Raw genomic sequence first — 112,518 nt, forward strand, 5'->3', positions numbered from 1 at the left:
ACGCTCGACTGGGACACCCCAGCCGAGCGCCTCACTACACTCCTCACCCAAACCAGTTGATCACCCGTGTTGCAACGACCCCTGAAATCCGCCCCTTGTGCTAGACGCAAGGAAGGGGGCCTTCATGTACTCCGGCCGACCGATGTCTTCACGGGCTTCGAGTCACCAGATGGCGTTCCACTCGTGCCCAATGATCTCCCCGAAAACCCTTGTGGCGTAGCCCTTTCTGTGCCTCGTCAGGCCGGGTTCCCGACGGTCGCGATGTTGCGCGAGAAAGAATTTTATGGCCTGCACCAGAGGTGTTTATGGTCGATTCATGGAGTGGAAATTTCAGACGGCCGAAGAGCTCGCGACCGCTTTGCGCGCCGGTGAGGTGACCTCGGCGGAACTGACCGACGAGGCGATCGCCCGGATCGAGCGGGACGACAAGGCGATCAACGCGATCTGTGTGCCGGATTTCGACCGGGCGCGGGCCGCCGCACGCGATGCAGACCAGGCGCGGGCCCGCGGCGAGGACCGGCCGCTGCTCGGTATCCCGGTGACGGTCAAGGAGTCCTTCAACATGACCGGGCTGCCCACGACCTGGGGCATGCCGCAGCATCAGGACTTCGTGCCCGCCGAGGACGCGGTGCAGGTGTCGCGGCTCAAGGCCGCCGGGGCGGTGGTGCTCGGCAAGACCAACGTGCCGTTGGGGCTGCAGGACATCCAGACCTTCAACGAGTTCTACGGCACCACGAACAACCCGTGGGATCACGACCGCACCTCGGGTGGGTCGTCCGGCGGATCGGCGGCTGCCCTGGCGTCCGGATTCGGTGCGCTGTCCATCGGCTCCGACCTCGCGGGCTCGTTGCGCACCCCCGCGCATTTCTGCGGTATCTACGCGCACAAACCGACGGTCGGGCTCGTGGCGACCCGCGGCATGATCCCGCCTCCGGCGCCCGCCTTGCCGGTGGACCTCGACTTGGCCGTCGCCGGTCCGATGGCGCGTACCGCCCGCGACCTCACGCTCCTGCTCGACGTCATGGCCGGGCCGGACCCGCTGACGCACGGGATGGCGTATGACGTGAAGCTGCCGCCCGCGCGGCATGAGCGGCTCGGCGACTTCCGGGTTCTGGTGATCGAGGATCATCCGCTCATTCCGACCGGGGCCGCCGTGCGGGCAAGCGTGAACCGGGTGGCAGACGCCCTTGTCGAGGGTGGGGCCCGTGTCGAGCGGTACAGCCCGTTGCTGCCCGACCTGACCGAGTCCGCGACGCTCTACATGCAGCTGCTGTTCTCCAGCACTGTCGCGCGTTTTCCCGTCGAGGCGTACGAGCAGCTGCAGGCCGCCGCCGCCGCGCTGAGCGCGGACGATCGGAGCCTCGACGCGGCGCGGCTACGCGCCATGGTGTACACCCACCGCGACTGGCTGGAGGTGTACAACCATCGCGAGCGGCACCGCCACGACTGGCGGCGGCTGTTCGCCGAGTTCGACGTGGTGGTGTGCCCGATCACGCCGACCCCCGCGTTCCCGCACGACCACGACCCCGATCTGCCGGGACGCCGGATCGACATCGACGGCGTCGGTCATCCCTACTTGGACCAGCTCGTCTGGGCGGGCGTGGCCACCATGCCCGGTCTGCCCGCCACCGCCGTGCCGACCGGCCGGTCCGCCGAGGGCCTTCCGGTGGGAGTTCAGCTCATCGGTCCGGCGTTCGAGGACCGCACCCCGCTGCGGCTGGCCGAACTGCTCGAGCAGACGATCGGCGGCTTCCAGGAGCCGCGGTAACTAGATCTCGTCCCAGGGATTGCTGTCGTACGCTTCGGCGAGGATCCGGCTCGTCTCCGGAGCGTACGACAGCACGACGTCGTCGACCGACGCCACCGGCCAGCCGACCGACTCCGAATTGGTCAGGAACATGGCATCGAACCCCGGCAGGTCGGCGGGGCGGACGTCGCGGACCTCCTGCGGGATCCCGTTCCGTTCCAGGCCGCGTCGCACGAGCTGCTGGGTGATGCCGTCGAGCACCGGGGCCTGCGGCCAGACCACCGTGCCGCCGTCGAGGAACCCGACGTTCCAGATCGACGCCTCGCTGACCCTGCCGTCGTAGTCGACGAACAACGCGTCGTCGTATCCGGCCAGCTTCGCCTCACGCGTGTGGTGGAGAAGCCCGAACGTGCCGACGTGCTTGACCTCCGGAAGCACCCGTTCGTAGCGCACGGACCGCAGGCGCAGCGGCGTCATCTCGTGCTCTCGGGGCGGCCCGGTCCGGACGAGGACATCCGGCGCCGCGGGCGCGCCGGGATCGGACCAGTCCATCGCGCGGGAGAAGATCAGCACCCGCACCGACAGCGCGTCCTCACCCCGGACGGCCTGCCGCACGTACGCGCGCACCGCGTCGGTGTCGAGGTCGCTGCCGAACATGCGCCGCGTGCTCGCCACGAGACGGCGAAGATGGACGTCCAGGCCGCGGACCTTGCCGTCGCGGACCTGCATCGCGGTGAAGTGGCCATAGCCGAACGCGCCCGCCAGGTCTTCCGACCGGGCGGGCGCGCCGTTGAGCTCCAGCTTCATGTCAGGCGTTGACCGTGACGCCGGTGAACTTGACCTCGGTGTTCGGCGGGCCGGTGCCGTCGCCGTTGCCCGCCTGCGCGTTCGCGCCGGCCTTGGCGACCTTGTCGAGCACCTTCAGGCCCTCGTCGGAGATGCTGCCGAAGACCGAGTAGTCCGCGGGCAGTTCGGCCTCGCCGTAGACCATGAAGAACTGGCTTCCGCCGGAGTTCGGCTGCTGCGTCTTCGCCATCGCGAGGATGCCGCGGCCGTACTTGATCTCCTTGAACGCCTCGTCCGGCATCGTGTAGCCCGGGCCGCCCATACCGCTGGCCTCGGGGTCACCGCACTGCAGCATCTGCAGGCCGGTGGTGCCGAGCCGGTGGCACTTGGTGTCGTTGAAGTAGCCCTGCTGGGAAAGGCTGATGAAGCTCTGCACCGCGCACGGGGCGAGCGCCCGGTCCAGCGTCAGCGGGATGTCGCCCGCGGTGCTCTTCAGCACGACGTTCACCGTGCCGTTCGAAGAGACGTCCTTGCCTTCCGGCTTGTTCACCTTCTTCGAAGCCGGCTTGGCGGTGTCGTCCTTGTAGTCGCAGGCCACCGGGTTCGCCAGCGGCGTCGGCCGCTTCGGCATCGGAGTGCGCTCCGTGGGGATGGTGACCTCGGGGGTCGGAGGAGCCGAGCTCGGGGAAGCGTCGGAGGCGGCATCGTCACCACTGCTACTGCTGACGATCCACCACACCGCGCCCGCCACGATGGCGACGACGCCGACGACCGCCACCGAGCCGACGATCCTGCGCCGCTTGGCCTGTTCGGCCCGTCGCACGATCTGTCGCTCGAGCTTGCGCTTCGCGGCTTCGCGGCGCTGCTGGTTGGTCGGCACCCGCCCTCCCGGTTTCCACTCGATGTCACACGTCTGAGGTAGCGGGAGTCTATTGGCACAGCCTGTGAGGCCCCCGTACAGGGGCCGCTAGGCTTACTTGATCGTGATCAGGGCCATCCCGTCACCTGTTCGGCGGAAGATCTGAGGAGGCGTTTCGTGCTGGTTGTCGGTTTTCCGACAGGCCCCCTCGAAGCCAACTGCTACCTGCTCGCGTCCGAGGACGGCGGTGAGTGCGTGATCGTCGATCCCGGAGAGGAGGCCGCCGAGCCGCTCGGGACCGCGCTCGCCACGCACGGCCTGACGCCGGTCGCGATGCTCGCCACCCACGGCCACCCCGATCACGTCGCTTCGGCCGGCGAGGTCGGTGCGCGCCACGGAATACCTCTCTATCTGCACGAGGCGGACCGGCCACTCCTCGGCCAGGACGCCGGTCAACGGAAGGACGGGATCGTGTCACTCGTCGATGGCCCGCTGAGGCTGGCCGGGCTGGAGATCACGGTGTCCGGCACACCGGGTCACACCGCCGGTTCGGTGGTCTTCGGGCTGACCTCCGCCGAGGGCGGCCGGATCGTGCTCACCGGGGACAGCCTGTTCGCCGGTTCGATCGGCCGGTCTTCCGGTGACGGCGGTGAGCTCGTGCGGTCCCTCGGTGCCAGGGTGATGACGCTGCCCGATGACACCGTCGTCCTCCCGGGCCACGGTCCGGCCACCACGATCGGCCAAGAGCGGGCGGCGAACCCGTTCCTGGCCGGGACGGGCGCGTGATGACCGAGCCCACCGGGACCCCGGAGACCCCCGAACGTCTCCCGCTGTTCCACGACGACCCCAAGCTCCGTCGCAAACGCGGCTGCTCCAGCGTCGCCGGCGTCGTGATCTTCGCGGCCGCGTTCGGCGGGATCGCCGGCCTGATCGGTGGTGAGATCGCCGGGCTCGTGGTCGCCGGGGTGATCGCGCTGCCGCTGCTGTACGTCATGTTCTACAACCTGCGCCGCCGGGTTTGGCTCGAAGGCGACACGCTTATCGTGCGGACCTGGGGTGTGCGGCGGATCGACCTGACCGCGGCCGAGCGCATCGACCTGGTGATCAGCGACGTGCGCGGTACCCGGACGGTCAGCCTGCTGGTCAACGCGGGCAAGCGCCGCAAGGTCGCGAAGGTCGACCTGGCCGTGTACTCGGGCGCGGGCGGCCGGGAACTGGGCATCCTGCAGCTGCGCAAGCTGGCGAACGCTTTGCTGAACAACACCGACGCGAACGGTCTCGTGTTCTCGGAACTGCTGGTGGCGCAGCTGAAATCGGAGGCGCGCGGTGACGCGGCGGCGGAGCGGCCGCTCTACCGGCTGGCCTCGGCGGCGCCCGCCGGGAAGTACATCCAGCGGTTCACGATGGAGGCGGTCAGCCGGTTCGTGGCGACCCTGGACTGAGCGGGGCGAGACCGCGCCGAGTGTCATGAAAGGGTCGTTCAGGACATTTTCCGTCCTGAACGACCCTTTCATGACATTTGACCCGGGCGGGCGCCCGCGGTCTCCAGCTTTTCCAGCCGGGTCTTGATCTCCTCCAGCTGGTAGACGATCTCCGGCAGCTCTCCCGCGGCGAAAGTCGCCAGCCGCTCCGAGTGCTTGAGCGTCGCCCGTACGTCGTCGAGCGCGGCGGCGATCTTGGGAACCGCCTCGACGGCTTCGAGTGTCGAGACGAGCACGCGCCGCGCGACGGCGGTCAGCTGTCTCGGGACGGCGAACGCGGCGTCGAGAACGTCGAACATGGCCCCTCCGATCACGCGGCGAACCTCGGGTGCGGCCTCTTCGTACCCGACTCCGGCCCGTGATCGCGCGGTGGGCTCGCGCTTTGGGGCGCTTGTGGCTACAGGGACTCTTGGGGCTCTCGCGAGGCGATCAGCGCGGCCAGCACGGTGGTGACCGGGACCGCCGCGACGATGCCGACGCTTCCGGCCAGCGTCCGCACGATCTCCTGGGCGATCTCCTCCGCGCCGAGGATCGAGCCGAGCCCCACCCCCGAGAGCGAGGTGTACAGCAGCACCGGCAGCGCCGCGCCCGCGTACGCCATCACGAGCGTGTTGACCGCCGAGCCGACGTGATCGCGCCCGATCCGCAGGCCCGCGCCGTACAGCTCACGCCAGCCGAGTGCCGGGTTCGCCCGCCGCAGTTCCCACACCGCGCTCGTCTGCGTCACCGTGACGTCGTCCAGTACACCGAGCGCGCCGATCACGACACCCGCCAGCAGCAGTCCCCGGGCGTCGATCCCGTGCCCGAGCGAGCCGATCAGCTGGGAGGTGCTGTCGTCGAGCCCCGTCAGCGACGCGGCGGCCGAGAAGATCGCCGACAGGACGCCGATCAGGACCAGGCTCACCAGGGTGCCCAGCACCGCCACGGAGGTTCTCGCGGACAGCCCGTGCGTCAGGTACAGCGCGACGAACATGATCGCGCCCGCGCCCGCGATCGCCACCAGCAACGGACTCTCGCCGGCCAGGATCGAAGGCAGCACGAAGAGCGCCAGCACCAGGAAACTCAGCCCGAGCGCGATCAGCGCGGCGAGCCCCTGCCAACGGCCGAGGACGATCACCGCGAGCGCGAACAACCCGGCGAGCAGCAACAGCGGCGTACCCCGCTGGAAGTCGACGATCTGGAACGACGCGGGGTTCGCGACGTCGCCGCCGTTGTAGGACAGCACCACGTCGTCGCCCGCGGCGAACCGCGGCGTGCTCGGCTCGATGGGCAGCGTCAGCTTCAACGGCTTCCCGGACGCGGGTCCGTCGGTCATCGTGAGCTCGCTGGTGAGACACGGCTTCGCGTCCGGCGGCGGCTCGCCGACCTGTACCTGTCCTTCGGCCAGGCACGGTCCGGTGATCGTCCCGGTGACCGTCGCGCTCACCGGGGTCCCTTGGGGGAAGACGCTTTTCGCCGGTTCCTTGCCCCACGGATAGAGGAAGACCATTCCGGCGACGGTCGCGACGGCGAGCGGGATCAGCAGCCACATCAGCAGCAGCCGGACCCGGCGCGACGCGGGCGCCGCCGGTCCGTGACCGTGCGAGTGCCCGTGGCCGACCGGCTCGGGTTCGGGCTTCGGTTCGGCGGCGCGACGTCTGCCCGGCTCGGCCGGTCGCGGCCGCTGAGCCGGTGGGCGGGGGCGCCGCGTGCCTTCGGGCGGCGGCGTCCGGCGCGGCGAACGGGACGTTCCGGGCGAACGATCGGACGGGGCGTCCGTTACCCGGCGAATCGGGCCGGTGTCGTCGTCGGAGATGTCGCGGCGGTTCACCCGCACATCCTCCACAGTGCATGCCGAGTCCCGCACACGGCCTAGGCAATCTCTCTCAAAAGCGCGCTATCGGGTTTCCGTAGCCGGGCCGTGGCATCGACATGACCACTCACTCAACCGTGTCAGCGGCCCACCTCCGCAATCCCGAGGCCTCCGGCCGAAAAGAAACGCGCGCGCGTGTCCTCACCCACCCGGTCAACCTCAGTTTGGGAGACACCTCCTAGCCGAACGCCTGCCGAAGGTGGACACGGCGATAGGCCGAAGGCGGGGTGTCGAAATGGTCGAGGAAGGCTTGGCGAAGTGTCTCGGTGGAGCCGAAACCGCATCGCCTCGCGATCGAGGACAGTGGAAGTTCGGTGCCGCACAACAGTTTCGCCGCGTTCTCGGTCCTCGCCGCCCGCACGTACCTGCTGGGTGTGGTGCTCAGGTGCGCGTCGAACAACCTGGTCAGCTGCCGGGTGCTGATCCCGGCCCGCTCGGCGAGGACGGTGGTGCCGAGATCACCGGCGAGGTGCTCGGCGACGTACGCGGTGATGTCGCGGACCAGCCGGTTCTCCGGCGGCGGACCGGACAGGAACATGCTCACCTGCGCCTGGTTGCCCGGCCGCTGCAGGTAGGTCACGAGCATCCGGGCGACCTCCCTGGCGAGGCTTGGACCGTGGTCCTCCTCGACGAACGCGAGGGTGAGGTCGATCCCGCTGGTTACCCCCGCCGCCGTGTAGACGTTGCCGTCGCGCACGTACAGCGGGACCGGGTCGACGTTCACCTGGGGGTAGTTCGTCGCGAGCCGGTTCGCGAACCGCCAGTGGGTGGTGGCGCGGCGGCCGTTGAGCAGCCCGCACGCGGCGAGCACGGTGGCGCCGGTGCAGACGGAGGCGACACGACGGCTCCGCTGCGCGAGCCTGCGGATGTGGGTGACGAACCTGGCGTCCGCGGCGGCGGCCTCGTGGCCGGTGCCGCCCGCGACGATCAGCGTGTCCAGTTCGCCGGTGATCTGGTCGAGCCGGTGCTGTGCCTGCAGGGTCAGCCCGGACTCGCAGCGGATGCCGCGTCCGTCGACGCTGGCGAGCATGATCTCGTACCCCGGCTTGCCGCCGAGTTTGGTCGCGGCGTCCAGGACGTCCGACGGACCGGCGATGTCGAGCAGCTCGGCGTTGCTGTAGCCGACGATCAACACTCGTCTGGGTGAACCCGGCATGATCGAACGCTACCAGTAGTGCCCGGCCGTCGGACGTTGTTCGCAGGAATCCGGACATCGGGGCCACCGCGGGCCCGTCCCTGCGACACCGTTGTCCCCATGACAGACGACAAGAAGACGATCGCGTTCGTGGTGTACCCGGGGATGACCCCGCTCGACATGGTCGGGCCGCTGACCGTGCTGGACGGGATGGCGAGCACGACGCAGGAGTACCGGACGGTCGTGGTCGGCGAGACGAAGGACCCGGTCACCACGGACAACCCCTTGAAGCTCATGGCGACCCACACCTATGACGAGGTCCCGTCGCCGTACGCGCTGCTCGTGCCCGGCGGCGCCGCGCCGACGCTGAAGGCGCTCTCCGACGAGAAACTGGTCGGATACCTGCGCGGCGCCGCGGCGAACGCGGAACTCGTGACCTCGGTGTGCACGGGATCGCTGTTGCTGGGGCAAGCCGGGCTGTTGAAGGGCCGGAAGGCCACGACGCACTGGATGTTCCGTGAGCTGCTGGGCGCGTTCGGCGCGGAACCGGTCGCCGAGCGCTGGGTCGAGGACGGGAACGTGATCACCGCCGCCGGGGTGTCGGCGGGGATCGACCTCGCGCTGCACCTGGTCGAACGGCTCGCCGGCGCCGAGATCGCCCGGACGATCCAGTTCGTCATCGAGTACGACCCGGAGCCGCCGCAGGGGCCGCTGGACTGGTCGAAGCGTCCGTACGGGGATCTCAAGCCCTTGCTGGAGCACACGCTGAACGAGGCACTCGCGGACGAACCCGAGTTGCGGGACCGGCTCCTCGCGCACACCGGGAAATAAGGGGGACGGCCATCCGGGTGAGAAATCGCCGACTCGGGGACAGCACCGGGTTACATTCGGGTCATCCGTCCAGGTGATAGGTGGTTCGTGGAGTTCAAGGTGCTCGGCCCGCTCGCGGCCTCGGTCCCGCTGCCGTCGGCGGCTCAGCCCCGTCGGGTGCTCGCGGTGCTCCTGACCCGGCCGAACGAGTTCGTCCACCGGGACACCCTCGTGGACGAACTCTGGCCGCAGGGACCGCCGTCGAGTGCAGCGGCGGTCGTGCAGATGGCGGTTTCCAAGCTGCGCAAGGCGTTGTCACCCGGCGTGCCGGTGGACGATGAGCGGCAGCGGCTGCGGTCCGGCCGGAGCGGCTACCGGCTGACGGTGGCGGAGGGGGAGCTGGACGTCACCCGTTTCTCGGAACTGACGGCCGCGGCCGCGAGGGCGACCGGTGACGAACGCAAGGCGTTGCTCGAACGGGCGCTGGGGTTGTGGCGTGGCAGGGCCTTCGCCGACGTGCCGGTCGGTCCGCTGGTGGAGGCCCATCGGCTGTGGCTGGAGGACCGGCGTTGTTCGGTACTTGGCAAGCTCGTGGAGCTGGAACTGGCCGCCGGTGACCACAAGGCGGTCGCGGACCGGCTGGGACCGGAGCTGGCCGCCCGGCCGGGCGACGAACGGCTCGCCGGATGGCTGGCCGAGGCGTTGCACGGTCTCGGTCGGCGGGACGCGGCGCTGGCCGTCCTCGACCGCTGCCGCCGGGCGCTGTGGGAACACGCTGGCGTTTCGCCTGGGGACGACCTGCTCGCGGTCCACCGCCGGATCGCCGGAACCGGCTGGTCGGCGGGCGGCGCGCCGTGCGGGCTGCCCGCCGCGACGCCGGATTTCATCGGCAGGGCGGCAGAGCTGGCGGAAGTGGGGCGCGCGTTGCGGACTTCCGCGCCGATCGTGCTGCACGGGGCGGCGGGAACGGGGAAGAGCGCGCTGGCCGTCCAGGCCGCGTGGCGTGTGCGCAAGCGGTTCCCGGACGGCCAGCTTGTCGCCGACCTGCGTGAACCCGGTGACGTCCTCGCCGGGTTCCTTCGCGCGCTCGGGCTTGCGGAAGCGGAACTCCCCGCGGACCGGGCGGGGCTGCTCTCGTTGTGGCAGAGCCATTCCGCCGACCGGCGGCTGCTGGTGATCCTCGAGAACGGCCGGTCCGAAGCCGAGGTGCGGCCGTTGCTGCCGAGTGGTCCCGGCTGCGCGACGATCGTCACGACGCGGCGGCGGCTGGCCGGCCTCGTCGGCGCCAGGCCGGTGGAGGTCGGGGCGCTGTCCTACGAGGACGCGCGGATGCTGCTCGGTGAGATCGCCGGAGAAGCCCGATTGTCCGCCGAACCCGACGCCGTCCGCCGGGTGCTGGCCTGCTGCGACGGTCTTCCACTGGCGGTGCGGGCGGCGGGGATGAAGCTGCTGCAGCGGCCTCGGCTGAGCGTCGCCGAGTTCGCGACCCGGCTGGAGAACGAGCGGCTGCGCCTCGACGAGCTCGCCTCCGGTGACCTGGCCGTCCGGCCGGTGCTCGCCGAATCCCTCGCCGAGCTGTCGGCGCGTCAACGGAATTCCCTGCGGCTGCTCGGTTTTCCCGGCGCCACCGGGATCGCCGACTGGTTCGCGACGGCCATGCTGGGCTGCCCGCCCCGCGAGGCGGCGGAACTGCTCGACGAACTCGTGGACGACCACCTGCTTCGTGCCGAACCGGATCAGGCGGGGTCCCTCCGGTACCGGCTGCCGGGGCTGATCCGGCTCACGCTCCGGGAACCGCCGGATCCCGCGGCCCTCAGACGCGCGCTGACGGTGATGGCGGCGTTGGCCGAACACGCTTCCGCCGCGCTCGGCGCCGGATACCCGCCGTCACGGCGCGCGGACGTCCCGGCGGCCGTTTCGGACCGCGTCGCGGCCGACCCGGTCGGCTGGCGGGCCGCGGAAACCGCGAATCTCGCACTTGCCGTCCGAACCGCGAAGAATCACGGCTGGACCGGGTTGGCCATGCGGCTGGCCGACGCCTACAGCGATCTCGTCGGCCCCAGGAAAGGCGGTTTTCCCGCCTGGCTCGGGTTCGGGATCGTGCGTGATCGCCTCGATCTCCCCGCGGAGGCGGAGAAACTGCTGAAGCTCGGGCATGCCCACGCCGACGCGGGGGACTTGGCCCGGGCGAGGACCAGTTTCTCGTTGGCGGAGACCAGGTTCCGTTCCGTGGGCGATCAACCGGGCACCGGGGCCGCGCTCATCGCGCTCGCCGACGTCGACGCGGACTCCGGCCGGACCGATGCGGCGGTCCACGCGCTGCGGGAAGCACTGGACCTGTTGCGGGACTGTGGTGACCTCGCCGGGCAGGCGATGGCGTCGGCCCAGTTCGGCTCGCTGTGGGACGACCTCGGCGACTTCTGCCGGGCGAAGGAATGCTTCGACGCGAGCCTGCTGCTTTCACTTCATTGCGAAGACGGGCACCAGCACGACCGGTCCGCCAAGCGGTACGCCGACGTCCTGCGACGGAACGGCCGCGTGGACGAGGCCGGCACGCTGCTGACGAGTGCCCTGATCGGCACGCGCAGCTCGCGTGAACGCCATTGGGAGGCGCACGTCCTCCGGAGCCTCGGTGATCTCCACGCGAAAACCGGCGACGCGGGGGAGAGCGAACGATGCCTTTCGCGGTCGCTCGAACTGTTCGAGGACGTCGGGCACCGCCACGCCGCCGCCTACACGCATCGAAGCTTCGGCGAATCCTTGCGTCTGGCGGGTGAGCACGGCCGTGCCGCCGAGCATCTGAGCCTGGCGATGAGTACCTTCCGTGAACTCGGTGACCGCCGAGGCGGCGGATACGCCCTGCTCAGCTTCGGCCGTCTACGGGCGGACGAAGGCATCGTGTCCGAGGCCGCCGAAGGGCTCCGGACCGCGGCGGGGCTGTTCCGGGAGCTGGGATTCCCGGTGTGGGAACTGCGCGCGCTCCAGGGGCTTTCCACCGTCGACGGGAGCGGACGTCAGCGGGACCGGGCTCGTGAAGCTTTGACGAAGATCCGCTTCGGGGTGACTCCGGCATAGCCCGGCGGGGGACCGGCGGCCACGGCGTTTGGCGAAGTTATGGCGACGGTGTGTTGACTTCTGCTCATGTGAGCGGACTTCGCGCCGCCCCGAATTCGCGGTACTGGGGGTGGCGGCGCGTGCTCGTGGCCGGGTGACGCCTTCAGAGGGCAGGAGGCGTCACCCGGTTCGGAGGGCTGAAGTCCTGCGCCGGGTCGTGAGTGGCGACGACGGTTCTGGTGGAGCCGATGTCGGCGAGTGGGGAGGATTTGGGACGTTCAGTGTCCCTAATCCTCCCCAGTCGGCAGCGAACCCGAGCGCCCCTGCCTAACCGCGGACGTGCAGGATCGCGTCCGCGTCGTTCAGCATCCCTTGGTCGAGCGGGAAGTAACCCTGTCGCGGGGTGGGATCGGTCCGGACGGTCGCGGGCGGGACGTCGGAGGCGGGGAGCAAGCCCCAAGCCGTGGTGACGTGCTTCTGCAGGAACCCTTCGTAGGTATCGGGCTCCGGCTCCGCTAGCGCTATGTCCTCGCTTCCGCCGAGGCTGGTCGCGACGAAGGTGTAGCGATCGCCGAGCAGCGGCGCCACCAGCGCGCCGGCGGGGAACCAGGTGGTCTCGGTATCGGCGACCCGCATGGTGCTCGCCTGGCGCCGCAGATGGAGGTTGTGGGCGAAGACCAGCGTCCGGCCGCGACGGGCTTCGGCGGCGCGGATGTCCAGCAGGTTCCGCGCCATGAAGGAGTCCCGGGCCGCGACGAGGGGCGCGTAGCGCTCGTGCGGCTCGAGAGGCTCGGCGCATTGCCGGTGGTAACGGAGCAGATCGATCCCCGCCATGAGGTGGATCTCCGCCCGCGACCACGCGTCCGCGTCGGGCTCCCGGGAGCGAAGCGCGGTGAGCAGGTCGGCCGCGATCGCGCGCAGGCGGTAGGCATCGGCCGTGGCACCGGGCGAGGAAGCCGCGTCCATGACGGCTTCCGTGCGGCTCCAGCGTTCGTCGTCGCCTGCCGGGCCGGCGATGTCCACGTCGAGCCCCAGGAAGTCGCGCGCGTACTCAAGGTAGCGCCGAGGGCTGGGCGCGGACGTGTTCTCGGTCTGGGTGTCGAAGCCATGGAACGAAAGGCGCTCCGCGGGAGGCCGGGTTTCGTTGTACTCGCGCATCCACGCGATCAGTCGCCTGTTCGCCTCGACGCCACCGAAGGTGTGTGAGAAGCCTTCGCTCATCGCGAGGTCGAGGGTTCCGGTGCCGTCCTGGACGAAGTCGTTCGCGACGAGCGCGGCCACGCGATCCGTTTCGAGGGCGATCGAGCGGAAGCCGCGTTCGACCAGCTGGGCGAACAGCTCATTGCGGACCTCCGCGAAGACCGGGGTCGCGTGCGTCGGCTCACCCAGTGCCAGCAGGTCGCAGGAGGGGGTCACGAAGTCTCGGATGTCTTGACTCATGAGGTTCAAGCATATCGTTGATGTTCCGGTTGAAACTTGGGTAGCGTTTGCCTGCGTGGTTGGTCCCAAAGCCTCAAACCGTTCGTCAGGTGGCGGCCACCTGCACCCCGCGCGCAGTACGTGAAGGCCCCCTTCACTGCGCTAGACGCAGTGAAGGGGGCCTTCACGTACTTGGCAAGGAGGCCTTCACGGACCGGGCCCGAGGCTGCGGTGCCGCAAGAAATCCACTTCCGAATAACTGGATCCCATTTCGTTCTTCCGCTATAAAGCTTTAAAGAACCCTTCGCACGCGAAGGTGCTTCGCTTGCGAAGTAGCGTTTCGGATAGGTGCGCGAGCGCAAGTTATCAGCAGTTGAGGTGAATCACCGCGTGGCAATCGCCGCGCGGCCGGAGTTCGGCCCTACTTTGTCCCGCATGGTTGAGAAGGATTCGACGGCGCGGACCCGGGAACTGGGCCACCGCATGAAGGCGTTCCGGCAGCGCAGGCACTTCAGCGGAGCCGACGTCAGCCGCCGTAACGGCTGGTTGCAGAGCAAGGTCACGAGGTGGGAACAAGGGCTGCGCGAGCTGTCCGTGGTGGACGCGGCGCTGTATCTCGCGACCTGCGGCGAGGCGGAGCCCGAACGCGATCTGCTGCTGGAGCTGACGCAGCCCGGCGGCGATCTGTACTGGGTCCGGCCGTACTTCGACGAACTCGTCGACCCGATGAAATCCCTGGAGATCCAGGAAAATCTGGCGCACACGCTGGTGCGCTACGAGTCGTTGACACTCCCCGGGCTGCTGCAGACCGAACCGTACGCCCGCACCGCCTTCGAACTGATCGGCAACCGCGACCAGGCTCAGCTGGACAAGATCGTGAACGCCCGGCTGGAACGGCAGCGGCTGCTGCGGCGGGATCGCCCGCCGCGCTGCCGGTTCTACGTGCACGAGCGCGCGCTCCGGTCGGTCGTCGGCGGTCCCCGGATCATGCATGAGCAGCTGCTCCACCTCGTCCTGTCGGCGAACCTGCCCTATTGCTCCATTCGCATCGTCCCCGAAAGCGACGAAGTGGGCAGGGTGATCGAGAATTCGTTCACCATCATGGAATTCACGGAACATCCGGCTGTGGTGTACACGGATTCCTACGCGGCCGGGGTGTTCATCGACGACCGGGTCGCGGTCGAGGCCTATTATTCGCTCGTCGCGAGGTTGGAAAGCGATACCCTGACCGAGGAGAGATCACGGCAAATGCTCGCCGAATGGGCAGACCGGTACGACCGGATGGAGGAATGATCCGTTCAGGGTTTCCCGCTGCCTCCGCGCGGGGTAATCATTCCGGGTAGCCGAGGAGAAGGAGTTCGTGGTGACGAAGACGCAGGGTGGTGCCCCGGTCGCCGAGTCGGAGATCGAGCGGAAGTACGACCTGGCGGCCGACCGGCCCATCCCGCGGCTGGTCCCGGCCGGCCCGGTGACGGACCAGGCCGATCCGAGGGCCGACGTCCTCGACGCCACGTACTTCGACACCACCGACTTCCGGCTCGCGCAGGCGGGTATCACGCTGCGGCGGAGGCTCGGCGGAAGCGACGAGGGCTGGCACCTCAAACTCCCGGTCGGGGAGGACAGGCGAGAGGAACTCCGCCTCCCGCTGGCGGGGAAGCCGGACAAGGTGCCCGGCGCGCTCGCGAAGCTGGTCCGGGCGCACACGCTCGGCGCCGAACTCGTCCAGGCAGCGCATCTGCGCACCGAGCGCACGTCGTACGCCTTGCTCGACGCCGAGGGGCGCGAGCTCGCGACGCTGACCGACGACGTCGTCACCGGCGAGGCGGGTGGGGACAAGGCGCATCTCGACCGCTGGCGGGAGATCGAGATCGAGCTCGCGCCGGGCGCCGATCCCGGAGTGCTCCAAGCCCTGGATCGGGCGGTCGTGGAAGGAGGCGCCGAGCGGTCGAGGTGGCCGTCGAAGCTCCGGCGGCTGACCGACGAGCTCGTGCCCTCGGCCGGTGGAGCTTCGGGCTCGGTACTGGCGGACTACCTCGCCGCGCAGCTGGACGCTCTGCGACGCAACGACATCGGGGTCCGCCGGGACGTCGAGGACGCGGTACATCAGATGCGCGTCGCATGCAGGCGGCTGCGGAGCGGCTTGAGAACCTTCCGTCGCTCGCTCGACGCCGACGTCGCGGTCGGGCTCGCCGAGGAACTCCGCTGGCTCGGTGGCGAACTCGGGCCGGCGAGGGACAGCGAGGTGATGGCAGCACGCCTTCACGACGAGGTCAAGGCGCTTCCGGCCGAACTGGTGCTGGGTAACGTCGAGCAACTGATGATGCGGCACTTCGCGCGCGAGGCCGAAGAGGCCAAGGCGCGCGCCATCCGGGCGCTCGACAGCAAGCGGTACACGAAACTGTTGCGGGCACTGGAAAAGCTCGTCGGCGAACCGCGGAAGATCAAGGACGGCAAGAAGGAACTGCGCAAGGCGGTCGCGCGGTCGGACCGGAAACTGCGCGCCGCCGTGGCCGCGGCGAGTGAGCTGAATCCCGGTGCGGAGCAGGACACAGCCTTGCACGAGGCGCGTAAGAAGGCCAAGCGAGCCCGGTACGCGGCGGACGCGGTCCGGCCGGTGACCGGCAAGAAGCTTCGAAAATGGCGAAAGAACGTCAAGGCGGTGCAAGGCACGCTCGGCGAGCATCACGACATCGTGGTCAGCCGGGAGGTCCTGCGACTCCTCGGCCTCCGTGCCTACGCCGAGAACGAAAACGCTTTCACCTATGGGCTCCTGCACGGTCGTTCGGTCGCCGAGGCCGAGGCCGCGCACCGGCGCTTCGCCGGAGAATGGCAAAAGGTGGGTAAAGGTTCTCGTCCGAAATGGCTCAAATGAGGTAGTCCGGGTTGACCTGTCGCCGTCGCCGAGTAACGTCGAGACAACTTGGTGGTCTGGAGAGAGGCGCCCCCAATGTTGCCTGGTCAGCGTGTACCCGGCGAACAGCCGGCCCTGGCCGTGACCACCTGCCGCCGCAAGGACGGCGTCCTCATCCTCACCGCGGTGGGGGAGATCGACGCGGCGACCGTCGGACGCTTCCGCACCGAGCTCAGTGGCGCCTGCGTCAAAGGAAAGCATGTGATCCTCGACCTCTCCGGCGTCGGTTTCCTCAGCTGCGCCGGGTTGCAGGCACTCGAAGAGGCGAACGCGGCGTCACCTCGGTTCTCGGTGATCGTGAAGACCGCTTTGGTGTCAAGGATTCTGGATGTCAGCGGGGTCGGAGCCGACCTCGACGTCCGCTGGGACGTCGAGGACGTGATGATCTAGCCGCGGGTAAGGCAAGGTGTCGCGAAAGCCACTTTCGCGACGTGTGATGTCCCGAAAGTGGCTTTCGCGAAACGATCCCGGGTACCGCGATTACACGTCGTACTCGTAGAGGTAGGCGTTCACGCTGTTGCCGCTGTTGTACTGCGACGTGAACGACCTCCGGTTGCCCTTCGGACAGGCGGCCGGGCTGAAGTAGGTGTTGCCGCCAGGCCAGATTGCCTTCACCTTCGCGCACTGCCCGTCGGACGCGGTGTCCTCCACCCAGCCGCTGATCCGCACCCGCCCACCGGAGCACTGCACCTCCCAGTACGCCTTCGCCCCGGAGGTCTTCGGGGAGAATGTCTGGCCGCAGGTGCCCATGGTCGTGATGGGGCCATCCGAGGTCGCGGGGCCGGCCGCCGCTCCCGGCGCCAGCGCGACGAGTACGGCGCCGGCCGCCGCCACGGTGGAACCGATGACGGTACTGCGTACAGCGTTTCGAACGGTCATGGCGTGAACCTCCCAGTCGAGTCGGCGAGCTACCGGCTGTGGAAGGAGAATTCTTCTCACACAAGGAAATTCGAGCTAGTGGCATCTCCGCCATGGCGATTACGCCACTGGCCGCCGTCATCCGTTGTGGTGGTCCTGCGCGGTGAGTCCCATCCTGGTCGCGGCGACAGCCGCGCCGACCCGCGACGCGACTCCCAGTTTGAGGAGAATGCGGCTCACGTGCGCCCGGACCGTTCGCTCACCGATGCCGAGCTCGCGCGCGATCGCCCGATCGGTTTTGTCACCGGCGATCAGCACCAGTACCTCGGTTTCCCGATCGCTGAGAGTCGTGATGGATTCCCCCGCTTGTGCACGCATCTCCGCCGCCCCCTAGTCGCCACGGTGGCCCTGGACGATACTGCCGGGGCCGACCGTCCGCTCCTGTCTACCAACGCCGACCGGTGGGATGTACCGCCACAAGGGCCAGTACGCGCCTATCGCGGACGGAAAATATCCCCCGTACTCGCGAATCCCGACACTAGCCGTCGAGCTCGACCTCGTCCGCGGCGACGTCCGGCAGCAGACCACGCCAGCGCGGATTGCGCAGGCAGCCCGCGTCGGTCCAGCCGCCGAAGACGACCTCCCCGACGATGGTCGGTCGCGACCAGCGCGCGTCCCTCGCCTGTTTGTCCGGAACGGAATGGAACGGGGATGTCTTGCGCTCCAAACGGAACAGCTGCTTGGAGAGCTTCTCCAGTTCGTCGCCGGCGAAGCCGACACCGCAGTTTCCGATGTACCGCAAGCCGTCCTTGTACGGGACGCCGAGCAACAGCGAGCTGAACGTGCCCGCCCGGCTCCCGCCGCCCGGCCGCCAGCCGCCCAGCACCACCTTCTGCACCAGGGTTCCGGTGATGGAAAGCCATTCCCCGGTGCGCTTTCCCGGGTGGTACGCGGAGTCGGCCCGTTTGGCGACGACGCCGGCGAGCCCGTGTTCGCGGGCCGCCCTCGCGACCGCGCCGCCGTCCCCGAGGTAGTACCGGGGGACCTGCCAATGCGGACCGGCGAGCCCGAGTTCGTCGAGGAGCTCCCGCCGTTCGACATACGGCGACCCGGCACAGGAGCGGCCGTCCAGATGCAGGAGATCGTTCACCAGGTAGAACGCCGGATATCGTGAGGTGAGCCGTTTCGCGGAGTTCTTCGTCGCCCGCGCGCGGTGCCCGAGCCCTTCCGGACTCGGCTTCCCGCCGTCGAAGACGACGATCTCCCCGTCGAGAAAGACCTCCGTGGCACCGAGTTGTTCGCCGAGGCCGCGGAATTCGGGATACAGCCCGGTGACGTCATCGCCCGAATCGTCGTAGGCGGTGATCCGGCCCCCGGACACGCGGATCAGGGTGCGGCGCCCGGACCAGTCGAATTCGTAAGCCCATTCCGGGTCTTCTCCGGTCGGCGGGAGACGGCCCGGTTTGGTCAGCATCGGGGCGAGGAAAGAGGGGAGTGCCACCCGGCCGGGGTCGGCGGGGTCGAGTCGTTTGAGCAGCCATCCGCGCTCGTTCCCGTCCTTCTTCACATTGAGGAACAGGTATTTCCCGCGTGCCCGAGTCCCGTGGAAGACGACTTCGACCTTGTGGTCGTTGAAGTGCAGCGTTTCGTACCGGCCGGTGTCCCAGATGGTCATGGTGCCGCCGCCGTATTCGCCGGCGGGGATCTCGCCTTCGAAGGTGAGGTATTCCATCGGGTGGTCTTCGGTGTGCACGGCCAGGCGTTCTTGGTCCGGCGACATCGGCAGGCCCTTCGGCACCGCCCAGGAGACCAGGACCCCGTCCCGTTCGAGGCGGATGTCCCAGTGCAGGCTGCTCGCGTGATGTTCCTGGATGACGAAGAGATCGTCGGCCCCGGTCTTCCCGTCGCGATCCGGAAGGGGTTCGGGAGTTCGCCCCGGTCTGCGCTTACGGCGGTATTCGCCGAGTTTCTCCGCCATGGTCGGCCAGCGCACCCCTCTCTGGATCGGCTCACGCAAGCCTAGCGCCGTTCACCGTCCTTCCGTGCGCCGAAGGTCCCTTTTCCCACGGTAAAAGGAGGAAAAGGGACCTTCGGTGCCGATCCGGTTCAGTCGGTCTCGGCCAGCGCCTCCGCGAACTGGGCGGCGTAGAGCCGGGAGTACGCACCACCGGTGAGCAGCAGCGTTTCGTGGTCGCCCTGTTCGACGATCGACCCGTTCTCCATCACCAGGATGACGTCCGCGTCGCGGATGGTGGAGAGCCGGTGCGCGATGACGAAACTCGTCCGCCCCTCGCGCAGCGAGTTCATCGCCCGCTGGATCAGCACCTCGGTCCGGGTGTCGACCGAGCTGGTGGCCTCGTCGAGGATGAGGATCGCGGGCTTCGCCAGGAACGCGCGTGCGACGGTGATCAGCTGTTTCTCGCCGGCACTGACCGTGCCGCCCTCGTCGTCGATCACCGTGTCGTAACCGTCCGGAAGCGTACGGACGAACCGGTCGACGTGGGTCGCCTTGGCCGCCGCCACGATCTCGTCGTGCGTGGCGCCCGCGGAACCGTAGGCGATGTTCTCCGCGATCGTGCCGCCGAACAACCACGCGTCCTGCAGCACCATGCCGGTCTTGGCGCGCAGGTCTTCGCGATCCATCCCGGCGATGTCGACGCCGTCGAGGGTGATCCTGCCGCCGTCGAGTTCGTAGAACCGCATGAGGAGGTTGACCAGCGTGGTCTTCCCCGCTCCGGTCGGCCCGACGATGGCGACGGTGTGTCCCGGTTCGACGGTGAGCGACAGATCCTCGATGAGCGGCGTGTCCTCGGTGTACCGGAACGACACGTGCTCGAACTCGACCTGACCCCGCACCTGCCCGACCCGCGCGGGTTCGGCGGGCTCGGGCTCCTGCTCGTCCGCGTCGAGCAGCGCGAAGACCCGCTCCGCGGACGCGATGCCGGACTGCAGCAGGTTCGCCATGCTGGCGATCTGGGTGACCGGCTGGCTGAACTGCCGCGAATACTGGATGAACGCCTGGACGTCGCCGAGCGACAGCGTCCCGGACGCCACCCGCAGCGCGCCGATCACCGCCACCAGCACGTAGCTCAGGTTGCCGATGAACATCATCGCGGGCTGGATGGTGCCCGAGATGAACTGCGCCTTGAAGCTCGCGCCGTAGAGCGTGTCGTTGTGCTCGCGGAAGACCTCCTCGGCCTCCTCGCGACGGCCGAACACCTTGACCAGCGAGTGCCCGGTGTACATCTCCTCGATATGCGCGTTGAGCCGTCCGGTGGTGGACCACTGCTTGATGAACTGCGGCTGCGCCTTCTTGCCGATCTTGGCCGCGACGATCACCGACGCCGGCACCGAAAGCAGCGCGACCAGCGCCAGCACCGGCGAGATGACGAACATCATCACGAGCACGCCGACGACCATCAGCAGGGACGACACGATCTGCGCGAGGGTCTGTTGCAGCGACAGCGCGAGATTGTCGATGTCGTTGGTCGCCCGGCTCAGCACCTCGCCGCGCGGCTGGCGGTCGAAGTAGCTCAGCGGGAGCTTGGCGAACTTCTCCTCGATCCGTTCCCGCAGGTCGAACACCGCCCGCTGGACCAGGTTCGTGGTCAGCCTCGCCTGCAGCAGCGAGAAGAACGACGCCACGATGTAGAGCAGCAGCACCCACAACAGGACCTGCCCGACGGCGTCGAGGTCGATGCGCTGGCCCGGGACGAAGTCGATCCCAGAGAAGAGGTCGGCGAGGGTGTTGTCGCCTTTCGCCCGCAGGCCGGCGATGACCTGCTCCTTGGACACGCCGGCGGGCATGTCCTTCGCGACGACGCCGGCGAAGATGAGGTCCGTCGCCATGCCGAGGATCTTCGGCCCGATGACGCTCAGCGCGACGCTGGCGATGCCGAACAGCAGGATGCCGTACAGCATGGCGCGCTGCGGTTGGAGCAGTCGCAGCAGCCGTTTGAAGGATCCCTTGAAGTCCAAGGCCTTCTCGGCGGACTGACCGCCCATGAAACCGGCGGGGCCGCGGCCGAGACCGCCTCCGCCGGGGCCGGGCCCCCGTGCCGCGCTCGCGCGCTCGCCCAGAGGTTTGGCCTTCGTCGTGGATTCGGGCGCGCTCATCAGGCGGCCTCCTGCTCGGTCAGCTGGGACAGCACGATCTCCCGGTAGGTTTCGTTGCCGTCCATGAGTTCGGTATGCGTGCCACTGCCGACGACGCGGCCTTCGTCGAGTACGACGATGCGGTCCGCGTGGCGGATCGTGCTGACCCGCTGCGCGACGATGACCACGGTCGCTTCGGCGGTCTCGGCCACGAGTGCGCGCCGTAGTGCCGCGTCGGTCGCGTAGTCGAGCGCGGAAAAGGAGTCGTCGAAGAGATAGATCTCGGGGCGCCGCACCAGCATCCGCGCGATGGCGAGCCGCTGCCGCTGTCCGCCCGAGACGTTGGTCCCGCCCTGGGCGATGGGGGAGTCGAGCCCCTCGGGCATCCGTTCGACGAAGTCCTTGCCCTGCGCCACCTCCAGCGCGTGCCAGAGTTCCTCGTCGGTGGCGTCGGCCTTGCCGTAGCGAAGGTTGCTCGCGACCGTCCCGGCGAACAGGTACGGCTTCTGCGGCACCAGCCCGACGGCGTCGGACAGCACGGTGGCGTCCAGCTCACGGACGTCGACACCGTCGACGCGCACCGAGCCGTCGGTGGCGTCCATCAGCCGGGGGATCAGGTTGAGCAGCGTGGTCTTCCCGCTGCCCGTGCTGCCGATGATCGCGGTGGTCTCACCGGGCAGGGCCAGCAGCGAGATCTCCTGCAGCACCGGCTTTTCCGCGCCGGGGTAGCGGAATTCCACATCGGACAGTTCGAGCCGTCCGTGCACCTCGCCGGGGCTCACCGGGTTCGCCGGGAGGACGACGCTGGTGTGCGTGTCCAGTACCTCGGTGATGCGCTCGGCGCTGACCTCGGCACGGGGAATCATCATGAACATGAAGGTGGCCATCATGACCGCCATCAGGATCTGCATCAGGTACGACAAGAACGCGGTGAGCGCCCCGATCTGCATGCTGCCGTCGTCGATGCGCAGCCCGCCGAACCACAGCACGGCGACGCTGGAGGCGTTCATCACGAGCATCACGATGGGGAACATCAGGGCCATCAGCCTGCCGACGACCAGCGAGACGTCCAGCAGTTCGGTGTTGGCCTTCGTGAACCGCCGCCGCTCGTGGGTGTCCTTGACGAACGCGCGGATCACGCGGATGCCCATGATCTGCTCGCGCAGGATCTGGTTGATCTTGTCGATGCGCTCCTGCATCAGCCGGAAGGCCGGGCGCATCTTCGCGATGATGACCCCGACCGAGACGCCGAGGATCGGTACCGCGAGCACCAGCAGCCACGACAGGGTGACGTCCTGGTTCAGCGCCATGATGATGCCGCCGAAGCACATGATGGGCGCGGACACCATCAGGGTGAACGCCATCAACGTCAGCATCTGCACCTGCTGGACGTCGTTGGTCGTGCGGGTGATCAGGGACGGCGTCCCGAACTGGCCGACCTCGCGCGCGGAGAAGTCCTGGACCCGGTGGAAGACCGCGCCGCGGACGTCACGGCCGACCGCCATCGCGGTGCGGGCGCCGTAGTAGACGGCGCCGATCGAACACGCGATCTGCACCAGCGACACCAGCAGCATGACGCCGCCGACACCGAGGATGTAGTCGATGTCGCCCTTGACCACGCCGGAGTCGATGATGTCGGCGTTCAGCGTGGGGAGGTAGAGCCCGGCGAGGGTCTGGACGAACTGCAGCAGCACGATCAGCCACAGGTCTCGCCGGTAGGGGCGCAGGTGAATGCGCAACAACTTCGTCAGCACAACGGTTTCTCCCCAGTGGTCGGTAGGGTGTTACTGCTTCTTCGGTTTCTTCACCGCTTCGGGTCCGGTGAGGGACGGGATGCCCGCGGCGGCCTCGTGCAGGAGGACTTCGAGCGTCTCGAGGAACGGCCGGGCCCCCTCGTTGACCAGCCAGCTGAAGAACGCGGTCTTCACCGCGGACTCCACGATCGCCGCCATGAGCCGCGCGTTCAACGCCTTTTCCTCGCCCGCGCCCGCGCGTTCCAGGATGGCGTCCGCCAGCACCTGCTCGACCTTGGCGTGCGCTTTGAGGAACTCGCCCTGCATGGACGGGTGCAAGAGCAGTGATCGCGCCAGCTCCACCGAGCTGCGGTTCGGCTCTCCCAAGCTGCTGTAGGTCTCAAGCGTCGCGGTGCCGACGGCCTCCCACAGCGTCTCTTCCGAAGGCCTCTCGCGCAGCGCCTCGCGCAGGAGTTCCTGCCGTTCGACGATGAACGAGCAGATCGCCTCCTCCTTGCTGGAGAAGTAGTTGTTGAACGTGCGTGGCGAGACCCCGACGGCGGTGGCGATGTCCTCGACGCGGACTTGTTCGACGCCTTTCTCCATGGCGAGCCTGAGCGCTGCCTCGCTCATGGCGCGACGGGCCGCGCGCTTCTTGCGTTCGCGCAGTCCCAAGGGCGCGGTCGGGTCGAGGGTCATGCCGTCAGCGTAGGCAAAAGTTGCGTGGCACGCAAATTAATGCGCAGTCCGCACTTTTCGGGCATCGCCAGTGGCGTGCAACACGCAAGATGCAGCCGAATGGCCTAGCGCGCCGCGCTCACCAGCCGTAACGCGTTCGTGACCAGGTCACTGCCAGCGGTTGAACGTAAACCGACTGTGGACACGGATAGTGACTTCTGCTTGCATGGCCGTCGTTGTGCTGGGGAGTGCGACACGGGTCCGGGTATGCGAAGAGAAAGAAGTGGAAGCACATGGTGACGCGGGCTCGAGGCTTGCTTGACCGCTCACGGGTTCTTCTGGACCGTTCCAGGGTCGCCGCGGCGCAGTTCCTCGCCGCCCCGCCCCGGCACGCTCCGTCGGCTCCACCGGTCGAACCGGAGGTGGAGCAGCGGCCTGCCGTGGACGCGCCGGACGCCGGCGCGCTGGCCGGTGTCTGCTCCAATGTCGCGCTGCGCGACCTCAATCTGCTCGACCAGCTGCTCGCGCAACTGGAGACGATGGAGGCGGGGGAGGAGAACTCCGACCGCCTCGCCGAGCTCTACCGGCTCGACCACCTGGCCACCCGGTTGCGGCGCAACGCGGAGAACCTGCGTGTGCTCGCCGGCCGGGACGCCGACGACACGACCGCCGGGATCTCTTCCGTGCTCGACGTGATGCGGGCGGCGATGTCGTCGATCGACCACTACTCGCGGATCACGATCGGCCGCGTCGTTTCGCTCGGTGTCGTCGGCTTCGCCGCCGAGGACGTCAGCCGGATCCTCGCGGAACTGTTCGACAACGCGGCGAACCAGTCGTCGCCGAGCTCTCCGGTCAGTGTCAGCGCGCACCTCACGGAACAGGGGAGCGTGCTGATCCGGATCGAGGACGAGGGCATCGGTATGCCGCCCGAACGCCTCGCGGCGCTGAACGAGCGGCTGGCGGCCGGTCCGGTGCTCGACGACGATTCCGTGCGACATATGGGACTCGCGGTCGTCGGCAGGCTCGCCGACCGGCACGAGATCACCGTCAAGCTCGACCGCCGCACCCCGCACGGCACGGTCGCCACCGTGCTGCTGCCGGTCCCGGTGGTCTCGGAACTGGCCGAGAAGCAGTGGTCCGGTTCGCAGACGGTCGTGCTTCCGCAGACCAGGATCACCAACGGCACGCCCGTGAGCAGCCCGGTCGCGACGCCGTCCGGGTTGCCGAGGCGACGCCCGGCCCCTTCAGCGGAACCGGAACCCGCACGGAAGCCCAGTCCGCGTCCGCGCACGGCCTTCCAGCCGCCCGCCGACGGCGGCACCACGGCCAGCGGCCTCCCGCGCCGGGTTTCCCGCAGTATCAGGACTTTGCCCGACGAACCGGCCCCGCCGACCACCCCGCCCGCCGACGCGGCGGACGGGCACGAGGCGCTGCTGGCCGACCTCGATGCCTTCACCGACGGCGAGCGTGCCGCTCTCGACGACCGGCACGAGCGTGAGACCGGAGGAAACACCCAGTGACCGCCCAGGACGCGACCACGGATTTCACGTGGCTGCTCGACGACTTCGTGCGCAAGGTGCACGGCGCCAGCCACGCGCTGATCATGTCCGTCGACGGTTTCCCTTTGACCGCCTCGGAATCGGTGTCCAGTGACGACGCCGAGCAGCTCGCCGCCATCGCGAGCGGCCTGCTCAGCCTCGCGGGCAACAGCGCCGCGCTCTTCGGCAAGGGCAACTGCGAGCAGATCATCATCCGGCTCACCCGCGGGTACTTCCTGTTCATGGGCATCGGTGCCGAAGCGGGGCTCGCCGTGCTCACCGAACCGGACTGCGACATGAAGGTCGTCGCCTACGAGATGACCCAGTTCATCACCAACGCCGGTCACGCCCTCACTCCCGAGGTGCGAGCGGGGCTCCGGCAGGTCCTGACCGCCCGACGGCCGCAGGCCTGAGAATCCGGAGAGGGAAAGGATGAGCGTGTCCAGCGACCAATCTCCGGACCGGCCCGTCAAGATGCGCAGCCGCAGAATCCGGCCGTACGCGTTGACCGGTGGCCGGACCAAGAGCAGCCAGCTGCTGCTGGTGGAGACCCTGATCTCGGTCCCGCGTTACGACCCGTCGCTGGCCGAGGCGCTGATGCCCGAGTCGCGCTCGCTGTACGAGCGCGCCCGCGAACGCTCGTCGATCGCCGAGCTTTCGGTGGGACTGGATCTGCCACTGGGTGTGGTCCGGGTGCTCATCGGCGACCTCGCCACCCAAGGTGCCGTGTTCGTGCACCCGACGGCCCACGCCTACAACCACGATACGAACGTGCTCGAGAGGATCCTCGATGGACTCAAGCGCCTCCCGGTCTGACTCAGGCGGCGCGGCGGAGCCTTCGGGTCTTCGGCCGCATGAGTACCCAGTTCGAACCCACTCGAATGGTAATTCGAGTGCGGGTTCCGAATCGAACACAGATCTCTTGGCGATCTCCGCCAAGATCGTGGTCGCCGGTGGATTCGGCGTGGGCAAGACGACGTTCGTCGGCTCCGTCTCCGAGGTTCCGCCCCTGAGCAACGAAGCCTGGATGACCGAGGCCGGAGCCGGGGTCGACGAGCTGGTGCCGCCCGGAACCAAATCCACCACCACGGTCGCGATGGACTTCGGCCGGATCACCCTGCGTGAAGACCTGCTCCTGTACCTGTTCGGCACCCCCGGCCAGGCCCGGTTCTGGTTCCTCTGGGACGACCTCTCGCGTGGCGCGCTCGGCGCCGTCGTGCTGGTCGACACCAGCCGGATCGACCAGTCGTTCGCCGCGATCAACTACTTCGAGAACGATTCGGAGCTGCCGTTCATCGTCGCGGTCAACCAGTTCGAGGGGACGCCGGTGCACGACCTCGAAGAGGTCCGCGACGCGCTGGCGCTCTCCCCGGACATCCCGCTGGTCACGTGCGACGCCCGCGACCCGAAGTCGGCGGTCGCGACGCTGCGGGAACTGGTGTCGCACACGCTGTCCCTCGCCGTGGTCTCCGGGCCTGGTCGCGAGTTCGCTTCACTCGGCTGAACGGTTCTGGGAGGAACGCAGAGGATGCGCAAGGTTCTGATCGTCGGTGCCGGGCAGTCGGGGTTGCAGCTGGCTTTGAGCCTGCTGGCGCACGACTACGACGTCACGGTGATGTCGGCGCGGACGCCGGACGAGATCCGGTCCGGCAAGGTGATGTCGACCCAGTGCATGTTCCACTCCGCTCTGCAGCACGAGCGGGACCACAAGCTGAACCTGTGGGAGGACGAGACCGTCCGGGTCGAGGGACTCGGCGTTTCCATCGCGGGCCCGGACTCCAGCCGCGTGCTGGACTGGTTCGGGCCGCTGGAGCACTACGCGCAGTCTGTGGACCAGCGCGTGAAGATGGCGGCCTGGCTGGAGCTGGTGGAGGACCGCGGCGGCAAGGTGGTCATCCACGGCGTCACCACCTCGGATCTGGCTCCGCTGGCGAAGCTGTACGACCTGGTCGTCATCGCGGCGGGCAAGGGCGAACTGGTCCAGCTGTTCGACCGGATCCCGGAGCGCTCGCCGTACACCGAGCCCCAGCGCGCGCTCTCGCTGGCGTACGTGCACGGGCTGGAGCCCCGGCCCGAGCACCCGGACAAGGCGGCGGTGCGGTTCAACATCATCCCCGGCGTGGGTGAACTGTTCATGATCCCCGCGTACACGCTGAGCGGGAACTGCGACATCCTCTTCTTCGAGGGGGTCCCCGGCGGCCCGCTCGACTGCTGGGACGACAGGCCGTCGCCCCAGCAGCATCTCGACCGGATCCTGTCGCTGATGAAGCAGTTCCTCCCGTGGGAGTACGAGCGCTCGCGGAACGCCGTGCTGACCGACGACAAGGCGACGCTGGCGGGCGGCTACACCCCGGTCGTGCGGAACGCGGTCGGCAAGCTGGACTCGGGGACCGCGGTGCTCGGCATGGCCGATGTCGTGGTGGCCAACGACCCGATCACCGGCCAGGGCTCCAACAACGCGAGTCACTGTGCGGCGTCCTATCTGGACTCGATCCTCGAACGCGGGGACAAACCGTTCGACGAGGCGTGGATGACCGCGTCGTTCGAGAAGTACTGGGAGTACGCCCAGCACGTGACGACCTGGACCAACGCCATGCTGCAGCCGCCGCCCCCGCACGTGCTCCAGATCATCGGCGCGGCGGGGGAGAACCCCGCCGTGGCGAAGCGATTCGCGAACGGGTTCTCCGATCCGACCGATTTCCAGCACTGGTTCCTCGATCCCGCGAAGGCGGAGAAGTACCTGGCCGAGGCCTGATTCCGGTAACGCGACAGTCCCGCGTCCGGGTTCGCGGGACTGTCGCGGTGCGCCGTTTCGGGCTACCGTTGTCACCGTGCGTGAGTACGGTCGGTGACGGCAGCGGAGGTGCGGCTCGATGCGTTCGATGTGGAAGGGCTCGGTGTCCTTCGGGCTGGTGAGCATCCCGATCCAGCTCTACGCGGCCACCGAGAACAAGAACGTCTCGCTGCGCCAGGTGCACGAGGCCGACGGCGGCCGTATCCAGTACAAGCGGTTCTGCACGATCGACGGCGAGGAAGTGCCCTACGCCGAGATCGCCAAGGGGTACGAACTGCCCGACGGCGAGATGGTCGTGCTCACCGACGAGGACATGTCCGAACTGCCGCTGGCGTCGTCGCGGGCGATCGACGTGCTCGAATTCGTGCCGCTGGAGTCCATCGACCCGATCCAGTTCGACAAGACCTATTACCTCGAACCGCAGAAGAACGCCGTCAAACCGTACGTGGTCCTGCGTGACGCGCTGCAGAAGGCGAGCCACGTGGCGGTCGCGAAGGTCGCCATCAGGCAGCGGGAGACGCTCGCGATCCTGCGGGTGCACAGCGACGTCCTGACGATGACGACGATGCTGTGGCCCGACGAGGTCCGCGTCCCGGATTTCGGTTTCCTGCACGAGGATCCACCGCAGGTGCGGCCGCAGGAACTGACGATGGCCGGCTCGCTGATCGATTCGCTGTCGGAGCCGGTGTTCGAACAGGACAAGTACACGGATTCGTACCGTGAGGCGCTTGAGGCCATGATCGAGGCCAAGGCCGCGGGGAACGAGACGGCCAAACCGAAGGCCGTCGGCGCGAAGGCCGATGTCGTCGACCTCATGGAGGCCTTGCAGGCCAGCGTGAGCGAGGCGAAGAAGAGCCGGAAGCCCGCGGCGGCGAAGAAGGCCACCGCGGCGAAGAAACCCGCGTCCGGCAAGCGAACCCCGAAGAGCGCTTGACCCTCCTTTGTGGACTGCTGTGCCCGGCGTCACTCCTCCGGGTGTCGCGACACGCCGCGCGTATGCCAGGATCTGTCGCCCCTCGGTGGTAGTAAGGCAATCGAGGAGAACTTTCCTGATCGCGGGAGGCGGTATGAGCATGGAGTGCGCGTTCTGCGCCGTCGGACTCGACCACTGCCACGGCACCCTGGTGGTCCACCTCGACGGTGGTTTCACCGAATGCAGTGAAGACGGCTGCGTCGATTTCGACTTCGCCCGGCACACGCTGACGATCGACTGCTTCGAGGTCGACGGCGGCTGCTCGTGCGCGGAGGTTTCGGCCCAGCTGCTGCTGCGGGCTTCTTGACCGGCGGTCAATACACCAATCCGGCCCGATTCGGGTGATCGTGACCGATTGCCACTCGAAGGTGTAAGCGTTCGTGTACATCGCGGCCGGGAATGTGTTAACTATGACGGGGTCCTCCGGCTCTCCCTCCCCCTCGGAGCCGGGGGACCCCTTCATGTCATGGTGCTTCCTTCGCGGTGTCGTGGATCGACGCGCCGTCGCAGGCGCACACCGCGTCCCAGACCCCGTCTCCATCCTCGTATTCACGCGAGGGAAGGGCACCCAGCGGGCCGAGGACCTCGTCGCCCGCTCCGGCCGCGGCGGCGGCCCGCAGGAGTTCATGGCGTCCGCACGGATACCTCGCCTCCGTCAAGTACGGGCGAGGGTCAGTTCCTGCCATCGGCTCTCCCTCCTTCGTCCTTGTCCGGAGTGGATACCCGGCGGATGGAGGACGGAAACAGCCCGGGCACCCGGCGTGAGGGGAACGCGGGGTGCCCGGGCTGTTTGGGTGCCGGTACCGGGGCTCGGGTACCGGTTTTGGTCCGGTGCTCAGTACCAGTGAGCGCGACCGCCGACGGCCTTCCCGGTGTTCCCGAGAACGGCCAGGATGATGCCGATGACCGCCAGCGCGATCCCGATCGAGTACAGGACCGGGATACCGGCGATGACACCGACGACAATCAGGATGACGCCGAGAATGATCACGGGAACACCTTCTCCTTCGTAGTCGCCCGGCACGAGTGCTGCCGAGGTGGGGCTACACAAGGGATTCCCGCCTCGATTTCGTGAGAAACAGGTCCATCCGGCGGAAGTTCTCACGCATTCGGCCTAGCGGCTACGCGGACTCCGTTCCGTGAAGACCTCAGTACCGGTAGTGGTCCAGCTTGTACGGACCCTCGACGTCCACGCCGATGTACTCGGCCTGCCGCTTGGTCAGCTTGGTCAGCCGGACACCCAGCGCGTCCAGGTGCAGGCGGGCCACCTTCTCGTCGAGGTGCTTCGGCAGCACGTGGACGTCGGTGGCGTACTCGCCGGGCTTCGTGAACAGCTCGATCTGCGCGATCGTCTGGTTGGTGAAGGAGTTCGACATCACGAAGCTCGGGTGGCCGGTCGCGTTCCCGAGGTTCATCAGCCTGCCCTCGGAAAGCACGATGATCGAGTGCGCCTCGCGGTCCGCCGTCGCGGGGAAGACCCACTCGTGCACCTGCGGCTTGACCTCGATCTTCTGGATGCCCGGGATCTTCGCGAGGCCCGCCATGTCGATCTCGTTGTCGAAGTGGCCGACGTTCGCGACGATCGCGTTGTGCTTCATCTTGGCCATCTGATCGGCCATGATGATGTCGAAGTTGCCGGTGGTGGTGATGAAGATGTCGCCGCGCTCGACGACGTCGTCGAGCTCCACGACGTCGAGGCCCTCCATCGCCGCCTGCAGCGCGCAGATCGGGTCGATCTCGGTGACGACCACGCGGGCGCCCTGGCCGCGCAGCGATTCCACCGCGCCCTTGCCGACGTCGCCGTAGCCGCAGACGACCGCGACCTTGCCCGCGATCATCACGTCGGTGCCTCGGTTGAGGCCGTCGATGAGCGAGTGGCGGATGCCGTACTTGTTGTCGAACTTCGACTTCGTCACCGAGTCGTTCACGTTCATCGCCGGGAAGAGCAGCTTGCCTTCCTTGGCGAGCTTGTAGAGCCGCTTGACGCCGTTGGTGGTCTCCTCGGTGACGCCGCGGACCTCCTTGGCGATGCGGGTGAACCGGCTGGTGTCGCGGCCGAGGCTTTCGCGCAGGGTTTCCAGCACGAGGCCGTACTCTTCGCCGTCTTCCTCGGTCGCCTGCGGGACGGCGCCCGCCGCCTCGAACTCGACACCCTTGTGGATCAGCAGGGTCGCGTCGCCGCCGTCGTCCAGGACCATGTTCGGGACGCGGCCGTCACCGAAGTCGAAGAGCTGGTCGGTGCACCACCAGTATTCGGCGAGCGTCTCGCCCTTCCACGCGAACACCGAGGAGCCCGAGGGGTTCTCGACGGTTCCGTCCGGGCCGACGACGACGGCCGCGGCGGCCTCGTCCTGCGTGGAGAAGATGTTGCAGGACACCCACCGCACCTCGGCGCCCAGCGCGACGAGCGTCTCGATCAGCACGGCGGTCTGGACGGTCATGTGCAGCGAACCCGCGACCCGGGCGCCCTTCAGCGGCTGCGAGTCGGCGTATTCGCGGCGCAGCGCCATCAAACCGGGCATCTCGACCTCGGCGAGGCGCAGCTGCTTGCGGCCGGCCTCGGCGAGGGAAAGGTCGGCGACGGCGAATTCGATCCCGTTGACCTTGGACAGGGTGGGGCTCACTGGTTCTCCATTCATCAAGGAAGGCAGGGTGGAGCGGTCCTTCTCGCCGGTGGCGGGAAGGACGGTGTCAGTGCGGGGGTTCAGCGCGCGGCCTCGACGACGAAGGCCGGAAAAGGGTTTTGACGCAAGAAAGGCACCTCCACAGTGGGAGGCGCCCTTACGTCTGTCGCGGCGGGCCGAGCGTGGCGGAAGAATTCCGTCGCAGCGCCTCTCGACCCGGAACCAGAATGGCAAAGCGCCGCGAGCGCTGTCAAGGCGACGCGGGTGTGCCGAATTCGGCACGGACGCCCAGCAGCCGGACCGGTCGGCCGAGGTCGAACATGCCGAGCACGGCCAGCGCCGCCTTCTCGATTTCGGCGGGGTCGGAGGTCGGTGCGGGCAGGGTCACGCTGTGCGTATGGGTCTGGAACGGGGCGAACCGGACCTTGACCGCGACCCGTGCGGCGGGCCTGCCTTCCTCGGCGACGTCCCGTGAGACCCGGTTCGCGAGCGCGACGACCTCGGCGGCCATGACCTCGGGATCGGTGAGGTTCTGCTGGAAAGTCGTCTCGCGGCTACGGGACCGCGCGACGTAGGGCGTCGCGGTGACCTCGGCGTCGCCGAGTCCGCCGGCGAGGATCCGGTACCACGGGCCGAGCTTCGGGCCGAACCGGGCCGCGAGGTCCGCCGGATCGGCACCGGCCAATTCCAGCACGGTGTGGTAGCCGGCCTCGGCGAGCTTCTTCGTGGTCTTGGTGCCGATGCCCCAGAGCGCGTCCGTCGGCTTTTCGGCCATGACCTCCCACCAGTTGTCCTGGACGAGACGGAAGATCCCCGCCGGTTTGGCGAACCCGGTGGCGAGTTTGGCGCGCAGCTTGTTGTCCCCGATGCCGACGGAGCAGGAGAGCCCGGTCTCTTCGGCCACTTCCCGCCGGATGTCGGCGGCGAGCGCTTCGGGATCGGCCGTGGTGACACCGAGGAAAGCTTCGTCCCAGCCGAGCACTTCGACGACCACGGGGAATTCTCGCAACGTCGCCATCACGCGATCGGAGACTTCTTGGTACGCGGGTGCGTCCGTCGCGAGGAAGATCGCGTCGGGGCAGCGTTTCGCGGCGGTTCGCAACGGCATCCCGGAGCGGATGCCGAACTCCCGCGCCTCGTACGACGCCGTCGCCACCACGGCCCGTTCGGCCGGATCGCCCGTGCCGCCGACGACCACGGGCTTGCCGCGCAGCTCAGGCCGCCGGGAGACCTCGACCGCGGCGATGAACTGGTCGAGGTCGACGTGAAGTACCCACTCCCGGACGGCCATGAGGCCGAGCTTAGGACCGTTCCGCGACCTCGTCGCGCATCCGCTGCTCGTTCTCCTGCAGTTCGGGCGTGAAGTTCTCACCGAAATCCTCGGCTTCGAGGATCTTGCGGACCTCGAGCACGGTGTCGCCGGTCGGGGGAGTGGGGCAGCGCTTCGCCCACTCGATCGCCTCGGCGCGCGACGGGACATCGACGATCCAGAAGCCGCCGACGAGTTCCTTGGCCTCGGTGAACGGGCCGTCGGTGACGGTCGCCCCGGCCGGGCTGAGCGTGACCCGCGCGCCCTTCGAGCTTTCCTGCAGACCCTCGCCGCCCACCAGCACCCCGGCATCCAGCATGTCCTGGTTGAACTTCGCCATGGCGGTCAAAGCCTCCATCGGCGGCATCTTCCCGGCTTCGGAATCCTCGTCCGCCTTGATGATGATCATGAACCGCATACGTCTTCCTCCCAGTGAACCGGACGTTTCGCCCGGACTCTACCGGCGGCGGGGAAGACGGTCAGTCGCGCCCGAACCGGGACAGGTGCACGATCACCGCCGCGGTCACGGTGATCATCCCGGTCAGCAACAGGGCCGGGCTGTTCAGCATCAATCCCAGCAACATCAACAGTGCCGAGGTGATGTCGAGGCTCAGGAGAAGGGCCAGCCGGAGCAGCGGGGGCCGGGCGGGCCTGCCGGCACGGAGCCGGGCGGCCAGCGCCGGTTCCGTGAGCTCGAACCAGCGCTCGATCTTCTCCAGCTCTTGCCGATCGTGGTGGCTCAGCATCGGTTTCTCCTTCGGCGCGCCCCGGCCGTCGACAACCACGGAATACCCAGGAGCAGGGCTGGATAAGCATCGAATTTCGCCCTCTTTCGTATAACGGCCTATACGTCTCGGCGGAAGAAGGCCGATTTCGATCGATCGGTTGCGCCATTGGGGGTTTCAGCACGTGAAGAGATCGTCAAGGAGGAGAGATCTCGGTAGCTTCTGCGGCTGTGGCCAGGGTGGCCGCGGTTGCGCTATCTGGGAGGACGCGAGCGATGACCATGCCCACCGAACCGATCGGCAGTATTCCCCGGCCCGGCTATCTCATCGAGGCGCTCGGCGAGCACGCGGCCGGGCGGCTCGACGCCGACGGGCTCGGCGAGTTGCGCGAAAAGGCTCTCGTCGACACGATCAAACGACTGGAGGAGACCGGTTCCCCGGTCATCACCGACGGGGAGCAGGGTAAGCCGAGCTTCGCCACGTATCCCTTGGCAGGCCTCACTTCGCTGGCTCCGGACGGCGTCGTGATCCCCTTCGCCGACGGGCACACCCGGCAGCTTCCGAGGCTCACCGCCGGCCCGTTCCGCTATCAGGCCTACGCCGACACCTATCTGCGTGAAGCGAAAAAGTATGCGACCAAACCGGTGAAGCAGGCGGTGATCGCGGCTTCCGCGGTCAGCCTCGTCTATCCCGGTGAAGAATTGGCCGGATATGACAGAGAACAGTTCATCGCCGACCTGGTGAACGAGGCCGAGGCCGATATCCGCCGGAGTCTCGACGCGGGCGCCGACAGCGTTCAGATCGACTTCACCGAGGGCAGGTTGTCGCTGAAGCTCGATCCGTCCGGCGGCCTGCTTCGGTCCTTTGTGGACCTGAACAACGCGGTGCTGGCCCGCTTCTCCGAGGAGGAGCGGAAGAAGATCGGTGTGCACACCTGTCCCGGTGGAGACCAGGACTCCGTGCACAGCCTCGATGTCGATTACGCCGGGTTGCTGCCGACGCTGTTCCAGCTGAAGGTGGGCAACGTCTACGTCCAGCTCGCCAGTGAGGCGGATCCCGAGCGGGCGCTGCGGGTGATCGCGGACTACGCGCGGCCGGAACAGCGGGTCTTCATCGGTGTCACCGACCCGATCGACCCGCGAGTCGAAACCGCCGAGGAGGTCCGGGACAGGGTTCTCCAGGCGGCGCGGTACCTCCCGCCGGACCGGCTGGGCACCTGCGACGACTGCGGGTTCTCCCCGTTCGCCGACGACACCTCGACGTCGCGGGACATCGCGTTCGCCAAGATCGCCGCCCGCGTCGAAGGCACGCGCCTCGCCGCCGAAGCACTCTGACGCCGCGCGATGGGCGCCTTCGTCAGTTCTGGACCGCGACCCGGATGCCGAGTCCGACCAGGAAGGTGCCCATCACCGCGTCCATCATGCGCCGCACCCGGCCGGAGCTGAAGAACCGCCGCAGTGAACCGACCAGCGTCGCGAGGACGAACGTCCAGACGACGGCCACCGTGGTGGCCAGGACGGCGAGCTGCAGGGTCTGCCCGGTCGAGGCCGAATGCGGGAGGAACTGGGGGATGAGCGCGAGAAAGAACATCGCGACCTTGGGGTTGAACAGGTTGGTGAGCAGCCCCTGCCGGAACGCCTCCTTGGGCGCGACGACCGGTGCGACCTTGTCCTTGAGTTCGCTGTAGTCGCCGCGGCGTACGGCCAGCCAGGCCTTGACGCCGAGGAAGATCAGGTACGCGGCGCCGATCAGCTTCACCACGGTGAACGCGATCGCCGACGCGGTGAGGATCGCCGCGACCCCGAGCGCGATCGCGATCACCCAGACGAAGACGCCGAGCGCGATGCCGAGTCCGGCGGAGATCCCGGCCTTGCGCCCGCCGAGGATCGCGCTGCGGGTCACGACCAGGAAATCCGGGCCCGGTGCCATGGCGCCGAGCAGGCAGATCAAGACGAACGAGAGTGCGGTGGCCCCGGAGATCATCTTCCGATGCTATCCGGTTTGTCGATGCCCCTGGTCATCACGGCGCCCGGTACGTCCACGCCGTCGGGCGTCGTCACCGTCACCCGTTCGACTTCGGTGAAGCCGAACGAGAGGTACAGCGGGACACCGGGCAGCGTCGCCGTCAGGGTGAGTGAGCTGAAGCCCTCGGCTTTCGCCGCGAGACGGCAGGATTCGAGGATCGCGCGCCCGAGCCCGCGCCGGGTCCAGTCGCCGCGGACGAACATGGCCCGCACCCGCGCCGGCTCGGTGGCCGGATCGAGGGGGCGGTCGTCGCCCGACGCCTCGCCCGCGCCCGCGTGCGTTCTGTTGCGCCTGCTCCAGCCCCCGCAGGCGACGATCTCGCCGTCGGCCTCGTGTACGAAGTAGGTGCCGTCTTCGATCAACCGCAGATCGAGGCTCGCGATATGTTCCGCCGCGCTCTCGGTCTGCCGCTCGTCGTAGAACCGGGGGAACAACTCCAGCACCGAGGCCCGCATCAGCGCCGCGATGGCGGGTGCGTCGGCGAGGGTGGCCGCTCGCTGCGGCGGCAGGTAGGTCGTCATGCCGCGGAAGATAGCCAACGAAGGCGCCGTCGCCTATCGGATAATCCTGTGATGATCACCGACGACGGACGTGAGCTGTGGACCTCGGCGACCGGCCGGGGTGAGCCCATCCTGTGCTGCCATGGCGGTCCTGGTCTGTGGGACATGTTCGGCACCCTCGACCTCGGTCCGCGATTCCGGTTGATCCGGTGGGATCAGCGCGGCGCCGGGCGCTCGGAAGCGCGCGGACCGTACACGCTCGAACGGATGGTCGCCGACGTCGACGCCGTCCGGGAATGGCATGGCCTCGACCGTGTCCCGGTGCTCGGGCATTCGTGGGGTGCGCACCTCGCTCTCCTGTACGCGCTCGCGCACCCGGAACGAGTGAGCGCGCTCGTTTACGTGTCGGGCGTCGGCCTCGGCCACGAGTGGCACGCGGAGTTCAAGCGGAACTTCGAGAGGGTGCTGGGTGAGGAGCTTCGCGGGGAGGGCCGCGAACGTGCGGTACGGCAGTGGGCCGCCGATTTCGTGACCGACGGCGAGCGCCACGCCGAAGCGATGGCGACGCCTTGGTTTCCGGTCAACTACGAGGCGAACGCGGCACTGAGCGAGGAGATGCGGACGGTACCGGAGCCCGAGCTCGTCGCGGCGTGCCGGTCGCTGCGGGTGCCGACGCTGATCGTGGACGGGATGGCGGACAACCGGCCAAGGTGGGCCGTCGACTCGCTGGAACAGGCCTTGCCTTCGGTGACCCGGGTGCGGTTCGAGGGGGTCGGCCATGTGCCGTGGCTGGAGGCGCCGGACGAGTTCCGTGCCGCCGTGACCGATTTCCTGGGCTAGCGCCGGAAGTAGCCGCGAGGGTCGCCGATCCAGCCGATGTACCCGTCGGGCCGGACGAGGATCGGGCGGTCGACGGCGTCGACCGGCTTCGCGTGCCGGACGTGTTCGGGCAGGCCGTCGGGACGGTCGTTCGCGACGAGCACGAAATGGCCGCCGCACAACGCGCCGAACAGCGTGCCGTCCGTCAGCGCGAGGTCACCGATCCGAGTGCCGACCCGGGGGTCGGCGCCTTTTGGCGCGGCGTAACGGATTCCGATGCCCGAGATAGTGCCGGTCGCCCTGGCGGCGATCTTCGGGATCCGCAGCAGCGCGCCGCCGAGGGCGTTGCGGATCCAGCGCGCGGGCGCGCTCTTGACCATCGCGAGCCGGACCAGCATGCCACTGCTCCGCAGGACCGTGGCCCCGACCGGGTGGCGTTCGGCCTGGTAGCCGTCGAGCAGGCTTTCCGGGAGCAGCTCGTTGAGTACCGCGGCGAGTTTCCAGCTGAGGTTCGCCGCGTCTTGGAGACCGGTGTTCATGCCCTGTCCGCCTGCGGGGGAGTGCACATGGGCGGCGTCGCCCGCCAGGAAGACGCGGCCGACGCGGTACTCCGGCACCTGGCGTTCATCGCTGTGGAACCGCGACATCCACCGCGCGTCGTGCATGCCGAGGTCGGTGCCCAGGGCACGCTGGGTGACTTCGCGGATCTCGTCGAGGCTGAGCGGCGCGTCGTCGGCGACCTGCTTGCGGCGGTCCCACGCGAAGATCCGGTACCAGCCATCCCCGAAGGGCGCGACGAAGGCGAAGGCATCTCCGACGGCGTTGACCGTGAGGACGTCCCTCGGCGGTGCCGTCAACCGGACGTCCGCGAGCATGATCGACCTCAGTACCGCCTTGCCCGGGAAGGGCAGGCCGAGCGATTCGCGCACCTTGCTGCGCATCCCGTCCGTGCCGACGAGGTACTTCGCGCGGTGTTCGGTGACCGTGCCCTTCTCGTCCCTGGCGGTGACCTCGACGCCGTCGGCGTCTTGGCGCAGGCCGGGGACATCGCTGCCGCGGACGATCCGGACGCCGAGGCGGTCGGCGCGGGCCGCGAGCACTCGTTCGGTCTGGTACTGCGGCGTGATCAGCAGGTGCGGGTACGCGGTCGGCAGGATGCCGAGGTCCAGCCGTACCCGGTCGAACAGCCGCAGTTCGCGGACCTCCGCGCCGGTGGGCGCCAGTTCGTCGGCCATGCCACGCATGGCGAGCAGTTCCATCGTGCGGGCGTGCACACCGAACGCCCTGGTCACGTTCGACTCCCGGGTGCGCTTCTCAAGCACGGTGACGTCGATACCGGCCTCGGCGAGGTCGCCTGCCAGCAGCAGGCCGGTGGGTCCGGCACCGACGATGAGGACATCCGTTCGCATGTTCACTCCTAGGTCAACAAGTGTTGGTCAACGCTTGTTGGCAAAGTTAGTGCCGGCTGATTCGACTTGTCAACAGTTGTAGGCCTACAGTTGTTGACATGACCGAATCGAAGCCTCGGCGCTCGGACGCCACCCGCGCCGCGATCCTTGCCGCCGCCCGTGAGCGGTTCGCGGCCGACGGCTACGAGCGCGCCACGATCCGCGCCATCGCGGCCGACGCCGGGATCGATCCGTCGATGGTGATGCGCTACTACGGCAACAAGGAAAAGCTCTTCGCGACCGCGGCCGAGTTCGACCTGCGGCTGCCGGACATCGCCGGGACCCCGCACGAGGCGGTGGGGGAGATGCTGGCGCGGCATGTGCTCACGCGCTGGGAGGGCGACGAGACGATGATGGCGCTTCTGCGGGCCGGGGTGACGAACGAGGCGGCCGCGGAACGGATGCGGTCGATCTTCGCCGCGCAACTGGGCCCGGTGGCGCTGGCGCTGGCGCCGGATCCGGCGGAAGCTCCCGAGCGAGCCGGGTTGGTGGCGACGCAGGTGCTCGGGTTCGCACTGTGCCGGTACGTCCTGAAGCTTCCGCCGGTCGTGGAGATGGACGGCGAGACCGCGGCGGGCTGGCTGGGACCTACCCTGCAGCGTTATCTCACCGGGGCATGAGTGGTAAGCGCCGCCCTGATTCACGGCGGAGCCGACGTCGTGAAGGCCTCCTTCCTTACCCTGAAGGTAGTGAAGGAGGCCTTCACGGACTACGGTCGCGAGCGGTCAGGCTTTGGCGATCGGCTGCTGCAGCTCGGTGACCCACTGGTCCCCGTCGGCCGGGCATTCGAGGTAGAACTCCCGCGCCGGGCCGTTCGCGCGGTAGCCGTGCGCGTCGACCCACTTCGCCAGCGCCTGGTAGCTGGAAAGCACGGTCTCCATCGAGCCCCGGTGCAGGATCGTCGCCGCGGTCTCGACTTCGGCGAGGCGAACGGTCGAGAATCCTTCGGTGCCGTCGGTTTCGGCCGAGATCGGGACCGCGGCGTGGATCAGCACTCGTTCGCCGTCGGCGTCGTCCTCGTAGTAGGCGATGAGCGGCCCGGACGGCGAGATCGGGCCGAGCGCACCGAACAGTTCCTTGTAGAGCCCTTGCACGATGGGCCCGATCTCCTCGTTCACGTATCCGCCCGCCGTCCCGGTCAGCTCGGCGACGCGCACCGCGGGGAGGGTTTTGACGACGACGTCTTCGGAAGGCATGGTTCCCTCGCTTTCGATCGACCGGAGCCTCGCTTCGACGGCCTTGAGCCGCGCCTCGTCGGCCGCGATGGCCGCTTCGAGTTCGGCGCGGCGCAGCCGCAGCATTCCGCGCAACTCGTCGACGCCGATCTCCGCGTCGAGGATCTCGTGCACCTGGGTGAGCGTGAAGCCGAGGTCCTTGAGCGCGATCACCCGGTTGAGCCGGGCCAGCTGATCGCCGGTGTAGGACCGGTAGCCGCTGAACGGATCGACATGGGCGGGCCGCAGCAGCCCGATGGCGTCGTAGTGACGCAGCATGCGGACCGACACCCGGCCGTGCTTGGCGAAGTCTCCGATACTGAACATGGTCCTCCCACCAGACAGCCTGACACGGTGTCACAGTCAACGGTCACCGCACGAGCCGGAAGAAGGATCGCACCTCCTCGGTGAAGACGCCCGGCTGCTCGAAGGCGCCGAAGTGGCCGCCGCGGTCCAGTTCGTTCCAGTACCGGATGTCGGTGAACCGGCGTTCGGCCCACCGGCGGGACGGGCGCGGGATTTCGCGCGGGAAGAGCGAACAGCCCGTCGGCACGGCGACCGTGTCCACAGTGGATTCGGAGAACCAGCTCGACACCTCGGCGAAACTCTCCCAGTACAGGCGGGCGGACGAGGCTCCGGTGCCGGTCAGCCAGTAGAGCGTGATGTCGTCGAGCATCGCGTCCCGGCTCAGCGCGTTCTCCGGATGGCCGTCGCAATCCGTCCACGCCTGGAACTTCTCGACGATCCACGCGCACAGCGCGACCGGCGAGTCGGCAAGGGCGTAGCCGATCGTCTGTGGCCTCGTCGTCTGCTGGATCGCGTAACCCGAACCGTCCGCCTTGGCGCTTTCGAGGTCGTCGAGCGACTTCCGTTCCGACGCGGTCAGATCGTCGAACGTCGCCGGATCCGGCGCTGCCAGCGGCGGATTGAGGTGGATCCCCGCCAGCCGCTCCGGCGCCGTCCGCCCCATGAGCGTGGTGATGCTGGTGCCCCAATCGCCGCCCTGGGCGCCGTAGCGCTCGTAGCCCAGGCCGTCCATGAGGTGGATCCACGCGTCGGCGATGCGCTGGATCGACCAGCCGGCGCGGGCGGGTTTGTCGCTGAAACCGTACCCGGGCAGGGATGGGACGACGACGTGGAAGGCATCCGCCGCGTCCCCGCCGTGGGCGACCGGGTCGGTGAGCGGACCGAGCACGTCGAGGAACTCGAAGACCGAACCCGGCCAGCCATGGGTGAGGATCAGCGGTAGCGCGCCGGGGTGCGGGGAGCGGACGTGCAGATAGTGGATGCCGAGCCCGTCGATCCCGGTCCGGAACTGGGGGAACGCGTTGAGCCGGGACTCCGCGGCCCGCCAGTCGTACGTGTCCGCCCAATACGAGCACAGTTCGCGCAGGTAGGCGGCGGGAACGCCTTGCGACCAGTCGTCGACGGTCTCGTCCTCGGGCCAGCGGGTGCGACGGAGCCGGTCGCGGAGGTCTTCGAGATCGGCCTCCGGGATCCGGGCTCGGAAAGGCGTGGTGTCCATGGCGGCCGACGCTAACGAGGGGGCACGACAATTCGTGGACTTCCGGCGGGCCGGGTGCTATAACCAGACTACATACTGTATACAATCTGCCGTGAGCGGGGTGGGACCCATGCCCGATCCTCGAATTCTGCGAGACCACTACGGCCGCCGGTATCGCGTCGGCGAAAGCGACGTGGACCTGCTCGGCAAGCCCCGGTCATGGATCTCGTGGCTGAGCTGGACCGCGATGTTCGCCGCCGGGATCCAGCAATACGGCTTCGGTGTCGTCGCACCGGTCTTGATGGCCACCTACGGATGGACGTTCCCCGAAGTGGTCGTCTCCTTCGCGCTCTGGACGGTGTGCCAGGCGTGCGTGGTGTACCCGGTCGCGAGGTTACGCGAGCGCGGGATGTTCCCGCCAGCGGTGGCGGTGATCATCGGCGGGGTGCTCTGTTCCACCGGGATGTTCACCTTGGGGCATGCCAGCGATCTCCTCACGATGTTCATCGGCTACTCGGTCCTCGGCGGGATCGGGACGGGCGTCGTCTACGCGACCTGTGTCGGCACGGTGATGAACTGGTTCCCCGACCGCGTCCCGGCGCGGGTCGGCGCCGTCAGCGGCGCTTTCGCCTACGGGAGCGTGGTTTTCGTGCTGGCCGGGGGTTTCTGGCTGTCGGAGGGCAATCGGCGGCCGCTCCTGGACGTCGTCGCGGTGGCCATCCTCATGATGATCGCGAGCACGGCGGTGCTGCTGCGCGATCCGCCGCCCCGGTGGTGGCCGGAACGCCCGGATCCGCGGGTGTGGGCGGCCGACAAGGTGCGCAACCGCGGCGTCGCGGTCAACCGGCCCGCCCTGCGCGAGTACCGGCCGTCGGAGGTGCTCCGGTGCCCGACCGCGGTGGCGATGTACGTCATCGTCGTGCTGGCCGCCGCGGTCCTGCTCTTCGACGTCGCCTATCTCGCGACCTTCGTCGCCGCGCAAGGAGGCGGGCCGGTGCTCGCCGCCGTCGCGCTCGCGGTGCTCGCCGGGGTGACCGGCGCCGGCCGGGTCCTGCTCGGCGGGCTGTCCGATCGGCTCGGCCGTCGCCGGATCCTGCGCCTCGCACTGGCCACGGGCGGGATCGCCCAGTTCGTCCTGCTCTACTCGGGCGACAACGCGGCGGGGCTCGTGGCCGGTGCCGCGTTGGCGGGGCTCGGCAACGGGAGCTGCTACTCGCTGCTGGTGTCCCTGGTCCGTGACTACTTCGGTGAGGAGTCCGCGCTGCAGAACTTCGGGGTGCTGTACACCGCCAAAGCCGTCGGGGCGCTGCTCGGAGTCGGTCTTGCCGCGTTCGTCGTGTCCAGCCACGGCTATCTCGGCGCGTTCGCCGTCGCGGGGGCGCTCAGCGTGCTCGGGGCACTCCTGGGCGGACGGCTTTCCCAGCCGGGACGGCCGAAGTCGCTGTTGCCGGCGATCCGCTGATGGGCCGGGTGACGAGCAGGCGGCGGGTGGTCCGGGTGGTGGAAGGGGTGCCCGGTACCCGCCCGGACACGCTGACCGTCGAAGAGCCGCTGGAGATCCGCGTCGGCGGCAAACCCTTGACGATCACGATGCGCACCCCTGGCCACGACTTCGATCTCGCGGCCGGATTCCTGGTGGGCGAAGGGGTTTCCCGGTCGAGCGACGACATCCGGTCGATCCGGTACTGCGCGGGCGCGACGGCCGACGGTGCCAACACCTACAACGTGCTGGACGTCGTCCTCGCCGACGGGGTCGCTCCACCCGACGCCTCCCTGGAGCGCAACTTCTACACCACGTCGTCGTGCGGGCTCTGCGGCAAGGCGAGCCTCGACGCCGTGCGGACGACCGCGACCTGGCCGGTGGACGGCGACGGTCTGGTGATCTCACCGTCCACAGTGGCCGAACTGCCGGATCGGCTCCGGAACGCGCAACTGGTCTTCGACCGCACCGGCGGTCTCCACGCCGCGGGTCTGTTCAGCGCGACGGGGGATCTGCTGTGCCTGCGGGAGGACGTCGGCAGGCACAACGCCGTCGACAAGGTGGTCGGCTGGGCGGCGCGCCAGGGGAGGCTGCCGCTGTCCGGGACGGTGCTGATGGTCAGCGGACGGGCGTCGTTCGAGCTGGTGCAGAAGGCGGTCATGGCCGGGATTCCGCTGCTGGCGGCGGTTTCCGCGCCGTCGTCGCTGGCGGTGGACCTCGCCGCGGAGATGGGCCTGACGCTGGTGGGGTTCCTGCGGGGCACGTCGATGAACGTCTACAGCCGCCCGGACCGCCTCGGCCTGTCCTGACAGCGGCCGTGAACTGACCAACAGCATCGCTCACCGGACGAGGGTTTCCCGGACGATCGCCGCGGTCTCGCTCGGTGTGCGGCCGACCTGGATCCCGGCCGCCTCCAGAGCCTTCTTCTTCGCTTCGGCCGTTCCGCCGCTCCCGGACACGATCGCGCCGGCGTGTCCCATCGTCTTGCCCGCCGGCGCGGTGAACCCGGCGATGTAACCGATGACGGGTTTGCTCACCCTCGCCCGGATGTACTCGGCGGCCCGCTCCTCGGCGTCGCCGCCGATCTCCCCGATGAGCACGATCACGTCGGTCTCGGGGTCCTTCTCGAACGCCTCGACGACGTCGATGTGCGTGGTGCCGATGATCGGGTCCCCGCCGATGCCGACGCACGTCGAAAAGCCGTGCTCGCGCAGTTCGTGCATCAGCTGATAGGTCAGCGTGCCGGATTTCGAGACCAGCCCGATCCGTCCGGGTTTCGTGATCCCGTCCGGGATGATGCCGGCATTGGACCGGCCGGGGCTGATCACGCCCGGGCAGTTCGGCCCGATCACGCGGGTCGGGCTTCCCTGCGCGTGGGCCCAGAAAGCGGCCGCGTCGTGCACCGGAACCCCTTCGGTGATGACGACCGCCATCCCGACCTCGGCGTCCACGGCCTCGATGACGGCGTTCTTCACCGCGGGCGGTGGGACGAAGAGCACCGAGACGTCCGCGCCGGTCGCCGCGACGGCTTCGGCGGTACCGCCGAACACCGGCAGCGCGCGCCCGGAGAGAAGGATCTCCTGCCCGGCTTTGCGCGGGTTGATCCCGCCGACGACGTTCGTTCCCGCGGCCAGCATGCGTGCGGTGTGCTTGCGGCCCTCGGCGCCGGTCATACCCGCGACGACGACCTTGCTGTGTTCGTCGAGGAAGATCGCCATCTCACGCCTCCGGTTCCGTGGCCGCCAGTTTCGCCGCCGCCGCCGCGGCGTCGTCCATCGTGTCCACCAGGGTCACCAAGGGATGCGCGGCCTCGGCGAGGATCCGCCTGCCTTCGGCGACGTTGTTGCCGTCGAGCCGTACCACGAGCGGTTTGACCGCGCGGTCGCCGAGCAGGGCGAGCGCACGGATGATCCCGGCGGCGACGGCGTCGCAGGCGGTGATCCCGCCGAAGACGTTGACGAAGACGCTGCGCACCTGTTCGTCGTCCAGGATGACGCCGAGCCCGGCGGCCATGATCTCGGCCGACGCGCCGCCGCCGATGTCGAGGAAGTTCGCGGGCCCGTCGGCCCCCGCTTCCGCGGCGGCTGCGGCCACGACGTCCAAAGTGGACATGACCAGTCCGGCGCCGTTGCCGATCACGCCGATGTCGCCGTCCAGTTTGACGTAGTTGAGCCCGGCCTCCCGGGCCCTGCGTTCGAGCGGGTTCTCGTCCGGCGAATCGACGAACTCGGCGTGGGACGGGTGCCGGAACGCGGCGTTGGCGTCGAGGGTGACCTTCCCGTCGACCGCGGCGACCGTCCCGTCCGTGGTCAGCACGAGCGGATTGACCTCCACGAGCGTGGCGTCTTCCTCGGTGAAGACCGTCCACAGCGCGACGATCGCGTCGGCCGCCGCCGAGGGGAGCCGGGCCGCTTCGATGATCCGCTCCGCCATCGCGGTGTCCACACCGGTCAGCGGATCGACCGGGATCCGGGCCAGCGCATCGGGTTTCGTGGCCGCGACCGTCTCGATGTCCATCCCGCCTTCGGCTGACGCCATCGCGAGGAAGGTCCGGGCGGCGCGGTCGAGCAGAAAGGAGAGGTAGTACTCCTCGGCGATCGCGCTGGCTTCGGTGACGAGCACCTGGTGGACGCGGTGTCCTTTGATGTCCATACCGAGGATGTCCTCGGCGGCTTGTTCGGCGTCGTCGGGGGAGTGGACGACCTTCACCCCGCCGGCCTTACCGCGGCCGCCGGTCTTCACCTGCGCCTTGACCACGACGGACCCGCCCAGTTCGACGGCGACCGCCCTCGCGGATTCCGGTGTGGCGACGACCTTTCCCCGGGGGACCGGGACGCCGTGCCGCTCGAAGAGATCCCGGGCCTCGTGCTCGAAAAGGTCCACGTGAAGTCCTTTCTCCGCGGAAGAGGACGAGCCCCGGGGGCGGCCGGGAAAACCTGCTTGCGGCCCTGGACACCGGAGCGTTCGAAGAGTAACTATATGCCTACCTCATACGGTATGCAATCTACAGTCTGCCGCGACCAGGGGCTTCGAACAGGGGCGGGCGGACGGAGCAGATCCGGAAACGAGCGCACGGATCAGAGAGGTCCGGCGTGCGAGAAGGAGGAGTTGAACGATGGCGCCAACGACCGGCACCGCTGCGGGGGACACCGCGACGAAGGCCACCACCAACGGTTCCGAACCCGCCCCGGACCTGATCTCCGGCGGCCACCTGGTGGCCAAGGCGCTCAAGGCGGAGGGCGTCGACACGATCTTCACGTTGTGCGGCGGGCATATCATCGACATCTACGACGGCTGCGTCGACGAGGGCATCGAGGTCATCGACGTCCGGCACGAGCAGGTCGCGGCGCACGCGGCCGACGGCTACGCGCGGATCACCGGCCGCCCCGGCTGCGCGGTCGTCACCGCGGGCCCCGGGACCACGGACGCGGTCACCGGTGTCGCGAACGCGCTGCGTGCGGAGAGCCCGATGCTGCTCATCGGCGGGCAGGGGGCGTTGACGCAGCACAAGATGGGTTCACTGCAGGATCTCCCGCACGTCGACATGATGGCGCCGATCACCAAGTTCTCCGCGACCGTCCCGCATACCGCGCGGGTCGCGGACCTGGTCTCGATGGCCTTCCGCGAGTGCTACCACGGCGCGCCCGGACCGTCCTTTTTGGAGATTCCCAGGGACGTCCTCGACGCCAAGGTGCCGGTGGACAAGGCGCGGATCCCCACCGAAGGCCGGTACCGGGCGTCCACCCGGAACGCGGGCGACCCGGCCGACATCGAGAAACTCGCGGACCTGCTCGTCCACGCGAAGAAGCCGGCCATCCTGCTCGGCAGCCAGGTGTGGACGACCCGCGCCACCGGACCGGCGACCGAGCTGGTGCGCGGGCTGAACATCCCGGCGTACATGAACGGCGCCGGGCGCGGCACGCTGCCGCCCGGCGATCCGCACCACTTCCAGCTCTCGCGCCGGTACGCCTTCGACAACGCCGACGTGATCGTCATCGTCGGCACCCCGTTCGACTTCCGGATGGGCTACGGCAAGCGGCTTTCGCCGGACGCGACCGTCGTGCAGATCGACCTCGACTACCGCACCGTCGGGAAGAACCGGGACGTCGACCTCGGCATCGTCGGCGACGCGGGACAGGTGCTCGCCGCGGTCGCGGACGCGGCCACCGGCCGGGTCGACAACGGTGCCGTGGCGCGCAAGGTCTGGCTGGAAGAACTGCAGGACGTGGAGGCGAAGGCGAAACAGAAGCGCCTGCCACTCCAGCATTCCGACGCGAGCCCGATCCACCCGTACCGGCTGGTGCACGAGATCAACGAATTCCTCACCGAGGATTCGCTCTACATCGGCGACGGCGGCGACATCGTCACGTTCTCCGGACAGGTCGTCCAGCCGAAGGCGCCTGGCCATTGGATGGACCCCGGTCCGCTCGGCACGCTCGGCGTCGGGATCCCGTTCGTCCTCGCCGCGAAACACGCGCGGCCGGAGAAGGAGGTCGTCGCCCTGTTCGGCGATGGCGCCTTCAGCCTGACCGGCTGGGACTTCGAGACCTTGGTGCGCTTCAACCTGCCGTTCGTCGGGATCGTGGGCAACAACTCCTCGATGAACCAGATCCGTTACGGCCAGGCGGCGAAGTACGGCCTCGGCCGGGAACGCGTCGGCAACACGCTCGGCGACGTGCCCTACGACGAGTTCGCCCGCATGCTCGGCGGGCACGGCGAGGCGGTGCGCGACCCCGCGGATATCGGCCCGGCGCTGCTGCGCGCCCGCGAGTCCGGAAAGCCTTCGCTGATCAACGTTTGGATCGACCCGGACGTGTACGCGCCCGGAACCATGAACCAGACCATGTACAAGTAGCCGGGAGGGATCACCGATGGGAAAGGCACTCGAAGGCGTCCGCGTCCTCGACATGACGCATGTCCAATCAGGACCTTCGTCCACGCAGATCCTGGCCTGGCTCGGCGCGGACGTGATCAAACTGGAGACCCCCGGCCGCGGCGACATCACCCGCGGCCAGCTCCGGGACCTGCCGGGGGTGGACAGCCTCTACTTCACGATGCTCAACGCCAACAAACGCAGCATCACCCTGAACATGAAGAGCGAGCAGGGGAAACAGGTCTTCGACCAGCTCGTGTCCAGTGTGGACGTCCTGGTGGAGAACTTCGGGCCCGGCGTGGTCGACCGGTTCGGCTACCCGTGGGAGCGGCTCGCGGAGCTGAACCCGCGGCTGATCTACGCCTCGATCAAGGGCTTCGGCCCCGGTCGCTACGCTGACTTCAAGGCCTACGAGGTCATCGCGCAGGCGATGGGCGGCGCGATGAGCACCACCGGCTTCGAGGACGGCCCGCCGACCGCGACCGGCGCGCAGATCGGGGACTCGGGGACGGGCATCCACCTCGTCGCCGCGATCCTGGCCGCGCTCTACCAGCGGACGAACACCGGCCGCGGGCAGCGGGTCCAGGTCGCGATGCAGGACGCCGTGCTGAACCTCTGCCGGGTCAAGCTTCGCGACCAGCAACGGCTGGCGCACGGCCCGCTCAACGAGTACCCGAACGACGTCTTCGGCGACGAGGTCCCGCGTTCGGGCAACGCGTCCGGCGGTGGTCAGCCGGGCTGGGCGGTGAAATGCGCGCCGGGCGGACCGAACGACTACATCTACGTGATCATCCAGCCGGTCGGCTGGCAGCCGATCACCCGGCTGATCGGCAAACCCGAATTGGCCGAGGACCCGGACTGGGCCACCCCGGAAGCGCGTTTGTCCAAATTGGACAAGGCCTTCGGGATGATCGAAGAGTGGACCGAGCGGCACACCAAATGGGAGGTGATGGAGGCGCTCAACGCCCATGACATCCCCTGCGGCCCGATCCTGTCCACCAGGGAACTCGCCGAGGACGCCACGTTGGCCGAACTCGGCTCGGTCGTCGAGGTCGACCATCCCGAACGTGGTGCCTTCAAGACCGTGGGCTGCCCGCTGAAGCTGTCGGATTCGCCGGTCGAGGTCGAACGCTCGCCGCTGCTCGGCGAGCACAACGCCGAGGTCTTCGGCGAACTCGGCTACGGCGTGGACGACCTGGACCGGCTGCGCGCGGCCGGCGTGATCTGAGGAGGACTCATGGCAGACAAAGAGATCGTCGAGAAGATCCTCGAAAAGGTCGCCGCCGAGGGGCGGACGTCGCTCACCGCGCCGGAAGGCCGAGAGGTGTGCGAGGCATACGGGATCCCGACCCCGGCGGAACGGCTGGCCACCACCGCGGAGGAGGCCGTCGCGCAGGCGGAGGAGATCGGCTTCCCGGTGGTGCTGAAGATCGTCTCACCGGGCATCCTGCACAAGACGGAGGCCGGCGGAGTGCTGGTCGGCCTCGCGACCGCGGACGCCGTGGCGGACGGTTTCCGGTCCATCGTCGCCAACGCCGAGGCGTACGACGCCGACGCCGAGATCACCGGCGTGCAGGTGCAGCAGATGCTCACCAGCGGGCAGGAGGTGATCATCGGCGCCACCACCGACGCCACCTTCGGCAAGATCGTCGCCTTCGGCCTCGGCGGGGTGCTGGTCGAGGTGCTCAAGGACGTCACCTTCCGGCTCGCCCCGCTCGACCGCGACGAGGCGTTCTCGATGATCGACGGCATCGCGGCCGCGGAGATCCTGCGCGGCGTCCGAGGCGCGGAGCCGGTGAGCAGGGACGCGCTGGCCGACGTGCTCACGCGCGTCGGCACCTTGGTCACCGACTTCCCGCAACTGGCCGAGGTCGACCTCAACCCGGTGCTGGCCACTCCCGGCGGCGCCACCGCGGTGGACGTCCGGATCCTGGTGGATCCCGAAGCGGCGCGCGAGCCCGTGCGGTTCAGCCAGGAGGAGATCCTGGCATCGATGACCCGGATCATGAAGCCGGCGTCGATCGCCGTCATCGGCGCTTCGGCCGAGGCGGGCAAGATCGGCAACTCGGTGATGAAGAACCTCGTCAACGGCGGGTTCGCGGGGGAGATCCATCCCATCAACCCCAAGGCCGCGGAGATCCTCGACCGCAAGGCCTATCCGAGCATTTCCGACGTTCCGGGCGATGTCGACGTCGCGGTGTTCGCCATCCCCGCCAAATTCGTCCCCGCCGCGCTGGCCGAGGCGGGCCGGAAAGGGGTGGCCGGGGCGATCCTGATCCCGTCCGGGTTCGGCGAAACCGGCAACATCGAACTCCAGGATCAGGTCGTGGCGATCGCGCGGGAGCACGGCGTCCGGATCCTCGGCCCCAACATCTACGGCTACTACTACACGCCCGAGAACCTTTCGGCGACGTTCTGCACCCCGTACGACGTCAAGGGCGGCGTCGCGCTCTCCTCGCAGAGCGGCGGCATCGGGATGGCGATCCTCGGGTTCAGCCGGTCGGCGAAAATGGGTGTCTCCTCGATCATCGGAGTCGGTAACAAGGCCGATATCGACGAGGACGATCTGCTCACCTTCTTCGAACAAGATGAAAACACCGAGCTGATCGCCATGCATCTCGAAGACCTGAAAGACGGGCGATCGTTCGCGGAAACGGCGAAACGGGTTTCGGTGCGGAAACCGGTCGTCGTCCTCAAAGCGGGCCGCACCTCCCAAGGCGCGAAAGCCGCGAGTTCGCACACCGGCGCCCTGGCGGGCGACGACAAGGTCTACGACGACATCCTGCGGCAGAGCGGGGTCATCCGGGCACCCGGTCTCAACGATCTCCTCGAATACGCGCGCGGCATCCCATTGCTGCCGACGCCGAAAGGTGAGAACGTCGTGATCATCACCGGCGCGGGTGGTTCGGGTGTCCTGCTTTCCGACGCCTGTGTGGACAACGGGCTGAATCTCATGGAGATCCCGCCCGATCTCGACACGTCGTTCCGGAAATTCATCCCGCCGTTCGGCGCCGCGGGCAACCCCGTCGACATCACCGGCGGCGAGCCACCTACCACCTACCGGAACACTATCGCGCTCGGTTTGGAGGACGAGCGAATCCATGCCTTGATCCTCGGCTATTGGCATACTATCGTCACCCCGCCGATGATCTTCGCGGAACTGGTTTCGGAAGTCGTTTCCGAATATCGAGCGAAGGGGATCCACAAGCCCGTCGTCGCCTCGCTGGCAGGCGACGTCGAGGTCGAACAGGCCAGCAGTTTTCTGTACGAGCACGGTGTCGTCGCCTATCCCTACACGACGGAGAAACCGGTGGCCGTGCTCGGTGCGAAGTATCGCTGGGCACGTTCCGCGGGACTGCTCGACTGATTCCGGAACCAAACCGACCAAGGAGAATGACAGTGACGTCATCGACCGCGGCTCAACCACCCGGAGCGTACAAGGAAGTAATCGATTCGAACGGCCGGATCTATCGCGTCGGCGAAACCGATCGCGACATCATGGGCCGTCCACGATGGACGATGGTGATCCTGCCATGGGTCGCCATGATGGCCATCAGTTCGTCGGAATACGCGTTCACGTCGGCGGAGGAGACGCTGTCGGCCGCACACGGCTGGCACGGCGCCACCATCTTCTGGCTGCTCGGAGTCTGGGTGTTCTTCCAGGCGATCGTCGCCTTCCCGGCGGGGAAGATGCGGGAGAACGGGACATTGCCCGCCAAGGCGGCGATGCTGCTGGGTGCGGTGGGCACCCTGCTCGCGTACCTTTCGCTCGCCTACGCGCCCAGCGAGATCTGGGCGTACCTGGGCTTCGGCTTCTTCGGCGGTGGCGGGGCCGGGCTGGTGTACGCGACCTGCGTCAACATGGTGGGGAAGTGGTACCCGGAGCGCAGGGGCGGCAAGACCGGATTCGTCAACGGCGGCTTCGCCTACGGTTCGGTGCCCTTCATCTTCCTCTTCACCTCCTATATGGACCTTTCCAACTTCTCGGGCGTCCTGCTCGTGGTCGGCCTCTTCCTGGCAGGGGTGGTCGCGGTCAGCGGCTTCTACTTCCAGGACCCGCCGAAGAACTGGTGGCCCCCGCACGTCGACCCGCTGAAGGTGTCCGACGATCCCCGGGTCCGCCGTTCCCTGGAGAAGAATCCGCCGGCGGTGAAGCAGTACACGCCGAAGGAGGCGCTCCGGACCGGCATGCTGCCGCTGATGTGGTTCTGCCTGTTGTGCACGGCCGGGGTGAACATCTTCGGCATCGCGATGCAGGTCCCGTTCGGCAACGAGATGGGTTTCGCGGGCGGGATCGTCGCGCTCGCGATGAGCCTGAAGGCGATCATCAACGGCACCGGCCGCGGGGTGATCGGCTGGATCTCCGACCGCTACGGACGGCGCCAGACCCTGTTCATGGTCTGCGTGGTGCTCGGCCTCGCGCAGTTCGCGGTGTACCTGTCCGGTTCGATCGGCAGCATGCCGCTGTTCCTGCTGGCGTCGATGATCTCCGGTTTCGGCGGCGGCGCGATCTTCCCGCTGTTCGCGGCGATGACGGCCGATTTCTACGGCGAGAACAACAACGCCAGCAATTACGGCCTGGTCTACAGTTCGAAGCTGATCTCGGGCCTGGTCGGCTCCGGTGTCGGCGCGATGGTCGTGGTGGCGTGGGGCTACGGCGGCGCGTTCTTCCTCGCGGGCGGGACGAGCCTGTTCGCGGCCGGCCTCAGTCTGCTGCTCCGGCAGCCAGGGCGTTCGCGTTCGCGGACGCCGAGGCGTGAGCAGGAGCTGAACCTGGCCTAACCCTCCTTCGGACGTTCGTGGAAGGCCTTCCGGGTGCGCTCGGTGTGCTGATTCATGATCCGTTCGGCGGCGACGGCGTCACCGGCGGCGATGGCGTTGATCAGATCCTCGTGTTCCTGCCAGGCGTCATGGCTGCGAGGACGGGCGATCGGGGTGTAGTACCAGCGGACGCGGCGATCGACCATACCGATCATCTCGGCGAGGACGGCGTTGCCGGAGAGATCGGTGATGAACGCGTGGAGCGCGGCGTTGGCCGCGACGAGGCCTTCGGTGTCGTCGGCGGCCAACGCCTCCAGCCCGGTCTTCTGTAGTTCCCACAAGCGTTCGACGTCTTCGCCGCCGGCTCTGTCGGCGGCGAGACGGGCGGAGTGCGCCTCCAGGACGGTGCGCACGCTGAGCAGTTGATCGGCTTCCTCGTCGGTGGGCATGTGCACGAAGGCGCCCTGCGCGGGACGGAGGTCGACCCAGCCCTCGGTCTGCAGGCGCTGCAACGCCTCGCGGACCGGCTGCCTGCTGACGCCTAGGTACTCGGCGAGGTCCGCCTCGACCAGGTGCTGGCCGGGTTCGAGGGTCCGGTTGATGATCAGCTCCGCGAGCGCGTCGTAGACGACCTGGCGCAGGGGGGCGGGCCGCTCGACGCGTTTGGCCGTCGCCGGGTTGAGCGTGCCCTTGGTGCGGCGACCGGTGGGGCCGCGGTCGGGCAGGGGTGAAACGGGCTGGCTCACAGGACCTCCGGATGACTCGCTCCGGTTCAGGATACAGGTTTTGGTATGCAAAATCCCGACAATCTCCGCTTGCCTCCGCATTTCGTCCTCTGAGTGCGCCGGATGCACGCGAAGGTTCCGCATTTAGAGGACGAAATGCGGGAGGGGCGTGACATGCCGACCATCTACAGGATACTGTATGCAATCTGGTCTTCGGCTGAGCGGGAGGCATGTCATGAAGGTCGCTGTTCTGGGCGCGGGGGCGATCGGCGCGTACGCCGGCGCCGCGCTCCACCGAGGCGGGGCGGAAGTCCACCTCATCGCGAGACGGGCGCATGGCGAAGCGATGCGCGCGCACGGCGTGCGGGTGCTCAGCCCGCGGGGGAACTTCACCGTCCACCCCCATGTCACCGACGATCCGGCGCAGGTCGGCCCCGTCGACTTCGTCTTCCTCGGCCTGAAGGCGAATTCGTACGCCTCCTGCGGTCCATTGATCGCGCCGCTGCTGGGTGAGGACACCGCGATCGTGGCCGCGCAGAACGGGATCCCGTGGTGGTACTTCCACGGCCTGGCCGGACATCCGCTGGAGAACCGCCGCATCGAGACGGTCGACCCAGGGGGCGCGGTGAGCGAGGTCCTCGAACTGCGCCGCGCGATCGGCTGCGTCGTCTACTGCTCCACGGTGATCGAGGAGCCGGGCGTGATCCGGCATCTCGAAGGGACCCGGTTCGCTTTGGGAGAGCCGAAAGGCGGCGTCACGTCCCGGTGCGCGGCACTCGCCGACGCGATGATCGCGGGCGGGCTGAAGGCGCCGGTCGAGCTCGATCTGCGCGACGAGATCTGGGTCAAGCTCATGGGCAACGTCGCCTTCAATCCGCTCAGCGCGCTCACCAGGGCGACCATGGTCCAGATGTGCGAGCATCCGGACACCCGCGAGCTCGTCGCCGCGATGATGAACGAGACCCTCGCGATCGCCCGTGCCGCGGGCAGCGACCCGCAGGTGTCGGTCGAGAAACGCATCAACGGCGCCTGGCGCGTCGGCCACCACAAGACGTCGATGCTGCAGGACCTAGAGGCTGGCAAGCCGTTGGAGATCGACGCGATCATCGGCGCCGTCGTCGAGCTTTCGGAGCTGACCGGCGTGCCCGCCCCCGCGCTGCGCCACGTCCACGCCGCGATCGGCCTGCTCGGCCAGACCGCGAACGCCGTTCCCGTCGGAGCGCACTGAATCGGAGGAACCCGATGAAGCGCAAGAACAGCGAGCCGTACGTCCGGCTCACCCAGCCACTGGTCCGCGACTCGGGCGTGCTGCGCCCGGCGAGCTGGGAAGAGGCGTTGGAGCGCGCCGCCGCCGGGTTCCGGCGCACGCTCGACACCAAGGGGCCCGAAGCCTTCGGCATGTTCTCCTGTGCCAGGGCGACCAACGAGATGAACTACGTCGCGCAGAAGTTCACGCGTGCGGTGATCGGCACCAACAACGTCGACTCGTGCAACCGCACCTGTCACGCGCCGAGCGTCGCCGGGCTGGCACGGGTGTTCGACAGCGGTGGCGGGACCTCCTCGTATCAGGAGATCGAGGACGCCGACGTCATCGTCGTCTGGGGCGGCAACCCACGCGAAGCCCATCCGATCTTCTTCCAGCACGTGCTCAAGGCCGTCCACCGTGGTGCGAAGCTCTTCGTGATCGACCCGCGCCGGACCAGCACCGCGAGCTGGGCGCACCGACAGCTCCAGCTGCACGTCGGCACGGACATCCCGCTGGCGCACGCGATCGCCCGCGAGATCATCCACTCCGGACTGGCCAACACGGCCTTCATCGAACGGGCCACCGAAGGTTTCGCCGAGTTCGCGGCCTCCGTCGAGCCGTGGACGCTCGAAGTCGCCGAGGAGACGACCGGCGTCCCGGCCGAGCTGATCCGCGAACTCGCGCACACCTATGCCCGCGCGGACCGCGGTCAGCTGTCGTGGACGCTCGGGATCACCGAGCATCACAACGGCACCGACAACGTGCTGTCCCTGATCAATCTCGCGCTGCTGGCCGGACATGTGGGCCGGTACGGCGCCGGGCTCAACCCCCTGCGCGGGCAGAACAACGTCCAGGGTGGTGGGGACATGGGCGCCATCCCGGACCGGATGCCGGGATTCCAGAACATCCTCGACGCGGACGTCCGGGCGAAGTTCGACACGGCTTGGGGTTCGAACATCCCGCCGTACAAGGGACTCAATCTCACGCAGATGCTCGACGCGATGGAACGCGGCGACCTGACCTGCGTGTACATCATCGGGGAGAACCCGGTCCAGTCCGAAGCGGACTGCGAGCACACGATCAAACGTCTGTCCAATGTGGAGCATCTGGTGGTGCAGGACATCTTCCTCACCAAGACCGCGCAGCTGGCCGACGTGGTCCTTCCCGCTTCGGCGGCCTGGTGTGAGTCCGACGGCACCTTCACCAACAGCGAACGCCGGGTCCAGCGGGTCCGCAAGGCACTCGAACCGCCGGAGGGCGCGCGCGACGACATCCAGCTGCTGTGCGAGCTCGCCCGGCGCCTCGGCCACGACTGGAACTACCAGGGCGGCGAGGACGTCTGGAACGAACTCCGGACGTTGTCGCCGATGCACGCCGGGATGAGCTACGCACGCCTGGAGGAACTCGGCGGCATCCAGTGGCCCTGCTATCGCGAGGACGAGCTCGAACCGACCTTCCTCCATGGGCGGCTCTGGGAAGAGGATCCGGTGAAGCGTGGCCGACCGGCGCCGTTCACCGTGATCGCCCACAGCCCGCCGGTGGATCTGCTCACCGAGGACTTCCCGATCCGGCTGACCACCGGACGGCGGCTGGACTCCTACAACACCGGCGTCCAGTCCGGCGGGTTCCCCTCACCGCTGCGCCGAGGGGAGACCCTCGACCTGTGCGCGGCGGACGCGGTGCGGCTCGGGGTCGTCGAGGACGAGGTCGTGCGGATCTCGTCCCGCCGCGGCGAGATCGAGGCGCCGGTCCGGATCGACGACGGGCTGCGTCCCGGACTGGCGTTCATGACCTTCCATTTCCCGGATGAGATCGACGTCAACGTCATCACCATCGAGGCGACCTGCCCGGTCGCGGGCACGGCCGAGTACAAGGCCGCCGCGATCCGGGTCGAGAAGCTGCCCGTCACCGTGTGAGGAGCCGGAATGGACCTGCGTTTCCTGAACGCCGAACCGACGGACGCCGAACGGCACGCGGTCGACGCGCTCGGAGCCGGAAGCCGCGATCAGCTGCTTCCCGCGTTGCACGCCGTGAACGATCGGATCGGTTGGATCAGTCAGGGAGCGTTGAACCACATCTGCCGCCGGCTGAACGTCCCGCCGGCGGAAGCCTATGGCGTGGCGAGTTTCTACGCGCTGTTCTCGTTCAAGGAACGGCCACCGCGCGTGGTCCACGTCTGCACGGACCTGGCATGCCGCGTCAACGGCGCGGAAGCACTGTGCGACGCGCTGACCGGGACCGCCGGCGCAGCGGGGTTCACCTGGCACCGCAGTCCGTGCCTGGGTGTCTGCGAACGCGCCCCCGCGGCGCTGGCCTTCGAGGCGGGGGATCCCGCGGAGGAGCGGCTGCTCGCCCCAGCCACACCGGGCGAAATCGCCCGCGAACCATCCGCTTGGGAGGAAGCCCCGGTTTCCGTTCCGCAGCAAGGGGAATCAGGGCTGCGCCTGCTGCGCCGGGTCGGGGTCGTCGAGGCCGGGAGCCTGGACGCCTATCGTGCGGCGGGTGGCTACGCGGCGTTGAGGAACGCTTTGCTGCTCGGGCCGGCCGGGGTCATCCGCGAGGTGACCGATTCGGGGCTGATGGGGCGGGGCGGGGCGGCCTTCCCGACCGGCCGGAAGTGGGACGCCGCCGCCCGGCAGCCCGAACGGACCCGGTACCTGGTGTGCAACGCCGACGAGAGCGAACCGGGCACGTTCAAGGACCGCGTGCTGATCGAGGGGGATCCGTTCGCGCTCGTCGAAGCGATGACGATCGCCGCGTTCGCCATCGGCGCGCAGAAGGGGTACGTCTACCTTCGCGGCGAGTATCCGCGCGCGCTGAAGATGCTGCGCGACGCCATCGACACGGCTCGCGAGCGAGGGTTCCTGGGCGAGAACATCCTGGGGCGGCAAGGGTTCTCGTTCGACATCGAGATCAGGCGCGGCGCGGGTGCCTACATCTGCGGCGAGGAAACGGCGATCTTCAACTCGATCGAAGGCTATCGCGGCGAGCCGAGGTCGAAGCCGCCGTTCCCGGTGGAGAAGGGGTTGTTCGGCAAGCCGACGGTGGTGAACAACGTCGAGACCCTGGTCAACATCCCGCTGATCCTCACCGAAGGCTGCGAGGCCTACCGTCGCATCGGGACCGAACGCTCCGCCGGGCCGAAGCTGTTCTGCCTGTCCGGCAATGTCCGGCGTCCAGGCGTATACGAAGTGCCGTTCGGGACGACGCTGGGGGAACTGCTCGAACTCGCCGGGGGAGTGCCGGAAGGCCGTGAACTGCGGGCGGTCCTGCTCGGCGGCGCGGCGGGTGGTTTCGTGCGCCCGGACGAAACCACCCTGCCGCTGACCATGGAGGACGCGCGCGCCGCGGGCACCACGCTCGGCTCGGGGGTCGTGCTCGCGCTCGACGACCAAGCCGACCTCGGCGGGTTCCTGTTGCGGATCGCGGCGTTCTTCCGGGACGAGTCGTGCGGGCAATGCGTACCGTGCCGGATCGGCACCGTACGGCAGGAGGAGGCGCTGCACCGGATCGTCGGCGGCCGCAAGCTCGGGACCGGCGGCGACGATCTCGCGCTGCTGCGGGAAGTCGGCCAGGTGATGCGGGATTCGTCCATCTGCGGGCTGGGCCAGACCGCCTGGAACGCCATCGAGTCGGCGATCGACCGGCTCGGCGCCCTGGAGGAGCGATCGTGACCACTGTCGGATTAGGACTCCCGCGACGGCTCGTCGAGTTCACTGTGGACGGTGAGGCGGTCAGGGTTCCCGAAGGATCCACGATCCTCGACGCCTGCGCCGCGGCGGGCAAGGACATCCCGACGCTCTGTCACGGAGACACCCTCGAACCGGCGAACGCTTGCCGTGTCTGCATGGTGGAGGTCGAGGGATCGCGCACGCTCGTGCCGTCCTGCTCCCGCAAGGCCGAGCCGGGCATGGTGGTGCGGACCGAGACCGACCGGACGAGGCTCAGCCGCAAGGTCGTGCTCGAACTCCTCGGATCGGCGACGGATCTGTCCACGACGCCCGACGTCGCGGACTGGATGGCCGGATGCGGTGCGGAACCCGGGCGTTTCGGCCCGCCCGCGCCCGCTTCGGACGACCGCGACGACCGCCGCCCCGGCGAGCACGAGATCCCGGACGGGCTGACGGCGGCGACCGTGCGCCAGCCGGTCAAAGTGGACAACGAGCTCTATGTCCGCGACTACGGCAAATGCATCCAGTGCTACAAATGCGTCGACGCGTGCGGCGAGCAGTGGCAGAACACCTTCGCCATCACCATGGCTGGGCGCGGATTCGACGCGCGGATCTCGACGGAGTTCGCGAACCCGCTGCCGGACAGCGCGTGTGTCTACTGTGGAAACTGCGTCGAGGTCTGCCCGACCGGTGCGCTGAGTTTCAAACGCGAGCACGACAAGCGTGAGGACGGTACCTGGGACGAGTCGCGGCAGACCGCGACGACCACCGTCTGCACCTTCTGCGGGGTCGGCTGCTCCTTGACGCTGCACGTCCAGGACAACGAGATCGTCAAGGTGACCTCGCCCCACGAGAGTTCGGTGACCCACGGGAACCTCTGCATCAAGGGTCGCTTCGGCTGGCAGCACGTCCAGAACCGCTGAACCTCACGTGACTGGATGGCCGACACGCGTGATCAGACGGACGACACGCGTGTCCAAGCGGACGGCTCGGCGGCAGGCTCCCGTTACGGGTGTGTCGTCCGTCCAGTCACGCGTGTCGTCCGTCTGATCACACGCGCCGTCCACTCGAACACGCGCAACCACTGAACCTCACGGCCACCTGTACCGAACGACCACCCGCCCTCTGCCGGTATACCGCCCGTTGACCTGGACAGGTCAGCGGGCTATTCTCGATATACGAAAGAAAGTTTCCGCAGAGCGAAATTGCAGAGGTTTCGATGGCTGATCTTGCCGGTTCGCGTCACGCACTGCCCTACGTGCTGAACCTGTCGCTGGTCTTCACCGAGTTGCCACTGCTCGACCGTGCGGAGGCGGCGCGCGCGGCGGGCTTCACCGCGGTCGAGTACTGGTGGCCGTTCGAGACGCCGGTGCCGGATGCCGCCGATGTCGACGCGTTCGTGGCGTCGGTCGAGCGGGCGGGTGTCGCGGTGACCGGGCTGAACTTCTTCCCCGGCGACATGGCGGGTGGTGATCGTGGCCTGGTCACCTGGCCCGGTCGCGAGGACGAGTTCGCCCGTGGCATCGCTTCCGCGATCGACCTCGGCGAGCGGCTCGGCTGCCGGCGGTTCAACGCGCTCTACGGCAACCGGATCGACGGCGCGGATCCGGCCGGGCAGGACAAGCTCGGCTTGTCGAACCTGGCGCTCGCGTCGGACGCGGCCGCGCGGATCGGCGCGGAGATCGTCCTGGAGCCGTTGTCGGGCGCGGAGAAGTACCCGCTCAAGACGGCTGACGACGTACTGAAGGTGCTCGACGAACTCGGGCGGGACAACGTGAAGCTGCTGGCCGACCTGTACCACCTGGCGGTCAACGGTGACGACCTCGACACGGTCACGACCGTCCACACCGGACGGATCGGCCATGTGCAGATCGCCGATGCCCCAGGGCGCCACCAGCCGGGGACCGGAACGCTGGACATCGAGGGATACCTGGAAAAGCTGCAGGCGGCGGGCTATCGCGGGCAGGTCGGCGTGGAGTACAAACCCGACGGGCCGAGCGCGGAATCGCTGTCGTGGCTGCCTTTCGAACGAAGGGGACTGGCATGACCAAGCTGGGATTCATCGGCCTGGGGATCATGGGCGGGCCGATGGCGGGACATCTCGTCGCCGCCGGCCACGAGGTGAGCGGATTCGACACGAACGCGGACGCCCTCGCGAGGCTGGAAGCCGCGGGCGGCCGGGCCGCGAACGGGGTGACCGACGCCGTGGCGGACGCGGAAGTCGTTATCACCATGCTGCCGAACCATCCGCAGGTCGAGGCCGTCGTGCTGGCGGCGGGCGGAGTGCTGGAATCGGCGAAGCCGGGCACACTGCTGATCGACATGAGCACCATCCGGCCGGAGACCTCCATCGAGGTGGCCGAACGGGCCGGGGAACGCGAGATCCGGGTGCTCGACGCACCCGTTTCCGGTGGCCAGGCCGGGGCCGAGCAGGCCTCACTGTCCATTATGGTCGGTGGTGAGGCCGACGATTTCGCCGCCGGGCTCCCGATCCTGGAGGCGGTCGGCAAGACGATCGTGCACGTCGGGCCGAACGGCGCCGGCCAGGTCGTCAAGGCGGCGAACCAGCTGGTCGTCGGCGGGACGTACGGGCTGATCGCCGAAGCCATCGTGCTGCTCGAAGCCTCAGGTGTGGACGCAGGTGTCGGACTGGACGTGCTCGCGGGCGGCCTGGCGGGCAGCCGGATCCTGGAGCTTAAGCGGAAGTCCATGGTGGCGAGGGAATTCGCGCCGGGCTTCCGGATCGACCTGCACCACAAGGACATGGGCATCGCGCTCGCCGCCGCCAGGCAGGCCGACGTCGCGCTGCCGCTCACCGGGCTGGTCGCCCAGCTCGTCGCCGCCGGACGGGCGATGGGCCACGGCTCGCTCGATCACTCCGCCCTGCTGAAGGTCGTCGAATCGCTGTCCGGCGCGGAAAACAAGGAGTGACGAATGCCCAGAATCCCCGCCATGCAGGCCGTCGTCGACGTCCTGGTCAGTGAGGGCGTCGACACCGCTTTCGGTTGTCCGGGCGCCGCGATCCTCCCGCTGTACCACGCGATGCAGGGCAGCGGCATCGAGCATCTGATCGTGCGCCACGAGGAGGGCGCGACCCATATGGCCGACGGCTGGGCGAGGACCACCGGCAACGTCGGCGTCGCGATCGGCACCTCCGGGCCCGCCGGGACGAATATGATCACCGGCCTCTACACCGCGCAGGCCGACTCGATCCCGATCCTGTGCATCACCGGGCAGGCCGACTCGCGGAAGCTGCACACCGAGGCGTTCCAGGCCGTCGACATCGTCGAGATCGCCAAGCCGGTGACCAAATGGGCGGTGCAGGTCAAGGAGGCGGCGCAACTGCCGTGGGTGTTCCGGGAGGCGTTCCGGATCGCGCGGTCCGGCCGCCCGGGGCCGGTGCTGATCGACCTGCCGATCGACGTCCAGCGGCAGGAGATCGAATGGGACTCCAGTATCGACTCGCCGCTCCCGGTCACCAGGGCGACGCCGTCCCCGGCCAGGGTCGAGCGAGCGCTCGACCTGCTCCTGGCCGCCGAGCGGCCGCTGATCCTCGCGGGCGGCGGCGTGGTGCTCGGCGACGCGAGCGACCGGTTGCGGACCGCGGCCGAACTGCTCGGCGTCCCGGTCGGCGTGACGTTGATGGGCAAGGGAAGCTTCCCCGAGGACCACGAGCTGTTCGCCGGCATGGCGGGCATTCAGACCTCGCAGCGCTGGGCGAACGCGGCCTTCCTCGAGGCGGACCTGGTGCTGGCGCTGGGCGCCCGGTTCGGCGACCGGCACACCGGTGACCTCGACGTCTACCGGGGGAACCGGAAGTTCATCCACGTCGACATCGAGCCGACACAGCTGGGCAAGGTGTTCGGTCCCGACCTCGGCATCGTGTCGGATACGGGCGCCTTCCTGGACGCGCTGATCGAGGCGGCGTCGAAGCGTTCCCCGGCGCGAGACCGCGCGTGGCCGCGGCGCATCGGCGAGCTCAAAGAGAGCCTTCCGCGGCGCGAGGACTTCGAGGACACGCCGATCAAGGCGCCTCGGGTGTTCAAGGAGATCAACGAGTTCTACGGCGAGGACGCCTACTTCGTCACCGCGATCGGGCTCTATCAGATCTGGTCCGGGCAGTTCCAGCGCGCGCACAAGCCGCGGCACTACCAGGTGTGCGGCCAGGCGGGTCCGCTCGGCTGGGAGATCCCGGCGGCGATCGGCGTCAAGAAGGCGAAACCGGAGGCCGAGGTCGTCGGCGTCGTCGGGGACTACTCGTTCCAGTTCCTGGTCGAGGAGCTCGCGGTGGCCGCGCAGTACGACGTCGGGTTCGTGCTGATCATGCTGAACAACGAGTACCTCGGGCTCATCCGGCAGGCCGAAACCGGCTACGAGATGAACTTCGAGGTCGACATCCACTACGACAAGATCGGCACGGACAACGTGAAGGTCATGGAGGCCTACGGCTGCTCCGGCACGCGCGTCACCGAGCCGGGCGAGATCCGGGCTTCGCTGGAGTGGGCACGCAAGGAGGCCGAGCGGACGTCGCGGCCGGTGCTCGTGGAGATCATGATCGAACGCGAAGGGAACGCCGCGATGGGCAAGGCGCTCGACAGCGTCGTCGAGTTCGAGCCGATCGCGGGCTGAACGACGGACGGTGTCCCGGTGGCTCGCCCGCCGGGACACCGTCGTCCGGTCAGGCCTTGCCCTGGTCGTTGCTCAGCCACTTCTCCGGCCGGACGCGGACCAGCACGGAGTTGTCGCTGAGCGCGCCGTCGACGTACTTCGTGCCCTCGTCCTCCGGCAGGTAGCGGTGCGCGATCTTCAGCGCCTGCTCCCTGGTCGGCGGCGTGTCGTTCGCGATGACCGGCCCCTCGGCCGTCACGTACTTGTACGGCAGCGTCTCCGACTGCGCGACCAGGCTGAGCCTGCCCGCCTTCTTGATCGCCTTGTCCTTGACCGAACCGCCGTCCATCCAGATCAGGAGTTCGCCGCCGGGCTCGTAGTCGTACCAGACCGGTACGGCCAGCGGGGCCCGTCCTTCCCGCTCCACGGCCAGGACCCCGATGTGGACTTCGCTCAGGAAGGCTTCCCGTTCCTCGGCGGTCATGACGAAAGACGACATCCGTGTCTCGCTTCTCTCGTGGGTGATCTACGAGTAGCGACAACGCGGCCCGTCTTCAGGACATTCCGGGCACGCCCGCGTTACGGCGTGGGCGACGTGCTGCCGGTGCTGGTCGGCGACGTCTCACCGGTGTTCCCCGCCGGGGTCGAGGACGGCGCCGCGGAGGACGTGCTGGACGGCGGAGGCGTCGTCGAGGACGGAGGCGTGCTCGAAGGCGGGGTGGAGGAGGAAGGCGGAGTCGACGACGAAGGCGGTGTGCTGGACGGCTTCGAAGGCGAAGTGCTGCTCGGCGGTGTGGTGCTGCTCGGCGGGAGGGACGTGCCGGGCAACGGCGTCGGCCCCGGCGTGGTCGTACCGGGTGGGGGAGTACCGGGCAGGGTCGGCACCGGCACCTGGCCACCGGGCGTGCCGGCGGCGACGTCCTGGGAGTCGGGCGCGCCGACGGGGACCTGGCTGTCCGGCATCGTCGCGACACCGCCGCGATAGGCGACCGCCCAGCGGATCACGGTGTCCACATAGGACAGCGAGTGGTTGTAGCGGTACACGGCCACGCGCTGGGTCTGCTCGGAGGTCAGGTCGACCCCGCCGGAGCAGAGGTAGCGGCCCGAGCCCAGCGTCGCGTCGTAGATGTTGTTCGGGTTCGACTCGCCGTCGCCGTTGCCGTCGGAGGCGTAGCCCTTCCAGGTGGACGGGATGAACTGCGTCGGGCCGACGGCGCGGTCCCACACCGTGTCGCCGTCGTACTTGCCGCCGTCGGTGTCGGCGATGGCGGCGAACGGCCCGGCGCCGTTGAGCTGCGGGCCGAGGATCGGTTCGAGCGTGTCGCCCTTGGCGTCCACGTAACCGCCACGCGCGTGGTTCGATTCGATCCGGCCGATGCTGGCGATCAGCGCCCAGTCGATGTGGCAGCCGGGCAGTTCCTTCGCGAGGATGTCGGCGGCGTTCTTGTACGCCTTCATCATGCTGGCGGGGATGCCGAGCGCGCCTGACGGCGCGAACGAGCCGCCGACGTTGCCGCTGTGACCGGGGACGGTCAGCGGGTCCGGGGTGGGCGGCTCGGGGAGGCTGCCGTCGACGGCGATCTCCGGGACCGTGCCCGCCGGTGGTTGCCAGGCCGCCGCCTGGTTCTGCGGCGCGGCAGGCTTCGGCGCGGCGACCGGGGTGTCGGGGCCTGCCGACGCGGTGACCGCGGGCAGCACGGCGAGCGCACCGCCGGCGAGCGCGAAGGCCGTCCGGTGCCGGGCGGACAACTTGTCCGTCTGTCGGGGGCGGTGCTTCGGCATGTTCTCTCCCGCAAGGTCGACTCCGGGCAAAACTATCCGATACAACCGGATTTCGGGGACGACGCAACGAAAAACCCGCGAACCTGTCGAGTTTTCGTCCTGGCGGCACAAGACCTTCGTACTGAAGTTGTCAATTTCACGCTGAGTTCACGGAATCGTCAGCAGAATCCCCCGGCTGCATCGAGGAGTGGTCTGAACCGTGTGCAAAGAGACCTTTGCACAATCTCCTTTGCACGGCTACCTTGGTGTCATGACCGGCCCGCCGCCACCCGAAGAGATCGCCGATGCCGCCGTGCTGAAGGCGGTGATGCACCCGTTGCGCCGCCGGATCATGGAGGCGTTGGGCCGCGGCCCCGCGACGGCGACGAAGCTGGCCAAGGAGCTGGGGGAGAGTTCGGGCGCGACCAGCTATCACCTGCGGGAACTGGCGAAGTACGACTTCGTCGACGAGGCGCCGGAACTCGCGCACGGCAAGGAGCGCTGGTGGCGTGCCCGGCCACGCGACATCCGCTGGCCCCGGCACAGCGAGCAGAACGACGAGATGCGCGCAGTGTTCGACGAGGCGCAGCGCGCCGCGTTCACCGAGGACCTCGAACAGCTGGCGAGTTTCCTCGAACGTCGCGGTGAGCTGGGCGAATGGGGTGACGCCCTGGTGTTCTCGCGTGGCTCGGTCTACCTGAACCTCGAAGAGCTCAAGGAGTTCTTCGACGAGTACCTGGAGCTGCTACGCCGCTATTGGCGGCCGGAACCCGGTCCGGACGCGCGGAAGGTGCTGGTGCGCTGGACCGCGTTCCCGGATGCGGACGGGGAGGTGAAGGAGGGGAACTGAAAACCGGTGGGAGAGCGGCCACTCGACCACCGGCATCGCGTCACCACGCCGGACGGCGTGTCTTCACGAACCACTCCACATGCGAAGGGGGAGCAGCATGCTGCTCTGGAAGAGAATCGCGGCCGTCTGCGCCGCGGCGAGCCTGCTCGCGGCGGGGACCGCGGCGGCCGCGCAACCGCCGGACGGGGTATCCCGGTCGGACGCCACCATCCGCTACACCGAGTACGGCATCCCGCATATCGTCGCGAACGACTGGGTGAACCTGGGCTTCGGACAGGGATTCGCCGCGGCCAAGGACAACATCTGCGCGATCGCGGACGTCGCGGTCACGACGCGGGCCGAGCGCTCACGCTGGCTCGGGCCGGACGCGCCGCCGACGAGCGGGGTGAGCCAAGCGAGCACGAACCTCGCGAGCGACCTGTACTTCCAAGGGCTCAACGAAAGCGGTGCCGTCGAGCGGCTCCTGTCGGCACCCGCGCCGCGCGGGCCGTATCGCGAGGTCCGCGAGCTGGTCCGCGGTTACGTCGAGGGCGTCAACAAGTACCTGCGGACCGGCGAGATCACCGACCCGGCCTGCCGGGGCGCGGGCTGGCTGAAGCCGATCACCGAACTCGACGTCTACCGCCACAGTCACGCGGTCGGCATGATCTTCGGACAGGGCGGTGCCGCGGACTCGATCACCGCGTCGCTGCCGGGGGCCCCGCCCGCGGGCGGCGGTACCGAACAGATGCTCGGAGAGACCGGGATCGGCAGCAACGCGATCTCGATCGGCTCCGCCGCGTCGGCGAACGGGCGCGGTGTCTCGCTGGCCAACCCGCATCTGCCGTGGCAGCTGAGCGGGACCAGGCTTTGGCAGTCGCAGGTGACCTTGCCGGGCAAGCTGAACGTCAGCGGTGCCGGCATCCCCGGCATTCCGCTGATGTGGCTGGGACACAACGAAACCGCGGCCTGGAGCGGGACCGCCACCGACACCACCCGCACGTACACGCTGTTCGAACTGAAGCTCGTACCCGGCTCCCCGACGAGCTACCTGGTCGACGGGAAGCCCGAGCGGATGAGGCGCGCCGACGTGAGTGTGCTGTCGCGCAAGGCGGACGGCACCCTGGAGCGCGTCGTGCGTCCACAGTGGACGACCAGATACGGACCGGTGACGACTCGGCTCGGACAGCGGGAACTGCCGTGGACGGCGTCGAGCGCGTTCGCCATCGCGGACGCCAACGCCACGAATATCGGTATGACGAATTCGATGTTCGCGATCGCCCGCGGCCGCACGGCGGCGGACATGATCGGCGCGGTCCGCGAGACGCAAGGCCTGCCGTGGATGAACATCCTCGCCACCGACGACCGGGGCCGGGTGGAATTCAGCCAGATCCACGGGGTCCCGCACGTCACCGACGAGAAGGCCGCGCGCTGCAACACGCCACTGGGCAAGGAATTGTTCGACGCCAACGGGGTCGCGGTGCTCGACGGCTCGACGACGTCGTGCGCTTGGGGTCGTGACCGGGACGCGCTGCGGCCGGGTGTCTTCGGCCCGTCCAGCCTGCCGAGCCTGAGCCGGTCGGACTATGTGGCGAACTCGAACGACAGCTACTGGCTGGTCAATCCCGCCGAGCCGAAGACCGGCTACCCCAGGATCGTGGGCCCGGTCCGCTACGAGCAGAACATGCGGACGCGCGCCGGGCTCGTCGAGATCTCCGACCAGCTGAAGAAGGGCGGCTTCACGGGGCAGGCGATGCGGGACCTGATGTTCTCGAACCGGGACCACGCCGCCGAACTCGTACGGGCCGACGTCGTCGGGATGTGCCGCACGATGCCGGGGCTGGACGACGCTTGCGTGGCGCTCGCGGGCTGGGACGGTCGTTCGGACGCCGGCAGCCGTGGCGCGTTGCTCTTCGACAGGTTCTGGGCCGCGGTGGACCGGATGGGGCCGGAGATCTGGAAGAACCCGTTCGACGTCAAGGATCCGGTCCACACGCCGAACACCCTCGACACGGGGAACGCGGCCATCCGCAAGGCACTCTCCGACGCCGTTACGGAACTGCGAGCGGCGAAGATCCCGCTCGACGCGCCGTACGGTGACAACCACTACGTCGTCCGTGACGGCAGGAAGATCCCGCTGGGCGGCGGAACCGCCGGACGCGGGGTCTACAACTCTCTCGGCGGGCCTTGGGATCCGGCCCGTGGGTACACCGAGTTCACGCACGGCGGGACGTACCTGCATGTCGTGGCGTTCAACGGGACCGGGTGCCCGGACACGACGACGCTGCTGACCTACTCGCAGTCCGCGAACCCGGAGTCGGCGCACCACAGCGACCAGACGGAGCTGTACTCGCGCAAGCAGTGGGTCGCCGAACGGTACTGCGAGAAGGACATCGTCGCGTCGCCGTCGCTCAAGGTGATCCGGGTGAGCAGGCGATGATCGCCGCCATGCTCGCGGCCGTCGTGGCGGTCTCGTCGCCGCTGCCCGCCGCGGCTCCGGACAGCGAGGTCTCGTTCACCAGCCACGGGGTCACCCTGCGGGGAACGGTGGTCGCGCCGGAGGGCGGCGGCGCGGCGCCGGGCATCGTCATGGTGCACGGGTCCGGCGAACACGACCGGGACGACTACCGTGCCGAGGCGGAAGCCTTCGCCAAGGCGGGAATCGCGACCCTGATCTACGACAAGCGGACCGAGGGCTATTCGCTGTTCGAGCGGGATTACTCGGTCTTGGCCGACGACGCGCTCGCCGCCGTGCAGGCGCTGCGCTCACGTCCTGGCGTGGACCCGGCCCGCGTCGGGGTGTGGGGCTTGAGCGAAGGCGGCTGGGTCGCGCCGTTGGCGGCGTCGAGGTCGAAGGACGTCGCTTTCGCGGTCACCGTCGGGGCCAACGGGGTCTCGCCCGATCGACAGCAGGCGTGGGCGCTCGAAACCTATCTACGACGGGGCGGGGTCACCGGCTCGATGGTGGACATGGTGGCGTCGACGAACATGCGGATCCTCGCGGGCGCCGGCGTGTTCCCCGAGGCGGGGTACGACCCGGTGCCGGTGCTGGAGAAGGTGCGGCAGCCGGTGCTCGGCCTGTGGGGCGAACTGGATCGCCTCACCCCGCCCGGTGAGGCCGTGCGGATCTTCCGGGAAACACTGGACCGAGCGGGGAACCGGCAGTACACGCTGAAGGTGTTCCCGCAGGCCCAGCACGGACTCCGGCCGACCACCGACGGTTTCGACAAGCTCGACGGCTTCGCTCCCGGCTACCTCGAACTGGTGGCGAACTGGGTGAACGGAACGATGGACGGGCCGTCGGCCGACCCGCCTCCGGTCCAGGCGAGTCAGAGCGTCGCCCTCGCACCGCTCGCCTGGTACGAGGCGCCGTGGGTGCAGATCGGGATCTGGGCGCTGGCGTTGCTCGCGTTCGCGGCCTATCCGGTGACGGCGTTGTTCCGCCGTCGCGAGACCGTGCCTCTCGCCAGGCCCGCACGCTGGCTGGCGTCGACCGGTTTCGTCGCCACGGCGGGGTTCCTCGCGTACTACGTCGCCCTGTCGATGGGGGCGGCGATGGCGCCGGGGCCGGTCCTTTTCGGACGGACGTTGCCCTGGCTCGCGTTGCAGCTGATCGCCGTCGGTGTCGTCGCCGCCGGTGCGGTGACCGCGGTTTCGTGGTGGCGGGGGAAGGAACGCGGGGGAGTCCGGGTCGGCCTGCTGCTGGCCGGGGCCGTGCTGTTCGTCCCGTGGGCAGTCCACTGGGGACTGTTGGTGCCGTGAAGTCCTTGCCACTCAGGAGGTGGTCACGATGCCGTAGTGCCCGTCGTAGCGCAGGTACAGCACAGTCCCGCGGCCGGTTTCCTTGTCCTGGAAGAAGAGGAAGGGCAGGTCGGTGGCGTCCAACCGCGCGACGGCCTCCTTGGCTTCCAGCCGGGGGACGGGGTGCACGTTGATGGCCCACGGCATGACCGGGGCACCTGAGGGCGGTGCCATGCCCGCGAGCCGGGCCAGCCGGTAACCGGTTGGCCCGGCGCGGTAGACGATGCTGTCCTGTCCGGTGTCGGCGTCGATGAACAGGTGGAAGTCGTAGTCCCGGACATCCATGAGCAACGCCGCCTGATCGGGTGCGCACGTCGCCAGCGGATACCGCTTGCGGCGCACGATTTCACGTTTCCCGGCGGGCCGGGGCAGGAGGGCGGGCCGGTCGTGGCGGCGCTGCGGTTGCGGCCACGGCCTGGCCACCTGCGGGTGGGTCACCCGGGTGAGCTGGTCGGTGAGGCGGGCGCGCAGCAGCTTGCCCGCCTCTTGGAAGAACGTGGCCGCGAGCTGCGCCCGGATGAGAGTCCGGTCGACGACGAGGTTGGCTTGGACGAGGGCGGGCCACGCCACCGTGGGTTTCCGGTACGCGGTGAGCTTCACGGTCGCGGATTCCCAGTGTTCCGGCAGCCGCCGGACGAAGATCTCGATCTGCCGCCGCACATAGTCCTGTGCCCCCGGCGCGACATCTCCGACCGTGAACACGACGATCTCCGGGGACGGGTTCTTCCGGCTCAAGCTTGATCCTCCTTGATCTGGGCCGGCTTCTTCGGGTGGCCAGGGTGTACTTTCGGCTTACCGGTGAAGGTGATTTCGCCTTCTGTCCGGATGCGTTCGATCATGTGCGGGTAGTGCAGCTCGAACGCCGGACGCTCGGACCGGATCCGCGGCAGCTCGGTGAAGTTGTGCCGCGGCGGCGGGCAGGAGGTCGCCCATTCGAGCGAGTTGCCGTAGCCCCACGGGTCGTCCACCGTGACGATCTCGCCGTACCGGTAGCTCTTGAAGACGTTCCAGATGAACGGCAGCGTCGAGGCACCGAGGATGTACGCGCCGATCGTGGAGATCGTGTTCAGCGTCGTGAACCCGTCGGACTGCAGGTAGTCCGCGTACCGGCGCGGCATGCCCTCGTTGCCGAGCCAGTGCTGCACCAGGAACGTGGCGTGGAAGCCGATGAACGTGGTCCAGAAATGCCAGCGTGCGAGTTTCTCGTCCATCATGCGGCCGGTGATCTTCGGGAACCAGAAGTAGATCCCGGCGAACGTGGCGAACACGATCGTGCCGTAGAGCACGTAGTGGAAGTGCGCGACCACGAAATACGTGTCGGACACATGGAAGTCCAGGGCGGGTGCGGCCAGCAGGACTCCGCTGAGTCCGCCGAAGAGGAAAGTGACCAGGAACCCGATGGAGAACAGCATGGGGGATTCGAAGGTCAGCTGCCCTTTCCACATCGTGCCGATCCAGTTGAAGAACTTCACCCCGGTGGGCACGGCGACCAGGAACGTCATGAAGGAGAAGAACGGCAGCAGCACCGCGCCGGTCGCGTACATGTGATGCGCCCACACGGCCACCGACAGTCCGGCGATGGACAGGGTCGCCCACACCAGGGATCGGTAGCCGAAGATCGGTTTTCGGCTGAACACGGGCAGGATCTCGGATACCACGCCGAAGAACGGCAACGCGAGGATGTAGACCTCGGGGTGGCCGAAGAACCAGAACAGGTGCTGCCAGAGGATCGTGCCGCCGTTCGCGGGGTCGAACACGTGCGCTCCGAGGAGCCGGTCGGCGAGCAGCCCGAACCCGGCGGCGGTCAGGATCGGGAACACCACCAGCACGAGGATGCTGGTGACCAGGATGTTCCAGGTGAAGATCGGCATTCGCCACATCGTCATCCCCGGAGCGCGTAGACAGATCACCGTGGTGATCATGTTGACCGCCCCGAGGATCGTGCCCAACCCGCCGACGGCCACACCGACGATCCAGAGGTTCGCGCCGACACCGGGGGAATGGATGGCGTCCGACAGGGGTGTGTAGGCGAACCAGCCGAAGTCCGCGGCGCCGCCAGGGGTGAGGAACCCGCTGAGCATGATCAGCCCGCCGAAGAGGAACAGCCAGAAGGAGAACGCGTTCAGCCGCGGGAACGCGACATCCGGTGAACCGATCTGCAGCGGCAGGATGAAGTTCGCGAACCCGAACACGCTCGGCGTCGCGTACAGCAGCAGCATCACCGTTCCGTGCATGGTGAACATCTGGTTGTACTGCTCTTGCGACAGGAACTGCAAGCCGGGGCGTGCCAGCTCGGTGCGGATCAGCATGGCCATCGCGCCGCCGATCATGAAGAAGGCGAACGTCGTGACCAGGTACATGACGCCGATGACTTTGTGGTCGGTGGTACGGAGAAGCCGCAGCAAGACCGAGCCCTTGACCTGTTCTCGCACGGGATGGGGGCGGGTAGGGATCGGCCTGGGTGTGGTCGCCGTCACAGACGCGCTCCTGTCTCACATCGTTCTCCGACGCGGACAGTCGATCGTGTGCCACTCGATCTTGAAAGGGACCAAAGACCCGATCAGGACGGCTGAACGGTCCTTGCCGTCATGACTGTTCGGGACGTTGTGTTCGAGCGGCGGCGGGCCGGACTGGCCGATGGGAGCCGAACGCCTGTATTTGCTTACTCGGCTGTCGGCTAAGAGAATCCGGGGTTTTAGAGCTACTCCTCGACGATGTAGGAATTGGGACACTCAACGTCCTGATTCCTGCATCGTCGACACGTGGCATGCCGTGCAGTCAACCTCGTGCTGGTCAGGGGATCCGAGTGTGGAGGATTTAGGACGCTGAGTGTCCCAAATCCTCCACACTCGACCGTGCCGCGGCGAGTTTTCGGTGTCATCGAATTCCGAGGCCGGCGCCCCTAACCCGAATCGCCACTTACGAGGTGTGTTGGGCACTTGAAGTGTGTGAAGCTGAGGTACATGAAGGCCCCCTTCCTGTACTTAGGCGCAAGGAAGGGGGCCTTCATGTACTCAGGAAGGTGTGAAGGTCGAGTTTCCTCGGCTGAGCCGAGGGAAGGGGTCCTTCACGCGCAGCCGCTGTGACTGCTGGGGCTGGTGTTGTTGCTGGGGCTGCGGGTAGCGATCGCGTAGTCCGTGAAGGGCTCCTTCACTACCTTCAGGGTAGGCAAGGAGGCCTTCACGGACCTGGCCCGCAATCAGCCGCAGGAGGGAAAGGGGTCCTTCAGCTCCGCCACGTTCGCTCGGCAGAGCCTGGGTGCCGGGCGGCCACCCGGCACCCAGGCGTACGGAAGCCGCGTCACCACGCCCGAGGGCGTGTCTTCACGAACGGACCTCCGGATCAGAAGATACTCAGGACTTCGGGGTGACGGCGAACCGGCGCAGTTCCAGTGCCGGGTTCTTGGCGCGCACCTCGGAGATCCGCTCGGCGGAGACCTCGCCGGTCGCCGTCCCCGTGCGTTCGCCGAGGGAGGCGACGACGACGCCCATCGGGTCGACGATCATGCTGTGCCCCGAACCCGCCGGCGCGGCCTGTCCCGCCGCGACGAGGTAGATCGTGTTCTCGATCGCCCTGGCCCGGACCAGGGTGGTCCAGTGGTCCTCCTTGAGCGGACCGGGCATCCACTCGGCGGGCAGCAGCACCGCGTCCGCGCCCGCGTCGACCAGGCGGCGGGTGACCTCCGGGAACCTGAGGTCGTAACAGGTCTGGAGGCCGAAGGTGATCCCGTCGACCTCGAACGTCTCCGGCGCTTCGATGTCGCCGGGCCGGACCAGCTCCGATTCGCGGAAGCCGAAGGCGTCGTACAGGTGCAGCTTGCGGTAGAGCGCGGCGATGGCCCCGTCGGGACCGGCCGCGACGAGTGTGTTCGAGATCCGCTCGCCGCCGGGGAGGGCTTCGTTGATGCCCGCGACGACGGTGATCTGCCGGTCCTTCGCCAGTCCTCGCAGCTCGGTGACGAACGGGCCGTCGAGTTCTTCGGCGGAGGTCACGAATTCCCGGCTCATCGTCGGTACGGTGAACAACGAGTACTCGGGCAGCACGACCACCCGCGCACCGCGGTCGGCCGCTTCGCCGACGAGGGCGGCGACGCGGGCGAGGTTGGCCTCTTTGTCGTTGCCGGGCGCGAACTGCGCCACCGCGACGTGCACCATGGGACCCCTTCCGATAAGTGGAACTCTTGTATACATGATGGATACTTGACTGGTCCAGGTGTAGGCTCAGTCGCGGAAAGTGACGGCATAGAGGGGGAACGAGATGACTGTGACCGCCGAAGGGGGCGGCCCGGCGCGCGAGCGGGTCTACACGTGGCTACGCGACGGAATCATCTCCGGTGAGCTGGAAGGCGGCCGTTTCCTCGACGAGATGTGGGTTTCCGGTGTCGTCGGCGTCTCCAGGACGCCGGTGCGCGAGGCGTTCCACCGGCTGGCCGCGGAGCGGTTCATCAGCCTGCTGCCGCGCAAGGGCGCCCAGGTGCGCACCGTCACCGCCAGGGAACTGGAAGAGGTCTACCAGAGCAGGCGCCTGATCGAAGGACACGCCATCGCGACGCTCTGCGCGAACCGGGCGGGCGCGCCCGCCGAACTGCCGGAACTCATCGAGGCGATGGCGAGCGCGGGCGCCGAACGCGACTGGTTCGCCGTTTCGGGGTTCGACCGCCGCTTCCACCGCGCCATCGTGAACGCCGCGGGCAACACCGTCCTGACCGAGTTGTACGACACCCTTCGTTCGCGGCAACAGCGGGTCACGGTCCGCGCGCTGGAGGCCCGGCCGGAACGGCTGACCGTGATCAACGAGGAACACCGGGCACTGGTCGCCGCCCTGAACGGCCACGACGCGAAAGAGGCGTCACGGTTGCTGGAGGAGCATCTGCGCCCGGTGTCCGAAGTGATGTCGGTGCTGCCTCAGGAAGGCTGACCCGGCTGGTCGTGCGTCGAGCAGTGGATCCCGCCGCCGCCCGAAGCGATGGTCGAGATCTTCACCGGCACGATCTCGCGGCCGGGGAACTGTTCGCGCAAGATCTGCCGTGCGCGCTCGTCCGCCTCGGTGTCGCCGAATTCCGGCACGAAGACCGACTTGTTCGCGACATAGAAGTTGGCGTACGAGATCACGCTGTCCTCGCCGTAGCCCTCGACCTTGTCCGGATCCGGCTGGACCAGGTCGATCACCTTGAAGGGTTTGCCGTCGGCGTCGGTGGCGCCCGCGAGCACCGACCTCGCCTGATCGGCCGCTCGTGACCAGGAATCGGGCGGGGTGCCGGGTGCCGCTTTGTCCAGGAGGACGACGCCGGGTGCGGTGAACCGGGCCAGGCAGTCGACGTGGGCGTCGGTGATGTCCTCGCCGCGTACGCCGGCGAACCAGATGACCTTCCGGACGCCGAGAACCTTCTTCAGTTCGTCTTCGATCTCCTGGCGGGTCCTGCCCTTGTTGCGGTTGTCGTTGACGAGTGAGCTTTCGGTGACCATCACCGTGCCCGCACCGTCGGTCTCGAACGAGCCGCCCTCGGCGGTGATCCAGGTTTCCGTGCGGGCAAGGCCGTACTTGCCCAGCACGGACCTCGCGACGGCGTTGTCCTTGTCGTGCGGCTTCTGTTTTCCACCCCAGCCGTTGAAGTTGAAGTCGACCCCCGCGACCTTGCCCGCCTCCTCCACGAACACCGGGACGGTGTCGCGTGCCCACAGGTCGTCGACCGGGATCGGGACGACCTCGACGGTGTCCCCGCACGCCTGCTGAGCGGCGTCGGCGTGTTCGGGCCGGGCGAGGAGCACCACCGGTTCGTAGCCGGCGATCGCCTTGGCCAGTCCGGCGATCTCCTCGCGGACGGCGGGCAGGTCCTCCGCCCAGATGGACTTGGACGCGGGCCACGACAAGTAGGTGCGCGCGTGACTTTCCCATTCGGCGCCCAGTCTGCGAGCCGTCGCGGTGGCGGGTTCGGGTGAGCCAGCCACGGGCGCCGGGGCGGCCTGGTTCTCCGAGCATCCCGCGCTCCCGGCGGCGACGGCGCCCACCGCTGTCAGCGCGCGCAGGACCGTGCGACGGGGAAGGGGTGAATCGAACACTCTGCACTCCTCGGTCGGACCGGTGGCGACACGATAGCATCCTGACTGAAAATTCAGTCAGGCCGAGAACGCTAGGGTGACGACTCGTGTTCGAACGTCAGCAGAAGATCTTGGAAGCGGCCGTGCGAGTGATCGCGCGCAGCGGTGTGCGTGGCCTGCGGGTCGAGAAGATCGCGGCCGAGGCCGGGATCTCGACGTCACTGATCTACTACCACTTCACCAACCGCGCCGGACTGCTGCGGAAGACACTGGAATTCGTCAGCGATCGCGCCGCGGCGTACACCGAAGAGGCCGCGACCGAGGCGGCGGATCCCCGCGCCGAGCTCGAACTCCTGCTGTTCGGGGAACTTCAGGACACGCAGACGGTGCGGGAGAACAGCACCGCGTGGGGCGAGCTGCGGGCCAGTGCCGTGTTCACCCCGGAACTGCGCGAACCGCTGGCCGAGTCGACCCGGATCTGGGTGGACGAGGTCGCCGAGGTGATCCGGCGCGTCGACGGCGCCGCGGTCGAGGCCGAAGACGCCGCGGAACGGCTCACCGGCCTGGTCGAAGGGCTCAGCGAGCGGTGGCTTTCTGGTTCGATGGACCTGGACCGGGCGCGAGAGCTCCTGCAGGGCGCGATCGTGCTGGAACTGGACAGGGCGGGGACCTGATGGGGCTCGAGAAGATCGTCGGTGTCATGCGTGACAACCTCACCGTCCGGCGCGTCTACGGCGAACCGGTGGAGAAGGACGGTGTCGTGATCATCCCGGCCGCGAGCGTCATCGGCGGCGGAGGCGGTGGGCACGGGAGCGAGCAGGACAAGGAAGGTGAGGGTGGCGGGTTCGTCCTCGCCGCGCGACCCGTCGGGGCCTACGTGGTCAAGGGCGGTGACGTGCGCTGGGTGCCGGCGGTGGACCTGACCTTCCTCGGTGTGGTGTTCGCGATCATGGTCGCTTCGATTCACCGGCGACGGCTATCCCGGCGAGGATGAGGTCGATCCCGGTGAGGAACTGCTCCCGGTCGTCGTGCTCGCGGACCTCGTCTGAGATGGACCGGAGAAAGGGGAATTCGGCGGGATCGAGTTCTTCCCACGCGTTCGCCGCGGCGTCGAGGAATTCGGCGCGGTCCACCCCGAGCCCGAGCACCCGGGAGTTCGCCGCGTTCTGGCCCGCGGCGCCGAAGATGTAGTGCACCAGCGCCGAGGTCGCGGTGAACCAGGTGGTTTCGGGGGCGCCCAGCGCGCTGACCCGTCGCCCGACGCTTTCGAAGATCCGCGGTGTCACCGAGCTCCACGGACTGCGGGAAAGCTGGAGGGCGAGTTGCGGCGAAAGCCACGGGTGCCGCTCGATCGCCTCGAACAATCCCAGTGCGATGGCACGGATCTCGTCCTGGGGCGAGCCTGCCGCCTCGACGGTCAGAGCGGTGGCGACGACGGACGCGGTCGCGGCATCGAGCAGGGCGCCCTTGTTCGGCACATGCCAATAGATCGCTCCGGGGCCGGTGGCGAGGCGTTCGGTCAACGTCCGGAAGGTGAGCCCGCGTTCGCCGTCCGCGTCGAGTAGTTCGACGGCGGCCTCGACGATGCGCTCCCGGGACAGTGCCTCGGCGCGGGTTCGTGGTGCCATGCCGTTCATCCTGGCAGAGCGCGGATCGATCGCTTTCGGGTTAGTTTCCCTGTATGGCGAAAAGCTCGGCGGTGGAGATCGAGGTCGGCGACCGGACGGTGCGCGTCTCGAACCCGGATCGTGTCTATTTCCCGGCGCGGGGTGAGACGAAGCTCGATCTCGTCGAGTACTACCTCGCGGTCGGCGACGGGATCGTGCGGGCGCTGCGGGAACGGCCGTGCATGCTGCACCGGTTCCCGTCCGGGGTCTCGGGGGACAAGGTCCACCAGAAGCGGGTCCCGAACGGTGCCCCCGACTGGCTGCAGACCGTCCGCGTCGACTTCCCCTCCGGCAGGCACGCCTACGAACTGTGCGTCACCCATCCCGCCGACGTGATCTGGGCGGTGCAGATGTCGACCGTCGAGTTCCATCCGTGGAACTCCCGCCGCGCCGACACCGAACGCCCCGACGAGTGGCGGATCGACCTCGACCCGATGCCCGACTGCCCGTTCTCCACCGTGCGGAAGGTCGCCGGCACCGTCCGCGAGATCCTGGACGAACTCGGCATCACCGGCTGGCCGAAGACCTCCGGCGGGCACGGCATGCACGTCTACGTCCGGATCGAACCGCGGTGGGGTTTCCAGGAGGTGCGCCGGGCGGCGCTCGCCTTCGCGCACGAGGTCGAGCGCCGGATGCCCGACGAGGTCACCACGACCTGGTGGCGCAAGGACCGTGATCCCTCGAAACTGTTCGTGGACTACAACCAGAACGCCCGCGACCACACCATCGCGAGCGCCTACTCGGTCCGCGGTGTGCCCGAAGCCGTCGTCTCCACCCCGATCCGCTGGGACGAGGTCGACGACGTCGAACCACGCGACTTCACCATCGCCACCGTGCCCGCGCGCTTCGCCGAACTCGGCGATCTGCACGCGGGCATCGACGACACGGCGTACTCACTCGACACCCTGCTCGAATGGGCCGATCGCGACGGCCTCGTCGCCGAAGGCGAGTGACGCCCCGCCCGCATTCAGAGGACTGAATGCGGGCGGGGGATCACTTGCCGACGTAGTCCGCCAGGTGTTCGCCGGTGAGCGTCGAAGCGCTCGCGACGAGCTCGGACGGCGTGCCCTCGAAGACGATCTTGCCGCCGTCGTGCCCGGCGCCCGGGCCGAGGTCGATGATCCAGTCGGCGTGCGCCATGACCGCCTGGTGATGCTCGATCACGATCACCGACTTGCCTGAATCGACGAGCCGGTCCAGCAGACCGAGCAGGTTCTCGACGTCGGCGAGATGCAGACCGGTGGTCGGCTCGTCGAGGATGTAGACGCCGCCCTTGTCGCCCATATGCGTCGCGAGCTTCAGCCGCTGCCGTTCACCGCCGGAAAGCGTGGTGAGCGGCTGGCCGAGGCTGAGGTAGCCGAGCCCGACGTCGTCGAGCCTGCTGAGGATCGCATGCGCGGCGGGAATGCGCCCTTCGCCCTCACCGAAGAACTTCACGGCCTCGGACACCGGCATTTCCAGTGCCTCGCTGATGTTCTTGCCGCCGAAGGTGTACTCCAGCACCGAAGCCTGGAACCGCTTGCCTTCGCATTCCTCGCAGGTGGTCGCGGTGCCCGCCATGATGCCGAGGTCGGTGTAGATGACGCCCGCGCCGTTGCACGTCGGGCAGGCGCCCTCGGAGTTGGCGCTGAACAGCGCCGGTTTCACGCCGTTGGCCTTGGCGAAGGCCTTGCGGATCGGTTCGAGCAGCCCGGTGTAGGTGGCGGGGTTGCTCCGCCGCGAGCCGCGGATGGGGGTCTGGTCGACCGAGACCACACCCTCGGCGGCCGGGATCGATCCGTGGAGCAGGGAACTCTTGCCGGAGCCCGCGACACCGGTGACGACGCACAGGACGCCGAGCGGGACGTCGACGTCCACGTTCCGGAGGTTGTGCCGGTCCGCGCCGCGGATCTCCAGTTTGCCGGTGGGTTCGCGGACGCTGTCCTTGAGCGACGCCCGGTCGTCGAGGTGCCTGCCGGTGCTGGTGTCGCTGGCGCGCAGGCCGTCGACGGTGCCCTCGAAGCAGATCGTCCCGCCCGCGGTGCCCGCGCCGGGGCCGAGGTCGACGACGTGGTCGGCGATGGCGATGGTCTCCGGCTTGTGCTCGACGACCAGCACCGTGTTGCCCTTGTCCCGCAATTGCTGGAGCAGGTTGTTCATCCGCTGGATGTCGTGCGGGTGCAGCCCGATGGTGGGCTCGTCGAACACGTAGGTGACGTCGGTGAGCGAAGACCCGAGGTGCCGGATCATCTTCGTACGCTGCGCCTCGCCACCCGAAAGCGTGCCGGACGGCCGGTCGAGGGAGAGGTAGCCGAGTCCGATGTCGACGAAGGAGTCGAGCGTGTGCTGGAGCTTCTCCAGCAGCGGCGCCACCGACGGCTCCTTGAGCCCGCGGACCCAGTCGGCGAGGTCGCTGATCTGCATCCGGCAGGCGTCGGCGATGTTGATCCGCTTGATCTTCGACGACCGCGCGAGTTCGCTCAGCCTGCTCCCGTCGCATTCCGGGCAGACCGCGAAGGTGACCGCCCGGTCCACGAACGTGCGGATATGCGGCTGCATCGCCTCGCGGTCCTTGGACAGGAACGACTTCTGGATCGTGGGGATCAGTCCCGAATAGGTCAGGTTGATGCCCTCGATCTTGAGCTTGACCGGCTCCTTGTAGAGCAGATCGTCCAGCTGCCGCTTGGTGTACTTCTTGATCGGCTTGTCGGGGTCGAAGAAGCCGCAGCCGCGCAGGATGCGGCCGTACCAGCCCTCCATGGAGAAACCGGGGATCGTCAGCGCGCCCTCGTTGAGGGATTTGGTGTCGTCGTACAGCGCGGTGAGGTCGATGTCGTTGACCTTGCCCCGGCCTTCGCACCGGGCGCACATCCCGCCGGTGATGCTGAACTCGCGGCGTTCCTTGGTGGTCCGGCCGCTCTTCTCGACGGTCACGGCGCCCGCGCCGGAGATCGAGGCGACGTTGAACGAGAACGCCTGCGGCGAACCGATGTGCGGCTTCCCGATCCGGCTGAAGAGGATGCGCAGCATCGCGTACGCGTCGGTGGCGGTGCCGACCGTGGAGCGGGGGTCGGAGCCCATCCGCTGCTGGTCGACGATGATCGCGGTGGTCAGGCCGTCGAGCACGTCGACCTCTGGCCGGGCCAGCGTCGGCATGAAGCCCTGCACGAAGGTGCTGTACGTCTCGTTGATCAGCCGCTGCGACTCGGCCGCGATCGTGTCGAAGACCAGGGAGCTCTTGCCCGATCCGGAGACGCCGGTGAACACCGTCAGCCGTCGCTTCGGCAGCTCGACGGCGACGTTCTTGAGGTTGTTCTCGTTCGCCCCCACGACGCGGATCAGGTCGTGGCTGTCGGCGGGGTGTTCCTCGGGCGCCTGCGGCCGGGAGGTCTTGCGCATCGTTTCTCCATCCTCATGTGGGCCGCGTGTACGTTCCGTCAGCCTCACCAGGCCCGATCTAACCAGCTTCGGGCCGTTCGTCCTCGACGATGGTCACGCTAGGTGAGTTCGGGGGCCTTTCGCTTCTCGATTCCTGATCCGTCTTCAGACGCTCCAGCCCTCGCTCTTGGTCGCCTTCAGGTAGTCCTCGACCGGCGGGCCGACCGGCCTGCCCTCGTACTGGGTCGACAGCACCACCGACGACCTGATCTCGCCGTGCTTGCCCAGCCGTTCGAAGAGGCCTTCGAGGTGTTCGAGCGATACGGCCCGCACCTTCAGCATGGTGCACCGGTCGCCACTGAGCCGGTGCAGTTCGACCACCTCGGGGTAGTCCTCCGACTTGCTGGTGCGCAGCAGGCAGCTGCCGAGCGAGCAGCGCATTTCGACGAACGCCTGCAGCCCGTATCCGGCGCGGTGCGCGTCGACCTGGGCGCGGTACCCGGTGATGACGCCCGCCTCCTCCAGCCGCCGGACCCGTTCGGCGACGGCTGGCGCGGAGAGGTTCACGCGGCGGCCCAGCTCCTTGAACGAGAGCCGCCCGTCGGCCTGGAGCGTTTCGAGGAGCCGCCAGTCGAGGTCGTCCAGCGCCCTTTCCGATCGTAAGGTCATCGCGCCCGGATTCCTTCCATGATGCGCCCCGCACCCCCGCGAGGCCTTCGACAGCCTATTCGCCGCGGCGTCCGGAATCCCTAGGTTTGAATCATGAAACCGATGTTCGCGCTCTTCATGGGCGTCGCCTGTCTCAGCACCGCGGTCGTCGGCCTGTCCACCACGGCCGCGTTGATCATGGTCGAGCACGCGGGCGCGGCGTGGAGCGGGTTGCCGAGCGCCGTGCTGGTCCTTGGTTCCGCCGTGGGGTCGTTGTCGTCGGGTGCGCTGGCCGCGAGGTTCGGCAGGCGGTTCGTCCTGGTGCTCTTGTACGGAGCCGCGGTGACGGGCGCGCTGATCTCGTTCGCCGGGGTGCTCGGCGGATCCGTGCTCGCGCTGGTGGCGGGGATGCCCTTGATCGGCTTCGGCAACAGCGGGGCGCAGCTCTCCCGGTACACCGCGGCCGATCTGTCGCCCGAGCACCGCAAGGGTTTCGCACTATCCACAATGGTCTGGGCGGGGACCGTCGGCGCGGTCGCGGGGCCCGCCCTGATCGCGCCGGCCGCGGCGAGGGCGGAAGCCGCCGAACTCCCCGCCCTGTCCGGTCCGATCGCGGCGGGGGCGATGGTCGTGGCCATCGCCGTGGTCGCCGTCGCCACCCTGCCGCGGGGTCTCGCCGCCCCGGAGGAGGGAGTGCCGAAGCGGGAGCGGATGTCCGTGCGGAACCCGGTGGTCCTCGGGCCGCTGGTGGCGATGGTCGGCGCGCAGCTGGCGATGGTGGCGGTGATGACGATGACCCCGGTCCAGCTGCACGAGCACGGTCAGGGGCTCGACGTCGTCGGCTGGGTGCTGAGCGCCCATCTGGTCGGGATGTTCGCGCTGGCGCCGTTGTCCGGCTGGATCGCCGACCGCTGGGGCGGCCGCGCGACCATCTTCGGCGGGATCGGGACGCTCACCGTCGCGGCGGTCACCGTGATCGGCGCCCCCGATTCGCATCACGTGGGAATCCCGGTCGCGCTGTTCCTGCTGGGCTACGGCTGGAACCTGGTGTTCGTCGGCGGCAGCAGCATGCTCAGCCGCGATCTCCCGCCGGCTCAGCGGACGAGGGCGCAGGGCACGGTCGACGCCTTCGTCTGGGGCACTTCGGCCGCGGCGAGCCTGCTCGCCGGGCAGCTGTTCGGTCTGGGCGGCTACGTTCTGGTCGCCGTGGCGGGCGGTCTGTGCGCCCTGGCCCCGCTCGCGGTGCTCGGCAGGCGGCCGGTCGCGCGGGAGGCCGGTGAAAAAGCCGGGCTACGCTGAATCTGCGAAACCCGGGCGCAGCCGTCATACTGCTTCACTCCGACGCGAACGAACCCGTGATGACACAGATCACGTGGGTGACCGATTCGGAGGGTCCTAGGGTGAAAGCAGACAAGGTGCGGGAGATCGGGGGTGCACGATGAGCGAGTTCGCGGTGAATCTGCGGGACCGGGTACGGCAGGCGAGGGAGGACGTTCAGATCGCCAAGCAGGCCTCTGACGAGGACAGGGCTTCGGCCGTCGGTGCCGATCTGGCCAACCTGGAGCGACTGGCCGCCGAACACGGGGTCGACCTGCCGGAGCAGGCCTCGGGAGACAGCCGGGCGTGACCCGGGTTCCGGCCCGGTGATCGGTATTTGACACCCTGGGCAGGGTGACCGAAAGCCTGAACCGGATCCGCGCCTTCCTGGCGGACCGCGAGCCGCCGACACCGTGCCTGGTCGTCGATACCGACGTGGTCGCGGAGCGTGCGGCCGCGGTCTCGACGGCCTTCCCCGGCGCGGTGATCCGTTACGCGGTCAAGGCGAATCCGGCTCCCGAGGTACTCGACGCGGTGGCGTCGACCGGTGCGGGATTCGACGTGGCGGGGACGGCGGAGATCGAGCTCTGCCTGTCCAGGGGCGCGCGGGCGGCGGAACTGGCCTACGGCAACACGATCAAGAAACCGGCGGACATCGCGTTCGCCTACGCGCGCGGAGTCCGTGAATTCACCACGGACTCCGCCGGTGATCTGGCGAACCTGGCCGAGCACGCGCCCGGTTCGCTCGTTTCGGTCCGTTTGCTGACCGGTGGCCCGGACTCGGTGACGCCGTTCGGCCACAAGTTCGGCTGCGAACCGGCGGTGGCGGCGGTCCTGCTCCGGCAGGCCGTGGAAGCCGGGCTGCGCCCGGGAATCGCGTTCCACGTCGGCTCGCAGCAGCCGGATCCGGCCGCCTGGGAGATCGGGATCGCGACCGCGGCCAAGGTCGCCGCCGAAGCGGGCGTCGTACTGGAACGGCTGAACATCGGTGGCGGCTTCGCCACCGAGCACCGGGAACCCGTGCCGTCGCTGGCGGACTACGCGACGGCGATCCACGCCGCCCTCGGCGAGCATCTGCCGGAGCCGGAGCTGCTGCTCGAGCCCGGCCGGGTGATCGTCGCCGACGCCGGGCTGATCAGGACCGAAGTCGTACTGGTGACCACTCGTGCCGCCGCCGACGAACGCCGCTGGGTTTATCTCGATGTCGGCAGGTACAACGGAATGGCTGAGTGTGAGAACGAAGCTGTCGCGTATCGGCTGGAGCCCGTCGGCGTTAAGGGACCGGAAGGACCGGTGGTCCTCGCGGGGCCGACCTGCGATGGTGACGACGTGTTGTACCAGCGGACGCCGTGCGCGCTGCCGAGGTCGTTGAAGGCGGGCGACCGGCTGGACATCCCGGGCACCGGGGCGTACACCGCCAGCTATTCTTCCGTCGCATTCAACGGAATCGAGCCGTTGCGCACCTATTGTGTGGGGAGGTTCGCCGATGACGGCTGAAGAACCACTTGTCGGCCGGTTCGCCGGCCGCCACGTACTCGCGGAGTTCGAGGGGATCGAGCCGTCGCTGCTCGACGACGCCTCGCTCCTGAAGAAGACCCTCGCCGAAGCTGTGACCGAGGCGGGGGCGACGGTCTGCGAAGTCGTGTCGCATTCCTTTGCCCCGCAAGGGGTCACGGTGCTCGCGCTGCTGGCCGAATCGCACGCGTCGGTGCATACCTATCCGGAGATCGGCTCGGTGTTCGTGGACGTGTTCACCTGCGGGGATCGGGCGGATCCGGAGCGCGCGGTCGCGCTGTTGGCGAAGATGCTGGGCGCCGGCACCGTCCGGATGTCCACTGTGGAACGAGGAGAGAACTGATGGCGCAGCGAGTGATCGTCGAGCCGATGGGCGCGGGGCTCACCCGGAACTGGGACGTCGAGGAGGTGCTGTTCGAGGGCCGCACCGCGTTCCAGAACGTCCTCATCGGACGGACCGCGCAGGGGATCTCGCTCTTCTGTGACGACGAACGGCAGAGCACCGAGCTGAGCCAGCTCGTCTACCACGAGGCGCTGATGGTCCCGACATTGCTGCTCGCCGAACGCGTCGAGCGGGTGCTGATCATCGGGTCCAGCGAGGGGGTCGCCTCCGAGCTCGCCGTCGCGGCGGGGGCTGAGGTGGTCGACCACGTCGACATCGACGCCGAAGCGGTGCGTGCCTGCGCCGAGTACCTTCCGTACGGCTACACACTCGACGATCTGGCCCGTGCCGAACGCGGGGAGGGCAAGGTCCGTGTGCACTACCGCGACGGCTGGGAGTTCCTCGCCGAAGCGCGGGAGCGCGGCGACTCCTACGACGTCGTCGTGATCGACCTGCCGGACGAGAACGACGATCCGGCGGCGCAGCACAACCGGTTGTACGGAACCGACTTCCTGGCCCGGTGCACGGCGCTGCTCGCCGACGGGGGAGTGGTCGGCTGCCAGGCCGGGTGCCCGACGCTGTGGCGCAACCAGACACTGATCACGGCGTGGCGCCGGTTCACCGAGTCGTTCGGGACCGTGCTCTACTACGGTTCGGACGAGCACGAGTGGGCCTTCCTGAGCGGCAGGGCCGACACGCTCGACGATCCCGGCGCCGTCGTCGCGGAGAAGATCGGCAAGGCGGGGATCGGTGAGTCCACTATGGACGAAGAGGCGCTGAGGGCGAACACGGTGCCGCCGTTTTCCCTGCGGAGCCACTGAGAATCCGGCGATCGTTACGCTGCCGAGATCAACGGTCGTCGCTGTGCGTGGCGCTCGGTCACAGGATCCTCCATCTGGTCGTTGCCGGGTGTCGCGGTGCGGGCCAGAATCGCTCTAGTGGATAGCTGGGACACGGAAATCGCCGCGAGAGCGAGCAGGGAACCCGCGGTTTGTGCGGCGTTCGCGAGTTTGACCGCGAGTGTTACGGAAGGCCCCGGGCCGGACAAGGTCGTGGACACCTTGTCCCATGAATGCGCGCGGCTGTTGCCGATCGACTCCACCGAGGTCTTCCTGCCAGGTCTGAAACTGCAACGCCATCCAGCGGTGGCGGAGGAAGGGCCGGTGCTCGAATCGTTCGAAACCGGGACCGACGTCGCCGTGCACGACCTTTCCGCCGCGGTCTCCCGCTGGCCTGGCTACGTGGCCAGGATGGCAGGGCAGGGCTACGCCGCGGTTTCCGTGTTTCCGTTGCGAGCCATGGATGAAACCGTCGGTTCGATCGCCTTCCTCAGTGCCGAAACCGTCGTCCTGAGCGTCGAAGACCGCCGGCTGGGCCGTGCGCTCGCCGACGTCGCGACCCTGTGTCTCCTGCAGCAGCGGGAATTGCGGCACTATCGGACGCTTTCACAGCAGTTGCAGACGGCCCTCGACAGCCGGGTCGTCATCGAGCAGGCCAAGGGAGTGCTCGCCGAGCGCGCCGCCATCGACGTCGGCACCGCTTTCCAGCGCATGCGTTCCTTCGCCCGCAGTTCGAACAGGAAGCTGTCGGAGGTCGCGCGCGGCGTCGTCGACGGCACGGTGGACAGCCGTAACCTTCTTCGGCCGCGAACCGTTGACCACCGACGGAAAAACGACGGGCAATCGCCTGGTAGGGCCGTTGGTCACCGGAACCGGTGACTTGTCGCCGGTAACACGCGACCGTGCGGCCCTAGGACGCGAGGACGTAATCGGAAAGGCTCCACGCGGAAGAAAGGTGCGGTGGAGCCATGGCGTTGTTGGGAAGCCTACTCGGGAAGAGCCGGTCGGTGCGGCCGAGCCTGCTTCCGTTGCTGGAACTGAGGTCGGCGGTGCTGGCACTGCGATCCGGTCACGCGCTCGCGCCGACCGGTTCGGGGACGGTCTGCTTCGTCGCGGAGGGACGCCCCGGTGCGGGGACGGAGGCGGAGATCATCGCCGGTCTCGCCGGGGATTCCGCTCGCCGCAACGTGGTCACCCACGACGCGCACGGCAGGACGATCGTCCGCTGCTGGCGGGAGAACGGGGACCTCGGCTGGCTGCTCGACGATCTCGTCGACGTCAACGAGAGGCTGGCTCAGGCCGGTTTCGCGTCGTGGCTGCTGCACACGACGGTCGATTTCGCCGAGTTGCGGGATATGCGCCACCCGAGGCTGACGATGGTCTACCGCCGGGAGCGCGGCACTTTCTACCCGTACGCGCCTCGCGGGACTCGCGGCCGGGACAGGGCGATGGAGCTGAAGGTCCGCTCGTCGCTGACCCGGATCGTGCCGATGGAGTCCGACATCGGCCGGTGGCGCCCGGTGTGACGGTCCCGCCCGGTCAGCCGGGTGCGCCGCTGAGCCAGCCGCGCAGTCGCTGGACGCGCCGGTCCTGTGGGCTCCACCGCGGGAACCGGCGCCGCGACCGCGTGGCGAGGGCCGCGCCGTCGAGATGCCGGATGGCGGTCAGGACGTCGTCGAGCAGGGACGTGTGCGTCTCCGGTTTCGCCACGACCCTCGGCAGCCGCTCGAGTTCGGCGGCGAGCGGCACCCGGTGGACGGAAGCGTGCGCGCCGGGACGGCGGCGGGTCTCGCAGATTCTCGTGGTCACGTCCCGGTCACCCTCTTCCCGCGGTCACGGCCGCGAATTCGTCACTTACGACGATGAGGTACCGATGGCCGTTCCGGTCAGCGCCGAAGGTTGTGGCATCAAGGGCACAAAGACCCCACTCGGTCGCAGGACGGGTACGGCGGGTCACGGGTCGGCGTCGAAACGACGGCCGGACCCGCGGCGGTGGGACAATGCGCCGGCTCATCCGGCACGGTGACCCGCGATCCGCACGTGGGTGAATACGGCCGTGGGCGGGATTGATTTCCGTGAATCTGCCGGACAATGATTCGGCGAGACCACGATCGACGGAGAAGGTGCATGCCGAACCCGAGCTCTCCGCAGCCCATGCCCCCGGCGGCGGCCCCGATCCGGGTGCTGCTCGTCGAGGACCACAAGATGGTCGCCGAAGCCCTCGGCGCGGCCTTCGAGGAGTTCCCGGAGATCGACCTGGTGGCATCGGTGGAGTCCTTGGCGCACGGGATGATCGCGGCGGAGGAACACCTGCCCGACATCGTGCTGCTCGATCGGCGGCTGCCGGACGGCGACGGGATCGAGGCGATCGCCGGGTTCCGCGCGGTGTCGCCGTCGAGCAGGGTGCTGGTGCTGACCGGCGACGCGAACAGCGCCATCGTCGCCAGGATCCTCGAGGTCGGCGGGGCCGGGTTGCTGCTGAAATCCGGTCTCCTCGACGAGTTGATCACCGCGATCAGGGCCATCGCGGCAGGCGACATGGTCATCGACCCCGAGTTGCTCAGCGGCGCGCTGGCCATGCTGGGCGGCGGTTCGGGCAGGCTCGGCCCGGTGCTGACCCTGCGGGAGCGGCAGGTGCTGGGGTTGATCGCCGAAGGCGCCGGGACCGACCGGATCGCCGAAGAACTGCGGCTGGCGCGGAATACCGTGCGGAATCACGTGCAACGGATCCTGGTGAAGACCGGGACCCATTCCAAACTCGAAGCCGTGGTGCACGCGCGCAAGAATGGCCTCCTCGAACGGCCGTAGCGGGGAGACGTATCCGAGTGCCAAGCTGCACTATGGCCATGCTGCCATCGGAACAGACGCCTGATCACCGCAGCGCTGTGCTCTTCGAGTTGTTCATGCACAGCGTCGTCGACTACGCCATTTACCTGCTGGACGCCGACGGACGGGTGATCAGCTGGAACCCGGGAGCGCAACGGATCAAGGGGTACACGGAGGAGGAGATCCTCGGCCGTCATTTCTCCGTTTTCTACACCGACTCGGACGTCGCCGACGGCAAACCCGCGGCGGAACTGCTGGTCGCCGCGGAGATAGGGAGTCACGAGGAAGAAGGTTGGCGTGTCCGCCGCGGCGGGCAACGGTTCTGGGCCAACACCGTGATCACCGCGTTGCGCGACGAACAGGGCGGCCTCGTCGGTTTCGGCAAAGTCACCCGCGATCTCACCGAACGCCGGGAAACACTGGAGGAAAGGACAGAACGGCGACGGGCCTTCGCGCATTTGGTCCGGGCACAGGAAACAGAACGTCGCCGTATCGCGTGGGATGTTCACGACGATTCCATTCAGTCGATGATAGCGGTGAGCATGCGGTTGCAGATGCTCGCCGCACAACGGCGTGATCCGGCTTTGATGCAACTCGACGAAGCGATTCAAGGGGCGATCCGACGATTGCGGATCCTCGTCGCCCAATTGCGCCCGCCCGCGCTCAACGACGAGGACCTGCTCGCCTCCGTCCGCGACTACCTGGACGAGGTCGTCGCCGGCTGGGGGCTCGACTGCACGCTGCGCCACGATCTCGCCGTCGAACCGCCGCCCGACCTCGTCGTCACCGCCTTCCGGATTCTTCAGGAGGCGCTGGTGAACGTGCGTAAACACGCGAACGCCCGCACCGTCGTGGTCTCGCTGACGGGACAGGACGGCGGTCTGCTGGTGACGGTCGTCGACGACGGCGACGGGCTGAAACCGGACGGCGAGAACGCGCACGAAACCTTGTCGGGCGAGCACATAGGAATGGCGTCGATGCGTGAACGCGCGGAAGCGGCGCAAGGCTGGTTCCGGGTTTCCAGCAGACCGGGCGAAGGTACGTCGGTGACCTTCTGGATTCCGCTGGGCTCACCCGGAGCCGCGCGGAAATGAACGAAGGAGGCATCCCGATGCCGGAACCGGCGAGCAAACGTGGATCGAGAGAAGCCGTCCGGGTGGGCGGGACGATCGACGACCAGGGCCTGCAGCGGCTGCTGGAGGGGCTGAAAGCCGTTCGCGACGGCGATTTCAGCACTCGCCTGCCTCAGGTGGACGACGTCCTGATGGACGAGATGGCGGTCGTCTTCAACGGGATGGTCGACCAGCTGGCACTGTTCACCTCCGAGGTCACCCGGGTCGCGCGCGAGGTGGGGACCGAGGGGAAGCTCGGCGGCCAGGCGGCGGTGCCCTCGGTTTCGGGGACCTGGAAGGACCTCACCGATTCGGTGAACGCGATGGCGGGCAACCTCACGGGCCAGGTGCGTGACATCGCCGAGGTCGCGACCGCGGTGGCGAAGGGCGATCTCTCCCAGAAGATCACCGTCGACGTCAAGGGCGAGATGCTCGAGCTGAAGAACACGATCAACACGATGGTGGATCAGTTGTCGTCGTTCGCCGACGAGGTGACGCGGGTCGCACGTGAGGTCGGCAGCGAGGGACGGCTGGGCGGCCAGGCGGAGGTTCCCGGGGTGGCGGGGACGTGGCGGGATCTGACGACGTCGGTGAACTTCATGGCGGGCAACCTGACCGATCAGGTGCGCTCGATCGCCGAGGTCACCACGGCGGTGGCGAAGGGTGACCTGTCGCAGAAGATCACGGTGGACGCGCGGGGCGAGATCCTGGAGTTGAAGAACACGATCAACACGATGGTGGATCAGTTGTCGTCGTTCGCCGACGAGGTGACGCGGGTGGCGCGTGAGGTCGGCACCGAGGGAGCGCTCGGTGGGCAGGCCCAGGTGCCCGGCGTGGCGGGGACGTGGCGGGATCTGACGACGTCGGTGAACTTCATGGCGGGCAACCTCACCGCGCAGGTGCGCTCCATCGCCCAGGTGGCCACGGCGGTGGCGAAGGGTGACCTGTCGCAGAAGATCACGGTGGACGCGCGGGGCGAGATCCTGGAGTTGAAGAACACGATCAACACGATGGTGGATCAGTTGTCGTCGTTCGCCGACGAGGTCACCCGCGTGGCCCGTGAGGTGGGTACGGAGGGGCGGCTGGGTGGTCAGGCGGACGTCAAGGGTGTGTCGGGCACGTGGAAGGGCCTGACCGAGTCCGTGAACGTCATGGCCGACAACCTCACGGATCAGGTGCGGTCCATCGCCGAGGTCACCACCGCGGTCGCGAAGGGCGACCTGTCGCAGAAGATCCGCGTCGACGCCCGCGGCGAGATCCTGGAGCTCAAGGACACCATCAACACGATGGTCGGCCAGTTGTCGTCGTTCGCCGACGAGGTCACGCGGGTCGCCCGTGAGGTGGGTACGGAGGGGCGGCTGGGTGGTCAGGCGGACGTCAAGGGTGTGTCGGGCACGTGGAAGGGCCTGACCGAGTCCGTGAACGTCATGGCCGACAACCTGACCGACCAGGTGCGCTCGATCGCCCAGGTGGCGACAGCGGTCGCCAGGGGTGACCTGTCCCAGAAGATCACCGTCGAGGCCAAGGGCGAGGTCGCCGCGCTCGCGCAGACGATCAACACGATGGTCGACACGCTGTCGGCTTTCGCGGACGAGGTCACCCGCGTGGCGCGCGAGGTCGGCACCGAGGGCATCCTCGGCGGGCAGGCCAGGGTGCCGAACGTCGCCGGGACCTGGAAGGACCTCACCGACAACGTCAACTCGATGGCGAACAACCTCACCGGCCAGGTCCGCAACATCGCCCAGGTGACCACCGCGGTCGCGCAGGGCGACCTCTCACGCAAGATCGACGTCGACGCGCGGGGCGAGATCCTGGAACTCAAGACCACCATCAACACGATGGTCGACCAGCTTTCCGCGTTCGCCGCGGAGGTCACGCGCGTCGCCCGTGAGGTCGGCAGCGAAGGACGGCTCGGCGGCCAGGCCGAGGTCGAAGGCGTTTCGGGCACCTGGAAGCGGCTGACGGAGAACGTCAACGAGCTGGCCGGGAACCTGACCCGGCAGGTCCGGGCGATCGCCGAGGTGACCAGCGCGGTGGCCACCGGCGACCTCACGCGGTCGATCTCCGTCGAGGCACAGGGCGAGGTCGCGGAACTGAAGGACAACATCAACGCGATGGTCCAGTCGCTGCGCGAGACCACGCGCGCGAACGAGGAGCAGGACTGGCTCAACACCAACCTGGCCCGGATCTCGGGCCTGATGCAGGGCCATCGGGACCTGCGGGTGGTCGCCACGCTCATCATGAACGAGCTGACCCCGCTGGTCGGCGCCCAGCACGGCACGTTGTTCCTCACCGAGCCCGGGGAGGACGGCGTCCGGCTGCGGCTGATCACCAGCTACGGGCACGGCGAGGATCCGGACGCGCCCGCGGAGTTCGCGATGGGGCAGTCGCTGATCGGGCAGGCCGCGCAGACGAAGAAGCCGATAGTGGTCGACCGGACGCCCCCGGGCTTCGTGAAGATCTCGTCGAGCCTCGGCTCCGCCCCACCGGTCGCCTTGATCGTGCTGCCGATCGTGTTCGAGGACCAGGTGCTCGGCGTCATCGAACTGGCGTCGTTCGGCGAATTCACCGCCGTCCGCAAGGATTTCCTCGAACAGCTGATGGAGACCATCGGGGTCAACGTCAACACGATCATCGCCAACGCCCGGACCGACTCACTGCTGGAAGAATCCCAGCGGCTCGCCGAGGAACTGCAGGCCCGTTCCGAGGAGCTTCAAGCGCAGCAGGCGAAACTGCAGGTGTCCAACGCGGAACTGGAGGAGAAGGCCGAACTGCTCGCGCGGCAGAACCGCGACATCGAGGTGAAGAACTTCGAAATCGAGCAGGCACGTCAGGAGATCGAGGAACGTGCGCAGCAGCTCGCGCTGGCGTCGAAGTACAAGTCGGAGTTCCTGGCCAACATGTCGCACGAACTCCGGACCCCGTTGACCAGCCTGCTGATCCTCGCCGGGGTGCTTTCGCAGAACTCGACCCAGAACCTGACGCCCAAACAGGTCGAGTTCGCCAAGGTGATCCAGTCCGCGGGCACCGATCTGCTGCAGCTGATCAACGACATCCTCGACCTGTCGAAGGTCGAGGCCGGCAAGATGGACATCCACCACGAGCCGTTCCCGCTGCGCCAGCTGCTCGACTACGTGGGCACGACCTTCCGTCCGCTGACCGCGGAAAAGGGACTCGACTTCCAGGTCACCGTCGAACCCAACGTCCCGGAGCTGCTGTTCACCGACGAGCAGCGACTGCGGCAGGTGCTGCGGAACCTGTTGTCGAACGCGGTCAAGTTCACCGAAGACGGCAGCGTCGAGCTCCGGGTCAAACTGGTCGACACCGTCGTTTCACCGTCAGGAACGCTCCAGCACGAATCCTTGGTGGCCTTCAGCGTCACCGACACCGGGATCGGGATCGCCGAAGAGAACCTCGATTCGATCTTCGGTGCCTTCCAGCAGGCCGACGGCACCACCAGCCGCAAGTACGGCGGCACCGGGCTCGGGCTGTCGATCAGCCGCGAAGTCGCGTACCTGCTCGGCGGCGAGATCCGGGCGGACAGCGTCCTGGGGACCGGCAGCACGTTCACCCTCTACCTGCCGGTGGCCAGGTTCACCACACCCGCGAGCCTCGATGAGTCCACTGTGGACAACGCCGCCGCGGAGCGAAGGGTCCTCGTGGTGGAGAGTGAGCAGAACAGTCTGCTGACCCTGCTCGCCCGCGGTGTCGCGGCCGACATCGCGGACAGCCACGGCTCGGTCCAGGTCCGGGCGGTGTCGGATCCGGTGGAGGCGTTCGAGGAACTGAAACGCGACAGCTACCGCTGCGTCGTGCTCGACACCAGCATCCCCGGGACGAGTGCCTTGACGTTCCTCAAACGACTCGTCGACGGGCCGGACCGGGTCGAGGTCCCGGTGCTGGCATACGCGACCCGCAAGCTCAGCGCCGCGCAGGACCGCTTGCTGCACGGGCACGCGCGGGTGCATCCCGTCGAACTGCTGCCGTCGCTGGACATGCTGCGGGAACGGATCATGCTGCACATCTCGGCCAGCGAACTCGAAGGCATCCTGCCGCTGATGCGCCAGCCCGAGGTGACCCCGGCGGAGACCGTGCCCGCCTCGGACCAGCCGTCCGATCCGCCTGCCGGACCGGCGAGGCTCCAGGGACGCAAGGTACTGCTCGTCGACGACGACGCCCGCAACGTGTTCGCGATCTCCGGGATGCTCGAACTGCACGGACTTTCGGTCGTGCACGCGCCCAACGGTCGCAAGGGTATCGAGGAGCTGCTGTCCGACGACGGCATCGACCTGATCCTGATGGACGTGATGATGCCGGAGATGGACGGCCACGCGACGACGGCGGCGATCCGCGAGATGCCGAAGTTCGCCGGCCTGCCGATCATCACCGTCACCGCGAAGGCGATGGAAGGGGACCGCGAAAAGAGCCTCGCCGCCGGGGCGAGCGACTACGTGACCAAACCCGTGAACGCGGAGGAACTCCTGGCTTGTATGGAACGCTGGCTCGCGGACTGACGTCCCGGCTACTCGGTCCCGTTCGCGCTGTTCGCGCAGATGCGGCGGATGGCCGCGACGATCTCGGTGTTGGGGCTGCCCTTCACGAGGTACTCGGTGACGCCCGCGGACGCCATCTGGGCGATGGATCGGGTGTCGCTGTGCGCGGAGAACGCCATCAACCGCGTACGGGGCACCCGCCGCCGGATCTCCCGTGCCATCCACGCGCCGCCACCGCCGGGGATCCGGACGTCCAGCACGGCGACCTCGGGGGACAGCAGCTCGGCGAGTGCGACCGCTTCGCCGGCGTCCAGCGCGACGGCGACCACTTCGATATCCGGCTCGGAGTCCAGGAGGGCGCGCAGGGCATCGCCGATGACCGGGTTGTCGTCCGCGACGAGCACCCGAAGTCTGGGGGGCGGCGTTCGGTTCATCACCCAATCCGTGCCCGCGCGGTCTGCGGCGCCGGTGGTGGTCGCGGGCCCCCCGCCGAACATGGCGTGACTCAGCAAGAGATCCGGCGGTCGCCTTCGCTCGGCTGCTCGATGAGCGTCCTGGCGACGTCGTGGATCTTCATGTTGTTGTTGCGGCAGAACGAGCGCAGCAGTTCGAACGCCGCATCGATGTCGATCTGGTAACGCTCGGCGAGGATACCCTTCGCCTGCTCGATGGGAAGCCGGTGGTCCAGCGCGTACTGGAGTTGTTCGGCACGGGTCCGGTAGAAGCGGATTCGATTGCGCATGGCCACGAGGTCGTCGGCCGGGTCGGGAGAGCCTGACGGTGGGGCAGGCGAATGGGTGGTCTCGGACATGAGGCGATCGTCGCAGCGGCTGGACTGCTCCGGGAAGAACAGAACGTCCTGACTCGAATGATGCAAATGAACCTGGTCCGGTCGGCGGCAGCCACTCGAACGGGCGCCGAACAGGGCCCTTTGGCCTGTCGCAGTGACCGGTCGTGCACCGTACGCTCATCCGAGGAGAGGGAAACCGTGGAGGTCGGAATGCTCCGGGTGTTTCTGGTCGACGATCACGAGGTGGTCCGTCGAGGGGTCGCGGACATGCTCGAAGAGGACGCCGTCCTGTGCGTTGTCGGACAGGCCGCGACGTTTTCCCAAGCGCTGGCGAGGATCCCGGCGCTGCGGCCGGACGTCGCGGTGCTCGACGTGCGGCTGCCGGACGGCAACGGCGTCGAACTCGCGCGGGAGCTGAGATCAAGGATGCCGGAACTGAAATGCCTGATGCTCACGTCCTACACCGACGAGCAGGCGATGCTGGACGCGATCATGGCGGGCGCGAGCGGCTACGTCATCAAGGACATCCGCGGCATGGACCTGGTGGCCGCGGTCAAGGAGGTCGGCCTCGGCCGGTCGCTGCTGGACGCCAGGGCCGCCGCGACGCTGATGGCGAAATTCCGCGAAGACGCCGCCAAGAAGGGCCCGCTGGCAGGCCTTTCCGATCAGGAACGCACGCTGCTGGAACTGATCGGTGAGGGGCTGACCAACCGGCAGATCGCCGAGCGGATGTTCCTCGCCGAGAAGACCGTGAAGAACTACGTGTCGCGGTTGCTGACGAAACTCGGGATGCAGCGGCGTACTCAGGCCGCGGTGCTGGCGACGGAATTGCGGCGGCAGTGAGTACATGAAGGCCCCCTTCCTTGCGTCAGGCGCAAGGAAGGGGGCCTTCATGTACTTCGGGAAGACTCCGGGAAGGTCGAGTTTCCTCGGCTGAGCCGAGGGAAGGGGGCCTTCACGCGCAGCCGTGGTGGTTGCTGTGGTTGCTGGTGCAGGTGGGCTGCTGGTGGCGATCTCTGAAGGTAGTGAAGGCCTCCTTCAGTACCTTGAGGGTAGGCAAGGAGGCCTTCACGGACCCGACCCGCGATCAGCCACAGCCAAGTTGATGAGGGATTTGGGACGCTGGACGTCCCAAATCGCTCATCAACGGCGCTCTGCGTTGTCTCGAAGCCCTGGGGCCCATGACTCCGGGAAGGCAGGACGATCACTCAAGCGGAAATGAGCGTGTCGAGCAGAACGTCGTTCAGCGGCCGGCGCGGCGTCCACGGCAGCGGCGAGCCGTAGCCGACCCGCAGCAGTACCTGTGGCCATACGCCGCAGCCGAGAAGCCGGCGGAGTTCGGCACGTGCCTCACGGACCATGATCGGCGGCGAGATGAACGACGCGTCGAGTCCCGAGGCGGTCGCGGTGAGCAGCACCCGTTGCATGGCCTGACCGGCCTGCAGCCGGTCGAGCCGGTCGTCGGTCAGCGATCCGATCGCCACCACCAGCGGGACCGGCCGGGGATCGCCTGCCGTTTCGCCGAATTCGTCGAGGAGCCAGCTTTCGTCGGCCGGGCTGCCCTCGGTCGCGTAGGACGGCACACCGTCTCGGGCGCTCGCGCCCAGTCCGGTCCAGCGGCCGAGTTCGGCGAGGAAGGCGGGGTCGGCGAGCTGCTTCCGGCGAGCGCGGGCGGTGAGGTCGTGCAGGAGCAGGCATTGCTCGGCGTCGAGGTTCGACATCCACGCGTGTTCGAGCTCCGCGGCGTGGCGGAGCGTGGTGAGCGTCGGTTTCGGCACGACGCTGGACAGGAACGGCCGCCGGTTGGTCCGTCGGCGGGGGATCGCGCGGGCGAGCCGCACGACCTTCTGATCGGGCATGCGTTCGGCGAGCGGTCGGACGACGGCCAGCAGGTCGGGATCGGCGCGGCTGGGCATCAGGGTCGTCGCCGGGTGGAAGCCCAGTGCGTGAATCGCCGTCCGGAGCGTGAACAGGGCGGCACCGCACGAGAGGACGAGTTCGCGGCCGTCCGGGTCCGTGACCGGTAGGATACGGCGTGGATCGGCGTGCAGCTCGATTCCGGTTCCGGTGCACCGGAAAAGCCATGGCTGTGTGTTGTGCGTCGACGGGGCCAGCATGGCCGACCGGAGCACGGAATTCACCTGTTCGGAGTTCAAACGTCCGACCTTGGTGACTTGTATGGTCATGGTTTCCCCCGCCGCTGCGCCACGGGCAATACGGTTGTCTGATGAGACGGTCCCGCCCGCGGTGCGGGGCCGAAAGAGGAGAAAGTCACCACGGCCGGGAGTCGTCCCGATCTTCGGAGGCGGAGCAGGATGTCGGCTCATGACCGGCTGGGCGGAAGCGACGACCGGATCACCGGCGCGCTCTCCCAGCTGAGGGTTCGTGAGGTGTTGCGGGATCTCCAGGACCGCATCGAACGGCTCATCGGCACGCGCGACAAGATGGACGGCCTGCTCGAAGCGGTGCTCGGGATCGCGTCGGGGCTGGAGCTGGACGCGACGCTGCACCGGATCGTGCAGGCGGCGATCGATCTCGGCGAAGCCACTTATGGCGCACTCGGGGTGATCGCGGACGACGGTTCGCTCGCCGAATTCGTCTATCACGGCATCGACGGCGAGACGAAAGAACAGATCGGACATCTCCCGAAAGGTCACGGACTGCTGGGTTTCGTCATCGACGAGGCGAAACCGGTGCGGCTGGCCGATATCTCACGGCATCCCGCGTCGGTCGGGTTCCCGCCGTGCCATCCGCCGATGCGCTCGTTCCTCGGCGTGCCGATCCGGGTGCGCGACGAGGTGTTCGGGAATCTCTACCTCACCGAGAAACGCGGGGAAAGTTTCACCGACGACGACGAGGTGGTCGTACAGGCGCTCGCCGCCGCGGCCGGGATAGCGATCGAGAACGCCCACCTGTACGAGCAGACGCGGATCCGCCAGCGGTGGCAGGCGGCCACCAGTGAGGTGACCACGGAACTGCTGGGCGGTACCGACCCCGTCGACGCGCTCAACCTGATCGCCGGCCGGGCACTGGAACTCACCGGTTCCGATCTCACTTTGCTGGCACTGCCCGGTTCCGGCAGGCTCGACGTCAGCCCGGACGGCGAGGACGAGGCGGACGAACTCACCATCGCCGTATGCGCGGGCGCGCGGGCGGCGGAGCTGACCGGGGTGCGGATCAGTGTCGCCACGTCGTTGCCGGGGGCGGTCTACCGCGACCGGACCCCGCGCAGCGTGCCGGAACTGGTACTCGGTCCCGGCGGGGAGATCCGACTCGGCCCGACGCTCGTCGTGCCGCTCCGCGCCCGGGAACGGACGTCCGGGGTGCTGATGGCGGTGCGGAACCCGGGTGCGGTCCCGTTCGAGCTCGGCGAGCTGCCGGTGGTGGCCTCGTTCGCCGACCAGGCCGCGCTCGCGCTCCAGCTTGCCGCGCGGCAGCGCACCGCCAGGGAGCTCGACGTGCTCGCCGATCGGGACCGGATCGCCAGGGATCTGCACGACCATGTCATCCAGCGGCTGTTCGCGGTCGGCCTCGCCATGCAGAGCACGCACCGCCGCGCGGACTCGCCGGAACTGCGGCGGCGGATCGGCGAGAGCATCGACCAGATGCACGAGATCGTGCACGAGATCCGGACGGCGATCTTCGATCTCCACGGTGGCGAGGCGGGCCAGCAGGGCGTGCGGCTGCGGCATCGCCTCTACGACTCGATCACCGAACTCACCGACGACACCCCCATCCATCCGACGGTCAGTTTGTCCGGGCCGCTCGACGCGATCCCGTTCCCGTTCGCCGAACACGCCGAGGCGGTGGTGCGGGAGACGGTCGGCAACGTGGTCCGGCACGCCAGGGCGAGCGGCGTTTCGGTGAGTGTCGCGGTGAAGGACGATGTCCTGCGGATCGTGGTCACCGACGACGGCACCGGGATCGGCGGCGAGCCCGGCGGTGTCGGCGGTCTGCGGAATCTGCGTGATCGCGCGGAGCAAGCGGGCGGGACGTTCCGCGCGGAGACGAGAGAAGAGGGCGGAACCAGGATCGACTGGTCCGCCCCCTTGCGCTGACCGGTGTTCAGTTCGTCGACTGTGTGGCGAGGATCCCGTCGACTTCGATCGAGCAGGCGACGTCGGACGCGACGGTCTCCAGCAGTTCCGCGGTGAGGTCCGTGAGCGCCCGCGTCACCGCGAGGTAGGCGCCGACCTGGGACGTCGAACCGGATCTCAGCCCGGCCTCCGCGAGCCCGACGCCGACGAACTCACCGCCGTCCTCAAGGCGGAGCAACGCTTCCGCGCGCACTCGGTACGGCTCGTGCTGCAGGGATACCTCGATCGTCCATTTGTCGGTCATCTCGGCTCCGTTCCGGTCATCGAGACTCTCATCGCGGCCCTCCGCGGCACAGGGTCCTAAGTCCTCGCTCCCGGATGAATCGGGGGCGAAAGTCCTCGGAATCCGTGACCGGCGGCCGTTGCGGTCGCCGGGTACCCCGGTCGATGGTGGACCAACCCCTTCCCCCGGAGCCCACGATGAAGATCCCGTTGCCGACCCATGTCGACCAAGCGGTGGCGGCCGCCGTCCGCGCGCCGTCCCCGCTCAACACCCAGCCGTGGCGGTTCGTCGTCGACCGTGAGCGGATCGAAGTCCGGCTCGATCGCACCAGGGTGCTCCGGATCGCCGACCCGGAGGCTCGCGAGGCGCGGCTTTCGTGCGGCGCGGCGCTGTTCAACCTGATCGTTTCGTTGCGGTCCAACGGCAAGACCCTCTCGCTTCGGGTGGTACCGAATCCGGAGGAGCCGGATCTGCTCGCCGAGGTCGTGATCGGTGGTGACCGGTTCTCCTCTCCGGAGGAGCGGAAGCTGGCCGAAGTCGTCTTCCGCCGTCACACGAACCGCCGTCCGTTTTCGGACCGGCCGGTGCCCGTCTGGGCGCGGACGACGTTGTGCGCGGCCGCGCTGGTGGAAGGCGGGCTGCTGGAACTGTTCGGCCGCGGTGACCGGGCGAACGCGGTCGCGCGTGTGCTGCACCGGGCCGAGGCCGCGCAGGCGCGCAACGGCGCGTTCCAGGCGGAGGTCGCGCTGTGGACGAGGCGGACGGCCCACGCGCCGGACGGGGTGCAGGCGCCGACCAGACCGCCGTCACCCCACGGCATTCCCGCGCAGGAGTCGTTCCTCGCCGCCGAACCCGAAGGCGGTGATCCGGTGCTCGGCGCGGTCCTCACCGCCGGGACCGGCCCGTCCGCGGACCTGCGGGCGGGAATGGTGCTGCAGCGGGTACTGCTGACCGCGACGGCCGCCGGTCTCGCGACGTCGTTCGTCGGCAGGCCGTTCGAAACCCCGGAGACCCGCGCCGCGATGGACCGGGTCTTCGCCGACCTCGGCCGCCCGCACGCCGTGCTGCGCTTCGGATACGGTCGCCCGGCTCCGATGACGGCACGCCGTCCGGTCGGCGAAGTGCTGTTCCGGGGGTCCGAAGCGAGCCTCTGATCCCGGGTCACCTCGTCGACACGCACGTTTCCGATCACCGCCACCCGGCCGTCATCCTGGGCGGGTTCGGTCTGGGTATGAAGATCATGCGGAAATCCTTGGTGGCGCTGGCCATCGCGGGCCTTTCGGTCGCCGCGTCCGCGCCTGCGGTGGCGGACGCGGACGCCGCCGGGCTCGATCGCGGCTCGATCGTCATCACCGAGCAGGCGTCCAAGCGGATCCTGGTCCTGCCCGCCGACCGGGCCTCCTGGCGGGAGCGGAAGGTGAGCTGGGCGTGGGCGCCGAACGCCGCCAACGGGCTGGCGGATCTGGCGGGCTCGTGGAGCAACCCGAGCGACGCGAAGCTGGCCGAACGAGGCGGCGAGAAGTACCTGCTGACGTCGGCGTCGGGTGGCTTCGCGGCCGTCGTGCCGTATCCGGCGGGCGACCGGGCGTACTGGGCTGCGAACGTAGGCGGCCCTGCCAATCCGCACAGCATCGAACTGCTTCCGGACGGCAACGTCGCGGTGGCGGCCAGCACCGGCGGCTGGGTGCGGGTCTACACCGCGTCACAGGGACAACGCTCGACGACCTACGCCGAATACCGCCTGGTGGGGGCGCACGGCGTGGTCTGGGACGCCGGACGGAACGTGTTGTGGGCCCTGGGCACCGACGCGCTCGTCGCGTTGAGCGTCGGCGGGACGCCCGCTGCTCCGGTACTCACCGAGCAGCGGTCCGTCGCGGTGCCGACCAAGGGCGGGCACGACCTCCAGCCGGTCCCGAACCGGCCGGATCTGCTGTGGGTGACCACGGAGGCAGGGGTGTATCAGTTCTCGAAGACCACTGGCGGGTTCACCCAGCGCTACGCGGGCGCACGCGAGATCGACCGGCCGCATGTGAAGAGCGTGTCGACGAACCCGCGGACCGGCCAGATCCTGACGTCCTCGGTACAGGAAGGTCACCTGTGCACCTGGTGCACGGACACCGTCCGGCTGGCCTTTCCACGCGCCGAGCTGGCGCTGCACGGCGCGTGGATCTACAAGGCCCGCTGGTGGATCGGTTGAGCTGAACTTCCATGTCGGTACCGGCCGTTCGGGGGGCTGCCCGGCCGGTACCGACACACCAGAGAAGAGGGACCCTCGCCACGAGAATGACGCCTCGCCGCGTCTTTCACCTGACCGAGTGAACCGGGTCGTTCGGCGCGCGGCGTTGGCTCGGTCGGGGTATAAGCCTCATCCGAGGAAGGTCCGCAATTCGTCGATGACCGTCCGCGGCTGCTCCTCGGCGACGAAGTGGCCGGAACCGGAGACCTTCCGCACCCGGACGTCGGCCGCCTTGGACGGCAGGACCGCGGCGAGGTAGTCGTAGTTGAACTCCGAGCCCAGCCCCAGCATCGGCGCGGTGATCTTCCCGTACGCCTTCTGATCCTCGATGTCCTGGCCGAACGCCTGGTACCAGCCGTTCCCGGCGCGGATGGCGTCCGGGCGGTCGTACGCGGCGGCGTAGATCGCCCGGTCCCGGCTCCCGATCGAGGCCGGGTCGGCCGCCAGGTGGTCGAACATCCAGTCGACGAGGAAGCGCGACCGGCCGGTCAGCAGCTGCTCGGGCAGCGTCGCGACCTGGTTGAAGGCGAACCACCAGACGTTCACCGGCTGCCCGGGCGGGGCCAGCATCGGGAGCTGGTACAGGCTTTCGTCGGGGTGCGAGACGTCCATGAGCGTAACGGTCTTCGTGGCATCGGCGTGGTTGGCGGCAAAGGCGAACGCGACCATCGCACCGATGTCGTGCCCGGCTATATGTGCCTGCCGGTGGCCCAGCGCGCGGACGAGTTCGAAGATGTCGCGGGCCATCGTCTTCTTGTCGTATCCGCCTTGGGGCTTGTCCGAGCCGCCCATTCCCCGCAGGTCGACGGCGATCACGCGATACCGCTTCGCCAGCTCCGGCATGACCTTGCGGTACTGCCACCAGGTCTCCGGCCAGCCCGGCAGCAGGATGAGCGGCTCACCCCGGCCGCCGGCGACGTAGTGCAGCCGGACCCCGTTGACCTGGGCGTACTCGCTGCGGAAGCCGCCGGGCAGCGACCGCGCGAGTTCGGCGTCGGGGGCGGCGGGCCGGCTCGCCTCGGCGACGCCACCCGAGGCCACCAGCGCGGCCGCGGCCCCCGCGCCGAGGGTGAGCATGGACCGGCGGTTGAGGAAGGAACGGCTGTTTTCGGTCATGTCCCGATCGTGGCCGGAGTGCGGTGCCGACCGTGAGTGGTGTTTTCGCCAACCGGGATCAGTTTTGAGACAGCCCGGTCAAGACAGCATGGGTTCGGGCACGCCCAGCCTGGTCCCGAACGTCTCCCGATACGACACCGGCGTGACCCCGACCTGGCGGCGGAAATGCGGCCGGAGCGCGGCCGACGAGGAGAACCCGCAGTATCTGGCGATCTCGTCGACCGGGAGATCGGTGGATTCGAGCAACTGCTGCGCCCGGATGACGCGCTGATGCGTCAGCCAGGTGCCGGGCGCGGCGCCGGTGATCTCGCGGAACCGGCGGTCGTAGTTTCGCCTGCTCATATGCGCCCGCCTGGCGAGTTCGTCGACCGGGAGGGCCGTGTCCAGCCTGGTCAGCGCCCAGGCCATCGTCTCCGACACCGGGTCGCCCTCGTCGAGTTCCGGCATCGGCGATTCGATGTACTGCGCCTGCCCACCTGGCCGGTGCGGCGGGACGACCATGCCCTTCGCCAGCCGGTTCGCCACCTCCGCGCCGCACCAGGAGCGGATCAAGTGCAGGCCGAGGTCCATGCCCGCCGCACCGCCGCCCGCGGTCAGGATGTCGCCGTCGTCGATGTAGAGCACCGACTCGTCGAGGCGGACGGCGGGGAACCGGGCCGCGAGCAGCGGCGCCATCGCCCAGTGCGTGGTCGCGGGGCGCCCGTCGAGCAATCCGGCGGCGGCCAGCACGAAGGCACCGCTGCACAGTCCGGCCACCCGGGCACCGCGGTCGTGTGCCGAGCGGAGAGCCGCCAGCGCCGCTTCCGGCGGATCCTCCATCGGCGACCGCCAGTTGGGGACCAGCACGAGGTCCGCGTCCCGGACCGCGTCGAGGTCTTCGGGGACCGGGACGGTCAGGCCGCCGCCCCGTAACGCGGTTTCCGGTTCACCACCGACGACCTTGAGTTCGAGGTCGGGCAGCTCCCCGAAGGCCGAAGCCATCTCGAACACACCGAACGCGAAGGACATCGCGCCGAGCGACGCCCCGTTGAAGACCACCACGGCCAGCCGTCTCATGGGTCGATTCTAGGGAGACCCGACCTGTGGTGGAGCCGGTTTTCGACTGTCCGAAGGGGACGGTAGATTCCTCGCGCACCAGCCGTCGGGGGGAAGGAAGCGTCGATGTCGTATCCACAGGGACCGCAAGGGCCGCAGTGGCATCCGCAGCAGGGCCACCCCCATCAGCAGTACCCCCAGCAGCAGTATCCGCAACAGCAGTACCCGCAGCAGGGATACCCGCCGCCGAAGAAGGGCAACAGCCTGCTGATCGGCTTGATCGCCGGCGGTGGCGCGCTCGTCGTGGTCGTCTTCGTGATCCTCGCGTTCGTGGCGCCGGGTTTCCTGCTGAGCGACAGCAAGTCTTCGAGCTCGGCCGACGCGACGCAGACCCCGCTTCAGCTCAACTGGGGCCCGGTTTTGGCAGGCAAGTTCATCCTCGCGGTGTTCGGTGACGAGCCCGACAAGGCCGCCGAGTCGGCCTGTGCGGACGCCAAGGACAAGGTCCGTCAGGCCGCGAAGGAGTACGGTGACCGCAACGCGTCGCTCAGTGCGAAGGATCCTCGTGCGGTGAGCCCGGACCTGATCGTGGTGACGATGACCGGCACCCTGGACCGGACCGAGCCCCACAACGGGACGATGGAGGTCCGGCGAGAGGCGGGCGACAAGTACTGCATCTCCTCGGTCTCGCCCGTTCCCGCGGGTTGAGTCAGGGGAGCAGGCCGGCGCGCCGCGCGTGCGTGACGGCCTGCAGCCGCGAGCTCGCGTCGAGTTTGCGCATCGCGTCCCGCAGGTAGCTCTTGACCGTCTCCGCGGTCAGGCCCAGCCGGTGCGCGATCTCGGCGTTCGTCAGCCCGAGCGCGACGAGCGAGACAGTGTCCAGTTCCCGCGGCGCGAGACGCAGCGCCGGGGAAACGACGCCGGTGAGGTTCTCGCACACCTCGTCGAGGCGGTCACGGAGAACGCCGTCGCCGATCTGGCCGGAGAGCGCCCGTAGCTCTGCGTAGACCTCGCGAAGGCGTTCGCGCGGCGCGGCCTCCTCGTGGTGTGCGGCCAGCGGCCGCGCCTCGGCCAGCCGCTTCTCGATCTCGTCCTCGACGGCCAACGTCTGTTCGAGATCGCGTGCCGCGTGCAGGGCGGCGGTGATCGTCCGGTCGGAAAGGGCCGCCTCGTCGCGCAAGCCGCCGTAGAGCACGGCGCGGACGCGGCGGCGGACGACGACCGGGATGGCGACCACCGAGTGGATCCCCTCGTCGCGGACCGGCTCGTCGTAGTCGTGACTGATCGTGGTGGCGCGGTGGTAGTCGTTGGCGACCACCGGCCGGGTCAGCGCGAGGGCCTTGCCGCCGAGGCCGCAGCCCGCGTGGACGGACAGGCCGTTCAGCGCGGTGCCCCGGTTGCCGAGGAACGCGGTCAGCCGCATCCGCGGTGAGGTGCCGGCGATCCCGGCGAAACCGACCGGCAGGCCGGTGTCCCGGCGCAGATCCGAGACCGCGCCGAGAAGCTGGGCGTCGTCGACCGGCATCGGCTCACCCTCCTTGGTGATCCCCCTCGATCGGGGGTGGTGAGCGGGCCGGGCCCGCCCGCACGATTTCCGGAACTGTACGCCTTCGAAAGGTCCCGGGAGAAACGATGACCGAAGCTCACGTCCGGCGGTTGCTCGAGGTCTACGACGACGAGCGGGCCAGTGCGGCGAAGCTGTTGTGCGACCGGCACCCGGCGGAGGCGGTCGCGTTCACCGTGGTCGAGGCGGATCTGACCAGCGTGGACCTCACCTACGGCGAGCTGCGTGAACGGTCGGAACGCTTCGCCGGGGCGCTGCTCGGCCTCGGGGTCGGGCCAGGGGACCGGGTCGCGACACTGATGGGCAAGTCGGCGGAGCTGGTCGTGGCGCTGCTCGGGATCTGGCGGCTGGGCGCGGTGCATGTCCCGCTGTTCACCGCCTTCGCGCCGCCGGCCATCGCGCTGCGCATCACCGGCAACGACACGAAGGTCGTCATCGCGGACGCCGGTCAGCGCTCGAAGCTGACGCCGTCCGCCGATCTGCCCGCCGACCCGTCGCGGCGGGTCGTGGTGGTCGGTGACGGCGAGGACGGCGACCTGTCGTTCCGCGAGCTGCTGGCCGGCGCCGCGCCGCTGCCGGGGGCCGCGGAGACCGGTGGGTCCGGGGTCCTGGTCGAGCTGTTCACCTCCGGGACCACGGGGATGCCCAAAGCCGTCCCGATTCCCCTCCGCGCGCTCGCGGGTTTCCAGGCGTACCAAGACTTCGCACTCGACGTCCGGGCCGACGACGTGTTCTGGAACGCCGCGGACCCAGGCTGGGCCTATGGTCTGTACTACGCGATCATGACGCCGCTGGCGACCGGCAGGCGGAGCCTGTTGCTGCACGCGGGTTTCTCGGCGGAACTGACCTGGGCGGTGCTGGAGAGGTTCGGCGTCACCAACTTCGCCGCGGCGCCCACGGTGTACCGCGCGCTCCGGAACTCGCCCGCTCCGGTGCCGGACGGCCTCCGGCTGCGGCACTGTTCGTCGGCGGGCGAACCGCTGACCCCCGACGTCCTGGAGTGGGCGTCGTCGAAGCTCGGCGTCGGCGTTTACGACCACTATGGACAGACGGAACTCGGCATGGTGGTCGGCAACGCGTGGCATCCGGACCTCCGCTCGGAGGTCAAACCCGGTTCGATGGGACGTGTCCTGCCGGGCTTCGCCGTCGAGGTTCTCCGAGAAGACGCCGACGTGGTGGCCGAACCGGGAGAACGCGGACGCGTCGCCGTGGATCTCTCGGCGAGTCCGCTGGTGTGGTTCCGGGGCTACCGCGACGCACCCGAGCGCACCGCCGCGCGGTTCAGTCCCGACGGCCGTTGGTACTACACCGGCGACGTGGCCGCCAAAGACGAGGCCGGTTACCTGACCTTCGCGTCGCGGGACGACGACGTCATCCTGATGGCGGGCTACCGTATCGGCCCGTTCGACGTGGAAAGCGTTCTGCAGCGGCATTCGGCGGTGGCCGAATGCGCCGTCATCGGTGTGCCGGACGAGCTGCGCGGCGAGGTGGTCGTGGCGTACGTGGTGGCGCGAGACGGCGTCCCCGCCGACGCCGCACTGGTTTCCGAACTACAGCAGCTCGTGAAGACCCGGTTCGCCGCGCACGCCTATCCGCGTGAGGTGCTTTTCGTGCCGGAGCTGCCCAAGACACCCAGCGGGAAGATCCAGCGATTCCTCCTGCGGGAGCGGCACGCTACTGATCGATCGGCCAGGTTTCGTCCCTCAGCAACCGTTTGAGCACCTTCCCGGTCGCGTTCCGGGGCAGCTCCTCGACGAAGTACACGTCCCGCGGGACCGCGAAGCGCGCCAGCCGGTGGTGGATGTAGGCGCGGACGTCGTCCGCGCTCATCCTGGCGCCGCGTTTCGGGACGATGTACGCCGCGAACCGTTGCCCGAACTCGCGATCCGGCACGCCGATCACGGCGGCTTCGTGGACGCCGGGCAGGGCGACGATGGCCTCCTCGACCGGGCGGGGGGACACGTTCTCCCCACCGGACACGATCATCTCGTCCGCCCGGCCGGTGACGAAGAGACGACCGGCGGCGTCCTGATAGCCGACGTCGCCGGTCGCCATCAGGTTCTCCGCGCGGGGCACGCTGGCGCCGTCGGTGTAACCCTCGAACAGCATGTCGTTGCCGACGAAGATCTGTCCCTCCCAGCCCGGCGGGACCCGGTTGTGGTCGTCGTCGAGGATGGCGACACGGGTGCCGGGCGGGCAGCGGCCGGCGGTGGTCGGCGCGGCGCGCAAGTCTTCCGGTGTGGCGATGCTGGCCCACGAAACCTCTGTGGAGCCGTAGAAGTTGTAGAGCACGTCGCCGAAGGTGTCCATGAACTCGGTGACGATCGTGCCCGGTAGCGCGGATCCGCTGCTGGCGACGATCCGCAGTGAGGACAGGTCGTAGCGCGAACGGATCCGTTCGGGCAGGTCGAGAATGCGCTGCAACATGATGGGGACGGCGAACAGCACGCCGCACCGGTGTTCGGCGATGGTCCGCAGGATCTCTTCGGCGTCGAACCGGCGGATCAGCGACAGCGAAGCCCGCACGGCCATGCCGATCTGCATCCCGGCGAGTCCCCAGCTGTGGAACAGCGGCGCGGCCACGACGAAGCGGTCTCCGGAATGGAGCGGAATGCGGTCGAGCATGGCGGCCGACGTCGACAGTCCCTTCGGCGTCGGACGGCGTGCGCCTTTCGGGGTTCCCGTGGTGCCCGAGGTGAGGACGACGAGCCTACCGATCCGGTCCACCGGTTTGAGTTTGGTGGCAGGCACCCCGGCGATCAGCTGATCGATCGTCGGGTAGCCGTTCTCGGTCTCCGGCCAGGTGGACAGCCGCAGGAAATCGCCGGGGATGTCGGCGATGACCCGCGAGAACTCGTCGTCGGCGAGTACCGCGACCGGTTTGTGCAGCCCGATCACGTCCGCGACCGCGCCGGCGGACAGACCGGTGTTGAGCAGGATCGCGTCCACGCCGAGTTTGCTGCACGCGATCAGTGACTCGACCATCGTGGCGTGGTTGCGGCACAGCAAGGCGATCCGGTCACGGGCGCGCACGCCGCGGGCAGCCAGCGCGTTCGCGAGCTGATTGCTGCGGTCGGCAGTCTGCTTGAACGTCCGGACGTTGCGTTCGTCGTGCAGCGCGACTTCTTCGGGTACGCGGGCGGCGTTGGCCGAGTAGCCGCCCGCGACGGTGGCGCCCCACTGCGAAAGCGAGGTGAGCTGCCGCGCGATCTTGTCCGGGCGCGCGGCGGCGAGCACGCCGGCCTTGAGCAGCGTGCTCGCCGTGTGCAGTGTGGTGGCCTTGGTGTGCGCAGGTTCGTCCTGGGGCGACGCCGCCCGGCCCGAAAGGTGCAGATCGATCCGCCTGGCCGCCGCGCGGACGGTGCGTTTGAAGGACGCGGCGGATACGAGAGGGGAGTGCGGCGCCGGAAGCATCAGCTGCGCGAGGAGTTCCGTGCCGCCGCCGGGAGCCTGCCGCAGTTCGACCGAGACCCAGATGCCGTCGTTCTCGACGCCGCACCACACGACGTGTTCGCCCGGCCGCCAGACCCGGGCCTCGATGTCGCCGACGACGAGCGTTCCCGGCCGCGGTTCCAGCCGGGCAAGGCATTTCGGGCCGCGCCCGCGCTCGGCGGGGCGCTGGATCTCGCACCAGCTGATCTCCGCGACGAACCTCGAGTAGGACTCGGGATCGCCGATGACTTCCCAAACCTGGCCGGGGGGATGCCCGAGAATCGAGCTCGCCTGGACCACATCGTCTCGCATGCGATTCGCCTCACCACGCGCGTTCGGGTGTTGACCGGGCCCTGCCGGCGCCTCCTTCGTCGATCAAGTTCGGCGAACCTACCAGCAATCGGCCGAACGCAATACTCCGAACGATCGCGGGTTCGCGTCCGCCCAACGGAACCATCTCGGAGAAGGGTAAGTGTTCGGGCGGCGCGACGCCGTCCGCCGACGGTGTTGATCGCGACGTCCGATTCACGCCAGCCTCCGGCACGCGAGGCGGCGAAGCTGACGAACGTGACAGTTTCCACGACGGCGGCCGAGGCCGCGCACACCCGTATCGAGCCCGGAATCCTCTACTTCGGCACCCCTGTGGTGCTCCTCTCGACGGTCGACCAGGCGGGTACACCGAACCTGGCCCCGATGTCGTCGGCGTTCTGGCTCGGCTGGCGGGGCATGCTCGGGCTGGGCGCGAAATCCAAGACGGCGCAAAATCTCATGCGCAACCGTGAATGTGTTCTGAATCTCCCTTCCGACGCGCTGGCGGCCGCCGTCGACAGGCTGGCGCTGACCACCGGGTCGGATCCGGTCCCGTCCCGCAAGTACGAGCGTGGCTACCGGCACGAACCGGACAAGTTCGCCCGTGCCGGGCTCACTCCGGTCGACTCGGAGACGGTCCGGCCGCCCCGCGTCGCGGAATGCCCGGTGACGATGGAGGCCGTCGTCGAGGCCGTCCACCCGCTCGCCGAGGACGATCCGAAACAACGCGGTGGGGTGCTCGTGTTCGAGGTGCGCGTACAGCGCGTCCACGTCCACGACGACGTGCGGATGCCGGGTACCGAAGACCGGATCGACCCCGACCGGTGGCGGCCGCTGATCATGAGCTTCCAGAAGCTGTACGGCCTCGGCCCGCAGGTCCATCCGTCGACGCTGGCGAAGATTCCGGAGCGGCTCTACCGCGGGCCTGACATCGAGCGGTCGCGGGCGAACGAAAACCGGTTCACCAACGGCAGCCAGCGCTGATAGGACCCGGCCAGCAGCGGCCACGCTTCGCCGGACAGGCCGCGTTCGAGCTTCGGCCGCAGTTCGTGGTCGTTCATCGACGACACGATCTCGAGAGCGCTCTCGCCGGGGTCCGTCGCGTCGAGGTCGGCGAACCACCGGACGGCGCCCGGATGCCCGACATGGACCGCGAGCAGCACCAGTACCGCGCGGAACGGCGCCTCGCGGTCGCCGTCGGAGAGGAATCCGGCCAATTCCTCTCCGGCGAAGCGTGCTCGTAGCAGGCGGTACAGGTTCAGGAGCCTCTTCGCGGCCCGTGGGGACCGGATGAACGGGGCCAGCGTCGGCAGGAAGTCCAGTTCCGTCGAAGAGATCACCAATCGAGGAGGGCGGACGTCTATTGTGGACTGTTCGGACGACGGTCGCGGTGCTTCCGCGCGAGGACGGGAAACGACCGCCACCGGAGAGCGGTCGCCGGTGGCCTGATCCGTTCCGGCGGGTGCGGGCGCCGGGGTGGAATCCTGGATCTCGGTTTCGGCGAGCCCGCGCACGAGCCCCGCGAACGCTGGATCGTCCATGGGGGACAACGTGAACGGCACTTGGAAGATCTTCTCGAGGTAGTTCTCGGCGAAGGCTTCCGGATCATCGCCGAGCATCTCCTCGTAGTGCTGCTCCACGGCCTTCTTGAGCCAGCGGGAGTCGACACCCACCACTACGACGAACACCGGCAACGCCAGCAGGAGATGAATGGCTTCGAGGACCTGGACGACGACCTTGGGCGGACAGCGGTCGAGATCGTCGATGTAGAGCACGGTCCGTTCGATCTTCCCCGCACCGTGGGGTACCTCGGCGAGCATGGTCGCGAACGTCTCGAGATCCTTGCGCAGCAAGGAGACCACGCCCAGATGTTCGACGTAGTCCGAGACCCGGGACTCGGCGAACGACACCAGGTCCAGCCCGGGAGCGAGCTCGGCGACGGCCTTTTCGAGCCGGTCGGACTCGGCGTCCAGTTCGGCCAGCCGCTGCTCGGTCTCTTCGTCCTCTTCGGACGGACCGCCGAGTTTGCCGAGCGCCTGATGGATCCGGTCCGCGCTGGCGCGCATCCGCAGGACGACGGTCAGCGCGGAACTCACCACCGTGAGCCCGCCGAGCACGCCGGACACCTGCGACCGGCCGACGAGCAAGGTGACCACCAGGACCGTCACCAGCCCGCCGATCAGGACCAGCAACGGAACCGGATCCTGCCGCAGGCGACGCCAGAACTCGGCGACGTCCGAACGCAGTCCGCCGGTTTCCTGCGCCAGTCGTTCGAGATCTTCGGCGGTCGGCCGGTCTGCACCGATCCTGGACGCGATCCACGCCTTGTCCGCGTCGGTGAGGCTGTCGAACACCGCGCGGACGTACTCGCGCGGTTTCCGTCGCCTGCGCTTCGCTTGTTTCTGCTGTGCCGTCAGGGTTCTGCGTTCGAGCCGGACCGCGCTGAGCCTGCCGAGCAGGGTCTTCTCGGTCTCGCGGCGTTCGGCGAGCAGGTCGGCCTGGCGCTGAAGGTCGTTCTCGGCGCCGCTCGCGGCGAGGTTGTCGAAGATATGCGTGGCGAGGCTGGCGAGCAGGTTGGCCTCGCTGTAGTGCCAGGCGTTGAAGCTGATCTGACGGACACTCGAACAGTAGGAGGACACGGACTTCCCGTGCGCGCCCGCCTCGGTTTCGGCCGCCAGCGCGGAATCGGCGAGCTCACGGACGCGCAGCCGCATCTGGCGCATGAAGAAGCTCTTGCCGGAACCCCAGCTGCCGAACAGGCCGATCGACAGGGGAGGGGTGATCATCCGGGAGACCACCAGGTCGGCGAGCATACGCACGTCGGTGCCGATGCCGAGGCGGTCGACGCCGTCGTCGGTATCGGGCCGGTAGTCGGCGACGTGAGCGGCGAACGGATCGGGGACAGACGCCACGGAACTGGCAGGGCTTCGCACCGCGATGTCGTCGACCGTGCGGATGGGGCCTGCCCCGGGAAACATCTGCTCGGCGCGCATTCGTTCCTGGGCGGAGAGGTCTCCTCGGAGCCGGAGGACCTTGGGCTGAAGAGCATCGATGGCCGCGCGTAGGCCGAGGTGGTCGTAATTGCTTTCACCGACGAGGCCAAGAACTCGCCGCTGGGGATTCTTCTTCAGCCAGGCGCCCATCGCGGCTGAGGCGTTGAGAAGAGTCTGGGGCAGTTTCAGATCGAGCCAGAGCACCGCCGGACCGTTGCGTGAATCCGCGGTGAGCTCGTCGATCTCCGGCTCCACGAGCAGTTCTGTTCCGGCGTATGTCGCGGTCAAGGCTTCGAAGGCCGATCGCCGCGCGCCCGAGTAGATCTCGTAGACGACGAGAGTGAACGGTGCGGTCAAGAGCGCCTCGATGAGCTGCTGGTCGATGTCCCGTGGCAAGTAGGGGCCCGGTTTCGTGCCCGGTGCCTTGTTCATCAGCAGAATCGACGGATCGACGTCGCGCACCAGCACCACTCGTGCTCCCTCCCAAGGCGAACGGAGGGGCAGTCTAGAGGGGCGGGTACTCAGCTGCGGGTGAAACTCCGCATCCGCTCGGTCACCGATCAGTACGTTGGTCGTATGACGGGGGAGCGGCTCGACGGCAGATACGTGAAACTCTGGGCGGCGAGTACGACGTCCGCGCTGGGCAGTGGTCTCGCGACGGTGGCGGCGCCGTTGCTGATCGCTTCCCGCACCGACGAGCCGCTCGTGGTCTCCGGCGGTTTCGCGGTGGCGTGGTTGCCTTGGCTGCTCTTCGCGCTGCCGGGCGGGGTGCTGGCCGACAGGGTGGACCGGCGGAAGCTGATGATCACCCTCGACTGGATCCGCGTACCCGCCGTCGCGCTGCTGGCCGTCGCGATCACGGCGGGGAACGTCGGCATCGCCCTGCTGTACGCCGTCCTCTTCGTGATCAACGCGTGTGAAGTCGTGTTCCGGACGGCGGGCGGGGCGATGTTGCCCGCGATCGTCCCGAAGTCGTTGCTGGAGCGGGCGAACGGGCGGCTGTACGCCGGGACGACGCTGGCCCACGGCATGCTTTCCGGTCCGCTGAGCGGATTCCTGTTCGGCGTCGCGGCGAGTATCCCGTTCTACGTCAACGCCGGCACGTACGCGGTCAGCGCCCTGCTGCTCGGGCTCATCGCGGGCGCCTATCGGTCGCGCCCCGGCGACGATCCCGGCGAGCCCGCCGCGCGGCGCTCGATACGGGCGGAGGTGGCCGAGGGATTCCGGTGGCTGGCCGGTCAGCGCCTGCTGCGGACCATGGTCGGGCTGATCGGCATGCTGAATCTGACGCTGGTTGCGGCCACCTCGGTGCTGGTGTTGCTGGCGAAGGAGCGGCTCCAGCTGGGTGCCGTCGGATACGGCCTGCTCTTCACCTGCATGGCGGTGGGCGGGCTGCTCGGCTCGGTCATGGGCGACCGGCTGATCGCGTGGTGCACGCCGACCTGGACGCTGCGGATCGGGCTGCTGATCGAAGCCGGGACCCATCTGGTGCTGGCGACGAGCACGAGCGCGCCGGTGGTCGGGGTGACGTTGTTCCTGTTCGGGGTGCACGGCGCGCTGTGGGGCATCGTCGCCAGCTCCCTGCGTCAGCGGCTCACCCCGCCGGACATGCTCGGCCGGGTCGGCAGCACCAGTCTGTTCATCATCGCTGGCGGCAACTGCGTCGGCGCGTTGCTCGGTGGCGCGGTGGCGTCGAAGTTCGGGCTGACGACGCCGTACTGGGCCGGTTTCGTGGTGGCTGTGATGGTTTCCGCGCTCACTTGGCGGGTGTTCGACCGCGCGGTGGTCTCGGCGGCCTACGCGGAAGAACCCGCCGTCAGCCGTTGATACCGGTGAGGGCGAAGAACTCACTGCGCGAACGGGCGTCTTCGCGGAGCGTGCCG

102 protein-coding genes (1 of these 102 only partly in view) are annotated in these 112,518 nt (G+C 68.3%); 56 read left to right on the plus strand and 46 right to left on the minus strand.

All coding sequences use genetic code 11. The features are described 5' to 3' along the window. The first annotated feature begins 316 nt into the window (after nucleotides 1-316). On the plus strand, nucleotides 317-1,768 hold the full coding sequence (locus ACIBTM_RS24430) for an amidase (protein WP_395879415.1): 1,452 nt from the start codon (nucleotides 317-319) through the stop codon (nucleotides 1,766-1,768). On the opposite strand, the gene ACIBTM_RS24435 is transcribed toward ACIBTM_RS24430, so the two are convergent. Both ACIBTM_RS24435 and ACIBTM_RS24440 read right to left on the minus strand, forming a co-directional pair. After that, entirely contained in the window at nucleotides 1,769-2,554 is a 786-nt protein-coding gene (locus ACIBTM_RS24435; protein WP_395879417.1) for an aminotransferase class IV family protein, read from the minus strand. Nucleotide 2,555: 1 nt separating this feature from the next. Next, a complete protein-coding gene (locus ACIBTM_RS24440; protein ID WP_395879418.1) occupies nucleotides 2,556-3,413 on the minus strand; it encodes a peptidylprolyl isomerase in 858 nt (285 codons plus the stop codon). 156 nt (nucleotides 3,414-3,569) lie between these two features. Here ACIBTM_RS24440 and ACIBTM_RS24445 point away from each other — a divergent pair, with 156 nt between their 5' ends. Both ACIBTM_RS24445 and ACIBTM_RS24450 read left to right on the plus strand, forming a co-directional pair. After that, nucleotides 3,570-4,178, plus strand: a complete 609-nt coding sequence (locus tag ACIBTM_RS24445; RefSeq protein ID WP_395879419.1) for an MBL fold metallo-hydrolase — start codon at nucleotides 3,570-3,572, stop codon at nucleotides 4,176-4,178. After that, the gene (locus ACIBTM_RS24450) at nucleotides 4,178-4,834 is read left to right on the plus strand and encodes a hypothetical protein (protein WP_240601100.1); all 657 of its coding nucleotides are present in this window, start codon (nucleotides 4,178-4,180) and stop codon (nucleotides 4,832-4,834) included. The genes ACIBTM_RS24445 and ACIBTM_RS24450 overlap by 1 nt, the downstream gene beginning before the upstream one ends. A 68-nt stretch (nucleotides 4,835-4,902) precedes the next feature. Here the strand turns inward: ACIBTM_RS24450 and ACIBTM_RS24455 are convergent, their stop codons facing one another. The 3 genes from ACIBTM_RS24455 to ACIBTM_RS24465 all read right to left on the minus strand — a co-directional run bounded on the left by ACIBTM_RS24455 (nucleotide 4,903) and on the right by ACIBTM_RS24465 (nucleotide 7,881). Beyond that, nucleotides 4,903-5,187, minus strand: a complete 285-nt coding sequence (locus ACIBTM_RS24455) for a hypothetical protein (RefSeq protein WP_395879420.1) — start codon at nucleotides 5,185-5,187, stop codon at nucleotides 4,903-4,905. Nucleotides 5,188-5,270: 83 nt separating this feature from the next. Continuing rightward, nucleotides 5,271-6,683 carry a YibE/F family protein gene (locus ACIBTM_RS24460; RefSeq protein WP_395879421.1) on the minus strand — a complete coding sequence of 471 codons (1,413 nt, stop codon included), beginning with the start codon at nucleotides 6,681-6,683 and terminating at the stop codon, nucleotides 5,271-5,273. Between the two features lie 220 nt (nucleotides 6,684-6,903). Next, a complete protein-coding gene (locus ACIBTM_RS24465; RefSeq protein WP_395879422.1) occupies nucleotides 6,904-7,881 on the minus strand; it encodes a GlxA family transcriptional regulator in 978 nt (325 codons plus the stop codon). A gap of 99 nt (nucleotides 7,882-7,980) precedes the next feature. Between ACIBTM_RS24465 and ACIBTM_RS24470 the strand changes: the two genes are divergently transcribed. Both ACIBTM_RS24470 and ACIBTM_RS24475 read left to right on the plus strand, forming a co-directional pair. Beyond that, nucleotides 7,981-8,691, plus strand: a complete 711-nt coding sequence (locus tag ACIBTM_RS24470; RefSeq protein ID WP_395879423.1) for a DJ-1/PfpI family protein — start codon at nucleotides 7,981-7,983, stop codon at nucleotides 8,689-8,691. Between the two features lie 87 nt (nucleotides 8,692-8,778). Beyond that, nucleotides 8,779-11,745: a BTAD domain-containing putative transcriptional regulator gene (locus tag ACIBTM_RS24475; RefSeq protein WP_395879424.1), complete on the plus strand. Its 2,967-nt coding sequence runs from the start codon at nucleotides 8,779-8,781 to the stop codon at nucleotides 11,743-11,745. A 306-nt stretch (nucleotides 11,746-12,051) separates the two neighbouring features. On the opposite strand, the gene ACIBTM_RS24480 is transcribed toward ACIBTM_RS24475, so the two are convergent. Next, nucleotides 12,052-13,164 carry an erythromycin esterase family protein gene (locus ACIBTM_RS24480; protein WP_395879425.1) on the minus strand — a complete coding sequence of 371 codons (1,113 nt, stop codon included), beginning with the start codon at nucleotides 13,162-13,164 and terminating at the stop codon, nucleotides 12,052-12,054. A 414-nt stretch (nucleotides 13,165-13,578) separates the two neighbouring features. On the opposite strand from ACIBTM_RS24480, the gene ACIBTM_RS24485 reads away from it, so the two are divergent. The 3 genes from ACIBTM_RS24485 to ACIBTM_RS24495 all read left to right on the plus strand — a co-directional run bounded on the left by ACIBTM_RS24485 (nucleotide 13,579) and on the right by ACIBTM_RS24495 (nucleotide 16,444). Beyond that, on the plus strand, nucleotides 13,579-14,436 hold the full coding sequence (locus tag ACIBTM_RS24485; protein ID WP_395879426.1) for a helix-turn-helix domain-containing protein: 858 nt from the start codon (nucleotides 13,579-13,581) through the stop codon (nucleotides 14,434-14,436). A 67-nt stretch (nucleotides 14,437-14,503) separates the two neighbouring features. Further along, nucleotides 14,504-16,015, plus strand: coding sequence for a CHAD domain-containing protein (locus tag ACIBTM_RS24490; protein ID WP_395879427.1), 1,512 nt, complete (start codon nucleotides 14,504-14,506; stop codon nucleotides 16,013-16,015). Nucleotides 16,016-16,090: 75 nt separating this feature from the next. Then, entirely contained in the window at nucleotides 16,091-16,444 is a 354-nt protein-coding gene (locus ACIBTM_RS24495; protein ID WP_395879428.1) for an STAS domain-containing protein, read from the plus strand. Between the two features lie 90 nt (nucleotides 16,445-16,534). Here ACIBTM_RS24495 and ACIBTM_RS24500 read toward each other — a convergent pair whose 3' ends face one another. From ACIBTM_RS24500 to ACIBTM_RS24525, 6 genes are all read right to left on the minus strand, one after another. Continuing rightward, nucleotides 16,535-16,933, minus strand: a complete 399-nt coding sequence (locus ACIBTM_RS24500) for a hypothetical protein (protein ID WP_395879429.1) — start codon at nucleotides 16,931-16,933, stop codon at nucleotides 16,535-16,537. 117 nt (nucleotides 16,934-17,050) lie between these two features. Then, entirely contained in the window at nucleotides 17,051-17,290 is a 240-nt protein-coding gene (locus tag ACIBTM_RS24505) for a LuxR C-terminal-related transcriptional regulator (RefSeq protein WP_395879431.1), read from the minus strand. A gap of 160 nt (nucleotides 17,291-17,450) precedes the next feature. After that, nucleotides 17,451-18,905, minus strand: a complete 1,455-nt coding sequence (locus ACIBTM_RS24510; protein ID WP_395879933.1) for a DNA polymerase ligase N-terminal domain-containing protein — start codon at nucleotides 18,903-18,905, stop codon at nucleotides 17,451-17,453. A gap of 113 nt (nucleotides 18,906-19,018) precedes the next feature. Further along, the gene (locus tag ACIBTM_RS24515) at nucleotides 19,019-21,028 is read right to left on the minus strand and encodes an ABC transporter ATP-binding protein (RefSeq protein ID WP_395879432.1); all 2,010 of its coding nucleotides are present in this window, start codon (nucleotides 21,026-21,028) and stop codon (nucleotides 19,019-19,021) included. Then, nucleotides 21,028-22,761 carry an ABC transporter ATP-binding protein gene (locus ACIBTM_RS24520; RefSeq protein ID WP_395879433.1) on the minus strand — a complete coding sequence of 578 codons (1,734 nt, stop codon included), beginning with the start codon at nucleotides 22,759-22,761 and terminating at the stop codon, nucleotides 21,028-21,030. The genes ACIBTM_RS24515 and ACIBTM_RS24520 overlap by 1 nt, the downstream gene beginning before the upstream one ends. 30 nt (nucleotides 22,762-22,791) lie before the next feature. Continuing rightward, complete coding sequence (locus ACIBTM_RS24525) at nucleotides 22,792-23,439, minus strand: TetR/AcrR family transcriptional regulator (protein WP_395879434.1); 648 nt, start codon at nucleotides 23,437-23,439, stop codon at nucleotides 22,792-22,794. Nucleotides 23,440-23,711: 272 nt separating this feature from the next. Here ACIBTM_RS24525 and ACIBTM_RS24530 point away from each other — a divergent pair, with 272 nt between their 5' ends. The 7 genes from ACIBTM_RS24530 (at nucleotide 23,712) to ACIBTM_RS24560 (ending at nucleotide 29,030) form a co-directional block, all read left to right on the plus strand. Continuing rightward, nucleotides 23,712-24,938, plus strand: coding sequence for a sensor histidine kinase (locus ACIBTM_RS24530; RefSeq protein WP_395879435.1), 1,227 nt, complete (start codon nucleotides 23,712-23,714; stop codon nucleotides 24,936-24,938). After that, nucleotides 24,935-25,369, plus strand: a complete 435-nt coding sequence (locus tag ACIBTM_RS24535) for a roadblock/LC7 domain-containing protein (protein ID WP_005159022.1) — start codon at nucleotides 24,935-24,937, stop codon at nucleotides 25,367-25,369. The genes ACIBTM_RS24530 and ACIBTM_RS24535 overlap by 4 nt, the downstream gene beginning before the upstream one ends. 19 nt (nucleotides 25,370-25,388) lie before the next feature. Then, complete coding sequence (locus ACIBTM_RS24540) at nucleotides 25,389-25,772, plus strand: DUF742 domain-containing protein (RefSeq protein WP_395879436.1); 384 nt, start codon at nucleotides 25,389-25,391, stop codon at nucleotides 25,770-25,772. Nucleotides 25,773-25,878: 106 nt separating this feature from the next. After that, nucleotides 25,879-26,460: a GTP-binding protein gene (locus ACIBTM_RS24545; protein ID WP_395879437.1), complete on the plus strand. Its 582-nt coding sequence runs from the start codon at nucleotides 25,879-25,881 to the stop codon at nucleotides 26,458-26,460. A gap of 24 nt (nucleotides 26,461-26,484) precedes the next feature. Further along, nucleotides 26,485-27,711, plus strand: coding sequence for a styrene monooxygenase/indole monooxygenase family protein (locus tag ACIBTM_RS24550; RefSeq protein ID WP_395879438.1), 1,227 nt, complete (start codon nucleotides 26,485-26,487; stop codon nucleotides 27,709-27,711). Nucleotides 27,712-27,829: 118 nt separating this feature from the next. Beyond that, on the plus strand, nucleotides 27,830-28,684 hold the full coding sequence (locus tag ACIBTM_RS24555) for a Ku protein (RefSeq protein WP_240598136.1): 855 nt from the start codon (nucleotides 27,830-27,832) through the stop codon (nucleotides 28,682-28,684). Nucleotides 28,685-28,817: 133 nt separating this feature from the next. Continuing rightward, complete coding sequence (locus ACIBTM_RS24560; protein WP_395879439.1) at nucleotides 28,818-29,030, plus strand: hypothetical protein; 213 nt, start codon at nucleotides 28,818-28,820, stop codon at nucleotides 29,028-29,030. 157 nt (nucleotides 29,031-29,187) lie between these two features. On the opposite strand, the gene ACIBTM_RS24565 is transcribed toward ACIBTM_RS24560, so the two are convergent. The 6 genes from ACIBTM_RS24565 to ACIBTM_RS24590 form a co-directional block, all read right to left on the minus strand. Next, nucleotides 29,188-29,409 (minus strand): DUF2795 domain-containing protein, encoded by a 222-nt coding sequence (locus ACIBTM_RS24565; RefSeq protein ID WP_395879440.1) that lies wholly within the window; start codon nucleotides 29,407-29,409, stop codon nucleotides 29,188-29,190. Nucleotides 29,410-29,558: 149 nt separating this feature from the next. Beyond that, the gene (locus ACIBTM_RS24570; protein WP_395879442.1) at nucleotides 29,559-29,714 is read right to left on the minus strand and encodes a hypothetical protein; all 156 of its coding nucleotides are present in this window, start codon (nucleotides 29,712-29,714) and stop codon (nucleotides 29,559-29,561) included. A 157-nt stretch (nucleotides 29,715-29,871) separates the two neighbouring features. Continuing rightward, nucleotides 29,872-31,347, minus strand: coding sequence for an adenosylhomocysteinase (ahcY, locus tag ACIBTM_RS24575; RefSeq protein WP_395879443.1), 1,476 nt, complete (start codon nucleotides 31,345-31,347; stop codon nucleotides 29,872-29,874). Between the two features lie 250 nt (nucleotides 31,348-31,597). After that, nucleotides 31,598-32,638 (minus strand): DNA polymerase IV, encoded by a 1,041-nt coding sequence (locus tag ACIBTM_RS24580; RefSeq protein WP_395879444.1) that lies wholly within the window; start codon nucleotides 32,636-32,638, stop codon nucleotides 31,598-31,600. Between the two features lie 10 nt (nucleotides 32,639-32,648). Beyond that, entirely contained in the window at nucleotides 32,649-33,074 is a 426-nt protein-coding gene (locus ACIBTM_RS24585) for a YciI family protein (protein ID WP_395879445.1), read from the minus strand. 61 nt (nucleotides 33,075-33,135) lie between these two features. Then, complete coding sequence (locus ACIBTM_RS24590; protein ID WP_395879446.1) at nucleotides 33,136-33,402, minus strand: DUF3040 domain-containing protein; 267 nt, start codon at nucleotides 33,400-33,402, stop codon at nucleotides 33,136-33,138. A 254-nt stretch (nucleotides 33,403-33,656) separates the two neighbouring features. Between ACIBTM_RS24590 and ACIBTM_RS24595 the strand changes: the two genes are divergently transcribed. Next, complete coding sequence (locus tag ACIBTM_RS24595; protein WP_395879447.1) at nucleotides 33,657-34,715, plus strand: cobalamin-independent methionine synthase II family protein; 1,059 nt, start codon at nucleotides 33,657-33,659, stop codon at nucleotides 34,713-34,715. Nucleotides 34,716-34,737: 22 nt separating this feature from the next. Here ACIBTM_RS24595 and ACIBTM_RS24600 read toward each other — a convergent pair whose 3' ends face one another. Continuing rightward, nucleotides 34,738-35,364 carry a LysE family translocator gene (locus tag ACIBTM_RS24600; protein ID WP_395879448.1) on the minus strand — a complete coding sequence of 209 codons (627 nt, stop codon included), beginning with the start codon at nucleotides 35,362-35,364 and terminating at the stop codon, nucleotides 34,738-34,740. Further along, complete coding sequence (locus tag ACIBTM_RS24605) at nucleotides 35,361-35,927, minus strand: GNAT family N-acetyltransferase (protein ID WP_395879449.1); 567 nt, start codon at nucleotides 35,925-35,927, stop codon at nucleotides 35,361-35,363. Before ACIBTM_RS24605 ends, ACIBTM_RS24600 begins: the two co-directional genes overlap by 4 nt. Nucleotides 35,928-35,978: 51 nt before the next feature. Here ACIBTM_RS24605 and ACIBTM_RS24610 point away from each other — a divergent pair, with 51 nt between their 5' ends. Continuing rightward, complete coding sequence (locus ACIBTM_RS24610) at nucleotides 35,979-36,746, plus strand: alpha/beta fold hydrolase (protein ID WP_395879450.1); 768 nt, start codon at nucleotides 35,979-35,981, stop codon at nucleotides 36,744-36,746. On the opposite strand, the gene ACIBTM_RS24615 is transcribed toward ACIBTM_RS24610, so the two are convergent. Next, complete coding sequence (locus tag ACIBTM_RS24615) at nucleotides 36,743-38,134, minus strand: FAD-dependent monooxygenase (RefSeq protein WP_395879451.1); 1,392 nt, start codon at nucleotides 38,132-38,134, stop codon at nucleotides 36,743-36,745. The genes ACIBTM_RS24610 and ACIBTM_RS24615 overlap by 4 nt on opposite strands. Before the next feature lie 98 nt (nucleotides 38,135-38,232). Between ACIBTM_RS24615 and ACIBTM_RS24620 the strand changes: the two genes are divergently transcribed. After that, on the plus strand, nucleotides 38,233-38,793 hold the full coding sequence (locus ACIBTM_RS24620) for a TetR family transcriptional regulator (RefSeq protein ID WP_395879452.1): 561 nt from the start codon (nucleotides 38,233-38,235) through the stop codon (nucleotides 38,791-38,793). Between the two features lie 105 nt (nucleotides 38,794-38,898). Here ACIBTM_RS24620 and ACIBTM_RS24625 read toward each other — a convergent pair whose 3' ends face one another. Then, complete coding sequence (locus tag ACIBTM_RS24625; protein ID WP_395879453.1) at nucleotides 38,899-39,714, minus strand: MerR family transcriptional regulator; 816 nt, start codon at nucleotides 39,712-39,714, stop codon at nucleotides 38,899-38,901. Between the two features lie 43 nt (nucleotides 39,715-39,757). Further along, nucleotides 39,758-40,912, minus strand: coding sequence for an epoxide hydrolase family protein (locus tag ACIBTM_RS24630; protein ID WP_395879454.1), 1,155 nt, complete (start codon nucleotides 40,910-40,912; stop codon nucleotides 39,758-39,760). 109 nt (nucleotides 40,913-41,021) lie between these two features. On the opposite strand from ACIBTM_RS24630, the gene ACIBTM_RS24635 reads away from it, so the two are divergent. Both ACIBTM_RS24635 and fdhD read left to right on the plus strand, forming a co-directional pair. Continuing rightward, nucleotides 41,022-42,353 (plus strand): MFS transporter, encoded by a 1,332-nt coding sequence (locus ACIBTM_RS24635; RefSeq protein ID WP_395879455.1) that lies wholly within the window; start codon nucleotides 41,022-41,024, stop codon nucleotides 42,351-42,353. Next, nucleotides 42,353-43,180, plus strand: coding sequence for a formate dehydrogenase accessory sulfurtransferase FdhD (fdhD, locus tag ACIBTM_RS24640; protein ID WP_395879456.1), 828 nt, complete (start codon nucleotides 42,353-42,355; stop codon nucleotides 43,178-43,180). Before ACIBTM_RS24635 ends, fdhD begins: the two co-directional genes overlap by 1 nt. A 30-nt stretch (nucleotides 43,181-43,210) precedes the next feature. Here the strand turns inward: fdhD and sucD are convergent, their stop codons facing one another. Then, the gene (gene sucD, locus ACIBTM_RS24645; RefSeq protein WP_395879457.1) at nucleotides 43,211-44,089 is read right to left on the minus strand and encodes a succinate--CoA ligase subunit alpha; all 879 of its coding nucleotides are present in this window, start codon (nucleotides 44,087-44,089) and stop codon (nucleotides 43,211-43,213) included. Nucleotide 44,090: 1 nt separating this feature from the next. After that, nucleotides 44,091-45,254 carry an ADP-forming succinate--CoA ligase subunit beta gene (sucC, locus tag ACIBTM_RS24650; protein WP_395879458.1) on the minus strand — a complete coding sequence of 388 codons (1,164 nt, stop codon included), beginning with the start codon at nucleotides 45,252-45,254 and terminating at the stop codon, nucleotides 44,091-44,093. Between the two features lie 232 nt (nucleotides 45,255-45,486). On the opposite strand from sucC, the gene ACIBTM_RS24655 reads away from it, so the two are divergent. Genes ACIBTM_RS24655 through ACIBTM_RS24670 form a run of 4 tightly spaced genes read left to right on the plus strand, consistent with a single transcriptional unit; the run spans nucleotide 45,487 to nucleotide 52,026 of the window. Further along, nucleotides 45,487-47,226 (plus strand): thiamine pyrophosphate-binding protein, encoded by a 1,740-nt coding sequence (locus ACIBTM_RS24655; protein ID WP_395879459.1) that lies wholly within the window; start codon nucleotides 45,487-45,489, stop codon nucleotides 47,224-47,226. 16 nt (nucleotides 47,227-47,242) lie between these two features. Then, entirely contained in the window at nucleotides 47,243-48,472 is a 1,230-nt protein-coding gene (frc, locus tag ACIBTM_RS24660; RefSeq protein ID WP_395879460.1) for a formyl-CoA transferase, read from the plus strand. 9 nt (nucleotides 48,473-48,481) lie between these two features. Next, a complete protein-coding gene (locus ACIBTM_RS24665; RefSeq protein WP_395879461.1) occupies nucleotides 48,482-50,611 on the plus strand; it encodes an acetate--CoA ligase family protein in 2,130 nt (709 codons plus the stop codon). 26 nt (nucleotides 50,612-50,637) lie between these two features. After that, complete coding sequence (locus ACIBTM_RS24670) at nucleotides 50,638-52,026, plus strand: OFA family MFS transporter (protein ID WP_395879462.1); 1,389 nt, start codon at nucleotides 50,638-50,640, stop codon at nucleotides 52,024-52,026. On the opposite strand, the gene ACIBTM_RS24675 is transcribed toward ACIBTM_RS24670, so the two are convergent. Further along, nucleotides 52,023-52,751, minus strand: a complete 729-nt coding sequence (locus ACIBTM_RS24675; protein ID WP_395879463.1) for a GntR family transcriptional regulator — start codon at nucleotides 52,749-52,751, stop codon at nucleotides 52,023-52,025. The two genes, ACIBTM_RS24670 and ACIBTM_RS24675, sit on opposite strands and share 4 nt — an antisense overlap. 214 nt (nucleotides 52,752-52,965) lie before the next feature. Here ACIBTM_RS24675 and ACIBTM_RS24680 point away from each other — a divergent pair, with 214 nt between their 5' ends. From ACIBTM_RS24680 to gcl, 7 genes are all read left to right on the plus strand, one after another. Then, nucleotides 52,966-53,958 (plus strand): 2-dehydropantoate 2-reductase, encoded by a 993-nt coding sequence (locus tag ACIBTM_RS24680; RefSeq protein ID WP_395879464.1) that lies wholly within the window; start codon nucleotides 52,966-52,968, stop codon nucleotides 53,956-53,958. Between the two features lie 14 nt (nucleotides 53,959-53,972). Next, nucleotides 53,973-55,892, plus strand: coding sequence for a molybdopterin oxidoreductase family protein (locus tag ACIBTM_RS24685; RefSeq protein WP_395879465.1), 1,920 nt, complete (start codon nucleotides 53,973-53,975; stop codon nucleotides 55,890-55,892). Nucleotides 55,893-55,901: 9 nt separating this feature from the next. Then, nucleotides 55,902-57,650: an NAD(P)H-dependent oxidoreductase subunit E gene (locus ACIBTM_RS24690; protein ID WP_395879466.1), complete on the plus strand. Its 1,749-nt coding sequence runs from the start codon at nucleotides 55,902-55,904 to the stop codon at nucleotides 57,648-57,650. After that, a complete protein-coding gene (locus ACIBTM_RS24695; protein WP_395879467.1) occupies nucleotides 57,647-58,570 on the plus strand; it encodes a 2Fe-2S iron-sulfur cluster-binding protein in 924 nt (307 codons plus the stop codon). Before ACIBTM_RS24690 ends, ACIBTM_RS24695 begins: the two co-directional genes overlap by 4 nt. Nucleotides 58,571-58,866: 296 nt before the next feature. Beyond that, complete coding sequence (locus ACIBTM_RS24700) at nucleotides 58,867-59,694, plus strand: hydroxypyruvate isomerase family protein (protein ID WP_395879468.1); 828 nt, start codon at nucleotides 58,867-58,869, stop codon at nucleotides 59,692-59,694. Next, nucleotides 59,691-60,578 carry a 2-hydroxy-3-oxopropionate reductase gene (locus ACIBTM_RS24705; protein ID WP_395879469.1) on the plus strand — a complete coding sequence of 296 codons (888 nt, stop codon included), beginning with the start codon at nucleotides 59,691-59,693 and terminating at the stop codon, nucleotides 60,576-60,578. The genes ACIBTM_RS24700 and ACIBTM_RS24705 overlap by 4 nt, the downstream gene beginning before the upstream one ends. A gap of 3 nt (nucleotides 60,579-60,581) precedes the next feature. After that, nucleotides 60,582-62,276, plus strand: coding sequence for a glyoxylate carboligase (gene gcl / locus ACIBTM_RS24710; RefSeq protein WP_395879470.1), 1,695 nt, complete (start codon nucleotides 60,582-60,584; stop codon nucleotides 62,274-62,276). Nucleotides 62,277-62,325: 49 nt separating this feature from the next. Here gcl and ACIBTM_RS24715 read toward each other — a convergent pair whose 3' ends face one another. After that, on the minus strand, nucleotides 62,326-62,754 hold the full coding sequence (locus tag ACIBTM_RS24715) for a pyridoxamine 5'-phosphate oxidase family protein (protein ID WP_016334712.1): 429 nt from the start codon (nucleotides 62,752-62,754) through the stop codon (nucleotides 62,326-62,328). Nucleotides 62,755-62,834: 80 nt separating this feature from the next. Beyond that, the gene (locus ACIBTM_RS24720) at nucleotides 62,835-64,037 is read right to left on the minus strand and encodes a lytic transglycosylase domain-containing protein (RefSeq protein ID WP_395879472.1); all 1,203 of its coding nucleotides are present in this window, start codon (nucleotides 64,035-64,037) and stop codon (nucleotides 62,835-62,837) included. Nucleotides 64,038-64,287: 250 nt separating this feature from the next. Here ACIBTM_RS24720 and ACIBTM_RS24725 point away from each other — a divergent pair, with 250 nt between their 5' ends. The 3 genes from ACIBTM_RS24725 to ACIBTM_RS24735 all read left to right on the plus strand — a co-directional run bounded on the left by ACIBTM_RS24725 (nucleotide 64,288) and on the right by ACIBTM_RS24735 (nucleotide 68,607). Next, nucleotides 64,288-64,866: an ArsR/SmtB family transcription factor gene (locus tag ACIBTM_RS24725; RefSeq protein WP_395879474.1), complete on the plus strand. Its 579-nt coding sequence runs from the start codon at nucleotides 64,288-64,290 to the stop codon at nucleotides 64,864-64,866. A gap of 97 nt (nucleotides 64,867-64,963) precedes the next feature. Continuing rightward, nucleotides 64,964-67,285, plus strand: a complete 2,322-nt coding sequence (locus tag ACIBTM_RS24730; RefSeq protein ID WP_395879475.1) for a penicillin acylase family protein — start codon at nucleotides 64,964-64,966, stop codon at nucleotides 67,283-67,285. Beyond that, on the plus strand, nucleotides 67,282-68,607 hold the full coding sequence (locus ACIBTM_RS24735; RefSeq protein WP_395879476.1) for an alpha/beta hydrolase family protein: 1,326 nt from the start codon (nucleotides 67,282-67,284) through the stop codon (nucleotides 68,605-68,607). The genes ACIBTM_RS24730 and ACIBTM_RS24735 overlap by 4 nt, the downstream gene beginning before the upstream one ends. Before the next feature lie 12 nt (nucleotides 68,608-68,619). On the opposite strand, the gene ACIBTM_RS24740 is transcribed toward ACIBTM_RS24735, so the two are convergent. The 3 genes from ACIBTM_RS24740 to ACIBTM_RS24750 form a co-directional block, all read right to left on the minus strand. Beyond that, on the minus strand, nucleotides 68,620-69,381 hold the full coding sequence (locus ACIBTM_RS24740; protein WP_395879477.1) for a sigma 54 modulation/S30EA ribosomal C-terminal domain-containing protein: 762 nt from the start codon (nucleotides 69,379-69,381) through the stop codon (nucleotides 68,620-68,622). Continuing rightward, the gene (gene ctaD / locus ACIBTM_RS24745) at nucleotides 69,378-71,123 is read right to left on the minus strand and encodes a cytochrome c oxidase subunit I (protein WP_395879478.1); all 1,746 of its coding nucleotides are present in this window, start codon (nucleotides 71,121-71,123) and stop codon (nucleotides 69,378-69,380) included. Before ctaD ends, ACIBTM_RS24740 begins: the two co-directional genes overlap by 4 nt. Nucleotides 71,124-71,999: 876 nt before the next feature. Then, on the minus strand, nucleotides 72,000-72,800 hold the full coding sequence (locus tag ACIBTM_RS24750) for a carbon-nitrogen hydrolase family protein (RefSeq protein WP_378426462.1): 801 nt from the start codon (nucleotides 72,798-72,800) through the stop codon (nucleotides 72,000-72,002). A 103-nt stretch (nucleotides 72,801-72,903) separates the two neighbouring features. Here ACIBTM_RS24750 and ACIBTM_RS24755 point away from each other — a divergent pair, with 103 nt between their 5' ends. After that, on the plus strand, nucleotides 72,904-73,563 hold the full coding sequence (locus ACIBTM_RS24755; protein ID WP_395879479.1) for a GntR family transcriptional regulator: 660 nt from the start codon (nucleotides 72,904-72,906) through the stop codon (nucleotides 73,561-73,563). Here ACIBTM_RS24755 and ACIBTM_RS24760 read toward each other — a convergent pair. Next, a complete protein-coding gene (locus ACIBTM_RS24760) occupies nucleotides 73,551-74,705 on the minus strand; it encodes an agmatine/peptidylarginine deiminase (protein WP_395879480.1) in 1,155 nt (384 codons plus the stop codon). The two genes, ACIBTM_RS24755 and ACIBTM_RS24760, sit on opposite strands and share 13 nt — an antisense overlap. Nucleotides 74,706-74,791: 86 nt before the next feature. On the opposite strand from ACIBTM_RS24760, the gene ACIBTM_RS24765 reads away from it, so the two are divergent. Together ACIBTM_RS24765 and ACIBTM_RS24770 are read left to right on the plus strand one after the other, a co-directional pair. Continuing rightward, the gene (locus tag ACIBTM_RS24765) at nucleotides 74,792-75,358 is read left to right on the plus strand and encodes a TetR/AcrR family transcriptional regulator (RefSeq protein WP_395879481.1); all 567 of its coding nucleotides are present in this window, start codon (nucleotides 74,792-74,794) and stop codon (nucleotides 75,356-75,358) included. Between the two features lie 26 nt (nucleotides 75,359-75,384). Continuing rightward, nucleotides 75,385-75,678 (plus strand): sporulation protein, encoded by a 294-nt coding sequence (locus ACIBTM_RS24770; protein WP_395879482.1) that lies wholly within the window; start codon nucleotides 75,385-75,387, stop codon nucleotides 75,676-75,678. Here ACIBTM_RS24770 and ACIBTM_RS24775 read toward each other — a convergent pair. After that, on the minus strand, nucleotides 75,632-76,312 hold the full coding sequence (locus ACIBTM_RS24775) for a TetR/AcrR family transcriptional regulator (protein ID WP_395879483.1): 681 nt from the start codon (nucleotides 76,310-76,312) through the stop codon (nucleotides 75,632-75,634). The two genes, ACIBTM_RS24770 and ACIBTM_RS24775, sit on opposite strands and share 47 nt — an antisense overlap. Before the next feature lie 53 nt (nucleotides 76,313-76,365). Here ACIBTM_RS24775 and ligD point away from each other — a divergent pair, with 53 nt between their 5' ends. Then, nucleotides 76,366-77,304 (plus strand): non-homologous end-joining DNA ligase, encoded by a 939-nt coding sequence (ligD, locus tag ACIBTM_RS24780; protein WP_395879484.1) that lies wholly within the window; start codon nucleotides 76,366-76,368, stop codon nucleotides 77,302-77,304. Nucleotides 77,305-77,344: 40 nt separating this feature from the next. On the opposite strand, the gene ACIBTM_RS24785 is transcribed toward ligD, so the two are convergent. Both ACIBTM_RS24785 and ACIBTM_RS24790 read right to left on the minus strand, forming a co-directional pair. After that, entirely contained in the window at nucleotides 77,345-79,729 is a 2,385-nt protein-coding gene (locus ACIBTM_RS24785) for an ATP-binding cassette domain-containing protein (RefSeq protein WP_395879485.1), read from the minus strand. A 144-nt stretch (nucleotides 79,730-79,873) separates the two neighbouring features. Continuing rightward, nucleotides 79,874-80,377, minus strand: a complete 504-nt coding sequence (locus ACIBTM_RS24790; RefSeq protein ID WP_037338807.1) for an Lrp/AsnC family transcriptional regulator — start codon at nucleotides 80,375-80,377, stop codon at nucleotides 79,874-79,876. 93 nt (nucleotides 80,378-80,470) lie between these two features. On the opposite strand from ACIBTM_RS24790, the gene ACIBTM_RS24795 reads away from it, so the two are divergent. The 7 genes from ACIBTM_RS24795 (at nucleotide 80,471) to ACIBTM_RS24825 (ending at nucleotide 85,935) form a co-directional block, all read left to right on the plus strand. Next, a complete protein-coding gene (locus ACIBTM_RS24795) occupies nucleotides 80,471-81,655 on the plus strand; it encodes an MFS transporter (protein ID WP_395879487.1) in 1,185 nt (394 codons plus the stop codon). A gap of 139 nt (nucleotides 81,656-81,794) precedes the next feature. Further along, nucleotides 81,795-81,983, plus strand: a complete 189-nt coding sequence (locus ACIBTM_RS24800; protein WP_125735850.1) for a hypothetical protein — start codon at nucleotides 81,795-81,797, stop codon at nucleotides 81,981-81,983. Nucleotides 81,984-82,027: 44 nt separating this feature from the next. After that, nucleotides 82,028-83,170: a type III PLP-dependent enzyme gene (locus tag ACIBTM_RS24805; RefSeq protein ID WP_395879488.1), complete on the plus strand. Its 1,143-nt coding sequence runs from the start codon at nucleotides 82,028-82,030 to the stop codon at nucleotides 83,168-83,170. Further along, entirely contained in the window at nucleotides 83,160-83,531 is a 372-nt protein-coding gene (gene speD, locus ACIBTM_RS24810; RefSeq protein ID WP_395879489.1) for an adenosylmethionine decarboxylase, read from the plus strand. The genes ACIBTM_RS24805 and speD overlap by 11 nt, the downstream gene beginning before the upstream one ends. Then, nucleotides 83,531-84,391, plus strand: a complete 861-nt coding sequence (locus tag ACIBTM_RS24815) for a spermidine synthase (RefSeq protein ID WP_395879490.1) — start codon at nucleotides 83,531-83,533, stop codon at nucleotides 84,389-84,391. The genes speD and ACIBTM_RS24815 overlap by 1 nt, the downstream gene beginning before the upstream one ends. Nucleotides 84,392-84,508: 117 nt before the next feature. Further along, nucleotides 84,509-85,288, plus strand: coding sequence for a GAF and ANTAR domain-containing protein (locus tag ACIBTM_RS24820; RefSeq protein ID WP_395879491.1), 780 nt, complete (start codon nucleotides 84,509-84,511; stop codon nucleotides 85,286-85,288). Between the two features lie 89 nt (nucleotides 85,289-85,377). After that, entirely contained in the window at nucleotides 85,378-85,935 is a 558-nt protein-coding gene (locus ACIBTM_RS24825; RefSeq protein WP_395879492.1) for a hypothetical protein, read from the plus strand. 13 nt (nucleotides 85,936-85,948) lie between these two features. On the opposite strand, the gene ACIBTM_RS24830 is transcribed toward ACIBTM_RS24825, so the two are convergent. Next, nucleotides 85,949-86,218 (minus strand): hypothetical protein, encoded by a 270-nt coding sequence (locus ACIBTM_RS24830; RefSeq protein WP_395879493.1) that lies wholly within the window; start codon nucleotides 86,216-86,218, stop codon nucleotides 85,949-85,951. A gap of 318 nt (nucleotides 86,219-86,536) precedes the next feature. Between ACIBTM_RS24830 and ACIBTM_RS24835 the strand changes: the two genes are divergently transcribed. The 3 genes from ACIBTM_RS24835 to ACIBTM_RS24845 are packed head-to-tail and all read left to right on the plus strand — an operon-like array spanning nucleotide 86,537 to nucleotide 92,861. Further along, nucleotides 86,537-87,217, plus strand: a complete 681-nt coding sequence (locus ACIBTM_RS24835; protein ID WP_395879494.1) for a response regulator — start codon at nucleotides 86,537-86,539, stop codon at nucleotides 87,215-87,217. 32 nt (nucleotides 87,218-87,249) lie between these two features. After that, nucleotides 87,250-88,329 (plus strand): PAS domain S-box protein, encoded by a 1,080-nt coding sequence (locus tag ACIBTM_RS24840; protein WP_395879495.1) that lies wholly within the window; start codon nucleotides 87,250-87,252, stop codon nucleotides 88,327-88,329. Nucleotides 88,330-88,346: 17 nt separating this feature from the next. Further along, nucleotides 88,347-92,861 (plus strand): HAMP domain-containing protein, encoded by a 4,515-nt coding sequence (locus ACIBTM_RS24845; RefSeq protein WP_395879496.1) that lies wholly within the window; start codon nucleotides 88,347-88,349, stop codon nucleotides 92,859-92,861. An 8-nt stretch (nucleotides 92,862-92,869) separates the two neighbouring features. Here the strand turns inward: ACIBTM_RS24845 and ACIBTM_RS24850 are convergent, their stop codons facing one another. Then, nucleotides 92,870-93,244: a response regulator transcription factor gene (locus ACIBTM_RS24850; protein WP_395879934.1), complete on the minus strand. Its 375-nt coding sequence runs from the start codon at nucleotides 93,242-93,244 to the stop codon at nucleotides 92,870-92,872. Between the two features lie 101 nt (nucleotides 93,245-93,345). Further along, the gene (locus tag ACIBTM_RS24855) at nucleotides 93,346-93,651 is read right to left on the minus strand and encodes an ANTAR domain-containing protein (protein WP_395879497.1); all 306 of its coding nucleotides are present in this window, start codon (nucleotides 93,649-93,651) and stop codon (nucleotides 93,346-93,348) included. Nucleotides 93,652-93,840: 189 nt separating this feature from the next. On the opposite strand from ACIBTM_RS24855, the gene ACIBTM_RS24860 reads away from it, so the two are divergent. After that, nucleotides 93,841-94,473 (plus strand): response regulator, encoded by a 633-nt coding sequence (locus ACIBTM_RS24860; protein ID WP_395879498.1) that lies wholly within the window; start codon nucleotides 93,841-93,843, stop codon nucleotides 94,471-94,473. 365 nt (nucleotides 94,474-94,838) lie between these two features. Here the strand turns inward: ACIBTM_RS24860 and ACIBTM_RS24865 are convergent, their stop codons facing one another. Then, nucleotides 94,839-95,816 (minus strand): Acg family FMN-binding oxidoreductase, encoded by a 978-nt coding sequence (locus ACIBTM_RS24865; RefSeq protein ID WP_395879499.1) that lies wholly within the window; start codon nucleotides 95,814-95,816, stop codon nucleotides 94,839-94,841. Between the two features lie 129 nt (nucleotides 95,817-95,945). Here ACIBTM_RS24865 and ACIBTM_RS24870 point away from each other — a divergent pair, with 129 nt between their 5' ends. Beyond that, a complete protein-coding gene (locus ACIBTM_RS24870; protein WP_395879500.1) occupies nucleotides 95,946-97,688 on the plus strand; it encodes a GAF domain-containing sensor histidine kinase in 1,743 nt (580 codons plus the stop codon). A gap of 7 nt (nucleotides 97,689-97,695) precedes the next feature. Here the strand turns inward: ACIBTM_RS24870 and ACIBTM_RS24875 are convergent, their stop codons facing one another. After that, nucleotides 97,696-97,971: a dsRBD fold-containing protein gene (locus ACIBTM_RS24875; RefSeq protein ID WP_395879501.1), complete on the minus strand. Its 276-nt coding sequence runs from the start codon at nucleotides 97,969-97,971 to the stop codon at nucleotides 97,696-97,698. Between the two features lie 176 nt (nucleotides 97,972-98,147). Between ACIBTM_RS24875 and ACIBTM_RS24880 the strand changes: the two genes are divergently transcribed. Further along, the gene (locus ACIBTM_RS24880; protein WP_395879502.1) at nucleotides 98,148-99,104 is read left to right on the plus strand and encodes an Acg family FMN-binding oxidoreductase; all 957 of its coding nucleotides are present in this window, start codon (nucleotides 98,148-98,150) and stop codon (nucleotides 99,102-99,104) included. A gap of 77 nt (nucleotides 99,105-99,181) precedes the next feature. Continuing rightward, complete coding sequence (locus ACIBTM_RS24885; protein WP_395879503.1) at nucleotides 99,182-100,147, plus strand: DUF6528 family protein; 966 nt, start codon at nucleotides 99,182-99,184, stop codon at nucleotides 100,145-100,147. 168 nt (nucleotides 100,148-100,315) lie between these two features. Here ACIBTM_RS24885 and ACIBTM_RS24890 read toward each other — a convergent pair whose 3' ends face one another. After that, on the minus strand, nucleotides 100,316-101,302 hold the full coding sequence (locus ACIBTM_RS24890; protein WP_395879505.1) for an alpha/beta fold hydrolase: 987 nt from the start codon (nucleotides 101,300-101,302) through the stop codon (nucleotides 100,316-100,318). Nucleotides 101,303-101,380: 78 nt separating this feature from the next. After that, nucleotides 101,381-102,358, minus strand: a complete 978-nt coding sequence (locus tag ACIBTM_RS24895; protein ID WP_395879506.1) for a GlxA family transcriptional regulator — start codon at nucleotides 102,356-102,358, stop codon at nucleotides 101,381-101,383. Between the two features lie 105 nt (nucleotides 102,359-102,463). On the opposite strand from ACIBTM_RS24895, the gene ACIBTM_RS24900 reads away from it, so the two are divergent. Further along, the gene (locus ACIBTM_RS24900) at nucleotides 102,464-103,045 is read left to right on the plus strand and encodes a hypothetical protein (protein ID WP_395879507.1); all 582 of its coding nucleotides are present in this window, start codon (nucleotides 102,464-102,466) and stop codon (nucleotides 103,043-103,045) included. A gap of 1 nt (nucleotide 103,046) precedes the next feature. On the opposite strand, the gene ACIBTM_RS24905 is transcribed toward ACIBTM_RS24900, so the two are convergent. After that, nucleotides 103,047-103,862 (minus strand): response regulator transcription factor, encoded by an 816-nt coding sequence (locus ACIBTM_RS24905; RefSeq protein ID WP_395879508.1) that lies wholly within the window; start codon nucleotides 103,860-103,862, stop codon nucleotides 103,047-103,049. Between the two features lie 107 nt (nucleotides 103,863-103,969). Here ACIBTM_RS24905 and ACIBTM_RS24910 point away from each other — a divergent pair, with 107 nt between their 5' ends. After that, complete coding sequence (locus ACIBTM_RS24910) at nucleotides 103,970-105,619, plus strand: AMP-binding protein (RefSeq protein ID WP_395879509.1); 1,650 nt, start codon at nucleotides 103,970-103,972, stop codon at nucleotides 105,617-105,619. Here ACIBTM_RS24910 and ACIBTM_RS24915 read toward each other — a convergent pair. Continuing rightward, nucleotides 105,576-107,645 carry an AMP-binding protein gene (locus ACIBTM_RS24915; RefSeq protein WP_395879510.1) on the minus strand — a complete coding sequence of 690 codons (2,070 nt, stop codon included), beginning with the start codon at nucleotides 107,643-107,645 and terminating at the stop codon, nucleotides 105,576-105,578. The two genes, ACIBTM_RS24910 and ACIBTM_RS24915, sit on opposite strands and share 44 nt — an antisense overlap. A gap of 255 nt (nucleotides 107,646-107,900) precedes the next feature. Between ACIBTM_RS24915 and ACIBTM_RS24920 the strand changes: the two genes are divergently transcribed. Further along, complete coding sequence (locus tag ACIBTM_RS24920; RefSeq protein ID WP_395879511.1) at nucleotides 107,901-108,626, plus strand: flavin reductase family protein; 726 nt, start codon at nucleotides 107,901-107,903, stop codon at nucleotides 108,624-108,626. Here the strand turns inward: ACIBTM_RS24920 and ACIBTM_RS24925 are convergent. Then, nucleotides 108,557-111,106 carry a P-loop NTPase fold protein gene (locus ACIBTM_RS24925; protein ID WP_395879512.1) on the minus strand — a complete coding sequence of 850 codons (2,550 nt, stop codon included), beginning with the start codon at nucleotides 111,104-111,106 and terminating at the stop codon, nucleotides 108,557-108,559. The genes ACIBTM_RS24920 and ACIBTM_RS24925 overlap by 70 nt on opposite strands. A gap of 105 nt (nucleotides 111,107-111,211) precedes the next feature. Between ACIBTM_RS24925 and ACIBTM_RS24930 the strand changes: the two genes are divergently transcribed. After that, entirely contained in the window at nucleotides 111,212-112,462 is a 1,251-nt protein-coding gene (locus ACIBTM_RS24930) for an MFS transporter (RefSeq protein ID WP_395879513.1), read from the plus strand. On the opposite strand, the gene folE is transcribed toward ACIBTM_RS24930, so the two are convergent. Beyond that, nucleotides 112,452-112,518 carry the final stretch of a GTP cyclohydrolase I FolE gene (folE, locus tag ACIBTM_RS24935; RefSeq protein WP_395879514.1) on the minus strand. It continues 530 nt past the right edge of the window, so the window shows 67 of its 597 coding nt (coding positions 531-597); the start codon falls outside the window, past its right edge; the stop codon is at nucleotides 112,452-112,454. The two genes, ACIBTM_RS24930 and folE, sit on opposite strands and share 11 nt — an antisense overlap.

Source organism: Amycolatopsis sp. NPDC049868 (genome assembly GCF_044461365.1).
In the GTDB taxonomy this organism is placed as follows: Bacteria; Actinomycetota; Actinomycetes; order Mycobacteriales; family Pseudonocardiaceae; genus Amycolatopsis.

Excerpts from the sequence above, each read along its gene's own strand:
- ACIBTM_RS24680 (WP_395879464.1), top strand. The coding sequence starts at position 52,966 with ATGAAGGTCGCTGTTCTGGGCGCGGGGGCGATCGGCGCGTACGCCGGC.
- ACIBTM_RS24435 (WP_395879417.1), bottom strand. The coding sequence starts at position 2,554 with ATGAAGCTGGAGCTCAACGGCGCGCCCGCCCGGTCGGAAGACCTGGCG.
- ACIBTM_RS24845 (WP_395879496.1), top strand. The coding sequence starts at position 88,347 with ATGCCGGAACCGGCGAGCAAACGTGGATCGAGAGAAGCCGTCCGGGTG.
- ACIBTM_RS24775 (WP_395879483.1), bottom strand. The coding sequence starts at position 76,312 with ATGGCACCACGAACCCGCGCCGAGGCACTGTCCCGGGAGCGCATCGTC.
- ACIBTM_RS24730 (WP_395879475.1), top strand. The coding sequence starts at position 64,964 with ATGCTGCTCTGGAAGAGAATCGCGGCCGTCTGCGCCGCGGCGAGCCTG.
- ACIBTM_RS24530 (WP_395879435.1), top strand. The coding sequence starts at position 23,712 with ATGGTGACGCGGGCTCGAGGCTTGCTTGACCGCTCACGGGTTCTTCTG.
- ACIBTM_RS24590 (WP_395879446.1), bottom strand. The coding sequence starts at position 33,402 with ATGCTGAGCCACCACGATCGGCAAGAGCTGGAGAAGATCGAGCGCTGG.
- ACIBTM_RS24890 (WP_395879505.1), bottom strand. The coding sequence starts at position 101,302 with ATGACCGAAAACAGCCGTTCCTTCCTCAACCGCCGGTCCATGCTCACC.
- ACIBTM_RS24855 (WP_395879497.1), bottom strand. The coding sequence starts at position 93,651 with ATGTCCGAGACCACCCATTCGCCTGCCCCACCGTCAGGCTCTCCCGAC.
- ACIBTM_RS24865 (WP_395879499.1), bottom strand. The coding sequence starts at position 95,816 with ATGACCATACAAGTCACCAAGGTCGGACGTTTGAACTCCGAACAGGTG.
- frc (WP_395879460.1), top strand. The coding sequence starts at position 47,243 with ATGGGAAAGGCACTCGAAGGCGTCCGCGTCCTCGACATGACGCATGTC.
- ACIBTM_RS24495 (WP_395879428.1), top strand. The coding sequence starts at position 16,091 with ATGTTGCCTGGTCAGCGTGTACCCGGCGAACAGCCGGCCCTGGCCGTG.
- ACIBTM_RS24560 (WP_395879439.1), top strand. The coding sequence starts at position 28,818 with ATGAGCATGGAGTGCGCGTTCTGCGCCGTCGGACTCGACCACTGCCAC.
- ACIBTM_RS24480 (WP_395879425.1), bottom strand. The coding sequence starts at position 13,164 with ATGAGTCAAGACATCCGAGACTTCGTGACCCCCTCCTGCGACCTGCTG.
- ACIBTM_RS24880 (WP_395879502.1), top strand. The coding sequence starts at position 98,148 with ATGAAGATCCCGTTGCCGACCCATGTCGACCAAGCGGTGGCGGCCGCC.
- ACIBTM_RS24835 (WP_395879494.1), top strand. The coding sequence starts at position 86,537 with ATGCCGAACCCGAGCTCTCCGCAGCCCATGCCCCCGGCGGCGGCCCCG.
- ACIBTM_RS24910 (WP_395879509.1), top strand. The coding sequence starts at position 103,970 with ATGACCGAAGCTCACGTCCGGCGGTTGCTCGAGGTCTACGACGACGAG.
- ACIBTM_RS24825 (WP_395879492.1), top strand. The coding sequence starts at position 85,378 with ATGGCGTTGTTGGGAAGCCTACTCGGGAAGAGCCGGTCGGTGCGGCCG.
- ACIBTM_RS24840 (WP_395879495.1), top strand. The coding sequence starts at position 87,250 with ATGGCCATGCTGCCATCGGAACAGACGCCTGATCACCGCAGCGCTGTG.
- ACIBTM_RS24900 (WP_395879507.1), top strand. The coding sequence starts at position 102,464 with ATGTCGTATCCACAGGGACCGCAAGGGCCGCAGTGGCATCCGCAGCAG.
- ACIBTM_RS24430 (WP_395879415.1), top strand. The coding sequence starts at position 317 with ATGGAGTGGAAATTTCAGACGGCCGAAGAGCTCGCGACCGCTTTGCGC.
- ACIBTM_RS24580 (WP_395879444.1), bottom strand. The coding sequence starts at position 32,638 with ATGGCCGTCCGGGAGTGGGTACTTCACGTCGACCTCGACCAGTTCATC.
- ACIBTM_RS24750 (WP_378426462.1), bottom strand. The coding sequence starts at position 72,800 with ATGGTGCACGTCGCGGTGGCGCAGTTCGCGCCCGGCAACGACAAAGAG.
- ACIBTM_RS24785 (WP_395879485.1), bottom strand. The coding sequence starts at position 79,729 with ATGCGCAAGACCTCCCGGCCGCAGGCGCCCGAGGAACACCCCGCCGAC.
- sucD (WP_395879457.1), bottom strand. The coding sequence starts at position 44,089 with ATGGCGATCTTCCTCGACGAACACAGCAAGGTCGTCGTCGCGGGTATG.
- ACIBTM_RS24685 (WP_395879465.1), top strand. The coding sequence starts at position 53,973 with ATGAAGCGCAAGAACAGCGAGCCGTACGTCCGGCTCACCCAGCCACTG.
- ACIBTM_RS24600 (WP_395879448.1), bottom strand. The coding sequence starts at position 35,364 with ATGATCTCCGGGGCCACCGCACTCTCGTTCGTCTTGATCTGCCTGCTC.
- speD (WP_395879489.1), top strand. The coding sequence starts at position 83,160 with ATGACGGCTGAAGAACCACTTGTCGGCCGGTTCGCCGGCCGCCACGTA.
- ACIBTM_RS24625 (WP_395879453.1), bottom strand. The coding sequence starts at position 39,714 with ATGTTCAGTATCGGAGACTTCGCCAAGCACGGCCGGGTGTCGGTCCGC.
- ACIBTM_RS24790 (WP_037338807.1), bottom strand. The coding sequence starts at position 80,377 with ATGACCTTACGATCGGAAAGGGCGCTGGACGACCTCGACTGGCGGCTC.
- ligD (WP_395879484.1), top strand. The coding sequence starts at position 76,366 with ATGGCGAAAAGCTCGGCGGTGGAGATCGAGGTCGGCGACCGGACGGTG.
- ACIBTM_RS24630 (WP_395879454.1), bottom strand. The coding sequence starts at position 40,912 with ATGGACACCACGCCTTTCCGAGCCCGGATCCCGGAGGCCGATCTCGAA.
- ACIBTM_RS24720 (WP_395879472.1), bottom strand. The coding sequence starts at position 64,037 with ATGCCGAAGCACCGCCCCCGACAGACGGACAAGTTGTCCGCCCGGCAC.
- ACIBTM_RS24610 (WP_395879450.1), top strand. The coding sequence starts at position 35,979 with ATGATCACCGACGACGGACGTGAGCTGTGGACCTCGGCGACCGGCCGG.
- ACIBTM_RS24770 (WP_395879482.1), top strand. The coding sequence starts at position 75,385 with ATGCGTGACAACCTCACCGTCCGGCGCGTCTACGGCGAACCGGTGGAG.
- ACIBTM_RS24655 (WP_395879459.1), top strand. The coding sequence starts at position 45,487 with ATGGCGCCAACGACCGGCACCGCTGCGGGGGACACCGCGACGAAGGCC.
- ACIBTM_RS24485 (WP_395879426.1), top strand. The coding sequence starts at position 13,579 with ATGGTTGAGAAGGATTCGACGGCGCGGACCCGGGAACTGGGCCACCGC.
- ACIBTM_RS24615 (WP_395879451.1), bottom strand. The coding sequence starts at position 38,134 with ATGCGAACGGATGTCCTCATCGTCGGTGCCGGACCCACCGGCCTGCTG.
- ACIBTM_RS24795 (WP_395879487.1), top strand. The coding sequence starts at position 80,471 with ATGAAACCGATGTTCGCGCTCTTCATGGGCGTCGCCTGTCTCAGCACC.
- ACIBTM_RS24905 (WP_395879508.1), bottom strand. The coding sequence starts at position 103,862 with ATGCCGGTCGACGACGCCCAGCTTCTCGGCGCGGTCTCGGATCTGCGC.
- fdhD (WP_395879456.1), top strand. The coding sequence starts at position 42,353 with ATGGGCCGGGTGACGAGCAGGCGGCGGGTGGTCCGGGTGGTGGAAGGG.
- ACIBTM_RS24815 (WP_395879490.1), top strand. The coding sequence starts at position 83,531 with ATGGCGCAGCGAGTGATCGTCGAGCCGATGGGCGCGGGGCTCACCCGG.
- ACIBTM_RS24860 (WP_395879498.1), top strand. The coding sequence starts at position 93,841 with ATGCTCCGGGTGTTTCTGGTCGACGATCACGAGGTGGTCCGTCGAGGG.
- ACIBTM_RS24585 (WP_395879445.1), bottom strand. The coding sequence starts at position 33,074 with ATGCGGTTCATGATCATCATCAAGGCGGACGAGGATTCCGAAGCCGGG.
- ACIBTM_RS24635 (WP_395879455.1), top strand. The coding sequence starts at position 41,022 with ATGCCCGATCCTCGAATTCTGCGAGACCACTACGGCCGCCGGTATCGC.
- ACIBTM_RS24665 (WP_395879461.1), top strand. The coding sequence starts at position 48,482 with ATGGCAGACAAAGAGATCGTCGAGAAGATCCTCGAAAAGGTCGCCGCC.
- ACIBTM_RS24515 (WP_395879432.1), bottom strand. The coding sequence starts at position 21,028 with ATGAGCGCGCCCGAATCCACGACGAAGGCCAAACCTCTGGGCGAGCGC.
- ACIBTM_RS24470 (WP_395879423.1), top strand. The coding sequence starts at position 7,981 with ATGACAGACGACAAGAAGACGATCGCGTTCGTGGTGTACCCGGGGATG.
- ACIBTM_RS24895 (WP_395879506.1), bottom strand. The coding sequence starts at position 102,358 with ATGAGACGGCTGGCCGTGGTGGTCTTCAACGGGGCGTCGCTCGGCGCG.
- ACIBTM_RS24620 (WP_395879452.1), top strand. The coding sequence starts at position 38,233 with ATGACCGAATCGAAGCCTCGGCGCTCGGACGCCACCCGCGCCGCGATC.
- ACIBTM_RS24800 (WP_125735850.1), top strand. The coding sequence starts at position 81,795 with ATGAGCGAGTTCGCGGTGAATCTGCGGGACCGGGTACGGCAGGCGAGG.
- ACIBTM_RS24715 (WP_016334712.1), bottom strand. The coding sequence starts at position 62,754 with ATGTCGTCTTTCGTCATGACCGCCGAGGAACGGGAAGCCTTCCTGAGC.
- ACIBTM_RS24450 (WP_240601100.1), top strand. The coding sequence starts at position 4,178 with ATGACCGAGCCCACCGGGACCCCGGAGACCCCCGAACGTCTCCCGCTG.
- ACIBTM_RS24540 (WP_395879436.1), top strand. The coding sequence starts at position 25,389 with ATGAGCGTGTCCAGCGACCAATCTCCGGACCGGCCCGTCAAGATGCGC.
- ACIBTM_RS24525 (WP_395879434.1), bottom strand. The coding sequence starts at position 23,439 with ATGACCCTCGACCCGACCGCGCCCTTGGGACTGCGCGAACGCAAGAAG.
- ACIBTM_RS24670 (WP_395879462.1), top strand. The coding sequence starts at position 50,638 with ATGACAGTGACGTCATCGACCGCGGCTCAACCACCCGGAGCGTACAAG.
- ACIBTM_RS24735 (WP_395879476.1), top strand. The coding sequence starts at position 67,282 with ATGATCGCCGCCATGCTCGCGGCCGTCGTGGCGGTCTCGTCGCCGCTG.
- ACIBTM_RS24465 (WP_395879422.1), bottom strand. The coding sequence starts at position 7,881 with ATGCCGGGTTCACCCAGACGAGTGTTGATCGTCGGCTACAGCAACGCC.
- ACIBTM_RS24550 (WP_395879438.1), top strand. The coding sequence starts at position 26,485 with ATGCGCAAGGTTCTGATCGTCGGTGCCGGGCAGTCGGGGTTGCAGCTG.
- ACIBTM_RS24875 (WP_395879501.1), bottom strand. The coding sequence starts at position 97,971 with ATGACCGACAAATGGACGATCGAGGTATCCCTGCAGCACGAGCCGTAC.
- ACIBTM_RS24505 (WP_395879431.1), bottom strand. The coding sequence starts at position 17,290 with ATGCGTGCACAAGCGGGGGAATCCATCACGACTCTCAGCGATCGGGAA.
- ACIBTM_RS24870 (WP_395879500.1), top strand. The coding sequence starts at position 95,946 with ATGTCGGCTCATGACCGGCTGGGCGGAAGCGACGACCGGATCACCGGC.
- ACIBTM_RS24595 (WP_395879447.1), top strand. The coding sequence starts at position 33,657 with ATGACCATGCCCACCGAACCGATCGGCAGTATTCCCCGGCCCGGCTAT.
- ACIBTM_RS24915 (WP_395879510.1), bottom strand. The coding sequence starts at position 107,645 with ATGCGAGACGATGTGGTCCAGGCGAGCTCGATTCTCGGGCATCCCCCC.
- ACIBTM_RS24500 (WP_395879429.1), bottom strand. The coding sequence starts at position 16,933 with ATGACCGTTCGAAACGCTGTACGCAGTACCGTCATCGGTTCCACCGTG.
- gcl (WP_395879470.1), top strand. The coding sequence starts at position 60,582 with ATGCCCAGAATCCCCGCCATGCAGGCCGTCGTCGACGTCCTGGTCAGT.
- ACIBTM_RS24700 (WP_395879468.1), top strand. The coding sequence starts at position 58,867 with ATGGCTGATCTTGCCGGTTCGCGTCACGCACTGCCCTACGTGCTGAAC.
- ACIBTM_RS24755 (WP_395879479.1), top strand. The coding sequence starts at position 72,904 with ATGACTGTGACCGCCGAAGGGGGCGGCCCGGCGCGCGAGCGGGTCTAC.
- ACIBTM_RS24885 (WP_395879503.1), top strand. The coding sequence starts at position 99,182 with ATGAAGATCATGCGGAAATCCTTGGTGGCGCTGGCCATCGCGGGCCTT.
- ACIBTM_RS24555 (WP_240598136.1), top strand. The coding sequence starts at position 27,830 with ATGCGTTCGATGTGGAAGGGCTCGGTGTCCTTCGGGCTGGTGAGCATC.
- ACIBTM_RS24565 (WP_395879440.1), bottom strand. The coding sequence starts at position 29,409 with ATGGCAGGAACTGACCCTCGCCCGTACTTGACGGAGGCGAGGTATCCG.
- ACIBTM_RS24930 (WP_395879513.1), top strand. The coding sequence starts at position 111,212 with ATGACGGGGGAGCGGCTCGACGGCAGATACGTGAAACTCTGGGCGGCG.
- ACIBTM_RS24605 (WP_395879449.1), bottom strand. The coding sequence starts at position 35,927 with ATGACGACCTACCTGCCGCCGCAGCGAGCGGCCACCCTCGCCGACGCA.
- ACIBTM_RS24690 (WP_395879466.1), top strand. The coding sequence starts at position 55,902 with ATGGACCTGCGTTTCCTGAACGCCGAACCGACGGACGCCGAACGGCAC.
- ACIBTM_RS24705 (WP_395879469.1), top strand. The coding sequence starts at position 59,691 with ATGACCAAGCTGGGATTCATCGGCCTGGGGATCATGGGCGGGCCGATG.
- ACIBTM_RS24725 (WP_395879474.1), top strand. The coding sequence starts at position 64,288 with ATGACCGGCCCGCCGCCACCCGAAGAGATCGCCGATGCCGCCGTGCTG.